Below are 110,514 nucleotides of genomic sequence, written 5' to 3' on the forward strand. Positions count from 1 at the left end.
TTCACTCTTTCGCATTCAATATACTCACGTTTTTATTAAAGCACGTAATGAAAAAAAGGAAAAGACATTTAGTCCTTTCCTCCTGTTTTTTATAGGTCTTTATATATAGGTTCTGCATTTTTTAGTTTTTCAACCTTTTCTTCCGATCCGTCTTTGGCATTGATATACATTCTGAATGTGTCATTTTCAATTGTTCCAAGCATTTCGTAGCATAACACTTCTTGACCTAGTTCATTTGTAATCAAAGCGAGCCTTGTTTCTCTCACTTGTACATTTTTATTTAATTTAGACTTTGCCTCTGCTTCAGTAATTGCAGGCTTAGGTATGGTTCTTTTTCTGTGAGATGTGAGGAAGTCTCTTGCTGAAAAGCCGACAACCTCACCGTCATCCAAGGCCACTTTTATACGAATTGCCTCCGGGTACATCCGGACTTTATTTTCAACAGGAACATATGAAAATACACCGATTTTATCATATTGGGCGCTTTCATCAATTTCCAAATCATCTGTTCCAAATCCGTTTTTCTTCAAAAATGCAAGCGCTCGGTTCGATCCGTCATTTAAACTGATTTTCTGATCTTTCACTTCTCTGTTTTGGATCAAATATACCGGATGCCCGCCCTTCTTCGTAATATCCATATAAATCACTGCTTTATGGTCTGGATCTTTCATGCTGATGCTATATACATCGCGATTTGTTTTTTTTCCGCTCTTTACCACTTTAATTGAATAATTGTCATCTGGGGCAAAGCGCTCAGCAATTTGTTTTGCTTCCTGTTCGGAAATTTGTTTTCCCTTCAGATGGCTGAAGCCTTTCTCTTCTTTTTTCGTGCTGGTGAAACTCGGGCCAAGATCAGTGCCAGTGGAGAATGCACCAACATTTTTTTCGACTGTTTTAAAGCTGTTGATAATCGTATTATCACTTTGTTTTTCGTCAGAAGCCAGGGCCATTTCTACGTCCATCCAACGAAGGTTTTTGCTCATGACAAGGTGCTGAACATGACGCAATTCATTTTGTATATCTTCGGACTGCTGATATAGCTTATTTAGTGATGTATACTCGTTTTTATCAAGCGGCTTTTGGTCCAAATCTCTGACTGACGTTTTATAGCTGAAATCGCCGATCTTTGATAATAGCTCTTCAGTTTTATTAAACGGCATTAATGTAAGCGGCAGCTGACTGACGCTGTTATGAGCTTCTGATGTAATCCTCCACACATCGATCAATGCAGGCGACAGTGATTTTTGGCTGTTCATGGCAAGTGTTGTTCCGATTTTATCATGAAGCTGATCCACCTGATAGGTAAGCTCATGAAACGCCCGCTGATAGTTATTTTCAGCATGAAGAAGAACTGCGTCTTTTTCCTGGTGTTCTTTGTATCCCCAGTAGCCTGTACCGACTATTGCAATACCAAGCACGGCGATTAAAATTCCTCTGATCATTTATCACACCTCTTTTTATGCTTTCTCATATCTGCTACTCACAGAAAATGTGTTTACCGATTCTTTTAATCTGCGGACGCCCCCAAATCCACGGACTTGTAGCCGTATCCGGATTAAAGTAGTAAAGTGCTTCCTCTGATGGGTCCCAGCCATTGATGGCATCCAGCACTGCTTCTCGTGCCGTTTCATTCGGCTGCATGTAAATTTGTCCGTCGGCTACTGCTGTGAAGGCAAGCGGCTCAAAAATAACCCCCGCTACTGAATTTGGAAATAACGGGCTGTTCAAACGGTTTAAAATGACTGCTGCAATAGCAACCTGCCCCTCGTACGGCTCGCCCCGGGCTTCGCCATAAACCGCTTGAGCAAGCAGCCTGATATCGTTGTTGGAAAATCCACCAGGCATGTTCGCTGCTACCGCATCCTGTTTTCTTGCTTTTGCTGGTGTATTGTTTTGCTGTTTATTCGCATTCGCTTTAGGCTGCTGCTGCGTTGTTTTTTCCGCAGGCTGTTTCTGCCGTGCTTCTGCTTGTTGTCTTGCTTTTTGTGTTGCTGCTTTTGATGGTTTCGTCTGATACTTTAGCGGAATTTTTCCGTAATGCGTGAATGTATTCCCTTTATTGAGCTGTTCCATGACATATTCACGATAGTATTTTGATTTACATATTAAGGTTTGCTTTGTTTTAGCTCCTACAAGGCCGTCAACCTCTTTTAACCCGAATTGATCCTGAAAATTTCGAACTGCCCAGTACGTCCCCCATCCATAAACCCCGTCAATTTTTCCGTTATAATATCCGTTGTATTGAAGACGCGCCTGAAGTTCGACCACATCATCCCCTGTTGCCCCTCTTTGAATGACCTGATTCGAAAAGGCAGAGATCGTTTCAGTATTAATAAACGTCGTTATTGTAAAGGAAAAAAGGATGAGACATGCCATAATCGATCCTTTGGACTTCATCTTTTCAAGCCTCCTACTGCAAATTTTTAAGTGTAATCGTATTTTCTGTAACGAGGTTATTTTTATACACTCTTTCCTTGTTATCCCTCAGAACATAAAAACTGCACACAAAAAAGCCGCACGGTTGCTGTGCGGCTTCTATACTTGCATCATATTAACGGAACGAGCTTTTTTCGCTTTACGCAAACCGAACCACCATAAAAATACCATAAATGGAAGCATATAATAAATCCAATTGCTAAGCGCTGTTAGGATAAAATCATATGATCCATGCAAAAGGGATGGGACAACTAAAGAAAGAGTAAGCCACTTTACACGCGCCTTATCAGCGGAAAAACGGGCTTTTCCAAGGTAAAATCCCATTATAACGCCAATCAAGGCATGGCATGAAACAGGCAGCAGCGCCCTGACAAACGCATGCTCCACGCCGTGGCCAATTAAGTAAAGAATATTTTCGAGGGTTGCAAAACCGAGTGATACACTTGTACCGTACACAATCCCGTCATAATGCTCATCAAAGTGGGCGTGCGGGTAAACACTGATCATCAGTATAAACCATTTTAATGATTCTTCCAAAAACCCCGAAGATAAAAAAGAAACGAAAAAACTTCCGCCTCCTACATTCTCTTTTTCAAGTACATACTGGATAAACATTATGGGAAATACAAGAACAACCCCGAGAAAAAACGACCGAAGCACCATATGTACAGGTTCATTATCATACTGATCTTTTAAATAAAAATAACTTAATAACGCGATGCCGGGGGCAATTCCTGCAGAGATGATTGCAAACATCAGGCAACCTCTTTCCTTTATATTCCTACGTCTATCCTACCATGTTGTTTAAAATTTTACATCTGTCTGCACTTAAAAAAACAAAAAGAGCATACGAATGCATCATATGCTCCTTATCTTTAATGGTTTTCTCTTTTGGCGATTTCCGCTGCGATATGCCCCCCGTGAAACCTGCCGTTTTCAATAAATATTTCATTGGCATTATTTCCCGCAGCAATAACCCCGGCAATAAAGACACCTTCAACGTTCGTTTCCATCGTTTCTTCGTTGAAAAATGGACGCCCTGTTTCTTTATCAATTTCAACACCAATTTTTTCAAGAAATTGATGATCGGGATGATAGCCTGTCATGGCAAATACAAAATCATTTTTAATGGTAATGAGTTCTTTCTCTCCTGAGCGAAACACAACTTCATCCTCGGTGATTTTTTCGACACAAGCGCCAAATTCCATACGGATTGTACCGTTTCTGACGAGGGCTTCAAATTCCGGCAGAATCCACGGCTTAATGCTTGGAGAATACTCATTGCCCCTATATAAAACTGTCACACGCGCTCCAGATTTCACGAGTTCAAGGGCGGCGTCCACGCTTGAATTTTTCCCGCCGATGACAACAACATCTTTATCAAAATACGGGTGGCCTTCTTTAAAATAATGAAATACTTTCGGCAAATCCTCACCGGGTATATTCATATAGTTTGGATGATCATAATAGCCTGTGGCGATGATACAATATGGCGTCGTATAGGTCTCTTTTGACGTCTCAATAACGAATGTGTTATTTTGCGTTTTCGTCACTTTATGCACCATTTCAAACGCATTAACACGGATGTTTTTCCGTTTAACGACTTCACGGTAATACGATAAAGCCTGAATTCTGACAGGCTTCCTGTTCTCTGTAATAAATGCCACATCTCCGATTTCGAGCTTTTCACTTGAGCTGAAAAAGGTTTGATGCGTCGGATAATTGTAAATACTGTTAACGACATTGCCTTTTTCGATGACGAGGGCATCAATGCCAATTTGTTTTAGGTGAATGGCAGCAGATAGTCCGCAAGGCCCTCCGCCTATAATAATTGCTTTTTCTTGAATCATTTCCGTCAACTCCTGCGATTGGCATTTCACTTCATATTTTTCTATTTCCGAATAAAAAAATCTCCTATTTTATCATAGGAGATTTTTTATTTTTATGCAAATCATCAACTTATATCCAGCCTCTAAAACGCGAAGCTTCAGCCATTTTGCGAACGCCGACCATATATGCAGCGAGCCTCATGTCAATTCTTCGGTTGTTAGCCATTTCATAAATATTGTTAAATGATTTGACCATCATTTTTTCTAATTTTTCTTCTACCTCTTCTTCACTCCAGTAGAAGCCTTGGTTATTCTGAACCCATTCAAAATAAGAAACTGTTACGCCACCGGCACTTGCCAGCACGTCTGGTACAAGCAGAATGTCCCGGTCTGAAAGAATTTTTGTTCCTTCAAGCGTTGTTGGTCCGTTCGCTGCTTCAACGACAATTTTAGCCCGGATATTATGGGCATTTTCTTCTGTAATTTGATTTTCAATCGCAGCAGGAACGAGAATATCACAATCCAGCTCCAGCAGCTCTTGGTTGGTAATGGTATCGTTGAAAAGCTTTGTTACGGTACCGAAGCTGTCGCGTCGGTCGAGTAAATAATCGATATCAAGGCCTTCCGGATCATAAAGTCCGCCATACGCATCTGAGATGCCGACAACTTTTGCCCCCGCATCATGCATAAATTTTGCCAAATAGCTTCCCGCGTTTCCAAAGCCTTGGACAACGACACGCGCACCTTTAATATCGATGCCTCTCTTCTTAGCCGCTTCTTTAATACAGATGGTAACACCTTTTGCTGTCGCAGATTCTCTCCCGTGAGATCCGCCAAGCACAAGCGGTTTGCCTGTAATAAATCCAGGCGAATTAAATTCATCAATTCTTGAATACTCATCCATCATCCAAGCCATGATTTGTGAGTTTGTAAATACATCCGGTGCCGGCACGTCTTTTGTCGGGCCGACAATTTGGCTGATCGCTCTGACATACCCTCTGCTCAGACGCTCCAGCTCTCTAAACGACATATCCCTTGGATCACAAACAATTCCGCCTTTACCACCGCCATATGGAAGATCAATTATGCCGCATTTTAAACTCATCCAAATTGAAAGCGCCTTCACCTCTTTTTCTGTTACGTTCGGGTGAAAACGTATCCCGCCTTTCGTTGGACCGACAGAGTCATTGTGCTGCGCACGATATCCTGTGAAAATCTTTACTGAACCGTCGTCCATACGAACAGGTATTTTTACCGTTAATAATCTCATCGGCTCTTTTAACAATTCGTATACCTCTTCGGGATATCCCAATTTTTCCAGAGCCTTATGTATTACGGTTTGGGTTGATTTTAATACATCAAGTTTGTCCTCTTCTGTATGACCGGTGTTTCGATCGGCTGCCATTTGAGTTAACCTCCTAGAATCTTCTGTTTCTCACATGCTCCCTTTCAGAGAATAGTATACACCTTCATATGATCTGTGCATAGAATAAACGTTATGTTTTTCCATGTTTTTTAACGAAAAAAAACTGCTGAAATCAGCAGTTTTCCGTTGCATTCTTATGAAAAATGAGTTTGTATCGTCTCTACGGCATTACCGTCCATAATGAGCTTACCATACTCTTGCAGGCGATAAATCGTTAAAGTTGTCGGATTGCCGTATTCAGCCAGAACCGCCACAACCCCTTCAGCCGTATGTGACCCTAGATCTTCAAGGCTTAAAAAGTACTGCCCGTCATAGTGGTAGACAGTTCCCCCTGTGATACCGATTCGCTGTAAGCTTTCTGAAAGCTGAATGATATCTTCAAAGGAATGGAATTGATATATGATGTCCGCGCTTTCATCAAGCTTGACTTGCATTTCGATGTAATCATCATCATACTCATCGTCTTCTGAATCGGCGTCTTGGTTCTTTGTTACAATCACGACCATCCCTTGTGCTTGGAGAGAATACACTTCCACTGCAATCGGTCCATTCGCTTCAAAGCCGAGCTCTGTATTTGCTTCATTCATCATATCTTTAAATAACTGGTGGACTTTAAATGAGTCCTTCCAGAGGTCTTCTTTTGTCAATCCCCGGTCTGTCAAATCATCGAGGGTTAAAAAGATTTTGATCTTATTATAATTCAGACGCTCAAGCCGCATAACGTTCCCTCCTGCCTCTACTTGCACACAAATCATATAACACATTATATGAGATGATGAGTCATAGGTTCTTAATTGTTATCAGTTTACACTGAGTTCACTAGTAAGACAAGCACAATGCAGTTTTTATTGCCATATGGATTTTTGCTTTTTAGAAGTTATTCTGGCCCGCAAAGAGTCACAATGTGTGTTTCAGGCTCAGCACCTAAACGAAGAGGCACTTTTGTCGTGCCGTAGCCGTTGCTGATCAGATATGCCGCGTTTTTAACAATACCTGTTTTCCCCAGTTCATAAGGGCCAAATTTTCCAAACCTGATCTGGCCTCCATGGGTATGTCCGCTGAATATCACATCAATACCGTCATCTTCATTGATTTGTTCATGAATCTCCGGATTATGGCAAACCAGAATATTCAGCTGGTTTTCATCAAGTTCTTTGATGGCTTCCTCATAATGATCCATCTCCATCCTGATATCATCCACCCCCGCAATCGCAATCGTATGTCCATTGTATGAAAACGGGACTGACTCATTTCTCAGAGTGATGACGCCGTGCGCTTTAAATATGGAATACAGCTTATGCTGCCTGACTTCATAATCATTATTCCCCCACACAAACACGATAGGGACCCCGAAATGTACGAGCCTTTTGATGTTTTCCTCGATTCTCGCACTGGGCACCCCGCCCTCAGCTAAATCACCGCCGATTATAACCAAGTGGGGGGCATGGCTTCGCGCTTTTTCTAAAAGGTCTTGATCGATGAGACGTTTGTGAATGTCTGAAATAAAAAAGATTGTCAGAGGCGGCTTGCCCTTCATCTTTGATAAAGGAAACGTATGTGTCTTCAAATGATTGCCTTTTGCTGTTGCATACATTTTTGCCGTCATTGCCGCTGCCGCAACAGTTAGAACACCGGCAATTTTCACTGATAGCTTCATAAAAACTCTCCATTCTTTTTAGAACTTATCAATAAGACGGACAATAAAAAAAAGACGTTTCTATCGTTTGAGAAAACGCCCCATTTTATTTACTTTCAAAATATAGATTAATGTCATATTTGTGCTTCATCATGTGAAAAACAGACTCTCTCGCCTTCCATTTATCAGGCTGCGGCCAGAGATCAGTGCTTTTCTGAATAATTTCACATCTCAGTTTATGGAAATCAGTCTCGGATTTTTCTTCCTTTTTCTTGAAATAATATGAAGTGCAGTAGGCAAAAGCGGTTGCCAGCATCCAAAATAAATAAAAGGTATGGCTAAGTATTTCTTGAAGTATAAGCTGAGGCTCCGGGCTTTTGATCATGATCATAACACATAATAAGCCTAGGCAGATAAGTGAAGCCCATCGCCATCTGCGGCATTGTGCTGCATAATTTTCGAATTTTTGTTTTCGTTTTACCAGCGCTTGGAGCATCTGTTTGGTCGGCGCGTCTGTAAACTGATCCAGCTGATTCCATAAGGATTCCATACGCTTCACACCTTGTCCATTTTCATTGCTACAATATATGAACGTAAAATAAAAATAATACCCTATTCATCCATTAAGGGGATGTCCAAAACTTGTCCGGTGTAAACATCATTTCCATTCAGATGATTATACGCTCGAATTTTTTCTTCTCCTGTCCGGCTTTTATAATACTTCATGGAAATGCGGTATAGCGTTTCTTTCTTTTGGACGGTGTGCTTGACAACGCAATTCGGCACATTTTGAACTGGCTCAGCCGGCTGCTGTTGCTGTTCTTGCTGTTGTACTGTTGATTGGGAAGAGGAAGCAGCCGCGGCGGTTGCTTCCTCCTTATTTGCCGAGTCTTCTTTTTTCGCTACAGCAGTCTGTTTCTTATCAGCAGCTGTTTTTGCCGGCTCTTTTGGCTTGGAATTTTCTGGCTCTTTTTTTGACTCCTTCTGCAGTGCGGTTTCTTTAGTGTCTGCGGTATCGTTTTTATCCTCTGATTTCGGGACAACCTCATATTTGCTTTGGCTGCTGTCAATAAAGACATCTTCATAATCGTCATGATTATCCGGGTGGCTCTTTAGATAAAATAAGGTGACTAAAACGATAACCGGCACAAATACAAATATTACTGCGAGCACTGTGAATAATGGCGTTTTTGTTTTGCCTTGCTTTTTTTTCTGTTCTCTTTGATTTTTTACAGATTGTCTTGTCGGAAGGCTTTCTCCATCATCGACATAATCGTTCGCCAATGCGGCGTTTTGATCTTCATAAAGATTCTGGGCCTTTCTTCTCTCTACTCTCGACATGTTCGTCATGTTTATCCCTCCTCACATGTTCAAAACGAATCTGACAGGCAAACACGGCATCAATGATAAAATGCGCCGTCATCGGAACAAATAAGTTGCCGGTCCATTCATACATCAGACCGAGCAAAAAGCTGATTGCTGTCACCATAATAAATAACAGCCATTTTGACAAATACCGAAAGTGCAGAGCGGCAAATATAAGGCTGGCCGCCCATAAACCGATATGAGTCTGCAGCACTCCTCTGAATAACATTTCTTCCGCGAAAGCAATCAGAAGCGTTAAAAATATAATATGAGGGATTGACCTCTTACTGAATATTTTTTTATTGATTCCGCCGTCATCATATAAATGAGACGGAAACCATTTCATTACTGCCATATCGGCTAAAATAACAATAACAGCTATAGAAACACCATACCAGATGATTCGCATATCGCGAATGTCCCAGAGCTTTAATACGTCCCGTACATCCTCAAAAAAGAACAGTCCTGCTGCAGCAGCGGCAAAGATGATGAGTAGCTGCGTCAAATATAACTGCTTCAGCATATCACGGTCAGACATATGCTGAATATAATCTTTTTGCTGTTTCAGTTCAGCTCACCTACAGTCTGCAAGCTGAATATCCGGTGCAATTCCGAACTCCAGCTGTCTAATGGCGCCATTTTACTCCGTTCCCCTTTTTGTTCATACAAGGATAAATCAAAACCGCAATGTGAACAGCACGGGTGGTTTCCGTCATCAGGCTCGTATGATTCATCAAAGTAGGTTAACAGTGCCTGCCTTAAACAGCCGTCACGCTGAAGCAAAAATGATACACGGTGCATTTTTTCCAGCTTCAGCTCCATGCGATATGAAATTTCTTTCTTCATCAGTTCAACTGATGTTTTTCCCTGCATAAAGAGATGAATCATCATACGGGCCTGTGTCTCTCCGACGCCATACTGAAGTAATACGTCACGCAGCCTTCTCTCATCCCGCTCCTCCGTCTTCTCTAGCACACGGATCACGTCGGCGATTTCTTCAGCTGTGACACTCTCCATCTGGATAATCTGTTCCTGCAATTCAAAATCCCCTGGCGCCCGCAGCAAAATGCTGACACTCGGCTTTCCATCGCGGCCCGCTCTACCGATTTCCTGCATAAAAGCTTCTGCCGTCTGCGGGAGGTGAAAATGAATCACATATCTGATATCGGGTTTATCGACACCCATTCCAAACGCATTCGTACAACATATCACATCAAGCTGGTTATGAATAAACTGCTGCTGAATTAAAATCCTGTCCCCTGACTCCAAACCGCCATGGTAAAAGTCGGCTCTGCTGCTCGTTTTGCTTTTAATTTCACCCGCTAATTCCTCAGCCCATTTCCGTGTCGGACAATAAACAATTCCCGGGCCTTGCAGGTTTTCAACCAGCTGAATGACCCTATCTATTTTTTCGGCAGTGTCCGCCGCATTTTCAACCCTCAGTGCGATGTTTGGGCGGTTGACTGAGTTGAGATGGCGTACAGCATGCTGCAGATCCAGCAGGTTCATGACATCTTGCAGCGTTTCCTTTGTAGCCGTGGCGGTCAATGCCAGAACGGGCGGGTGTCCAAGTTTTTTTCTCAGCTGTCCGAGCTTTGAATAATCAGGCCTGAAGTCGTGTCCCCATTCAGAAATACAATGCGCTTCGTCAATAACAAATAGGCTGATCGGGACGCTTTTCAATTTTTCCAATACATATGGAGACTGTAAAGCTTCAGGAGACAAGTACAAAAATTTATATCGATGAATATGTTCTAAAACAAATTGTCTTTCCTGCCTGTTAAGCATGCTGTTCAAAGCTGCAGCACGCTTTTCCCCCCGGGCTTTGAGCTGCTGCACCTGATCCTCCATTAAAGAAAGCAGTGGAGAAACGATTAATACCATGCCGTCAAGCATATAACCAGGCAGCTGGTAGCAAAGCGATTTCCCTCCCCCAGTCGGGAGCATTGCAATGGTATCCTTCCCGCTGAGTATGCTTTCAATAATGTCCTGCTGCCCTTTTTTAAAGGAAGTAAAACCAAAAAACTGATATAACGTTTGCTGTAATTTAGTCATATTGCTGCACCTGCTTTGTCAATGCCAGTCTGATTTGAAAGTAGCTGAACCGCTGTTCCAGCCCGTCGCGAATTTGTTTGATTTTATTCGTCCGCATCCGTTTGGCAAACTCTGCGATTCGGAGCTGGTCTTCTGCTGATACATAATCATTAATCATAAACGTAGGCTCATGGAGAGAAATCTCGACAATGTGGTCTTCAATCGTCGCTGTTTTCAGCTTTCTGATTTCAGCAATTCGCTGTATCGGAAACCCTTGTTTGACCATCTGCCATGTTTTCCTCGTCGACTCTGTCAGGGCATTATCTAAATGCACATCAGAAAGGAGATCCTTTAACAAAGCATCTTCACACTCCGGAAGAGAATGAATAAAATAATGTACCGAAGCCCAAAACATGATATAGACATACCATTCATCTTCTTTCAGCGTATCAGCAAGCTGCCTGTTCGTATAACCGATCCGATGGTGCGAGGTTAAGGAGTAGACAAAAATTTGCGCTGCTTTGTTTTCAATCTTTTTTAAATGCGCCTCAAGCATGGCAAAAAGGCTTTTTGCCATCTCTATATGATCCGTATGCCGGGACAGGTATTTCTTTACCCAGTGAAGTGTCTTATGATCCTTAGTGACAGGGATATACTGCCTGCTCCCTTGCTGTTTATGGGATAGGACCTGCACAAGCAGCGAAAGCCTTTTCCAAAGCACACCGGCAGCCTGCTGATAATGAGCGCCGTGACAATGAACGGGCCAAGGCCGCTCGCTAAGGGCATGCCTTAAAACTGCTGCGCCGCTGGCTGTCACTTTGTATGTATCAGTTTCAGACATTGGCGAGAGATATGAATGCTTTTCAAGCTTGTCAAGCGACTCAGAAACATCGCTTCTCGAACATTGCGCCGCCATTCCAAAGTATTTTGCAGTCTGAAATAAGCCGGCATCTTGAATGGTTTGTGACGATCTCTTGCCTTTGAATAGGTGAAAAACAGCGCTTCCCGACCGTTCCCCGTTTATTTTGCAAAGGCAATCGAGAACCATAATATCGAAGTAATTTAATGACAACCTATCCACCTACATTCTTCCTGACAAAAATCGTTGATTTGCTCCTTTTATTTTAACAGATTTCAAACAGAAATCGACGTTTAAAGTCATCATTAAGGGGGATGTTATGTAGATAACCCCTTATGTGATAAGCATTCTCAATCATTTTTCTGTTGAAATGTGGCAGCAACATCATTACAATAAGTAAGAGGAATAGGTGTTAAATTGATTAAATATAAAGATTGATCCATTTGTTCCACCAAGAACAATCTGGGAGGTTTTATTCATGGCAAAGTACACAATCGTAGACAAAGATACATGTATTGCATGCGGCGCTTGCGGAGCTGCTGCACCAGACATTTACGATTACGATGATGAAGGCATCGCGTTCGTAACGCTTGATGAAAACAAAGGTGTTGTCGAAGTTCCTGAGGTACTGGAAGAAGATATGATTGACGCATTTGAAGGATGCCCTACTGATTCCATCAAAGTGGCGGATGAGCCATTTGAAGGCGACCCGCTTAAATTTGAATAGAAGTAACTAAAAAAAGCTCCCGAACGGGAGCTTTTTTATTTAATGGATATGTGCACTTCGCTGCTGCTCAATCCATGGCTAAGCTTGATAAAAATTAGTGAGAATACAACCGTAATTACAATACCTTTTATCATGTTAAACGGCAGGATACCTGCGACGACTGCTGTTTTTAGCGCGCTGTCGGATAATGCCGGTGAATGTAAAAACCACGTGTATGCCGGAAGTATCAGAACATAATTTAAAATACTCATTAAAATGGTCATCGCTGCAGTTCCCAAAAGCAGGCTAACAGCCAAGCCCTTTGCTGAGTTGAGTTTTTTAAATAAGAAAGCAGTCGGCAATATAAAGAGTGTTCCTGCAATAAAATTCGCAACTTGCCCTACAGGAACTCCGGCCATGCTTCCCTGAATGATATACTGAAGAACATTTTTTATCGCTTCTACGGCAATACCCGCCAAAGGTCCGTAAATCAGAATGGCAATAATAGCGGGAACGTCGCTAAAATCGATTTTCAAATAATCCGGAAGACCCGGAAACGGGAAATTTAACAGCATCAAAACAAATGCAATGCTGCTCAGCATGCTGACCACAACTAATTTTTTTACTTTCACTTCATTCTCTCCTTTTCGATCACATCTTACTCGAAAACGGAAAGGTTCTTTTCCAGCCAATAAAAAAACCGCTTCATATATAAAAGCGGGGTTTCGAAAATTAGGCTAGGCAAAGAAACGTTTGAAAAATTCAATTTCAAAACGCTTATGAACCTCCATCTTCTCCCATCCAGACTGTACTGTCGGCTCCGGAATCTCACCGAATCCTGCTGTAAGACAGCTCGCGGGCTTAGAGCCATTGGCTCATCACCGCCGGTAGGGAATTTCACCCTGCCCCGAAGATTGATCATATGAAATTTAATTACATTATAAACGATAACTGGTTGGCTGTATAGAGAATTGCTTCAAATTATATATATTACCTGCAAGCTGTCAGATCATTGATTTATTAGGCTTTACTTTTATCCTTTACTGCGTCAATACACGTTGACACTCTTTTGAGAATATGTTAAATTATCAGATATTTAGTTTGTCAATTTAGGAGGAAATCTAACGATGTTTCGAGTATTGGTCTCAGACAAAATGAGCAACGACGGTTTACAGCCACTTATTGAATCAGACTTTATTGAAATCGTTCAAAAAAACGTAGCAGATGCAGAAGATGAATTACATACTTTTGATGCTCTTTTGGTGCGAAGCGCGACAAAAGTAACAGAAGACCTTTTCAACAAAATGACTTCTTTAAAAATTGTCGGAAGGGCCGGTGTCGGTGTCGATAATATCGATATTGATGAGGCTACGAAACACGGGGTAATCGTGATCAATGCTCCGAACGGCAACACCATTTCGACAGCTGAGCATACATTTGCAATGATCTCTTCTTTAATGAGACACATTCCGCAGGCTAATATCTCAGTGAAATCCAGAGAGTGGAACCGCACAGCTTATGTCGGTTCAGAGCTTTATGGAAAAACGCTTGGTATTGTAGGATTAGGCCGAATCGGAAGTGAAATTGCACAGCGTGCGAGAGCGTTCGGTATGACTGTGCACGTTTTTGATCCTTTCTTAACGGAAGAAAGAGCGAAAAAAATCGGCGTAAACAGCCGTACATTTGAAGAAGTGCTTGAAAGTGCGGATATCATTACCGTTCACACGCCTTTAACAAAAGAAACAAAAGGCTTATTGAATAAAGAAACGATTGCAAAAACGAAAAAAGGCGTTCGCTTAATTAACTGTGCGCGAGGCGGAATTATCGATGAGGCAGCACTTCTCGAAGCTTTGGAAAACGGGCATGTTGCGGGAGCAGCGCTTGACGTTTTCGAAGTTGAACCGCCAGTTGACAACAAACTTGTTGATCACCCATTAGTCATTGCCACTCCTCACTTGGGAGCATCAACGAAAGAAGCACAGCTCAATGTCGCCGCCCAAGTGTCAGAAGAAGTTCTGCAGTTCGCAAAAGGCCTGCCTGTCATGTCAGCTATCAACCTGCCTGCCATGACAAAAGATGAATTTGCTAAAATTAAGCCTTACCATCAAATTGCAGGAAAAATTGGCAGCCTTGTATCACAGTGCATGAAAGAACCAGTACAGGATGTTGCCATTCAATATGAAGGCACAATTGCTAAACTTGAAACATCGTTCATTACAAAAGCCCTTCTGTCAGGCTTTTTAAAACCGCGCGTTGACTCTACTGTTAACGAGGTCAATGCCGGGGGTGTCGCAAAAGAACGCGGCATCAGCTTCAGTGAAAAAATTTCCTCTTCTGAATCTGGATACGATAACTGCATCAGCGTAAAAGTGACAGGAGACCGCAGCACCTTTACTGTAACGGCTACGTATATTCCTCATTTCGGAGAACGAATTGTCGAGATCAATGGATTTAATATTGATTTTTATCCGACAGGTCACTTGGTGTATATCCAGCATCAAGATACAACAGGTGTCATCGGCCGAGTAGGACGTATTCTCGGAGATAATGATATTAACATTGCAACCATGCAGGTTGGCCGTAAGGAAAAAGGCGGAGAAGCCATCATGATGCTTTCCTTTGACAGACATCTGGAAGATAAAATTGTGAAAGAACTAACAAATGTCCCTGATATTGTGTCTGTGAAGCTCATTGATCTGCCATAATCAAAAAAACTCAAGCTATATAGCTTGAGTTTTTTTATTGTTCTATCCCCGTGTGTTTTTATGCAAAATATCTAAGACACTCCTTAGCTCAGAAACAGGTATTTGACCTGGTGCGGACGCCTCTTCTCCAGCTCCAAAAGTACAAGCCGATCCAAAAACCTCACCGCTCAGCCTGCTGATGAGCCCTGTTGCAGCCATTGACATTGTAATAATGGGGCGGTCTGCATATTTTGTTTTCATTGTATACGTCGCATCAAGCAGTGTTAGGAGATCTCCAGTATTATTCGGCATGACAGCCATTTTTGGAATATGCGCGCCTAAGTCCTGCATTTTTCGAAGTCTGGAAAGAATCTCATCTTTTACAGGCGTTTTTTCAAAGTCGTGATTTGACATCACCACATAGACGTTGTTTTCTTCCGCCATCGATACTAACGCTTTTACATTTGCATCACCTGAAAATAATTCGATGTCTATCAGATCGATGTCTTTTGTTTGGATTGCCGATTCCAGCAAAGCAAGATAGGAGCTTTCGTCCATCTCCATGCTCCCGCCCTCTTTGTGGGTTCTGAATGTAAATAGAAATAGCTTGTCTTCTAAAGAATTACGAAGCTTAGAAATGAGCTTTGTGACCGCTTCTCTGTCATTCGCTTTTTCAAATACGTCGACTCTCCATTCAACAATGTCCGGATTCAGTAATTTTACTGCCTCTGCTTCATTCAGAATTTGTTTTTCCGTCTTTCCCATCAGCGGAACGATGATTTTCGGCATTCCTTCCCCGATGGAAACTCCTTTAATTGTTAACACGTTCACTCATCTCAAATCCTTTCAATCGTTACCTTGTTTTATTATACACGTACAACTTTTTTTTGAAAATTTCTATTATATGAATAGCAACTAAAAAAGAGCCTCAAAGGGCTCATTTTAGTTTAAGAAAATCGGATTTGGAGCAGCCGGTACCGGAATTGCATCTGATACGTCATATTTGCCAATTTTTTTCGTTCTGGTTTCCGTAAAGGTCACTTCTGTGAAGCCAAACTCTTTTGCGGTTAAAAGTAGTCCCTCAATCATTAAAATACCGGCAATAGAATCATCAACTTCTGAGTCCTTTGAAAAGCGGATATATAAGTGTTTCTGTTTCTTCGTTACAGATTGGACAGCACCCGCTTGAATAAGAGGTGTCGTATCTTCTTGGCTGCTCGATTCCATTTCCTTAATCGCTTCTTTTACTGTATCAAAAGAATTATTTGACGGAACGAGAAAGTCTTGTCCTTGTTTATTTTGGTACAAGTAGTAGGATCGTTTTGACTGTTTGGGAATCGAAATTTCCGTAAAAGTGCCATATGAGCCAATCCGAACCCCAGTCTCATTTTGATCCGATAAAAATTTGACTTTTTCATAAGGACTCCATTTTAAGGATTCTTTAAGCAATTTTTTTAACAGTGTATCATCTTTTACAGAAAATGCCGTAGCTGGCTGATGGACTCGTATACTTAATTCCTTCTGCTTTGGTTTTTCTTTTATTTCTACTTCATCTATGAAGGATGGAATTGTAATGGCATGATCCAAGATATCCAATTCACCACTTACAGTCAGCATGTCCTGGATCGTTTGGTATGCATTTGTTTTTTGAATGCTGACGGGTATGATTGCGGATGTATCGGCATCAGCAACTGCTACAGTGATGTAATTGTCTTGTTCCTTTTCAGGTACAACAAACGATGTATGATCCAGGGATGATGCAGCTTTTGGGCTGTCTTCTGTCTCAGTTTTTGTTACTGCGTTCTCTTGGGACGCTTCTTTTTGTTGAGGCTGTGCCTGATCAAAGAAATGAGGAGAAATAATGAAGGCGATATAAACCGCAATTGCAGCGGCACACGCGGGGCCAATCCACCTGACAGCGGGCTTATTTTTACGCTTTGCCATCGTCAGCCGCTTGTAAATATCCTGAGGCGAACGATGGTCTTTAACTGCCGGAAGTTGACTTAACAACTCCTTTATCTGTTCTTCGTTCCATTCTGACTTCATCATCCATTAGCTCCTCCCTCAAAAGCTCCATATGTTTCCGAAGTACTTTGAGCCCTCTGTGTTGGGTCGTTTTTACTTTGCTTTCCGAGAAGCGCAGAGCCTTGGCTGTTTCCTGTATTGAATATCCCTGAATAAACCGCAAGATAATCACAGCTCTTTGATCGATTGTACATTGATCAAGCGCAGCATAAATTTCCCGGACATTTTCATGTTGAACCGCAAGTTCGTCCGGCAGCAATTGCTGATCCCTGACATCCTGTGTATCCCAGTCAAATGTACCGAGTATACGCTGTCTGATTGTTTGCTGTTTACGGAACCAGTCTATCGCAACATGGCGTGCGATAGACAAAAGCCATGTTTTTTCACTGCTTCTTCCTTCAAACGTATGATAAGAATTTAATACCCGGATATAAACCTCTTGAAGAAGGTCTTCTGTCTGGTTTTTATCCTTTACCATATAAAATAAAAATTGGTACAAATCTTGATGATATGTATCATATAATAATTGAAAGGTTTCTTCCATTTGAAACCCCTCCGTTCACTTTTTTGTCGTATGAATAGCTTGAAAAGTTACATTACAACTATATTACGAGTAACTGGAATTTGGAAGGGAATTTATATTAACATATCCTTAAATTTTATTAATGTTGGCTATTAAAAAAACACCCGCTCAGTCAGCGGGTGTTTCTTATGGAACAAGATCCTTCGGCAAATTCAGACTCGATTTTACCGTTTTGTCGGAATATAAAAAGTAAATGTTGTTCCTTTATCTATTCGGCTGTGCACAGTGATTGATCCGTTGTGGGCTTCCACGATATTTTTAACGATAGCCAGCCCTAACCCGGTTCCTGATCTGCCCCTTGTCCGCGCTTTATCTGCCTTATAAAACCGCTCAAAGATAAATGGCAGATCTTCTTCCGGTATGCCAGACCCGGAGTCTTTGATATCAATTTTCAATCCATCCTTCACAGAATGGACTGAAATGGAGACACTGCCACCGGCTGAAGTATGCCGCAGCGCGTTATCAATCAAATTGGTAAATACCTGCTCCATCTTGTCTTCATCAAACATAAATTCCTCTTCTGTGAGAGAAATGTCATTTTGTAAAGCTATATTTTTTTCTTTCGCAACACCGGAAAACTTCCGAATGATCTTTTCTAAAAACTCATTCACATTGATTTTTTCATAATGTAAGCCTGTATGGCCTGATTCCATTCGGGCTAAATCAAGCAAATCATTAACTAAGCGGCCCATTCGGAGTGATTCATCATAAATGATTTGGGCAATTTCTTTCCGGTCTTCTTCAGAGCTTGCAATGTCATCGACAATTGCTTCACTGTATCCCTGAAGCATGGAGATCGGTGTTCTCAGCTCATGACTGACATTTGCGATAAAGTCCTCCCGCAGCTTATCAAGGCGGCGTTCTTCTGTCATGTCACGCAGTACGGCAACCGCTCCTCTGACGTGCGATTCCGCATAAAGCGGCGACATCAAAAGCACCCATGATCTGCCTTGAAGCGTCATCTCAATCATTTGTTCTTTTTCAGTGCTGACAGCGTTTTGAAACAGCTCTTTTGCTTCGGGCGGAAGGTTGTCGCCTTCTTTAATATTCATGTTCTGTTCATAATACCAAGCCTGAAGAAAACGTTCAGCCGGCGGGTTGGTCACAAGAATCGTACCGTCAATATTAATGGTAATAACCCCGTCAGCCATACTGCTCAAAATGTTAGAAAGCTGCTCTTTTTCTTGATTGAGCGCATTGATATGAAAGTTAAGCTGCCGGCCCATTTGATTAAAAGCGGTCGCCAGTTCACCGATTTCATCCTGAGTTAAAATCGGGATTTTTGTATCGAACTTGCCCTTCGCCAAATCCTGCGCGCCTTCTCTCATTTTGCGGAGAGGGTATGTGACCCTGCTTGATAAAAAGAATGCGAAAAATGTGGTCAGCACAATCGCAATTCCAGCGGCAAGAAAAATATAGCGGGTCGTATGTTTTGTTGTATCTTTAACGGCAAGCAAAGACTGGGATAAAAAGACCATGCCTTTCTTTCCGTCTTTTTCATACGGGACACCTACAATCAGGTGTTCATTATCCGTGTCTGTATCGCTCAGTCCCGTACGTTTGCTTACTTTTTTATGGTCTTTGAGAGCTTTATTTAAGTCTTTGTCATGCTGTATTTGCTCAACCGTAATAGACGACAGGCGATTTTTATCATTCGGGGAATACCAGTGGTTCTTCTCATCCTGAATGATGGCAATGCTTGTTAAGTTATCAGCGAGCTCCCAAGTGATTGACCTTGCCAGTGCCTGGTCCTCGTGATTTTCTAGGATGACAGCAACTTTATTCGCAAGCTGTGTTAAATCATTCTCGGCTTCTTCCACATGGTAGTTTTCAATAAACTCCAGCAAAAGAACCGTTAAAATGAACAATACGATCAAGACGAGTGAAAGGATCGTAAACCACAGCTTACCTACTACGCTTTTCCAAAATTTCATTCAGCGCCGACCTCAAATTTATAACCTACACCCCATACGGTGACAATTTTTTTCGCAGCTTCCGGAGATACCTTGTTCAGCTTCTCTCTCAAGCGTTTGACGTGAGTGTCCACTGTCCGTAAATCACCAAAAAACTCATATTGCCACACTTCTTTCAGAAGCTTTTCCCGATCATACACCTTGTCAGGCGTTTTCGCTAAGAAATATAGAAGCTCATACTCTTTTGGCGTCAGGCTCACTTCTGTTCCATCAGCTGTTACGCGGTGAGCATCATGGTCTATGGACAGATGTGAAAACACGAGCACATTTTTCGTCGGTGTATTGGCATTGAAATAAGAGGTTTGGGATGCTCTTCTCAAAAGGGCCTTTACACGTAGCACGACTTCTCTCGGGCTGAACGGCTTAACAATATAATCATCTGTTCCCGCTTCAAACCCCTGCACCCGGTTTGCTTCTTCTCCTTTTGCGGTCAGCATGATAATGGGTGTCGCTTTTTTTTCGCGAATTTGCCGGCACACTTCAATTCCATCAGTCCCCGGCATCATCAGATCAAGCAAAATTAAGTCATAATTGGCTTCTAGCCCTTTGGCAATGGCTTCATCACCATTTTCAGCTTCATCTATAGCATAATTTTCACGTTCAAGATACATTCTTAAAAGGCGGCGAATTCTGGCTTCGTCATCAACTACTAATATTTTTGTTTCGTTCGTTTGGTCCATGTTTTCCCCCTGCTTTCCTTCTGTTACTTTCATTTTATTAAATCGTGAGAAAGTTTGAGAACTGTGTCGCTTTCAAAGGACTATGCATAAGAATGAAGTCCGGCAAGCACAAGATTTACGAATATTAAATTAAACATAATAATAGCAAAACCGATTACGGCCAGCCATGCTGACTTCTCACCGTGCCAGCCTCTTGACAGTCTTAAATGCAAGTAAGCGGCATAGAACAAAAATGTGATCAGCGCCCATACTTCCTTAGGGTCCCAGCCCCAAAATCTGGTCCACGCCAGCTGAGCCCAAATCATTGCAAAGATCAGCGCGCCGAGTGTAAAGATCGGAAATCCGATTGATACGGCCCTGTACCCAACCTCATCCACCAGATCAAGATTGACGTTTTTCACCAGCGGATGTAATAGAGCGCTGATTCTTTTTCTGATGATCAGACGGAGAGCCCCATACAACACAAGACCTGCTCCAAATGACCAAATGACAGTGTTCACTTTTCTGCCTGAGAAAAGCGCGGGAAGATCAACAAGCGGTTCCATTCTTCCTTCGGTCAAAAGCTCTCCCTGATGTGGACCGACAAGCGCGGGCATTTCGTACACCATCACGCTTTTTTCTTTACTTTTGTCCACCCAGTTAAACTCCGCTTCATAGCCTGCAAGACGAAATGCTGATGTGATTGCAATAAAGGCGACGGTTGTGACCAGGATAAACATAATCGCTTCAAGCCAGAAGGTCTTTTTGCTTGGCTTTGTCTGGTCTACATGCTTCAAAAGAAAGATGACACCAGCGACAAAGCTGATGGCAAGTATAGCTTGCCCAAGCGCGGCCGTTGTTACATGAATATACAGCCAGTTGCTTTGGAGCGAAGGAATTAAAGGCGAGATATCTGTCGGAAACATGCTGGCGTAGGCAATCAGCAATAAAGCAATTGACAGCGTAAACAGGCCTAATGAAGGCAATCTATAGAGAAAATAAAGAATGATAAACGCCAAAACAAGCATCATGCCAAAAGCGGTGGTGAATTCAAACATATTGCTGACCGGCGCATGGCCGCTGGCAGCCCACCTTGTGATGAAATATCCAAGGTGGCAGAAAAAACCGACAATAGAAAGGGTGATTCCAATGGTGGCCCATCTGTTTGGCCTGCCCTTTTTATCTTTATTCCCGCGTATGGCCCCGCCGAAAATCGGGACAGCGATTAAATACACAAGAAAGGCCGCATAAAGAAAATTTCCGCTCAGCTCTGCCATGACATCACTCCCTTTTCGCCTATTTCTGTGTTTTGATTAATTCTTTTTGGTCCGCCGGTTCAGTCAGTCCGGAATCAGCCAATATAAATGCTAAATCCTTCTTCAGGCCAAACCAGTTTTTATTGGTATGCCCCGCTACCATAACTGCGCCGTCCTGTGAGTGCAGCCAAATTCTTCGATGCTGCCAGTACATACCTTGAATGACACCGATCATAAAAATGGCTCCGCCGACAGCAAGCACCCAGAGTGTCAGATCCTTTCTGACTGTAAGTCCAGTAATGTTTTTCGTTTCGACATGGTCAAATTTCAGCTTGTATTTATTATTGCCTGATCCTTCGATGGTTTCTTGGATGGCGACAAAGCTCTTTTCGCCTTTCGGTTTGTCCGGCGTTATGATATTAAAGACAAAAGCCGGATTGTTAGGGATCTTTGTTTTTGTGCTCGGCTCTCCGTCCTGATTAAAATAGAAGTCTGGCAGGTAGCTGGCGATTTCCACCTTGTAACCGTTGCCAAGATCATAGACCGAATCTGGATCCAGAAGGTTGATCTTCAGGCTCCCAAAGGATTTTTTTGTTTTTTTATCAATCAGCTGGAACACCATTTGGTCAAGCTGATTCTCTTTGTAATCCACTTGGTAAACGGAAAAAGAATCAAAACGCAGCGGCTGATTGACACGGATGTCTTCTTCTGTTACTTTTTTCAGCTTCGGCTTCTCGCCATAAACAATTTTTCCTTCTCTCTTGTAGAGTACGGCATCGGTTTGAAAGTTCTTTGCCACTCTACCGTCCCCGACTCTGTCAATGGCATCTGCAAATACCTTTTTTTCCGTTTTGCTGTTATAGGTCTCTACGCTGAATTGATTGTTTTTCAAATAATATTTTCCGTCTGTACCCGGAATTGCTGCAGTTTCGCCTTCTCTGACCCAAAGCGTCTCATCGACGTACATGCCAGGCACAAATCTCAGCATCGCACCAATCAGAAAGATGATCAATCCAATATGGTTGACATACGGGCCCCAGCGGGAAAAGCGTCCTTTTTCAGCAAGAATGCTGCCCTCTTTTTCTCTGATTCTATAATGTTTTTTCTTTAATAGAGCAACTATCTTTTCTTTCGATTCCCCGTTCAGTACAGTAACCGTTTCACTGAACAAGCGCTGCCTTCTTAAAAAAGCCGGGCTCCTTCTGACGCCTTGGTTTTTTAACGCTCTGTACAACGGAATGACCCGATCAAGGCTGCAAATCACGAGTGAAATGCCGATCGAGGCAATGAGCAGCAAATACCACCAAGAACCATATAAATGATGAAACCCGAGCAAATAATAAAGCTGGCCGAACGTGCCGTACTGCTCCTTGTAATAAGTATCAGCCTGTGCGCCCGGAGGCAGATAGGCTTCCTGGGGAAAAATGGTGCCGAACGCTGATGCGGCAAGGGTTATGACGATAAGCCATATTCCCACCTTAACCGAGGAAAAGAAATTCCAAATTTTGTCGATGATCGTTTTGTTATAGGTTTGTGAACGTCTTGCGCTTCCGTCATATCTCATATCAGCGAGCGGAGGTTGAGTTTCCTGAAGAGCTCTTCCGCACGATTCGCATAAAACGGTTCCGACCGGGTTTATATGTCCGCATTCACATTTGACTTGCTTCATCCCGAAGTCTCTCCGGGTTTTATGAGATTCATATAATCGTGTATCATGCTTTCTGTCATAGTGCCGGTCACCACCTTGACAACTTTTCCTTCCGGATTGATCAAAAAGGTTGTCGGAAGCGGAGATACGTCATAGGCATCAAGCACTTGGCGATCTGTATCCAGAACAACCGGGAAATTGACTCCGTAGGATTTCATAAAATTATGTACTGCTATCTTTGACTCCCCAACATTTACAGCGACAATTTCAACACCTTGGCTTTTAAAATGCTTATATTGGTTTGCCATATAAGGAAATTCTTTTTTGCACGGTTCACACCATGTACCCCAGAAATTCAAAAAAACACCTTTCCCTTTTAAGTCACTGAGCTCGATACGTTTCCCATTCGTATCCTCAAGGACAAAATTCGGTGCGTCGGACCCTTCGGATATACTCTCTTTGCCGGCAAATACAGCGTTGTAAATGGTATAGCCGAGTGCGCAGATTAAAACGAGAAGGATGCCGGTCCGAATGAATAAACGCCTTTTTTTCTTCATTGTCCACTGCCCCCTTCCCCCTATTGCAGATCCATTCAATTATATCATTGCACGTTCATTTCACATTTCTTACTTTTTGAAGGTTATGTGAAATTTAGAAAGCGTTTTTACCGTGATCTGCCAGTGCTCTGAGCCTTTTTACTTCGTGAGGCGTAAGCTCTCTGGCATCGCCCGTGTGCAGGCCACGCAGGTTTAAAAACGCGTATTCCTCACGCTTCAGCTTGATTACCTCATGTCCGATCGCTTCAAACATGCGGCGCACCTGTCTGTTGCGTCCCTCATGGATGGTCAGTTGAATAATGCTTGTCTGCTTTTTCTTATCCAAGGACAGCAGCTTCGCTTTAGCAGGCGCTGTTTTGCCTTCTTCCAGCCTAATTCCGCGCTCCAGCTTTCTGAGCAGCTCTTTAGGCGGGATTCCTTTCACCTTCGCCACGTATGTTTTGTCTATTTCATACTTAGGGTGCATCAGCTTATTGGCGAATTCGCCATCATTGGTTAAAAGCAAAAGACCGCTCGTATCATAGTCCAGACGCCCAATCGGATATATGCGCTGCGGAATATTTTTAAAAAAGTCCGTCACCACTTTGCGTCCTTTATCATCTTGCGCTGCGGAAATAACGCCTCTTGGTTTATATAAGAGAAAGTAAACCGGCTCTTCGCGTTCAACCTTTAACCCGTTTACCTCAATCTGATCAGAACCGGTGACCTTAACACCTAGCTCTGTTACTACTTTGCCATTCACCTTTACTTTTCCTTCTTTAATCAGCTCTTCTGCCTTTCTGCGCGACGCAACTCCGGCATGAGCAATCACTTTTTGCAGTCTTTCCATGTCTTTCACCTCAAGTATTATCTTACTTTTTTCAACCTTAACAAACAAGCTTTTTCAAATTCCTATGCCTAATCTAAAAAAAACGCCGTTTTCAGGCGCTCCCAAATAATAACGTAACGATGATGATAGATGCAACTACGCCGATTAAATCTGCAAGAAGTCCCACCTTTAATGCATCACCCATTTTTTTAATGCCGACTGCTCCGAAATACACAGTCAGTACGTAAAGCGTTGTATCTGTAGATCCCTGCATGACGGAAGCCAGCCTGCCGATAAAGGAATCGGGCCCGTATACTGCAATTAAATCGGTCGTCATTCCGAGTGCGGCCGTACCGGAGATCGGGCGGATCAGAGCAAGCGGCACTACTTCAGCAGGGATGCCGATAGCGGAGAAAACCGGTTTTAAAAGATCCATTATAAAATCAAGCGCGCCTGATGATCTGAAAACAGTTATAGCGACAAGCATTCCGACTAAATAAGGGATAATGGAAAAGGCGATTTCTATCCCCTCTTTTCCGCCTTCGACAAACGATTCATATGTCGGAACCTTTTTGATCGTTCCATAAAGAAGAATTCCGGCAATAATGATTGGAATCATGGCTAAAGACAGCCAGTTGATGATTTCCATCCGCTCACCTTCCCTTCTTTTTGCGGCGGTAATAAAAATACCGATCAATGATAATGGCACCGATTCCGGAAATAAGCGTTGCCAAAATGCTTGGCCCGACGATATCTGTCGGCGTTTTGGAGGAATAAGCCATTCGGACAGCGATCACCGTTGTCGGGATGAGTGTGATGCAGGACGTATTAACAGCTAAAAAAGTAATCATCGACCGGCTTGCTTCCGATCGGTTTCCGTTCAGCTTTTTCATTTGTTCCATTGCTTTAATGCCAAGCGGAGTTGCTGCATTTCCGAGGCCGAAGAAATTCGCCATAAGATTAGATAAAATATAGCCCATCGCCGGGTGATCCGGCGGTATATCAGGAAACAGTTTAGATATAAAAGGCCTGCACATCCGGCTGAAAATATCCAAAAGCCCTGACTGCTCGGCGATTTTCATTAAGCCAAGCCAGAAAACAAGCACGCTCATCAATCCAAATGAGATCGTAATCGCTTCTTTCGCACCCTTAAACACGGCTTCATTTACATCTTGCAGAGTTCCGTTGCACATCGCAAAAACGAGTCCGATCACGGTTAAACTGACCCAAATTATATTGACCATTTTGCTCCGCCTGCCGCATTCAGAAAGATTGATTTAAACGTTTCAAAAAATTGTTTCTTCGGTTTTTGATGCCGCTCATTTTCATAATAGATCGGCACTTTTGCGATGGTTGCATCGTTGAACATGATCTCCATGTGCCCTACGATGTCAGGGATTTTCGAGGCATCTTTTTCCCATGCTTTTTTCGGCTTGAGCAGTGTGGTATTAATTTTCACATCTTCTTTTTCCTCTTCGGTCAGCAAATAGGTGATATCACGTTTGATAAAAGCCTTCGATTCATAAAATGTGCCTTTCAGCTTTGGAATATCCCCTTTTTTTGCAATTAAATAGGTTTGATAATGCTCAAACACATAGTTAAACATCTTCATATGGTCATCCCAATCATTAGGGTCATTAATGGTGACGGCTATCAGGTCAATGCCGTCCTTTGAAGCCGTAGAGACCAGTGTCCGTTTTGCAAGTTTTGTATAGCCTGTTTTTCCTCCTGTGCTGTACGGATAAAGCATGGTCAGCAGTTTATTTTTGTTTTTCCATACGCTTTCCATTGTTTCCGCTTTGTATATTTTTGTGCCTGAAATCTTTTGATAGTCTTTCAGCTTCATAGCATATTTTGTTAAAATGGCCATGTCATAGGCTGTTGAATAATGATTTTCATGGTCGTCCAATCCGTGCGGGTTTTGAAAACGGGTGTTTTTCATACCAAGCTGCTCGGCTTTTTGATTCATCATATAAACAAACCCATCGAGGCTCCCACCGACATGCTCAGCAATCGCGACAGCGGCATCGTTTCCTGATCTTAGCATCAGGCCATACACAAGATCTTTTAGCTTCACTTTTTGACCTTCTGTTAAATAAATGGCGGAGCCTTCTGTTCTGACAGCATTTGCCGAAACCGTCACCGTTTGATCCATTTTGCCGGATTCGATGGCGAGGACGGCGGTCATAATTTTTGTGATGCTCGCGATCCGCCTTTTTTGATGCTCATCCTTGGCATATAACACTCTGCCTGACGCACCGTCAATAATGATCGCGCTCTTTGCACTGACATCTATAGCAGCATGTGCTGTATTCACATTTACAGTTGCAATAAGAAAAGAAATCATGATCACGAATACTGCTTTTTTGAAAATGCGCATGTTTGCTCACGTCCTTGTGGTGGTTTGTACAAGTTTATGCGCACGTCCATCAGTTATGAATAACAATTATATTTCTGGAAGCAAACATAAAAAAACTCTCCCTGAAAAAGGGAGAGTAAACGTTATCTGATTGGCGCCATGCTTGATCCGGACGCTTCGTAATGAGCCAGCTCTTCCCTCATTTTCAGAAAGGCAGCGCTCAACGGCAATAATAATTGCTCAAGCGACGCAGGAACAGCATGATAAAACTCAATTGCGCTGACCCCTGTATAAGACGCCCGGCTATTTTCACACCACGTGTCTTTTTTCGGCATAAAGAACTCTTCAATGCATTGGTGATACACATTATAAAGTGTTTTTTCCGCTCTGGCTTCCTGAAAAGGCTCCTGCATCAGGAGACGGCGGCACGCTTCTGCGCCTCCTTCACAAAATACTGCCATTCTTCTCAGAGTGCTCAGCACATCACAGCAGTATCCTTTTTCAATAGGCAATTCAGCCTGTAAGGACTCAAGCGTCGTTTGATTTAGGTAATCGTTCACGGTATTGACAACCATTGATAAGAATTCGCCTGTTTTTTGAGTCTGCGCTCGCACAATCGAATGTCCCATTTCGTTTGGTATCTTCCCCTCATGTCTTTGTCTCTCACATTTTGCTTCTTTCATGATAGCTTCTTCCTTATATCTTATGATGATGAAAAAGCGCGATTCATTAAACTTCTATTTTATATCTTCGAAGGTTTGGTTAAAGTTTTCAAAAAATAAATCTGCTTCTTCTTGAAGAACGTCTTCTTCCGCATTTTCAGGCAGCGGCGGAAGCTCGTCCAGCGTTTTCAGACCGAATTGTTCAAGAAAAGTCGGCGTAGTACCGTATAAAATGGCCCGCCCCGGACCATCGGCACGCCCTACTTCACACAATAGCGCCTTCGCGACAAGACTGTGTAAAATCCGCTCTGATTTTACTCCTCTGATTTCTTCAATTTCTGCTCTCGTAATTGGCTGTTTGTATGAAACAATGGCCAGTACTTCTAAAGATGCTTGAGAAAGGCCCTTTGACGGCACTTCAATCAGTTTTTTCAAGTAAGGCGCAAAGTCTTTTTTGGTAGAGAGCATGTACGTATCTGCATACTCAATAAGTTCAATCCCTCGTGTATCTCCGCGGTATTCGTCCGCCACATCCGCCATGATCGTGTTCAGTTCAGGCTCTTCGATTTCAAGCACTGTTAACAGCTGCTTTTTTGTAAGCCCTTCATCGCCTGCCGCATAAAGAAGGGCTTCCACAATAGCTTTCCAATTCACGATATCAAGCCCCATGAATGGATTCACTCCCCGTAATGTAAATATCTGAAAAATTGTGCTCCTGTTCAATGAGGACCAGCTGATTTTTCATCAGCTCGAGAACAGCTAGAAAGGTCACTACTAAATGTTCTTTTTGCTCATATGGAAACAGATCCATAAAGTTGATTCTCGTTCCTCTAGATTTCAAGCTGTGCACGATTTCGTTCATTCTGGCTTCGATTGGTATGTCCTGTCTTGTAATTGTTGTTTCCATCGGCCTGTTAATTTTTTTGCGTTTCAGCACTTTTTGAAAAGCTCCGATCATATCATAGACCGTGACAGAGAGCTTTTGCTCAGACTGTTTTACTTCTTTTGCATATTCACTCAAATCACTCGGCGGTTTCGTGAACGATTTTTGTCTTTCTTCTTCCCGTTCTTTTAAATCCTTCGCCGCATCTTTATATTTTCGATACTCAATCAGCTTTTCAATCAGTTCCTCCCGCGGATCTTCTTCTTCAAGTAATTCATCTTCAAAAAGCTCCTCCTCTTGCTTCGGGAGCAGCATTCTGCTTTTAATGCTGAGCAGCGTGGCAGCCATAACCAAATACTCGCTGGCAATATCGAGCTCAAGCACACGCATCGTATGTACATATAATAAATATTGTTCAGTGATCTTCGCCACAGGTATATCATATATGTCAATTTCAAGACGATTGATTAAATGAAGCAGCAGGTCCAATGGGCCCTCAAACGTATCAATTTTCACTTGATATTCTTCCATCTTCTCACCATTTTCAAGTATCACTCTCATTGCCGGAAAAACTGGCTACCCTATAGTATAAGCCACCAAAAAGCTCTCGTCCAATACTATTTCATTTCCTGTTTTGAACAAGTTGGTACAGAATATTCAAAACACGAGAGGTGTTTGCTCGGAGCGCAGAAGCGGGAGAAAAAGCCTTAGCTTCTGGTTTTCCTTTCTAAGAAGCAATAGAGGCCGAGCGTTCTTTTTTCCTTTTATCCCTTCTATGGTACACTAAAAGCACATTAAAGGAGGAAACACCTTGTATCCGAAAGCTTATATAGATTATCTCGTTGAGTTTCACGCGACACGGGATTATTTTGAATGCCATGAAATATTAGAAGAATTTTGGAAGGAAGATCCGCCAAAGAAACGAAAACGCTATTGGGTGGGCTTTATTCAGCTTGCAGTTGCTTTATATCATCACAGAAGACAGAATACAGCTGGGGCAAAAAGACTGATGGCGAACAGCATCCGGATTCTTCAAGCAGAACACCGGGCAGTCGAAGACTTAGGGCTCGATCATGGCCGTTTGCTCGAACTTATGCAATCGGTTTACGAACAAATCGAAACGGGCTCTGCCTATAAAAGCATTATGCTGCCAATCAAAGATGAAAAACTGGAGGAAGCATGCAGGATCGAATGCAGGAAAAAAAAGTATACATGGGGGCAGCCCAGTGCACTCAGCAACATATTTCTTATCGACAAACACCGTTTACGGGATCGGACTGACGTCATCCGTGAACGTGAAAAAGAAATAGAACGCAGAAAAAAAAGCAGAGACTGATCACAGCCTCTGCTTAATTATTGTATGAAATGTCTTGATCCTGCTGACCTTGACAACGTTCGAAAAAGCTCTGCGTTAATTCATTTGGAACCAGTACTTGCGTTTTGAATAAATGCTTTAAAGCATCCATCATCTGTTTTCCGATTCCTTGATGGCGATGAGAAGGATTCACACTGATATGCCGGATCTCAACCTCAGAATCCTTTTTTTCGACTCCGATTGCTCCGACGATATCCTCGTCCTCTTTCCAAAGAAAGAGCTGGCGGTCTGTATCCGTTTCGTAGTCCTTAATTGTCTGCTGAAGCTGCTTAAGGTCTTTTTCATTCGGCATAAACGAAAGAAGCCCCATCGCAATCTTTTCAAACGATTTTTTATAACGAATTAACATAAAAACCCCTCTATATCCAAAATGTCCAGTCTGCTATTAACGGATACGAATAGGTGATCCGTTTTCTCACATTATATCATTTTCGCCATATTTTTAAACTGTTTTCAGCAAATTATTCAAATGAGCGGTTTAAATTTGCCATTTCAATGGCAGAAACAGCACAATCTACACCTTTGTTGCCCGCTTTTGTGCCGGCACGCTCGATAGCCTGTTCGATGTTTTCAGTTGTTACAATTCCAAAGATGACAGGTACACCAGTAGTATTTGCTGCTTGCGCGATGCCTTTTGCAGCTTCATTGCAGACATAATCGTAATGTGTCGTCGCGCCTCTGATGACAGTGCCCAATGTGATAATAGCATCATATTTTTTTGTTTCCGCCATTTTTTTCGCAGCAAACGGTATTTCAAATGCGCCTGGAACCCAAGCCACATCAATATCATTTGTGTCTACGCCATGTCTGAGCAGCGCATCTTCTGCTCCGCTCAGCAGCTTGCTCGTAATAAAATCATTAAATCTTCCTACTACAATTCCGATTTTAAGACCTGTACCAACTAAATTTCCTTGTATGATATTCATATGATTCCCATCCTTTTTTGTGATATTTGTGATTAGAAATGAAGTAAATGACCTAGCTTGTTCATTTTGGTTTGCAAGTATTTTTTATTGTGTTCTTTCGCCTCCATTTGAAGCGGCACTCTTTCTGAAATACTGAGTCCGTAGCCTTCAAGGCCTGCGATTTTTCGCGGATTATTCGTCAAAAGCTTCATATTCCGGACACCGAGGTCGCGTAAAATTTGTGCTCCGATGCCATAGTTGCGAAGATCCGGCAAGAATCCAAGCGCCTCATTGGCTTCTACGGTGTCATAACCTTGTTCCTGAAGCTTATAAGCTTTTAATTTATTGATTAAACCGATGCCTCGTCCTTCTTGGCGCAAGTAAAGGAGAACTCCACGGCCTTCTGCGGCAATTTGGTTCAGCGCGGCGTGCAGCTGCGGTCCGCAGTCACAGCGATGAGACCCAAACACGTCACCTGTGAGACATTCTGAATGCACCCGGACCAATACCGGTTCTTCTCCGAACGGCACCTCTCCCATCACAAATGCGACATGCTCTTTTCCATCTACCTCATTTGTGTATCCATAAACCTTAAATGTCCCAAAATCAGTAGGCAGCGTAATGTCAACTTCACGCTCGACAAGTGTTGTCAGATTGTAACGGTATTGAATCAAATCCTTAATGGTGATCATTTTTAATTGATGCTTTTTCGCAATTTCAATGAGCTCAGGCACTCTCGCCATCGTTCCGTCTTCATTCATAATTTCACAAATGACGCCGGCTCCTTGGGATCCGCAGGCTTCAGCAAGATCAACAGCAGCTTCTGTATGGCCCGCTCTTTTCAGGACACCTCCTTTTTTCGCAATCAGCGGAAAAATGTGCCCCGGACGCTGAAAATCAGATGGCACGGATTTGCTGTCCAGTAATGCTTGAACGGTAAAAGATCTTTCTTGAGCGCTGATACCTGTTTTCGTTTCACGATGGTCTATGCTTACGGTAAATGCAGTGTGGTGAGAATCTGTATTATGCTCAACCATAGGGTGAAGATCAAGCCTGTCTGCGATTTCCTCACTGAGCGGCGTGCAGATCAGTCCTCTCCCATGTGTCGCCATAAAGTTAATGACTTCCGGCGTTGCATGCTCGGCAAGAGCCACAAAGTCTCCTTCATTTTCTCTGTCTTCATCATCTACAACGATGATGACTTCGCCTTTTTTTAAAGCGTCCAGTGCTTCTGCTATCGGATGAAACATGCAAATCTTCCTCTCTAAAAGCCGTTTTCGCTTAAGAAGGCTTTTGTTATGGTTTGTTGGGTCTTATTTTCATTGGCTTTATGCAAAAATCGATACATATATTTTCCGATCATATCGCATTCGATATTCACTTTAGAGCCGATCGTTTTTTCGGAAAAAATTGTTTCGCTGATGGTGTGCGGGATTAAAGAAATCGTCACAGTATCATCTGTCAGGCCGAATATGGTTAAGCTCACGCCATCCACAGTAATTGATCCCTTTAAAACCAATGTTTTTGTTAATGACGGGTCCATTTTTAAATCATAGTAAACTGCGTTGCTTTTCTCTTCAATTCGTGTGATTTCCGCAGTTCCGTCGACATGGCCTGAGACGAAATGACCTCCGAAACGGCCGTTTGCCGCCATCGCTCTTTCCAGATTTACTTTGCTTCCTTTTGTTAAATCATTCAGAGACGTAGCTTTGACTGTTTCAGGCATAACATCCACTGTGAATTGATTTTTTGTAAAATCAGTGACAGTTAGACAAATGCCGTTCACTGCAATGCTGTCGCCAAGATGAACATCCTCTAAAATCTTTGAGCATTTAATTGTTAAGGCCATTGAATGCCCTGCTTTTTTCATGGATTCGATTGTGCCTGTTTCTTCGATAATTCCTGTAAACATGGTCACCATCCTATTCCTTTGTCGGTTTTGCCGTCAGTTTGATATCACGGCCGATTTGGGTTATATCAGTGAATTGTAATAAGGGGACATCTTTCATTGATTGAAAACCTTCACCGGAGATTAAGCTGGGAGCATGCGTTCCTCCGATTAGTTTAGGGGCAAAATAGAAGATGATTTCTTGAAAACAGCCTTCTTTGACAAAGCTTCCGTGAACAGCTGAACCGCCTTCCACATACACCGACATGATGCTTTCTTCCGCTAGGATCTTCAAAACATCGGGAATTTGAATGCGCTCGGTTTCAAGTGTAAATATGTTCACTCCGAAAGCTGAAAGCCGTTTTTTCTTTTCCTCGTCTGCGCGTGCCGTCGTAAAAATCCATGTCGGCGCTATTTGATCGCAAATCACTTTAGCGTCCTCAGGAATCGAGAGTACGGTATCAAGTATGACCCGAACCGGCTGTTTTGTTACATTCGGCAGTCTGCAGGTTAAGCTCGGATTGTCGGCTTTCACTGTGCCAACTCCGACTAAAATGCATTGGTGTGTTTTCCTGTATTGCTGAGCATCCTGTCTTGCAGCCTCTGACGTGATCCATTTGCTGTCACCCGTGCTGGTAGCTATCTTGCCGTCAAGGCTGGCAGCCGCTTTTAGCGTGACGTACGGAAGGCCGGTCCTCATAAAGTGCAGAAATTTTTCATTCAGCCTCTCCGCCTGGTCTGCCAGGATGCCTTCCCTTACCTCAATGCCGGCTTCTTTCATCATGCTGATCCCTCTTCCAGCCACAAGCGGATTAGGATCTCTCATCGCCACGAACACTCTTTTGATGCCAGAGTTGATAATCAATTCTGCACATGGCGGTGTTTTTCCGTAATGGCTGCACGGTTCGAGTGTAACGTAAATGTCGGCACCCTCTGCATGTGCTCCAGCCATATGGATGGCATGAACTTCTGCATGAGCTTCACCATATTTTAAATGGGCGCCCATTCCGACAATTTGTCCGTCCTTTACGACAACAGCACCGACGAGCGGATTGGATTCGGTCTGTCCTTCGCCCTGCTTCGCAAGATCTAATGCCAGCTTCATATAATACTCTTCCATTTGGTTCCCTCCCTTCTTTTGTTATTTACCGTCAAAAAAAGCCCCGAATTCATAAAAAATTCGGGGCTTTAGGTATTTTACGCAATAGGAAATAACACTATGCATTTTTGAACCATTTGCATAGCGGTTCATCATCCTTCTCCCATCCAGACTTTCACTGTCGGCTTCAGCTTAAACTGAATCCACCGCGTGCTTATGCACACGGGTCACGGGCTCTAAAGCAAATGTGCTTTACTACCGCCGGTCGGGATTTCCACCCTGCCCCGAAGGATACAATCTTTATTCATTTGTCCTTATTGGCTATTATAGCGATCCTTTTTAAAGTACGCAATGAAATAAACTTACAATTTGAGAAAAACAAAACATCACCCTTCGATCTGAAAGGTGATGTTTTGTTAATCATTCACTTTTGCAACCTTGATTAATCCGTCGATCCGCTTTGATTTGCTGAAGTATGCCTTAATCTTGTCACCTTCTTTTATATCAGATAAATCCTGATTTAATTTTTTTCCGTTGAAGATGATTTTCGTTCCGTTTTCTGCTACTCCATGATACTCTGAGCCGTCAATTTTCGTCACTTTATATTCCTGGATGGTGTATTCCTCTTCTTCCGAGGACAAGGTTTGTCCAATTGCTGTCGGAACATCCTTCAGCTCAACATCATTTATGTACATATAACCGCCTGCAAGTAAAAGCAAAAGCACTAACAGAATGGTAATCTTGGTTTTTATTCTTCCCATTTCTAAACCTCCAGCCAATATGAATCTATTCATTCATATGAGTTATTCCTTTTTTTCATGAATAAAAAACCGTAAATTCTCGTAAATTATTAATATAACGATGCATAACGGGAATATGTTTCACATTTCTGCAAAAATTTCTTTTCTATAGATATACGAATTTATGTTCTGTTTTTAGGGGATGACCGTAAAAAAGATATAAAAAAAGCAGCCCCAATGGGAAACTGCTTGATCCTAATTTGTTTTGCGCATTTCGTTAAACGGGTAGAAAACAAACTTTGACGTACCCGCAATTTGTTTTTTCGTGAAGAGGCCAAGTCCGTTACGGCTGTCCATGGAATTCCGACGATTGTCACCCATCACAAAATACTTGTTATCAGGCACTTTAACCGGGCCGAAATCATCGGTCAAATGGTCAAAACCGTCCTGTTTCGCTCTCTTTTTATTAGCCGCCAAATAAGGTTCGTCCACCTTTTTCCCGTTGATATAGAGCTGGTCATTTTTCATCTCAACCGTATCGCCGGGAAGGCCGATAATACGTTTGACATAGTGAACATCATCTCCGTTTAACACGACGATGTCTCCTCTATCAAACTCGCCGATGTATTTGACTGTCATATTAACAAAGACCCTTTCACGGTTGTGAAGTGTAGGATACATAGAGTCACCATCAACGACATACGGTGCAAAAATAAAGTTGCGGATGAGCAAAGCAAGAACGACAGCAATCACAATTGCTTTTGCCCATTCTAATATTGATTTTTTCTTCGAAACATTTTCTGATTTCAACTGATTTCCTCCAATAAACAACGGTCTTCAATTTATGTTATCACGAATCGAAAAAAAATCCCATTAGGACCATTGAAGTGATTTTACAAACTGTTAATCTTCATCTTCTACCCACATCATGCCTATTTTTTTCTTGTCGATCATAACTAGGCCTGAAAATTCAGAAGAAAGAGAGTTCTCATATGCTAAATCTTTAGGTCGTATATAAGGCATGAGGTTACGAACAGTTTGTTCATTTATCTCCCAGTCCATGATATCCATGGCACTTGACAAAACAATTCACATCAAGAAGGTTACTGGAATGTTTGCGGCAACCTATTTCACAGGTGATAATCGCACCCCGTTTTTTGCTTTCATAATATGTTTAAAATCATTCAAGCTCGAAAACATGGATTAGCCTCCAAAAAATAAATCCAATATATTCCCGGCAGTTGAAGACTCTTTATTATAAAACTCTGAATATCCGCAGTTCTTACAGTAAACCACTAGAAATCGGTTATGCTGCACGTCAAACAGCTTTGATAATCCCGTGCCGGTTGTAGCTATTTCTTTTTGTCCGGCTTCAGTACTGCCGCATTTTATACAGCCTTTGTTGTCCATATCGCGATCTCCTTTTCATTACATCACGTTTGTTTGATTTATTTTACTACAAAATACCAATCCCAATGAACCATACTACTTTAAAGTTTGCTTAATTTTGATCACCCGTTCTTTACATTCTAATTGGGTTCGTTTCTCAGCTTGGTAAATCTTCTGGAGAAACGGAAAAGCTCCATGACCAAAACATTTAAACTCAGCTAAACACCGCCGAAGGCGTAACCCGCAGCAACATCACTCGGATACTGCTCATTAACGTACACACGCCCCAGCCCGATGAGGAATAAAACGATAATAAACAAAAAAACGCAACAGTTTGCAGACGCACCTTATGAGAATGACGAACAAAAAGATAAGCACAAAAACCAAAAATGACAAATGCCGTTAACGTCTGTTCGCTCGGGAATGGATATAATACATGACTTTCCAAAGGAGCGTGAACAGGATGAAGGGAATGAAAGAGCCGTCTGATTCCCTCTTCATAAAGCTCTCCACCAATGACTAGGAAAAATAAGAAAGAGAGTTCGATTTTCCGGTCTTGCCCTTTGAATACTGTCCAAAGAAGAGTTAGAACAATAACGGCTAACAGAACACCTCTCGACGCAAAAGCTTTCTGAATTGCAGCTGGGCCCAGTCTATACCCGATCCAATACGACATGCTCACTCCCGCACAGCTCCCCAATCCGGCCGCTAACATGCTTAGTTTCTTGAAACACGAGAACACCGGCATAGCCCATCAGAAACTCTCTAGATTCTGGTAAAGCTAGAAGCTCTAACATTAAGACAATAAAAAGACGGCATATCCATGCTGTTCAAATAACCCCGTCAAAACTTGCACGTGTTTCTCCTTAAACTTTTTTGTTCTTTTATCATTCCCAATCCACTTTTTGTATAATCAGCACAATTTTATCTTCAGTCGTCCGACAACATTGTCTATGGCGGGATCTTCTCTTCCTATACTCGTCACTCATACATTCTTTTTTGACATAGGAGGAGCAACAGCATGAAATGGGAGGAAATAAAAGATACGCAGGGAGTTTGCCAAAATTTTGGGCAGTTCGTTCTGCCACCGAGTCAGGTGTTTGTTTGCCTACCTCATTCCTTGGCCATTCCCCATTTTTCCCGTTTGAGGTTCGCAATGATAAAGTATTTGACTTAGTTTCGTACATGAAGAGGTAAATTCTTTGCTCACCGAACTAGGATACAGCGCATGACGATTACTGCATTGCATAACCACTGGTTATTTAGTGAGCCGTGTGCAATGTATATGCACTTTGAGTCAGACAGTATGATCCTATTACATTCGCCAGAAAAGCAGCTGCCGCATTCAGAGTAGTTAAAAGAATAGACAGATAGCTAGTCTTCCGGAAGCTTTAAAGGAGGCGCTTTTTTCGAGCATTTTTATAAATCAATGAAAACAGGCATCTCCTAAATATTTTTGCCATTAAGTTTACGCTAATCAACTCTAGCACTAATACATATAAAAAATAGAATGATATGAAAGGAGACTTGATAGTATGATTGATTATCCTATTAATATAAACAACGTTTCCGGGAACAGTGTAATTAACGTAGGCGGCGCTTTTATGATCAGGCCTTTAACTTTGTCCAAATCTGTGTTTGGCTCCGGAGGTTTAAACACAGGAATTGTCTTTGAAAATAACTTTGTAAGCAAGGCTAAAATGATTAATCATCAATTTACTGATCAGAACGTCACCAAAACTTTTTAATGTATTTATTTGGGGATTGAGAAATCTCCTTCCTTAAAAACCCGGTTTACCAACCGCCATCAGCACTCGGCGGTTTTTTATTGAACATTTTTGGCCAATAAAAAAAGCTTCCTCTCTAAGAGGAAGCCTTTTGCCTGCCGATTAGCCTTCTACGCGAACTTCTTTCATGACATCGCCATTAGACATGTTTTTCGCGAATTCTAATCCGCTTGTTACTTTACCGAATACAGTGTGAACACCGTTCAAATGAGGCTGTGGCTCATGAACGATGAAAAATTGGCTGCCGCCAGTGTCTTTTCCGGCATGTGCCATAGAAAGTGCGCCCGCCTCATGTGTATGCGGGTTGCCTTCTGTTTCACATTTGATTGTGTATCCCGGACCGCCAGTACCAGTGGGTAGTGGGTCATTAACCCGCCCCTGATTCACAGGATTATAAGCACCCTCAAGAGCTTTCTCAACAGTAATGTTAAACCTGATTACAATAGATTCCTTGCTGATTACAACCTCATCCACTACTTTAGACAGCATGGTCTTTCTGCGCTCTAGGCTAATGCAGTTTCTATAGGTCTCTACCCAGTTATCTAACTGATGCTTTAACTTTTCAAGGTCAGTGCTTTTAACCTCTGCCTCTTGTATTTCCTTATTAAGCACATCAATCTTACCAAGCAGCTCAATTTTTTTACTTCCATACTCCTCCATCTTTTTAGAAACAAAGTCTAAACTCATTGAGGACTTACCTGACATGACATCATCAAAAAGGCTCTCTACATTAATAAGAGCTTTGCTGACCTCAGCATACTGCCCCTCTAACTCTTTTAGCTGTATCTTTCTTGAGTCAAGCTCCTCAAAGTCAAAGGAGTCTTTTTCTGCATCAAAAGCATCTAAGTTAATTGTGCTGATGGTAGACAATACTTTATCCTCAACTTGCTGATCTATTGTGACTGCTCCAAAAGCTCTCTGATTGTGTCCAGCAGGATTATTCTTAGCATTGTGACAAGTATACCTATAAGTCCTGTACTGATTTACTGTGCCATCCTTTCTCTTATTTTTCTTTACTGAAAAGTCTGCTTTAAGCTTTTTGCCACAATAACCACAAACAGCCATACCTGATAATAACAACTTTGAGGGAGTAGGTACTCTGTTTTTCTGAGCAGTAATGACCTCAGTATTCTTGCTTTTATCTACTGAATCCTCACCTGATTTATTTCTTTTATCCATGATCCCCTGTACTTCTTTAAACTGCTCCTTACTTATAACAACTAGCTCAGGGTTAAAGGGCTGTAATAACCAGTCATCTCTTTTTACTTCTTTTCTAATGCCTCCTCTATTTCCCACCTCTTTAGAAGTGTTATACCTTTTATAACCCATATAAATAGGATTTCTTAACATCCTTGTAATAGTATTGTGCCTCCACTGTTTGCCTCTTTTTGCAACCTTCATTTTATTAAGCTCCTGAGCAATCAATGCGCCACCTAATGACTTTTCAGTTACCATATCAAAGATCATCTTCACAATCTGAGCCTCATCAGGATTAACAACCAATTTCTTTATTGTCTTATCTTTCTTACTGTTTCTTTTCTTCCCAGTGTCCTCAAGCATATAGCCATAGGGAATAGTGCCCCCAAGGTAAGCCCCTTCTTCATTTAACTGTCTCATAGCATCACTTACCCTCATGGAGGTCTTTTTACTTTCACCCTCAGATTGCCAATACCTTATAAAATTCATTAAGGAGTCTGCGTGATCTTGATTCTTGATCTCGCCTTCTTTAACAGTCCACACCTGTACACCTAATTCATATAATGAAGCAACATACAGGCTGTACTCCATTTGTCTGCCTAGTCTGTCAGAGTGGTAGAGTAGCAGTATGTCAAACTCCCCATCTACTGCCCCCTGTTTTATGACTTTCAATGTATTTCTATCCTCTATAGCTGTTTTATATCCTGAGATTTTCTCTGTTAGTTCTTTTGTTATTTCCCAACCATTTTTCTCAGCAAAGGCATGACATTGGGATTTTTGCAAAGGAATATCATCTCCCTCTGCTCCTTGTCTGTCTGTAGATACCCTGTAAGATGCCCAAACTCTTAGTTTAGCTGCCAAAATACTTCCCCCTAAATATATTAGTTATATCTGTAACTTATAGCTGATTATCTAAAGGAAAGTATACTATACACTATACTGTAATTCAACTTTTCAACTATATAATATATTGTAAGACACTTTTGAGACAAAACAAAAAGGAGCATTATACCTCTGCTCCTGTTAAGTGATTTCTTATGATGGTCTTTCTAAGCTGAGAAGAAAAGGACTCTATAGCTGCCTGTGACTGCTTAGCATCTTTAGTAAACTCCAAGACAGTAACCCTGCCATTCTCCTTCTCTAAAGAGGTTAATCTGTGATAATCCCCCACATCCTCATATTTATAGGGTTTGCCTCTGTACAGTATGTCCATAAAAGCTCATCTCCCTGAGATATTCTTAATTCTTAGTTAGAGGAGCATTTATTAACTGTGACAGTAACAAAAAAAAAGAGAGAGCAGTTAAGCCCTCTCCTTAAAGATTATTCAGCATCAAATACTTTTACTTCTTTCATTGTGTCACCATTCTGCATGTTTCTTGCAGTTTCTAAACCTGATGTAACTTTACCAAAAACAGTATGCACACCATTTAGATGAGGTTGTGGCTCATGTACAATAAAGAACTGGCTTGAGCCTGTATCTTTTCCTGCATGTGCCATAGATAGGCTGCCTGCTTCATGAGTGTGAGGGTTTCCTTCTGTCTCACACTTGATTGTTTTTCCACTTCCACCCATACCTGTGCCTGTAGGGTCGCCACCTTGGCTTACAAATCCTGGAATAACTCTGTGGAAAGTAACTCCATCATAAAAACCTGAGTTAGCAAGGTTCTCAAAGTTAGCTACTGTGTTAGGAGCTTCATTAGGGAACAGATCAAACTCAATTTTTTCCCCATTCTCCATTAATATGTATCCTTTTTTAGCCATGATTATCAATCTCCTTTCAGATAAACAAGCCTCATTATAGCACATTTAGCACCATAATAAACATTAACACTCCCAAACAAAATACATGTGTGCCATAAAACCATACTTTGTCAGATACAGTCACAAGCCCAAAGTAATCAGATACCTTCTCCATAACTGATCTATTGCTCAACCTTTCAAGCTCCTGCTGCTGTGCTAGTATCTCCTGATACCTAGTGTCTGTATATACTCCTGAGTTAGTTCTAATCATTACAGCCACTCCCCCATTGCCACTATAATGCCTGAAAGGATAAGGCTGAAAATTATGGTATCCCAATTCTCTCTAATGAATCCAAACATGACAAAACTCCCTTTATTCAAAATGTAATACACTATACTGTAACCATACCCACAAAAAACAACAGAGCAATTCTGCTCCCTTATTACACTATCATATAATACACTATACTGTAAAGTAATTTTCAAAATAAAAAGAGAGCCTTAACAGCTCCCCTACTAGAGGGCTGATACCTCTGCACCCTCATAAATATATGGCATTTCTTTAAAGTCATACTTTTTAAGATCATCAATACTTTTCAATGTGGCAGTTATGCTGTCAACAGCAAACAAACCCAGTTTTAAAGGTTTAGGCACAATTAAAATTATTGGCTTTCCCCAAGCCCAAGCATAACCAATAATCCAACCTAAGGAAACTGATGGCTCATCTGCAAGCAATACTAATCTGTCTACTCTTTGAATGCCATTTCTACAGTATTCCAAGTACTCACTTACCCAGTCATGTTCTTGTACTGTGTTTTTAAAATAAGGAGTCATTTCTTTTCTAAGTGTTATTAATTCTATACTGTGTGGATTTTTCAACAGCATATTTTCAGCTTGCTCAAGCCTTGTCCTTCCTTGGGTAGTATGCATATCTCCTATAATAGCTACTTTACAGTTACTCATATTCAAACCTCCTAACTGCATTTATATAGGACATATATACCCCTCCCATAACTGCCAAAACATGAAACTGTATTACAGTATTTTGAAACTCTTTTGAGACATAAAAAAGCCCTGATTTCTCAGGACTTAATAGTAAGGGATACCCCTTTTACATTTAATTCAATTTTTTCAGAAGTTTGACCATATTCATACACACTTTGCCAATCAGTTACTGAATACTCCCCAGTCAGCAGTGCTCCAGCAAGCTCTTTAGCTATGTGATCTGATACCCCTACTACCTTCTGAGTCTTTACCACTTTTTCCACTTCTTCTATTTTAATAAGTCTAGGCTTCATCAAAATACCTCCCCATAAAACTTGATCTCTTTAGGATTAGAAAAGTCATACTTTGCAACCTCATCAGTGCTGACAAAGTAAGCTTTACAGCTCTCACTGAGCATCAGGTTTACAGGTACTCCCTGCTTTTCTTGCAGTAAGAACACTGGCTTACCTTTTGCATAGCTGTAGCCCATTTCCCATGCTGTGCCTGCATCTGTTTTATCCTCAAAGTAGTCATGTACCACTACTACAATATCTGCCCAGTCAATGTGGTCAACATCATTCTTAAAGACTGCCTGCCTCCACTCAAAAGAACCAAACTCAAGCTCCTCAATCTGATTCCTCATAGGAGAGAATACCTCAGCTACATGAGGGTTAGCTGTCAAAGCTTGCTCAAGCCTTTTAACTTCCTCAATCTGCTCATCTGAGAAGAATGGAGAGGCAAGGTAAACCCTCAGCCCTTTGCTGTTTTTAGTTGTGATCTTTCCTGTGTTACCTTCTACAGCAGGCCTGCTGTCTCTAATGTTTTCCACTGTCACAGTAACTGCCATTAGATCAACTCCCCCAATCCTACAGCACCTGAGGAAATTAATCCTACAGCTAAGTAAATAACCTCATCCCCCAGTCTGTCTACTTCCAAAGAAAGAGCCAAAGTAAGTAAAGGGTTGTCTCTCTTTTTCACTTCATCTGCCTGATCCATTAACTTAGATACATGCTTTTTCAGCAACTCCTGATAAGTCTGTCCTACAGCTACTTTTACAAAAGGTACAGTAACCTGAGAAAGCTCCCCAGTGGCTTTTACAACTGCGATAATGTTATTGAAGCTTGCAGCAACCTCAGTCACTAGCTCCTGCTCAGTAAGATGCGTGTAAGTGTTTGTCATATTAAATGACCTCCTATTTGTTTTATCAGCCTTACACCTCTTAATTAGATGGAGCTTTTAAAGTGTGACACTCAGGAAAATTACATAAAAAAAAGAGAGAGCATTCTTGCTCCCTCACATGTATTACATAGTTAATTCATCTAATAACTTTTTGCCTTGTTGCCAAACCTTTTTATCAATAGAGGTAACTCCTAGCTTATGTCCTCCTCTACTCATTGCTGTGATTTCACCAAACAGCATACCTTTCTGAGCAGAGTAAGAATCAAAGTTACTCCAAGTCAATGATTCTATCTTAGTGTTAAATAGCAGTTTACCAATAAAAATAAGTCTCTTGTTTGAAATTGCCATGATGCCTGTAGTGCCTGCATCTTTCTTAGTGCCTACTATATTAATACCCTGTACATTACCTACAAAAGCGCCTAGAAAAAACTCACCATTTAGCTGCTCATTCGCTAATGCCTTAAAGCATCCTTTTACCATAGAGGTAGTGTTCTTGGGTAGGCTTGCTTTCAGCTCCTCAGCAGTATGATATTTCTGCATAGTCTCTAGTCTAGCCTCTAGCTGTTCCATGTATATTGTAACTTCCTTTACTTTAAAATACTTGCAGTAACAGTATACTGGAATATAGGAAAATGTCAATCTCAGCTAATGAAGGCTAGTTCTTCCTCTGTTACATAAGCTTTACCAAGGGAAGTCTCTACCTCATAGGAAACCCTAGCAGCGCCCACCTGTATGAGGGTTATAGTGCCAACTTTCCCACCAAACTTGTAATCTGTAAGGTATGCCACTGTCTCAACATCAGGAGACTCAAGCTCCTTAGCTGCTCTGATTCTCACCCTGTTACCTACCTCATATATAGGCTCAATAACTTGCTTAGCCTGTTTTACAGTTTCTTCTGCTACATCAAAAATGCTGAGCTGCACCATTAAACCTTTTGCCTCCCTGTCTTGTCTACATTAAATCTAGGACTCATAACCTTGATTAAGTAGCTCTCATAAATCTCCTGATAAATCTTTCTACCCTCATAAAACACAGAGACATACACTGCATCTCTTTCAATGTACTGGCATAGGTCTTTGTTTCCTTTAGGAGTACCAAAATGCTCCATAACCCTTTTGCCTACATTCACAGAAATGCCAATGTACAAAGGCTCTAGGTATTTATTGTAGAAGGTATATACCCCTCCCCTACTTTCAAACCTAGCCCCCTCCTTTATTTCATTAGAGGATAAAACAGTATCAGCTACAGGAATTACTAAAGCCTCCTCAGCAATCAACTCATCTAAAGTAATCAACACTATACCAACTCCTCACCCAATACATTAGACAGGCAGGGCAAAACTGTGACATAAAAAAAAAGGCAGAGCCTCAGCTCTACCATCCTTTTCTGACATATGAAATACTTCCCTGCTGTACACCAAAGCCCATAGCCTCATTAGTATCAGTTACCATCAGATCAATTCTGTTAGACCTAGACATGATAGCTCCCCCTGTGTCCAAAGCTATTCCTTTAAAACTTTGTCCATTTACACTTACAGACAAGATGCTCCCATAGGGAATGACACTAGGGTTAACAGCAAGAATCCTGTACCCCTGATAGTAAATGCTGTCTGTAACATCCTTGCCTGTAGCTGTAACTATCTTGCCATTGTACCTGTGTGACTGTGCCTCACTAGGCTCATGGCTGTAGGCAGTAAACTCAAAGTTTTGAGACTGATTAGATACTGGCTGTGATTCTTTCTTTGGTTCAGCTTTTGTGACCTGCTTAGTCTCCTTCTTGGGAATGTCCTTAACCTCAGTTTTGACAGTCTCTTTAGTGTCTCTGTCTACATAAACTATTCTTTCCTTATACACTACCTTTTCCTTTACCTCAGTCTTTATAATAGGTGTGATACCATGCTCTGTCAGGTATTCTTCCCTTGCTACACTAGGGATAGGAGGGATCTCATTAACCTTGATACACTCCCCCTGATCTGCATTAAAAGGCATCAGCAAAGGTAAAATACTTGCTATAGCTACTAACATAAAACCATCCTTTGTAAAAAGAAAGGAGAGCCACTTTAATGACTCCCCTTCTGTATTTTTTAGTACTCAGCTTTCTTAACTGTAGTCCTAGATAAGCTGTCCAATTGCTTATTAACCTTGTTATTGAGAAAGTCTAAGGTTTCATCCTTCATGAGCATTTGTTTCCTGTGTCTCCTTTTGACTTGAACATCAGAAAGGATAGGAAACTCCTCATTACTTACTTTATCTACATCCTTGTTTTTCAAGTCTGTAATCAAAATGTAATCTGCTAAGAACCTCAGTGCATCAGACTTAGGCATCTTACCTGTTAGAGTGTAATATTCCTCAATCATGTCATTTACTTTCTGATTCCTTTTAGCAACAGAGGGAGCATCCTCTAGCTTTGTGTTAGCTAATTCCTCTGCTCTGTCAGTAAACTGCAACATGTAGGCTGATACTGGGATAGTGAGAGCCATCATGCTACCTCACCTCCCTTATCCATAGCTTTCCACTCATCAAGTACCTTCTGTATCTTGACTTTGAGCAATCCTAAGTTAAACTTAACAGCCTGAGGAGTTACACCCAACATCTTACCTGTCTCAACTAAGTTGTAGCCCTGCCTCCACACAAGGTCTACAGTCATCCTTTGTATCTCAGTAGGTTGCGCTAACTCTAAAGCCTTCTCTGAGTCAATGATGAGGTGAATAATTTCAAGGTCTCCTTGCTCTGCATAAGAGTAGGACAGCTCTCTATTTTTCAATGTTCTTTCAATCTCTGCTAATGTGTAATGATCTTGAGTAGCCCTCTCTAATTTACTGCTCATTAATGACAACCCCCTCAAGAACCTCTTTAACTCTTTCCTCAAGCTCAGCAAGGGTATAAGAGTTATCAATGCACACATCATAAGGACACTGCTGAATAGCTAACTCTGTCTCATGGTAGAAGTCCTCAAGGTTAAAGGTATCTCCCTTAGCCTTTGCCCTAGCTACCCTTACATCAAAAGCAGCAGTAACTTTCACAACTGTAAAGCCTTCTTTCATAGCTCTGATTGCCTCATTAGGCTGCCTTACATCAGTAATGATAATGTTAGACTGAGACCTCACTGCTTTATCAAAAATATTGGAATTAAAAAGAGTGTCAATCCATATGTCAGGATTAAGCACTCTAAATGATTGACCTATCTGCTGTAGATGCTTTCTAGGCTTGCCCTCTTTGTAAGCTTCAGGAAAATACTTTCTGATAACCTTGTGAATACCATCAGCAAAGGCTAGGAAGTAGGTAGCTGCATTGGCTTTAATGTGCTTTTCCATAAGCTCAGCTACTGTATCCTTTCCTGCCCTGATCTCTCCCAAAAGGGCTATTTTAATTGGTTTTTGTATTAGCATACATGCAACCCCTATCTCTGTATTTAGTGGACTTTCTAACCTGTCTCACTTCTTAATTAGAGAAAGGGTTTGCATCTGTGACACAGATCATGTAAGATGGTAACAGTTACAGGATAATGTAACATGGATAAACTGGAATTAACTGAGACATAAATAAACATAATATATGACAGTATAGATACAAAGTGGAGGCATTGGTTGTTATGAAAAAGATGAAGGTTAGCACCATATTAGAGGGTTCACATAGTCTAATGAATGATGTAGTCATAGGTACTGCAAAGATTTTAGAGGATGCTGAGATTGTTCTAAAAATTGATGACTTGCTGAAAGAAAGAGGAATAACTCAGCAAGACCTAGCAATGATGACAGGTATGAGGATTGGTACTGTATCTCAGATTGTTAATGGTAAAGGTATCAGTTTCAATAAGGTGCAGCTACTGGCAATCATGGTAGCCCTACAGGTGACTAATCTTAGTGACTTGATAGAATTTAGATTACCTCAGGATATTAAAGAAAAGTATGAGCAGAACAGTAAGGAATGGGTAGAAACTAGAGAGATGCCTATTGAGTTAAAGGAATTGTACAGAGATAACATGGTTAAGGCTACAGTGAATAAGTTAAAGTAAATTAACTTAACTTCACTTAAATGACTTTGCCTTAAACAAAAGTATTGCAATAAAAAAAGGAGCAGGCATATGACCTGACTCCTTTTTCTTTTACTTTTCTTTACCCTTTATATTCACTACCATGTCACAGATTATCATTGTACACAGGATGACTGTTAAGCATACACACACCATCATTGGACATCCTTTCTAGGTACAAGCTTGATCTCTTGAATTAGGTTGCCCTGCTGATACACCCTAACTACCTTGTACTCCTCATTAATAACAGAGTACACTTTTCTCTCCATGTCATCATAGGTCTCAGACTTCTCAAGCTCTAGGATGATGTCATCATAGGCTGACTCAATCTCCTCAAACTCATGCTCCTGACCTTGAGCCTTAGCCACTGTGTACTGGTCAAACATTGATTCCTCTTGATTGTTTACCTGAGTTTCCTTGTCCATGTCAACTATCCACTGGAAAGGCTCTGTCATGCCATGATGATCTACAGTCAGTAGCTGTGGCTCATCCATGCCCTCTACATTAACCTTTACTAGCAGATCAGCCTCATGTAGGCTGTAGCCATTAATTTTGACTCCCTGCTCTTTTTCAATTCTTTCTATAGTTGAGGCAGCAATCTCATCCAGTTTGCTTACCATTAGCTTAGTGTCAATATCACCTATAAAAGTTACTTTCATCTATCATTACTCCCCTACTGTAATTTTGTATATATCTAAGTCTGAAAACAAACAAGTCTCATCACAGTACAAATAGCCATCATGTGCATAAACTTCCTGACCTGCTACAATGTCCTCAAAACAATCCCTGCACTGCCCAATAACCTCAGGCTCTTTATCATCAGGCTCAGCAAACCTAGCCATAGTGTCTAATCTACTCACCAATGTAGCCCCCTTTTCTTCTTAGCTTTCTTCTTGAAGCCTTTAAAGAAAAGTACTCCTGCTGTAGCTAGAATGGCTAGGAAAAGCACTGTACTAAAGATTCCCCATCCACTGACAGAGTTATTAGCCTGTGTCTGTCCTGATACTACTTTTCCATCCTCAATTACTACAGTCTCATTGTCATCATCCATCATGTCAGCCATAAACATGAAAGGTATCCAGTCCATAGCAGAGCTGCTGGTATGATGATAGTGATTTACAGTGCTTGAAGTATGAGAACTATGTGAGCTGTGGGTAGGAGTGGATGTCTTACTCTCAGCCTTTTTAGTTGTGGACTTTTTAGACTCTGTAGCCTTCTTCTTTGTCTCAGCCTTAGCTTTTGCTTTATCAGCCTTTGACTTACTTAGCTTGATAGACTTGCTAGGCTTAGAGGTCTTACTGCTGCTACTGGATGACTTACTACTGCTCTTACTGCTTGAGCCAAACCATCCTCCTGAGCTTTTGCTTGAGCTACTGCTCTTAAAAGAGCTACTACTTGACTTAGGAGTACTACTAAAAGATGATCTTGATGAGGATATAGGCATTAAATAACCTCCTTCTTATAAAACTGCGCTCTCATAATCAGATCAGAAAAGTCATCAATGCCTAATGAACAAAAGCTTGTATACCTTCTAACCTTTTGATAGTTGTCACCATTTTTATAATAGATGGTTTTACCTTCATTGAGCCTATTGATAGCCTCATGCACACTGATTTTCTTATGTGGGTCAGTTAAAACCTGTCTCCATGTAGCTGTACCCATGCAACCAAAGATTGTTACAATGTTACTGGCATCACTGTTACACCCTTTAGTCTCAGGTTTAACCAGAGTTTTGTACTTACCTCTGTAGTCCTGAGTTTCCTCTACCTTTACCTGAGTACCAATGTATTGAACAAGAGCGCAATCTGTGATCTCATAGACTTCACCTTGCTTACCATCTTTCATGATTTCCCAAAGCTTTAACTCTTTCCCTACTAAATTCATACTAGTTAGCCCCCTTGATTACTACTGCTTTTGTTGGTACAAAGTTTAAAGGTCTATCCTCAGGCTCAGTCATTACATTTATGTAACTGATACCTCTAGCATCACATTCTCCCTTTAAGGAAAGGAAAGCCTGTACTGTCATCTCAACATCTGCCATAGCCTGATGATGGTTCTTATAATCAATGCCATAATGAGCTACAATCTGCTTTAAGCCTGACTTTTTCTCAGGATAGAGTAGCTTGAACATTGACTTAGTACAGATAAAATCATTACTATTACTAAAAGGTAGAAAGCTCAAATCAAAGGATGCAAACTGAGCAATAATAATGTCTTTTCCAATAAAGCTAGTAAGAGCCTGTAGAGCATACTGCTCATCCAGCCCATTAGCTAACTTTTCCTCAGTCAGCCCAGTAAGCTCCTTAATGTAATCAGTAAGCCTCTGACCTTTTCTCAGCTTTACAATTACATTCATTCTTCCAACCTCATTAAAGTGAGCATCTAGCTTAACTGCTCCAATCTCAGTAACTTGCTCAGTCATAGGATTTAAGCCTGTAGTTTCAAAGTCCAAAACTGTGTACACACAATCAGCCTCCATAGCTTTTATTAATTGCTTACACCTCTTAATTAGATGGAGGCATAAAAGTGTGACAGCATAAAAAAAGAGCAGAGAAATTAATCTCTGCCCTCATATAGTCATCCCACAGCAACCCATTTAGTAATCTCAACAGTCTCAGTAACCTGCTCAACCTCAGTGACATCTGTGTCATATTCATATTCATAGTAGGAGAAATAGCTTCCTGATCTTGTGACAGCAAAGGCATAGTGTTTACCTTCATATTTGAAAATAATTTGACAATAAGAATATTTACCTTCATCTGCCCAATCATCTTGCTCAACCTGCTCCACATCTACCCAACTGTCCTCATTGCCTTCCTCTTTGTAAAAACCTGACTCATCATGAATGGATTCTAATTGTTTCTCTGTAAACTTCACAGCAGTACCCCCTAGATTATTTTATTTACACTTCTTAATTAGAAAGACTTTGGTAAGGTGTGACAAAGAGAAAAGAGCAGAGAAGTTAATCTCTGCCCCTTTTGTGGTACTCAAGTAGCTTGTATCCTGTGTTTTGTATCTCAGGAAGGCTGTAAGGTAAGTCATAGCCTGAGCTACCATCAAACTTAGTAAACTCAGTATAGTAGACAGCCTTCTTAGACTCCTCAGGGTATTTTTCTTGTAGCTGTACAAGCTCCTTACTCCACAGATCAAAAGTGTAATCTGCTATGATGTTTTCATTTAACTGATAATACAGGAAGGAGTGGACAAGTAGCTGCCTTCTCCTCCTGCCAATCAGCTCTATAATGGTCTCTCTCAAAATTAGGCTGCCTCCTCAAAAGGTTTTCTGCCGCAGCCTTTTTCTACCCATTCAGCAAAAGGAATGCCTTCTCCCCATCTAACCATTACCTCTGTATCAACTTTCAAAGGTACATCAAGCTTAACTACACCTTTCATGATGTTTTCTATCTCAATGATCTCCTCAGGAGTAACTGTCTCAGGGATAAGAAATAACAGCTCATCATGAATAGTAGCCATCATTCTCCACTCTGCTCCTTTTCTTTCTAAGTGAGCATTGACCTCAATCATTGCCTTTTTAAGCATCAAAGCAGCACTACCTTGGATGATGGCATTTACAGACATCCTAGCTACCCTTTGATAATCTTTGTTGACTTCCCAGTACTGTTTTTTGAGGTTTCTAGGTAGTGGTTCTTGCCATATGTTCCCTGGTTCTCTGCCTAAGATATTTACAACCTTTGCATGTAATGCGTGGTACTGTTTAGCAATGACTGTGTGCCCTATAAACCTTCTCTTTCTGCCTTGCATTGTCTCTACATAACCTGTCTCATCAGCATGTGCTACCTGTTTAGCCATCCATGCAGTCATTTCAGGGTATGTGCTGTAGAAGTCATCCATAAACTTCTGAGCCTCAGGTACACTGATACCCAGTGATTCTGCAAGACTAGGAACTGTGATTCCATACATTACAGCTAAGAGTCCTACCTTCATCATTTTTCTTGGATGCTTAGGCAGGCCTGCTTTCTTATAGGTCTCTCCATCAGCCTCAAGACAAGCCTCATAAGGCAGTTTAAATATCTTGGAAGCTAGGGAAGCATACAGATCAATGTTATTCAAGTATGGATACTGTAACCCTGCATCTCCTGACATGTGTGCTAATGTCCTTGGCTCAATCTGAGAGTAGTCAATACCAAAGATCAGATAACCCTTAGGAGCTACTATCAGCTTTCTAGCCTTTGGAGGCAGGTTTTGTAGGTTAGGGTCTTTACTTGCAAACCTTGATGTAACAGTAGCTGACTGATTAAAGCTTGAATGCAGTTTACCTGTATTCTTATTAACCTTCTCAGGCAGTGGCTCTACATAAGTAGAGAGCAATTTGTTAAGGTCTCTGTATTCTAAAATCAGCTTTAGATCAGGCTCATGCTTAACAAGCTTTTGAAGTGTCTTAGCATCAGCTTTCCTTTTACCTGAGATGTCAGGAAGTTTCAACTCATCATACAGCAGCGCAGATAACTGGGCAGGAGAGTTAAGGTTAATACCCCCAAACCTCTTTATAATTTTCTTCGCAAGATCAAATACCTCAGCCTGTAGCTCTGCTTTGTACATCTCAGCAAAAGAAAAATCAATCTCAAAGCCTGTCTCCTCCATTGCCAATACAGCAGGTGTAAGAGGTTGCTCATAATTAAAGTACACATCATACAGCTTAGGCTGTTTCTCCATCATGCTTAACTGCCACTTGTACAGCTTTAGACATAAATGAGTATCCTTACAAGCATAGTAAGTACACAGCTCCATGTTTTCATTTGAATAGAATGCCTCAGGCTTATTAGAGAACAACTCCCCAAAGCTAAGAGATTTGTCCTCAAAGCCAAAGAATCTGCCATACTTTGTAGCAATAGCTTTGAGACCTTTCTCATCATTCTCATTCAGTACAGAGTGAGCAATCATGGTATCAAAGTAAATGTTATGCCTTATTGTGATGCCATCCTTTAAAAGCATATGGCTATCAAATTTACTGTTATGCAGTACAAGCTTTGTGCCTTTTCTTTCTAGGTGAGGCTTGAGCTTCTTCATAACATAGCCCCTAGTTAGCTGCTCATGATCTGAGGTATGTCCATAAGGGATATAAAAGTTTTCCTCTACATCACCAAACTCAAAAGTAAGGGAAAGCCCTACTGTTCTATCCCACCACTCAACTCCTGTAGTCTCTGTATCTAAGGCAACCTCAGCACCTAAAGCATAAGAATCCTCAAATAACCTGAGTACCCAGTCCATGCCTGCATGAGTATTAACAGTATGATAATTCTCAGGCATATTAGCTAAGTAACCCTTGATAATCTCAGCTTTTCTAGCCTCAGCTAATTGCTTGTATAAATTCAGCGCATGGGCTTTTGAGAACTTTTTGAGACTTTCAACACCCATACCTAACTGACCTGCCTCAATGGCAGTCTTTACATCAAGCAGCCTATCTTTATCCTTAGGAGTAATCTTAGTCTGAAAGATACCCTTCTTGTGCTTACCTGTAGTAGAAGGGTATCCAGTTAGCCAAACTTCTTCCCATGTAGGCTCATAGTTTTTCAGCTCTTTCTTTTTCTGTGCCTCTGACACTCTAGCTAAGGCATCACCTTTAGTGTCTGTTTCAAAAGACACCCCTTTAAAAAATTCCATAGAAAAAACCTCCCCAACTTTTCAACCCTTAGTTAGAGAGGTCTGTTAAAAGTGTGACACTATTCAGCTTTTCTGCTTGGCAATAGCTTCCTTAGCAATACTGTTACTACTATCCATAATGCAATACATATCAGGTAAGAGAAATGGATTCCAAAAGCCCCTAGAGCAATCATTAGCAGGAAAGGCATCAGCAAAAAGTTGACACCTATACCCACTGCTACAAGCAAACCAACCAAAATGATTGCTAGGCAGCCCATAGTTGTAAAGTCTTTCATTACTTAGATGTCCTCTTGTACTTATTGTAGAAGTAGAACACTAGGAAACACTCAGTACCTGATAAGATAGTAGAGATAGTGTTAGTGATAAAGAAAGCACCTGCTGTATGCATTACAAAGAACATGTACACTGCATAAATTTCCATGAATACAATACCTACAAAGATACCACCAAGATACAGCCTGCTAAAGTCATGTACTGATTTTGTTTTGATAATCTTGAAAATCTGAGGTAGGTATCCTACTGCTAAGATAAAGCCCCCAATAAGTTGAAGTAAGTTGAAAAATGCTAATACTGTCATATTATTTAATCCCCATTCCATTTAATTTTTGTTTGACTTCCTGTACTACTTGTTCTGCATCCTCAGGGTTATTGACTACATCAAGCTTGTCCATATCTACAATAAGCACCTGTGATGCCTTGTAGTGATTAAACAGCCAATCATCATAGCCCTCCCAAAGGGTTCTATAGTAATCAATAAGGCTAGTATCCTGTTCAAAATCCCTGCCCCTGAGTCCAATCCTGTACAGGACAGTCTCAAAAGAGGCTTTTAAGTAGACCATTAAATCAGGAGCCTTCTTAGGCAGCTCATCTAGCTCCTCCATCATATTGTTAAGCAGGTTTTCATACACTTGAAACTCAAGGTCTGAGATTCTGCCTAAATCCTTATTGACCTTGGCAAAGTACCAATCCTCATAGATTGATCTGTCTAGTACATTCTTGTTATTGCCTAGAGCTTCCTTGATACTCTTAAACCTTGTATCTAAGAAATGAAGCTGTAACAAGAAGGGATACCTTTTAGCCTGTATCTCCTCATCTGATGCTGTATAAAACAGTGGTAGAATAGGGTTATCATCTACAGACTCATAAAACACCTCACTGTCTAGGGCTTCACCTAGAACCTTGGAAACTGAGCTTTTGCCCAGACCAATCATCCCACCTACTACAATCACTGACATTTCCTCCCTCTCCCCTGCAAGGGTATTACTTACCCTCAGTAAACTGCTTTAGATTGGCTAGTAAGTCCTGATTCTTTTTAAACTCAGCACCTTTAGCCTCTTTAGACTTCTCAGTCTTTTCAATATCCTGCTCAAGCTTGCTAATCTGTGATTTAATGCTAAGCACTTTAGCACTGTCAGCCTTGATCCCTTCTTGTAGGACAGTCTGTGCTTTTTCCACCTCATTGACAGCCTGACTAAATACACCTACAGCTTTTGATACATGTTTTTGAGACTGGGCAATAACTTTACTCATTACTTGTCACCTCCTTCAGTAGAGAGTGAAATTTGGTAACATTCAGGGCAGACTGGCTTATAGATGTTTTCACTGCCTAACTCAATCCTGTTATCAGAGCCTGATGTTTTTACAGTTATAGTAGCCTCCTGCTTTCCACAGTCAGCACACTCAGCAGTAAGTACTTTTACCTCATCTGCAACAGCAATCAGCTTAGCTGTGGTCTCAAAAGGCTGTAACTTGTAATCAGTGTTAAGCCCTGCTACATAGATTGTCTTGCCATCTTCTTCCGCATGAGCAGTGACCATCTCTACTAGGTCATCCTCAAAGAACTGCGCCTCATCAAACAGCAAAACATCTGCCCCCATTATTACAAGAAAGTCCTGCAAGTTTACCTGTGTGTCAGGATTAATCACCAAGGCTTTTACTGCTTCCCCATTATGAGTAACAATCTCATCATCTGAGTACCTGCTGTCTACAGAGGGCTTAATAAAAAGGACTGTCTTGCCTGCCTCAGCTTCCTTCTTACCTGCCTCTACTAGAGCAGTTGACTTACCTGCAAACATGCTACCTGTGAATACTGTTAGTTTTGACATTTAATGTCCTCCTTTGTCTTTTCACCTCTATAATTAGAAGGGCTATCAGGAAGTGTGACAGCACAAAAAAAAAGAGACAGAGCTTTTAGCCCTGCCTTCTTTTGCTTATTCATCTTTAAGAGTAAACTTAATGCCTGCATTCTTTAAGTCTAATATACCTCTCCTTACCCCATGGTTATATGAGGCAGTGTCTAGCATTGGGTTTTTAGGCTCAATTTCTGCATTCCAAGCACTTTCCATAATGTCCTCTACAATCTCCTCAGCAGTTTTCTTAACCTCATAACCAACAGTTAGAGCTAAGACAAAATCTGCATCACTGAGAGTGTTAGCCTCTACTCTGTTCTGCGTAAAACCCATCCCATTAATCTTGTAATCAATGACTGTGGAGATGTCTCTAAACACATTGCTGTATTTATCTCCTAACTCATTTTTAATGGAATCCATTGCCTTTGCTTGCTTTGTTGTTAGCTGTACTTTTTGTGTCATTTATATGACCTCCTGTAATTGTTTTCACTTCTTAATTAGAGGCATACCTGTTAAGTGTGACAGGCAAAAAAAGAGAGGAGCTAATCAATAAGCCCCTCTTGTTTACAATATGCAATTAGTACAGCTACAGCATCAGACTCATCATTGTTCTTAAACTTAACTGTAGTATCACCCATTATGTCTCTAAACTGTTTCAAAACTGAAGTAGCTACCTCATCCTTAGAGGCTTTCCCATTCCCAGTAAGTTGCTTTTTAATGGATGGAGGAGTGATCTCAGAGAAGTCATCATGGTTAGCAATGTGAGTCATAAGCTCAAACACTCCATTAACTTTGTATATCTGCTGTGTAGCTACAATCCTAGCATTAGAGAAACTTCTCTCCTTTACTACTTTGTCAATCTCATATTTTTTGTACAGCTCTCTGATCTCCTTAGCTATGTAATTCAGTCTAAAGCCTGTACTTCTTTTAGCAAACCTCTTAGTACCTATAGAGCCGATCTCTATAAGCTTTAGAGACCTGCCCTTGACCTCTCCTACAGCATAGCCTGTATTAGACAAGGAAAGGTCAAAAGCAATGATTATCATACCTCTGTAGCCTCTAAGAGGTACTTGTAGCCTGAGAAGAAAGATAGTTCCTTATCAGCAGGCTCAATACCATCCTCTACATGCTTAGTGACAGTAGCAAACTTGTCTAGGATTTCCTCTGCCATCTCATCTGTGATATAAAGGTGAAATGTTCTGATGTCTGGCTTTGCCTCAGCACCCTTGCTCCACTGATCTTTAGCTACACCCTCATACATTACAATGTAATCCCTGATACCAAACAGCAGATAATAAGAGATACATTGCTTGATATGGCTGTCAATGACTTCCCTCATCTTGTAGTAGCCTACCTGACCAATACTATTAGACTTAGTTTTAAACTCAAAGCCTACCCTTGTACCATCTTTGTAGACTAGAATGCCATCCATCTTACCATTAAGGATAAAGCTCACACCTTCATGCTCAAGCTCTTTCCACTGTAAGATATTGTCCTCCCATGCAGGTAAGCCCTCCTCAGTCCTCTCAACAGTGAATGAAGGGTTAGGCAGCACCTTCTCCATGTACAGCAGGTCTCTCTGAGTAGCACCATGAATGGCTGTACTATTCCTTGTCCACCTTTGATGGTAAGGGTATCTCTCCTCTTTCTCCTCAACCTTCTTACCTTTTAGATACAGGTCATAGATGGTCTTACTTGCTCCTGATGGATTAAACTTTACTTTGTCCTTAGGATAAGTAGGCTCAGCATCAATCATCTCAATTTCTTTGAGTCTCTGCTGTACTAGCAGCATCTCAATCTCTTTATCTTCCTTTACCCTGTTAAGGCTGTGGAATTGGTTAAAGTCATCCAACAGACTCCTAGCCATTTTCTCCCCTTTTGTAGCAGTATCAATACCCAAGACCTCAGCCCTGAGCTTGTCTGCTCCCTTTCTGTTAATGACAGACATTGTAAACTCCCCCTTATTAGTAGTCATCTCTATAATTAGAAAACTGTTGACAAACTGTGACATATGTGTTATTAACCTGTAGCCATAAAAAAAGAGAGCTATTTTTTAGCTCCCTTGCTTTTGCCCCAAGTGAAGGCAGACAGTATAATGTCCAGCAGGACACCTATCAGCTCAACCCACATCAGACATGCAGCTCCTTTTTAAGCTTCTGCTTGTCCTTCTTCCTGTCATACTTCTTCTTACTGTCTTTCACCTTAGTCACTGGCTTGATCTGCCATACAGCCCTGCTGTTTGCTTTCTGTCCAATATAACTCATGAGATATAATCATCCTTTACAATGCAGTAGTCACTGTGAAACTTCCTGTATACAAAATCCCACCTTTTACCCTCTAAAATGTAATAAACCATCCTCTCAGATACTCCCTTTTCTACAGCAATTTCTGATACTGGCTTTTTAACAAAATGGTAAAGATGGTGGATGTTATAGACATCTCCCTCTGATAAGGTCTTTGCAGTCACTGTGCTGATCTTTGCTGCCTCATCTTCTTCCACATAGTAGACAGCACTCTCATACAGCTCTACTAGGAACTCATGGCACTCAATGACATCCTCAAGCTCTGATAAGCTGTCAACAGTGTACTGCTTATGCTCCATGTCAATAGTGACCCTTTTGCCCTCTGCAATATAGGGCAGTGCTTCAACAAATGTTAATTTCTTTTTCTGTGCTGTCAGCAAGGTGAAAGTATCCTTGACTGCCTCCTCTGTGATAGACACAGTTGCTGAAATGTAGTTATTTACTGTGAGCCACCTTAAAGAATCTCCATCATAGATCATCTTATCTCCTGTGCTGTCCTGACAGAATACTGCCCCCTTAGGTAAAAGCATCCTTTCCATTCTCTCTACAATCTGACTTAGAGTGTATTGTCTCATTTACTCAGCCTCCCTAATACAGAAAAAAGGAGGAGCCTAAGCTCCCCTCAGTTTCTTAGATATTGTCTAAAATGCTCTCCTCAGTATCCTCAATCTTTTCAGATGAAGTGTCAGGCTCTTTTTGTCCTGCTTCTTCCTCATCTAACTGGATGTGAGGTAAGTGAGTTGCTACATCAAAGCCTGCTTCACTCAACAGCTTAGCTAAGAACTTATCATCCTTAGGCTGTAGAATGTCATCAAAGAACTCAGGCTCAACAGTGACACCATTAAACTTGTCAAAATTGACTTTATCCTCAGGCTTCATCTTCAAGATAGGATTTAGACCATAGCTTGTAGATGTGTCAGCACCTGTCCTCTTGAGGTTAAAAGCAATCTCCTCAATGTTCTCTGCATACTCCTCAATTCCTGAGATGAGAGTCTTTGCCTGATTCTTAGAAACATCAATAGCTACTAGCTCACCTGTTTCAATAGAACCAAAGACAAAAGCATACCTTTGTTTCTTGTAGAGACTATTAAACTTCTCTCCACCCTTTGCATGTGCCACAAGCAATGGAGAGCTTTCTGCTACTGGCTGATTATAAATACCAAGGTTATAATCACCTGCTGCATTGTACTCTACATAATCCTTGACACCCAGTACCCTAACTTTATGAGCCTGATTGTCTTTAAGCCTTAGATAGATTTTTTTAGTATCTACCTTCCCCTTATTGGCATTTTCTTTTGCCTGATCTCCTCTAGCTGTAATTACTGACATACCCTTTTCCCCCTGTTAGCCCTATGAGCTATTATATTTTGTGAGTGGGTATCCATAATTAAGCTAGGAAGGTACAGGACTTGAACCTGTAATAAACCTTCCATGATACAAAAAAAAGCTTTAAATCCTGAGAGCTGAGCCATCTCAGGCACTCTAACTTGTTACCTCAGTGCATGACAGCTCTCTACTTGTACAGGCTGTAAGTAAAGCTTTTTGTCTTTTGGCACAGGGCACAGGACTTGAACCTGCTCTCCCAGTTTTGGAGACTGGTGTGCTACCAATTACACTAACCCTATATGGCATCCTAGACAGGACTCGAACCTGTGACCCTCTGCTTAGGAGGCAGATGCTCTATCCACTGAGCTACTAGGATAAAAAATTAATAATTTTCTGTATCAGGTATTCTCTACTATATGTAATACTGTAATACAAAAAATAAAGTAACTAAAAAAGAATTACACAAAAAACTGTAATCCACTATTGCTAATACTTGCCACACTGTGCTAGACTATTCCATGTGAGAACATGTAAAAGTTTATACACTTTTTTCTTAGCTAAGTAATTAAGTAAGTAAGTAGGAGGCTGAGGAGCTTACTGCTCCCCCTCTCTCACTTCTATAATTAGACTGTCACCTTAAAACTGTGACAGACTGATTTCAAAGTTTCTCTCAGATGCAAAAGCTTCAAATCTAGCAAATGCTCTGCTTTTCTTTTTTTCTAGCAGTGGCAGGAGCTACACCTAGAGTATCTGTTAGAGCCTTAGTGATTTTTCTTTTGATGTCTCCTGACTCATGTGATGCTGTTAAGATCACAGAGAAAGTAGTCTCAATGATGGTCTTATCATCCTCTGAGGCATCCTGAGAAAAGTCAGTAATAAGCTCTTTAGCAAGTGAAAATACATCAGGAGTATCATTGCTCTCTACATTCTCTACAGCAGTGTTAAAGACTTCCTCTGTATCTGTAGCGTACTGATGCTCTACAGCAGAAAGGAAAGAATCTGTTCCACTATTTATAGAGGCATCCAGTGACAAAGCTTGTCTGTTAAATTGCTGAGACTTTCTTTGGTTAGCCTTAATGATATTGTCTTGTATTTTCCATTCAACACATCTTTTTAAGTGGGCTGTAAAATAGCTCCCTTTTTCTACATCATAGCTATCAATAGATGAGTAGACAGCAAGGTAAGCCTCTTGTACAAAGTCATCCTCAGGAACATTCAAGCCTCTTGAGTTGTTATAGAATTTGTATGCTAGATGCTCTGCCAAGTCTTTAACTGCTGACATGAGCTTATTAAATACTGCCTCATCTCTTGTAGCTTTGTACTCCATTGCTAATGCGTTAATCTCAGGGTTAGTAAGTTGAGTGTTTTCTAATGATTTCATAAATAATGACCTCTTTCAGTTTTTTGTAGTTACTTGAGAGCAGTTACAGTATTCTGTAATCAAAAAGGGCATAAAAAAATAAACCTCCTAGAAACCCAGTTTCTTAGCAAGACAGTATACTGTAAGCAAAAAGACAATAAGAAACTAGACCTCTGTTAAAAGGAGGCTTTCTGCATAAAAGTAAACTGTATTCTATTTTCATATATTACCCTATCTCATAACTGTGTTAGACATTGACACTATACTGTAATCACCTAAGTACTTAGTTATAATACACTATACTGTAATTGCCTGTCCATACTTAATTTCAGAACAACTGTTCTTTTTTCTGTTTAAAAATGTATAGCAATAGACCTCAGAACCTACAGCCCCAAGGGATATACCAATCTCTCACACTTTTTTAGGTCTTTCAAAATGGTTAAATAGACCTATCAATTAACAAAAAAAGGAGGCTTACAGAAAGGAAGGAGATAACCTCTCTACCTTCTCTGTAGCCTCTTTTAGTCTGTTTGGTGCTATATCATTTACATCTTTCAAACCATAAGGGATGGGCATTAAACTGAGGTCTAACTTGCCCATTAACCTTTTCTCCAAGTCCTTTCTAAACCTGTAGCCTGCATTATCATTATCAGTGGCTATAACAAGCTCCTCTATAGGTGAGTTAAGGAGTAGCTTCTCCTGCTGTTTTGACATACTGGCTGAGCCAAATGCTATGGCAGGTATCCCATGACTCCACAGGTACAATGCATCTGTCTCTGACTCTACAGCAAAGACTCTCTTGAGCTTGAGCTTGAAAATGAAGTGTAATCCAAAGATGTGCTGCTTGATCTTTTGACCATCCTCCAAGTACCAAAACCTTTTATCTCTGATTGACCTAAATTTCAGGTTAATGATCTCTCCATGTTTATCAAACCAACAGAAAACAATAGCCTGCTTATCTCTGTCATAACCTATCTTAAATGCCCTCTGTACCTTCTCTGTAATGCCCCTGTTAGTGAGGTAAGGGTTTCTATACATGAAAGGCTCTAACTCCTCTTTAGAGACAGTCCTGTAAGGTGCATCTATCTCAGGCAGCCATATGTCTAGCTTGAAACTATCCATGTCAGAGTAGATTGTCCTGTACTTCTCAAGCAAGTAATCTCTAGCCTCATCATAAGTGACACCCATAAGGAAAGAGAGCAACTTGATAAAGTTACCCTTTCTCCAATCCTCATCATAAGCACCTGAATCAATCCATGTGCCATCCTCCATATTAACTGCGAAAGAAGGAGTATTTTCTTCCCTGAAAGGAGAGCAGGCCTGTAGCTTGTTACCCCTTACTTTATACTTAGGGAAGGCATCAAGGTAAGGCTCAAGCTCCTCAGCTATATCAACCTCTAACTCCTGCTCATGAATCATTACAGCCATTAAGACTGCACCTCCCCCAAGATGACAACATCATCAAACTTAACCACTGTTACAAGGTTAGGCTCTTGATCTTTTCTGACAGCAAGGAAAGGCACAGCAACCTGTGAGCCATCCTGTACTACTGATGCTAAACTGCTGTCCTCCTTAACCAAAACCCTTCTCCCTACTAAACTGCTATTGTAAACCTGATATGACATGTGTATTCCCCTTCCTAGATTCCTCTTTATCTGTAAGCCAATTTCATGATTGACAGTATACTGTAACTCTGTAGGCATAACTAAATTAGATATAGTCAATGGCTGTAGCCTCCTTGATATACCCATGGTTAAAATCGCAATGTAAAGTTAGCTCTTTGTTGACATGAGGAGTCCTTGCCTTACTCAGCAATATTTTACCTACCCCATCTCTTTGGTCATAGCTGAGGATAGTACAGGCATCTTGAATAACTGCAATAGTCTCTGAGTACTGATGTATCTCAGGAGGCTTAACCATTCTAGCCCCAGTCTCATCATCCTCTTTGTTATCCTTCTCAGCACTTGTAGGAGTCTGATGGATTACTAGACCTGCTACCTGATGTCTGCCAAAGACCTGCCTAAGCTGTCTGCTTGTATTTGACATATTATTTCTATTCCCATCTTTGCCTTTATGGGTCATGAGGTTAAAGCCATCAATGATTACCATGCCAATATCAGGGTTAGCCTGTAGATCAGCCTCAATAACATCAATAGACAGCCCCTCAGGTAGATGCTCCATAGTCTTAATGATGTAAGGAGTCTCATTAGTGTCTTTAAAGTTATCAAGATATGATCTGTAAGCTTGCTCATCATCTAACTCTCCTAGTTTTAAAGCTGCATTGTTAAAGTGCCCAATTAGAGTGTCATTCCTTTGTGACTGCTGTACATTGGACAGCTCAGGAGAGTAATGCAGCACACCAAATTTATTAAGCCAAGCTGTCACCCCAATATGAGAGCCTAGCCATGACTTACCTCTGTTTGTGTATGCCTGTAATAAAATGTAATCTCCTAGTTCAAAGCCTCCACCTAACCACTTAGTCAAGCTGTCATATGGAGTAGGGATAAACTTAAATGATCTGTTTTCCTTATTCTCCTGATAAGTGTTCCATCTTTCATCCCCATTAACAGCATAGTTAACTCCTGAGTAGCTTGTAGCATTAGCCATGCTCTGTATCCTGCTAATCTCATTAGCCATCCAGTTAATGTACTCAACACCCTGTAACTCATCAAACTTCTTACCTGCTTCTTTTTGAAGCAACATGACAGCCTCTCTCTTTGCTGTGCTGTTCTTCAATGCTTTGGCTAAGTATGCAAAGCTGTCAGCAGTCTCAGGCAGGTAGTTAAAGCTCTCAAACTGCCCTACAACTGTCCTATAGTCAGGAGTCTGCCCATGCTCAGCAACATAGCTCTGTACAAACTCATAGACCTCAGGGATATTGTAAAAATCCACCTGCTTGATGTTATATTTATTCATTATGTGAAAGTTGTTTTCTTCTAGTACCTTACTTATTAGCTGATGCTCTATCATGCTCATGATTACTGCCCCCTACTTAAATAAGCTGTCAAGTCTGTTATCTTTGCCTGTGAAACCTAGTTTTACTGTCATCCCTGCAATCCTTGAGGCTATCCTGTCTCCTAAGCACTTAGACAGCTCCTCTAGGCTCACATTGCTTGTAAAGATGGTAGTCAGCCCATTAGTAGACCTATAATCTAAAATCTCATACAGCTCATCCTCATAAGCCTCAGAGATTCTACTGCCCCTAGTTGCAATATCATCCAGTACTACAAGCTCAGTCTTTTTGACTGCATTTTTTAGAGAGTAATATCTTTTACTAGCTTCCTCCTGCATCTCTCTTGTGCCCCTAAACATGGCATTGAAAGAGTTTTGCATTTCAGTTGACTTTACAAAGATTGCAGGGTTAATTTCCATGCCCTGCTGACCTTTCAGATAGCTTCTACACCTCTCAATTAGAAAGTGATTTAAAACTGTGACAGCAGAGGTAGTCTTTCCTGTACCTGTTCCAAAGGGATTGTCATTAGTAGGAATTGAGTACAGCAGCAAGCCTGCATTTTTCTCCTGTACAAAAGTCAGCACATTTCCTGTATACTGTCTGATGATCTTGTATGCCTTAGGGTTGTCCTCCTCAATAGGGAGATTAGACAGCCTAGCCCCCCTATACTTCTTAGGTACACCTGTAGTAGCCCACATGCCCCCTCTGCCACCTTCTACACCATGCATGAAGGTACAAGCAAAGCAAGTATAGTCACAGGTTCTAACCTCTTTATCAAATGAGCAAGTATGTTTTAATCCAGTCATTGTAAATCCCCCTTAAATGTTAAACAGGCTCATAGCTCTGTCTGTATCATCTTGAGCCTTAGCTGTTTCTATTTTTGTGTCTAACTGCTCTGCTTTGTCTGCACCCTGCTTATGGATGCCATAGGCTGTATTTGCTAACCAACTTGTAAGCATTGGAAGTGTAGGCAGTGGGTACTGTTCTGATGCCCACCTTTGCTGATACTGGGTTATAGCAATTCTGATAACAGCCTTTAGGGTTTCCTCATCAAAGTTAGGAAGCAGCTTCTTCTTGATCTGAGCTAACTCAAATCCATAGTTGAATACATAACCTGTACCAAAGGTATCCTTATACAGATCACCCCAGTAGATAGCCACATCTCTACTATTGAATGCTTTCTCTTTTTCTTTCTGCTTAGCAGGCTCTACAGTCTCCCCTACAATATCTGTATTAGTGACTTTGCCCTGATGGATGTAATAAAGGCTTTTCTGTCTCTTACCTCCACCTGTCAGTTCCCTTCTGAGTATGTGCTGACCATCAAAAGTGATCTCTAACATTTCATTGATGTTCTTATTTACAGTGGTAGGACTTTGCCCTGTCAGCTCAGCTAATTTCCTTTGACTAGGGAAGCACTTACCTGAGGCATCCATGTGAGAGACAATAGCCATCAGCAAACTAAATCTGTTAGCACCAAGCTCCTTGATTAACCCTGACTGTATTGCCCCTGCATCAATGCAGACTCTTAAACTTTCCTCTACACCATCTGATACAGTTGAGTACTCTCTTTTAAAGTCCACTGAGAGAATAGGCATTGATTTTTCTGTCATTCTGTTTCCTCCTACTTTGTTTCTGCCTTACACCTCTCTTATTAGATAGGAGTTTTAAACTGTGACACCTTAGACAAAAAAAATAAGAGAGACTTTGACAGCCTCCCTGTGTTTCTGCTATATAAAGATTCTTTGTTACAGTTTCTGATACATAACCTTATTACTTATAAAGAAAGATATATATATATAAGTAGTAATGTTAGGTAACAGTTTCTGTAACACTAAATGAAAGATTGTATCAGTTTCTGATACCTAACATTGTTACAGTTTCTGATACATAAAATGAGCATAAAAAAGAGGAGGAGCAATGAAGCTCCTCTCAGTTTCTTGCCATTATTTAACTGAGACATACTTTGTATTAGCAGTAATATATAGCCCTGATTTAAGCTGATACATCTTACTACCCTTAACAGTTAGCTCTTTTTTGATAGTGAATGCCTCACCTTTTTTAACAATCTTGCCCTTATCATTCCAGTCAGCAGAGTTGTAAGTGTAAAGCTGTGCTGCTTTTACAATGACCATCTTTTTACTGGAATTAGATTCCTTACTTGCTGTAGATGTTTTGGAGCTTGTAGACTTAGAGCCTAACAGCTTTTTAACACCTGCTTTGAAGGCAGTAAACTTAGAAGGGTCAGACACAAAAGGTGCAGGACAGTTTTTACCTGTAATGTCATAGTGCCTGTAAATGTCCTTTTCAGTAAGCTTGTACTGTTTGCACAGCTCAGCTACAACCTTCTCAGCCCTAGCAATTGTTTCAGCATGGATAGTACCATTTTTCTCTACACACATCTCTACACCAATGGTAGTCAAGTTTGCATTACCACCCTTGTAGTAAGATGCTGTAGCTTTAAACTTGGCAATTTTAGAAGGCTTGTCATTAGCATGGTAAGCAACTTCATTCAAAGGAACAATCAGCCTAGCCTCTTTCCTGTCTACAAAGATATGAGCAGAGGCATACCTTTCAGCAGCAATACAAGTGCCATTGAAATAGTTTCTCTCATTCTTAGCTGATGCATTAGGTGTAGCTGTCCAGTGAATAACAATGCCTTTAACCCCCAAAAGCTTCAAATCAGGTCTAGTGTATTCATTTACTTTCACATAATCTTTAATGTAACTAGCCATTTATATCCTCTCCTTTATTGTTTTTGAGACACAAAAAAGACCAAGAGTATTAACTCTCAGCCTTGTCCTTCTCATTCTGTAGCTCTTCCTTTTCAGACACTACTTGAGCAAGCTTGTCTTTAATCTGTGAAGGAATCTTTACTCCCAGCGCTGTAAAATTCTCAATGATTGACAGACCTTCATTACCAATTGCAAGCCAAGTCATCAATGTTCTAAACACTGGCATACCATCATTGACCAAGATGTCTAGCAGCGAAGCAAATACAATAGCAAGCAACATGCCTGCTTTCTTGATAATCCCCATGTGCATAATGGCAGATTTCAGCCTTTTGTTTTTAGCTCCCTTGAGCAACCCAGTTATGACATCCAGCAGCATCATAGCCACTAAGATAAATACTGCATTGTTATAGTGACCTGATACAAACTCAGTTACTGAGCCTACCAGCCCTACAATCCACACAGAAAAGTTAGATAAATAAGACACTTTTGAGACCTCCCTCCCTATCAGCTATCTATGTCTGTAAGTAAAAGACAATAAAAAAGGAGACCACAGACAATGACTGTCTAATAGCCTCCTTACTTCTATGTCCAACTGACATAACTTATTGAAAGTACTACTCAGCTTTTTCTGCTGATTCTTGTCCTTTTTCTTCCTGTAGCTTAGCAATTACAGCCCTTGATACCATCAGATCATGGTTAACCTTCTTTAGCTCATTTTGATACTGCTCAATAATAGTAGTAGTATTGATCTCCATTTCCACATACTTCACCCCTTTTACTTGTTCACTTCTATAATTAGATAAAGGCAAAGAAAAAGAGACAGTCTTATTGACCTGCCTCTAATGCATCTAACCTAGCCTCAAGCTTACTGATCTGCTCCCTTTGCTGTTTGACTAAAGGTATTAATAGAGTCCAAACCCTGTCATACTCAATACCTTCCACCTCTCTATGACCTTGCTCATCAGGTTCACCATACAGGACATACATGCCAAGACCTGCCTCAACCAAGTCCTCTGCAATTAAGCCATAATGCCTCTCCAAGAAAGGAACATCAAGGCTGTCAATGTCTACATTAGGGTCTTTAGCCTTTGCAGTGATATACTCAGCTAATTGCTCAGTGCCCACCTTGTCAAACCATGACTTAGGCTTTAGGTCTAATACCTTCTCTGCAAGCTCAGAAGTGTCAACTTCTTCAATCTCAAGCTTATACTTACTAGCAGATGTAGACCTTCCCAAAGTACCTGAGCTAGTAATATACATGTTAGGAGAGCTTGAGTATGTCCTGTTATAGACATCCATTGACCAAATCCTGCCCCCTGCTGAGTCACCATAGACATAAATACCACTTCCTGCTACAGAGGCATCACTCTTAAAGATAGATGTACCATTAGAAACAAAGTAGGTATTTCCTGTACTTCTCCCATGAAATGAGCCTTGTATCCACACTGCTCCACCTGTAGTGACTGTCATCTGTGGTGTGCTTCCTGTGGCAAACTGTAAATCACCTGAGGTATTATTCATACCATAATCAGCCTCTACAATCTTCCACCCATTACCACTCAGCCATTCAATGCCCTCACCTGAGCCTGGGTCATTAATAGTGATATGGTTAACATTGGATAAATTATGGTTTTTCATATCAAGGTCAGTATTTACAGCTAAAGAGCTATACCCAGTGGATAAGGACTTTGCTTTTACATCTCCCCAAACATCTAAGTCTGACCACACCTCTACTTTGTTGTTAAACACAGTACCAGTAGCAGTACTAACATAGATGTTATCAGCAATTAGCTGTAATTCCCCATCATTTACAATGTGACCTAAGCCTAAGCCCATAGCTTTAGTGCCATCAGTGAAAGCAACACCATCCTGATACACTTTTGCTAAAGATTCAACTTGAGAGAGGTCTACATTGGCTGTGTCAGGGTCAGTAACACCTGCTTTAAACCTGACAAATCTAAACTCTCCTCCATCAAACCTAGCATTATTGACCTTATTATCAATAGTCTGATTAGTCTCAATAACAGCGCCTTTAACAGTTCCACTGAAAGTAGCTGTACTTCCCAATACAGCCCCATCAAAATTGATCTTTTTAGCTGAAAGAGTAATCAGCTCAGGAGATTGGTTAATTGCTGAAATGACACCATTTTTCTCTACCTTAGTAGTGATAGAGTCAGCAGTCTGCTTGATTGAGGTTGCCATTGTGTTAATTGATCTCTGCTCATTGACTAGGATTACAAAGCCTGCATCTGTACAAGAGTAATTGCCATTCTTCTCAGTATCAAAAAGGCTAACCCAGTTAACTGAGTCCTCTGATACCTGTACCTCATGCTTGTATGACCTAAGATCAGACCAATACAAGTAAAGGTGAATGTAATCAACATTGTCATAGACTTGACCTAGATCAATCTGCACCCACTGTGAACCATTTCCTATAGAAGTATAAGGATTATAGGAGCTGTAGTTATCATCTGTCATGACAGTAGGATTAGTCATTGTAGTGGATGCTGTAGGTGTTTTCCCTTTAGCAAGGTTAACCCCTTCCTGCATAACTCTCAGCTCTACAATATGGTTGCCTGCATTGGTAGTGTTACCATTCATAAGAACCCTGACATACCTCATTTTCACAATGTCTGCCCCAGTCCTTCTAGCAATATCCTTGACCTCTGTAGCTTCTACCTTAGACTCTAAAGCCTCAGCAGTAGCAGTGATCTTGGCTGTATTGCTCTTTAACAGCTCTGATAGCTTGTCATAAGAAGAACCTTCTAAAGAAAGTGTAATCTCATCCTCTACCTGCTTAATTCTACTCTCAGCAGATGTAAACCTCTGCACCCTGCCTGTCTCATCTGTCTCATAATCAGTTTTTGAGACTCTTGAGTTTACAGCATTGTCTACCTCTGTCTTAGTGTATGTCTCAGCAATATTAGCCTTGTTTTTAAGCTCCCCACCTACATACTCTAAATCAGCCTTATCAGCAATGGCAGTGTTAAGTGTGTCCACTGTTTCATTGAATTTAGTCAAAGGTGTTTTCTGATCTAACTCATACTCTACAGACTGCTTAAACTCATCCAACTCCTCAAAGGCAGTTACTACCTGAGTGACCTGCTTTTCTTGAGTAGCAATGATAGCAGAGCTATTGACAGGAACAATAAAGCCCTCAGAGGATTCTTTATGAGTGCCATGTCTATCAGAGTTATACAGCCTTACCCAGTTAACTCCATCCTCAGAAACATCTGTGTAATGACCATTGTAAGACCTTTCATCACCAAAGTAATGCCACACTCTGATGTACTCAACATCCTCAACAACACTGCCAAGATCAAGCAGCACATACTGTGAGCCTGTAGCTGTACCTACAAGAACTGTAGAGTCTGCAATCTCATCAGTCAGGTACTCAGGGTTAGTAAGCGCAGCAGAGCCTGTAGGGATGATACCTTTAGCAATATTGACACCTTGCTTAAATACCTGTAGCTCAGCCCATTGGTTAGAACTGTCTACATCTGAGCCATTTATCCAGTCTCTGATATATCTCACTTTTAACCTCTGTGCTTGAGTAGAGAACAAATCATCTTTTGTAGGTAACTGGCTGATGGTATTCTGCATCTGAGGGATCTCCTCAGCCTTATTCCAAATTTCTTCCTTAGCAGAGACTTTGGCTTGTAGCTGTGCGATCCTTGCATTAACAGGAGGCACTACAGCAAGATAATCCCCTAGCTCTACAGCATCATTAAGGGGATTAGTCAGAGACCTGCTCAGCTTTCTGATTCTAGCTGTAAGGTAAAGCTCAGGCTGTACTGTCTTGTCCTGCACAAAGATTGTATCTCCCAGTGCTACCCTCTCATGCTCATAACCTGCGATCCTCTCAAGCAGAGCTACCTCCACCTTATAAGTCAGCTTAGGTCTATCATTTTCCTGCAAGGCTGCTACAGTATTACTGAAAAGCTCCTGAGGAGAAGTGGCATTATCATCCTTGAATACTCCAAAGATATGCTCCCCATTGCTGTACAGCTTTAGGGCTTCCTCAGAGTAAACATAATCACCTGTTATCTTGTAGCCTTTAGGGATAAATTGGGTAACACCCGGCGCATCCTTGAAGGTAAGAGGTGTGCCACTTTCATCAGTTTTACCTACACCTATAAGAGCAGTAACTAAGCTACTCCTGTCCTCAATCCTCTCCACACCTGTAATGTCCTTACCATGCATGAAAGGCTTTCCTGTTTTGTTCCCTAACTGCTCATACACAGAAACTCTCTGAGCAATGATGGTAGTACCTTTAGTGACATATTCAAAATCAAGCTCACCACCATACTGCTTAACAACAGAGACAAGTGCCTCAAGCTTTGTTGGATAGTCCTCTATAGTTACATCCTGTGTGCCAAGATCATCAATAGAGCCTTTCTCCCAAGGCATACCCTCTAAGATATGGTCAAGCACCTTATCAATAGTTACAGATGTGAAGGTAGTAGGTCTGACCACTCCTTTTATTAAATCATCCTGAGCAGATACCTCAGCATAGACCTCTTTATAATAAGTATTTGTATCAGAGGTCTCAGTAGTCTCAATAATCCTGTATAGCCTGTAATCTCCTTCATATTTAGGATACAGAAGGTAGTTACCTGCTACTACAAGGTTAGATTTCTCATGGTTAGCAGGGATTGACAGAGTAAGAGTATCAGTCATCTCATCTAAGTCTCTCTCCTGTAGATCATCATAAAAAGGCAAAGAAAAAGGCATCCTGTTAGACAGGACACCTATTGTCACCTTATCAAAATCAAGCAGATATATATTTTGCATTTCCATTAACATTTTCCCCCTTACAGTGTTCTTTCTGTGTATGTGATTGTTCCATTAATGAATGAATTATAAGGAGTCACTATCAGTCCATTCTCTCCCTTTCTCAGCTTAATAAAGGTGCTAGCAGGGTTAAGGTACTCAAAGAAAGGCTGACCATTTTTTAGTATTGCTCCTGTTTCATTGTCAATCTCTAGTACATCTCCTGCCCTCATAATTAAAGGTACTTGCTCCTCTTTTACCTGAGTATCAAGAGTTTTTACCCTGATGTCCTTACAAGCCATGTAACAAGCAGTGTTAGTGTTATAAGCCATCACACCAATCTGCGCCTGTGCTACAGGTCTTGTGTAAAGCTCTCTACTGTCAGACCACCTGTAGTAGAAAATCCTAGTGTATCCTCCACTCTCATTCTCATTGTAGAGGCTGATGTACCACACATTTTTATTCCTTTTGATTAACCAATAGCCATCAAGGTTGTTATGCTTACTAGGCACAGTCTTACTAAAAATGATGTCAACATTGAGACCATTAATAAGCTTTACCTCTGCTGTAAGTCTCCTTGACTTAGAGGTGTCATCCCTCACTGAGGCTACAAACACTGGATAGCCATTAGAATCATTGAGCATAAACTGATTTCTACCCATTTTGTCAGCTTTGTAGGTCTCAGCAGTAAAGATGCTGTACTTAGAACCTGCTGGCATATAGTATCCATTCTCAAGCTTGTACCACCCATTACCTGTCTTTTGCAGGACATTGTATTTTTCCCCTACTTTTCCTGTTTTCTTGACTTTGTACTTAGTGGATGAGCCTGCCCTCATGCTTACACTTGTCCTAAGCTGTACAGTGCCTATATATCTGTAAGTAGCATCAGTATCAATCCTAAAAGTGTACTGAGTCTCAAAGTTAGTCACTGATTGTGCTAGTGGTTTTACTACAGATGCACCATGCCACCCACTGCCTGTGCCATAATCAAGACCTGCCTGCCTGATTTCAACATTTCCATAAACCTCCATAGAGCCTGTGATTGTTCCATAGTTTTGAGATGCAGGCACTGTCCAACCATTCAGTGACTTGAGGTAGTCCTTTAATGCCCATCCTCCTGCATCTACCTTAGTATCTGCATCAGCATCTACAGCTAGTGGGCTGCCAAGGTCAATAAAGTCCTCTCCTGCAACAATAGAGAAGTCAGTTACATCCTCAGTCATTTCAAATCTCAGCTGAGGGTAAGTATCTGCATTTCCTGTATTAGTTAGCTCCAATACATCCCCACTGTATGAGTCAGGTATCAGGTACTCTCTTTCTAGCCCATAGATATAAGGGTCAGAACAGGTAAAAGTCAGTGTTCCCTCTCCATAAAGAAAAGACTCCTTAATGTCAGAGTCTCCTGTAAACTTAGCCTTGTAATACCTGTTAGGGTTATCCCCTAAGATCAGCTCTTTTTCTTCATCATAGTAGAGCCATGCTGACAGCTCCTCTAATAGACTAGGCAACACATTCTCCTCAGGAGATACAATAACTACATCTATGCTTATCTCCCTGCTGCCTACTGTGTTCCCATAGTCATAAACACCTGCCCTGCCCCCTACAGCCAGTGTGTTCTGACTAACAGGAGGTAAGATACTGTGATTGATATTAATTACCCTGACAAAACTAGGCATAGGCAGCTCATTAAAATAAATTCCTGCAAATTCAGCCATTTAAATTCCCCCTATAAAATAAAAAGCCCAAAGGGTATTAACCCCTCAGGCTTATTGATTAAGTAAAGGAGAGCCTACCTTTAGCTCTCTCCTTTTTGTCTTGCAATCTATTCAGCTCTTGTGCAATCCTCTGAATATCTGCCTCCTCTCTTACAACCAACTGTCCTACATGAATGGAAGTATTAGAGTTACCTTTTGCAGAATCAGGCATAAACTTAGACACTGCTTGAGCAAATGGCTTCATCCTTCTTTGAGAGGACAAAGGCACAATTGCCTCAGCACCTTTCTCACCTGCACCAATGAGAGTAGAGCTGTCCAAGATACCACCTTTTGCGTGCCAACTGACTGACATCTTAGGTAGTTTTGGTAAGTCCTTAACAGACCATCCACCTAGAGAGAAATGAGGAATCTTTATAGCTTTAAAGATGTCTCCAAACCCACTCTTGATTTTTCCTGCTATTGACTTTGCTGTATCCCAAATGCTAGTGATCTTACTTTTCACACTTGAGATAGCTGAGGATACCTTAGATTTCACAGAATTGAAGGCATTCACAAAGAAAGATTTCACTTTCCCAGTTACTGAGGACACCTTAGAAGTAATTCCTTGAATTACATTCTTGATTACTGAGATAACCTTTGTCACCACAGACTTAATAGCATTCCAAGCTGTAGAGAAAGCTGATTTAACTGCTGACATTACAGTTTTGGCAGCTCTAATAAGATTTTTAATGCCATTAATAATGTAATTGAGAATAGGTTTTATTACAGCATTGTAGATAGCATCCCAAGCCACCTTAAATCCTGTCTTAACAGCACTCATAACCCCCTTAACTTTAGCAATCAAAGTGGTAACAATGCTCTTAATCTTTGAGATGACAGGCTTAATGACATTGCTATAGATTGCATTCCACACAGTTTTAACAGCATTAACATAGTTTTTCCATGCAGTGACTATGAAAGTGATTGCTGTCTTAACCCATGACTTAACCTTATTCATTACTGCTTTTACAATCCCTACCAAGGCATTCCACCCAGTAGCAAAGGCATTCCATAAAGGAGCTAGTAATGTAACTAAAATCCCAATGGCAATTAGGAACACAGTCTTTATCACATTCCATGCAGTTTGGATTACTGCTTTGATAGCATTGAATACAGTAGATACTACTGCTGTCAATCCTGACCAAATTGAGGAGAAAAAGGCAGAAAGTCCTGACCATATTGCCATAAATACAGTCTTTATGCCATTCCAGACAGATGTCCAAAAAGCAACTACAGCCTGAATGTAAACCATAAAGGCAGCCACAAAAGCACTTACCAATGATTTTAAAAACTCCCAAAAAGGAGCAAACCATGCTTTGATAGCATTCCACGCAGCTATAGTGTAAGCTGAGATTTCATCCCAGTACTTGTAAATCAATACAGCTACTACTACAATGCCTGTTACAATCAGCATGAATGGGTTAGCCATAAAGATTGCAGACAAAGCTCTAAAGGCTGTGCCTATCAGCTTGAATGCAGATACAAGCTTTGTACCACCTGTAGCCACTAAGCTGAAGCCTTTTGCTAAAGCACCCCAACCTGTAGCCATTGTGCCAATTACAGACAAGATACCTCCAATACCTGCAAGGATAATAGGTAACACTGCTACAAAAGCACCTACTGCTAGGACTACCTTCTGCATATTAGGAGACAGCCCCATAAAGGCATTAGACATGTTTTGGATAGCAGAGACAATAGTAGGCATTACATCAGAAATAGCCCCCCTCAACACATCCCCTACAGGCTTAATGGCAATCTGTATCTGATTCCATGCCCCCTGCATTTCCTGTGCAAAGGTCTTGTTATTCTTAGCTACATCAGCACTTGCACCTTTAACATTGCCCATGTGGTCTACAATGCTACCTGTGGAAGCAATAACATCCTTCTCCATGTCCTCATACTGAGTACCAAACAAGGCTACTCCAATGGCATTTCTGTCTGCCTGATCTTTAACACCTGATAAAGCTTGGACTACTTGAGCATAACCTTTCTTAGCTCCTTCTCCACCTTTAGCAAAGGTCTCAGTCATTTTGTTAGCATCTAACCCTAGTGCTTTAAAAGCCTCTTTAGATGATTCTGAGCCATCTTTAGACCTGATACCAAATTCCTTAACAGCATCTCCCACTTTGTCTAAGTTGAAAGCCCCTGATTTTGCTCCTGAGATAAGAGTGTTAAACATGTCCTCTCCACTGAATCCTAGAGTCTTGAAGTAGACAGAATACTCATTCAGAGTGTCCATGTAATCCCCTGCATAATCCATACCATTCTGATAACCCTTAGCAATCAAGTCCATAGCTTCTGAGCCTGATACACCAAACTGAGTCATTAACTGCCCTGCTACTTTTGAGACATCCCCTACATCAGTTCCCATGACCTTGCCTAACTGCATTGCCTGCTCAGACATAGAGGTCAATTCACCTGTAGATAAGCCTTTCATATTTTGTGAGACAGTTATGATACCATCTGAAACCTCTTCAAAAGAGCCTACTCCTGTGCTTGCTACAGCATCAAGTACCTGCTCATAGTTTGCTAGTTCAGAGCCTGATGCACCTAACTTAGTTTGAAAGTTAGCCATTGCCTGATTGATATTATCTGAGGCTACTAGAGATGCACCACCTACAGCAGCCAACCCTGCTGATAAAGGAGCAATGTTTTCCCCTAACTCATTGAAGCCCTCACCTGCTTCTCTGAGAGTCCTTCCCACATCACCTGCTTTTTGGGAAGCTTTGTCCATAGCAGAGCTAAAGTTCTTGAGCTGCCTCTCTACAGCATCCATGCCACCTAAGGTTATTCTAGCTGTTAACTCTCCAACACTTGCCATCTTTACCACCTACCTTTTTTTGATATAAAAAAGAGAGCCATTGCGTCAGAGGGTTTATTCTCCAAGCAACAGCTCTCAAGATTTCTAGGTATTTAATTGAGACTCATCAAGACCAAACCTACCTAACAGCTTAGTCTTTTCCTCCTCATAGTCTTTCTTAACAGTAACTTTAGGCTTGCTTTCTTCTTCTACATCCTCAAGTGACTTGTAAAGACCTTTCTTGAGCTTCAATGCATCAGTAGACTTCTTCATGTTTCCTGATGACATCATCAAGTTTGCTGTAAACCATGCCTGATTATTTAGCAGCTCATCTAACTGATACTCATGCCAAAGCAGATTACCCTCTACCCTCTCAAGAAACTCAAAGGCATCCATAGAGTAGAGAGTCTGCTGATCTAGTTTAAGTAAGCCATAGCCATACTTATAGATGTTCTCTATAGTCAGATTAGCTAGACTTACTTTGGTAAGTTTTTTTCATTTAAGCTCCCAAATACCTCAGATAGTTTCTCTGAAATAGCAGGCAACTCACTAAGGTCAATCATGTAGCCCACTTCCTCATAGCTTAGATCAGGCTCCTCATGGATAAGACCTGCCCAAATGATTGCAAGAATTACCTCAACATCAGAGGCTTTCTCTTTATCTTTTAAGTCAGCCATCACAATGCCATGCTCTTTCTTTAACCTGATTAGTGCCATTAAAGGAAAAGCAAGTTTCCTCTCTTTATCTAACATTACATCTACTGTTTTAATAGCCATCCTATTTCCCCCTAAAATAAAATAATGAGGAGCAAGGCATCCGCCCTACTCCCCTATATGTCTAACTACATATTCTGTTTTAAAGTGATATTAAGCAGATTGAGTAGATTCTGTAACAGCACCCTTAGTCCTTACTAAAGGTGAAGCACCTTCAATAGACAGAGAGTAAGTTACAGCATCATCTTGAGCAAACTCTAAAGGCAGGTCAACAATGTACCCAGTACCACTGTAAGTTACTCCATCAAGATCATCAGTAGCACCTACCCTGATCTCTGCATCTACTGCTACCCTATCATTGAAGGCATCCTCAATAGCCTCTAAAGCTACATCACCAAGCACTACAAAGCCATCAGCATCAATAGACCATGATTTAATACCAGGCAAGCTGGATGCCCAACCTCCTGCTGTCTTATCTGTAACCTCAATAGTCTCAGCTTCCCTGTTTAGGGTTGCTCCTGTTTGTCCACCTAGAATAAGTGTAGTACCATCAGCTTTCTTGATTTTTAACAGGACATCTACACCTGCCACCTTTTTAGCTACTGTCATTGTTATTTCCCCCTTAAATTTCCCCATTAAAAAAAGCCCTAAGTTTTTAAACTAGGACTCTAAAATCAATGGAATAAAAATATCTATTTTCTTCATCTTTACCTAGAGAGCTAGGCATCATAGACTGCGCCATCACTTGGACAATGTAAGCATCACCAATGGAAACATTAGTAACACCATGCAGTCTCATAAGTGCCTCATTAGCTAACTGCTCAGCTTCACTAGGATGGATGTCTCTTGTTGTAATAGTAAGTACAAAATCTGATAAAACTCCCTTAGGCAGTACACCATCCCCAACCTCTACCATCATTGCTCTGTCAGGAGAAGTGGCAGGGAAAGCTAGAGGGTAAATCTCATCAGAAAACCCCAATAGCTTGAGAAAGTCTACAATATCAGTGATACTCATGAGCTTCCCCCTAACTCAAAGCCTGTCTATATTTTTCCTCAAGGTAGTCCATGTAGCCTGACCTATTCATTGAGAGTGTATTCTCTAAATAGCCCTTACCTACTGGAACTGTACCTCCCCCAAATTTAGACTTGCCTCCCTTTTTCTTTTTGGACTTAGAACCTAACTTGTAAGACTTATCATGAGTCCACTCAGCATAGTTAAAGCCATTATGGACAGCAGAGAACCCTACAGAACCCTCTATATATCCACTTGCTACATGTATCTCATGCTGTGCTGTCTTTTCTAAGAAACCACTGTCATGAGGTGCTGACTTGGAGGCTACCCTTTTAGCATCTAAGATGACATCTAGCATAGCCCCTCTCATAGCCTTTTTAACTCTGCCATTGATAAGCTTTGACTTGTCCACAAAGTCAGCTTTTACAGTAAACTTAGCCATCAGACAGTGACCTTAACAGCAACAGGAGTGCCTGACAGATCATGCTTGTAATCAATAGCTAGGGGCTGTTTCTTGTGGACATTGCCCCAGTCATCTGACCACTCAATTAAATCCTTATAGCTGATCTGTGGTACACCTTCAAAAAGAATATTAGCTCTGTAAACTACCATCTCTCCTGAGGCTACCTGTATGGACTCATTGGTACTGTTATATGTTATTTTGCAAGGAATAGCCTCACCTACACCTGTAGATACAGGTAAACCCCACTTGTCTAAGGCGCTGTCAGCTTTTAGCAACTTAGCCACATGAGGCATGGGTACAAAACCTAGCATAATCAATCCCCCCTATAATAGAGGTACTTGCTGTGCCTATCAGTCCTAGACTCAATGCCCATCCTGTAGGTATCAGTAGAGTAATTCACAGCATAGCTGCCCACTCTCTTTTTCCTGATGCTTGAGATACCATAGTAATTAAGTATCTTAGGAGAGATTGTTCTATCCATGTCTTTAAGCTGTACTTGAATGCCATCAATAGTAATCATCAATGTACCCATCTCAGCTCTCTGCATGGAGTCATCCAGCTTCAATAGCCACAGCACTTGCTCAGCTACATCCTCCACTGGAATAACCCCTCCCTCTTTATAGACATCAGGTAGATACCTAAATAAAGTATGCTGAGCCTGATTAACTGCCTTTTGTTTGACAGCATCATCAGAGGCATCCCATAACTTAGAATGGAGAATATTCTCATCAATAAACTGCCCAACCTCTACCTGTGTCAGCATCAGTATCTACCTCCTTACTCAGCTTTTTTCTTTGCAGGAGCTTTCTTAGCAGGTGCTTTCTTCTCTGCCTTGATAGCCTCTACCTTATAGCCCAAAGTCTCAGCAATGGACTTGCCTAACTTCTCATCCTCAAAGATGCCCTCACCCTTTTTAAACTGGACTCCTTGAAACATCTCACTGTAATTCTCATTAGGTACAATCACTTTTACTGCCATTTAAACTATCTCCTCTCTAGTAATTAGGTATAAAAAAAGAGGACAAGACAGGAAACTCCTGCCCTGCCCTCAATTATTTACTGTACTGATTAAGCAGCAGCCTCAGCAGTAGCCTTCCTCATAGCAACAGCTTTAGGATGGAATACTGCAAGACCTACAAACCACTCAATCCTAGTCTTGATCTGTGGAGACTCACCAAGCTCACCAAGAGACCTAACAGAAAGACCTGATTTAGACTGTAGGCCTGATACAGCTTCACCTGCACCAAACTTAACAGCAAAGATCACATCATCCTCAAGCAATTCTGAATCAAGATCAATGATGTCAACATTTCCATACTGTGTAACTTGTACACCAAAGGAATTTTTAACATAAGTGATCTGACCAGTCCTAGCCTCACCTGTAAGCTTCCTTCTTGTTTTCTTGTTCATGATAAGAGCATCAGCGCCACCATAAACCTCATCAAGAAGAACATCAAGGTCAGCAACTAGATTACCTGAGTTAGCAAATTCCATTCCAGTACCTGCTACCCTTTTCTTTAAACCATTGAATGAGTTAGCATCTACAGCTACATCACCATTGATGAAAGTTTTCTCATACTTATGTGCAATAGACTTAGCTGTAAGTGCTGTCTGAATAGCCATAAGATCATTGATGTTAGAGTGTACTTCCATTTGGAAACTATCAATAACTGCCTCTCCACCAAGGATAGTAAGAAACTCAGTTTCTTTCCTAGTAGTAGGAGCTACAGTGTTATAGTTAGTGTTAACTGCCCTAAACTCTACTCCTGCTAATGATTGCTCAACATTGTAAGAATAACCTGAGCCTTCAATATTCATAAAAGGCAATACTGCCAATAGTTTTGACTCAGTAGCCATAGTCTCAATAACACCTTTTTTAAGGACATCTTGAGTAAGGTCTACAGTCTGTGCTAGTGTTAAACCTGCCATTTTTATTTTCCCCCTTGAATTTTGGCATTAAAAAAGAGAGCCTTTAGCTCCCTGCCATTCTGTTTATTAGTTTTAATTAGTTTCTTGAAAATGCTTGGCTAAAGTAATGAGACATCTTTTGCTGTGGACTCATCTTACTTACAGCTTTAGGGTCAGCTTGAGTAAGCTCTAAAGGCTTCCCAATTTCTACATTTAGCTCCTGCTTAGTAAAGATTCCACTTTCCTCAGCTTTAGTAATCCAAGCTAATTTACTTACTGCATCTCCATCAGGTATCAAACCATGAAACTCCTCAGGAATTGCTTTTACCTTATTCTCAACCAAAGACTCTACAACAGTGGAAAGAGATTTAACTTGAGTTTTAAGGTCATCTACTTTAGCCTCTGATTTCTTTAGCTTAGCTGTTAAGTCAGTTACTTCATTCTCTTTGTCAGTTAGCTGACCTTTAATCTGTACCAACTCATCAGACTCAGCATCCTCATCTTTAGTAGGCTCTTTAGTTTCCTCTGACTCTGTTACTTCTTCCTGCTCTGTTTCTGTCTCAGATTCTTTGTCATCTTTAACCTCAGGCTCTTTTACTTCTTCTACCTCTACCTTAACTGTGACCTCAGGCTCTTTTACTTCCTCTGTCACTTGCTCAGTTTCTGTAGCTTCTGTAGCCTCAGTCTGTACAACTTCATCAGGCATATTGCTCCTCCTCTCTCATCTCAGGCTCTCTACCTGAGTCATATATATGTCTAAGTAATAGGGCATAAATAAAGTAAATCAGGAAAAAACTTGACTTTTTTCTAAAATTATGCCCCTTTTTTCTTCTTCCTCACATATTTCCTACTATCCACATTTCCTATTTGAGCCATTTTCCTTCTGTGCTGTGCTATCTCATCAGCAGGTAACATATCCAGTGATCTAATAGAATGGACACCATGCTCACAGTTTGGATGAAAAATCTCATTAGTAGCTTTAGCCTGCTTGTAAGTGATGTAACCCTTTGTTTTACCTGTCAGAGAAATAACTAAGCCTTCCCAGTTCTTACAGGCATCCTCTGCCCCATGATCTGAGATTACAGCTAAGTCAAAGCCTGTCTCCTCTGACTCATGAGTAACACCTTCTATAAAAGCTTGATTAGTCTTTGTGGTCACTACCATTTTGCTATAGGTAGCTAAATCCCACTTCCTACCTGCCCTGTCTGTGATACCTACAAAGCCATCTTTAACAATGGTCTTACTGAGACCTTGCTTAGAAAGTTGCTTCAATAAATCCTTTTGCATGTCCTTATAATTACCATTATTTAAAGAGTGGTATTGAGCCACTTTTGAGACAGTCTGCCTAATCACTGATTTAATAGCTGATGAGGTATTATTTGTGGCTTGTAATATATCCTTATGAGTGTCAGCTACAATAGCCTCTATTCTTGCCCTCTGCAATTTATTGAAAGATGCTGAGCTTACAGCTTCCTCCCAGTTCTTAGCCTCTTTGACTGACAGCAAGTGGTATGCTTGACCATCTTTAAAGGATTTTTTGATTAGCTTCTCTATCTCTTTGTAGAGAGCCTGATCTAGCTCCTTTAGCCAATAATTTATCTGTCTCATGATCTGAGCTTCCCTTATAACCTTGGGGTCATCAGGATTAAACTGTAATTGTAAGATTAGATAGTCCAACATCTGCTTATATTGCTTTGACAGCATCTTAGCCATCCTCTTTTTACCCCTGTCATACTTTGGAGTAGGCATAAAGCTCATCTATATTCCTCCTATAACAAAAGAAGGAGACAGGATTACTCCTGCTCCTCCCCAGTTTCTTCTTTTTCTTCTGCTGGCTGCTCAGCTTCTTCCTCATCATCCTCAAGATCATTAAAGATGGATGGGGATGCTGTAGCTTCCTTCTCAGCCTGAGCTGACTGCTCCTCCTCAATCCTTGCAATCTCTGCATCTGCTTGCTCCTCAGTGAGACCATCAAGCTTCATGATTGCTGTTTTCTGAGACATTGTGACTGCGCCACCTGTCCTGATGTTAGCTAGGTTAGCCTCTTGTAGCTCATCCTTATCAAGACCATCAGTAAAGGTAAGTTTTGGAGTTGTAATCTCATAATCAGAGATACCTACCACAGACTCTAAGTACTGGGCAATTAAAAAGACTCTTTTGAGACCTTTCTCATAATACTTTCTTTTCCTCTTGATCTTGGCTAACAAAGAATTAAGCCTAAATCTGATAGCAAGACCTGAGCTGCCTGATGTACCTGAGTCACCTTTACCTAAAGCTACAGCAGGAATTTCAGCAGTAATCAAGATCATGTCAATGATTCTGTCAATCTCTGAGTAGGCTTCCTGTAGCTGCCCATTCCAAGTAACATACTGAGGAATAATGTCTTTACTGTTACCATCAATCTCAAATACTTTAGAATTAGCTACATTAAAAATAGGTCTGCCCTGCTCATCCTCAGTTAGTAATCCCATTGGTAACGCTATAGCAGGATCACTGTGCTTGTCTAAAATTGAAGCCACTTGACTAAGCCTATTGTTAAGCTCATCAAACAAAGGCTTTAGCTCTGAAAGGTCATCTAAGCCCTCCCAGTGGTCATCTAAAGAGAAATTAGGTACATGCACTACCAAAGGCACTGGAACCCCTGTAAATACCTCCTGAGGGCTTCCTATAAGGTCTCCAATCTTAAAGTCAATAGGAGTACCATCAGCCTCAGTTACCATCACTGTGAGCTTAAATTGGTTGTAAATGATTTTCCCTGCATAATGACTCTCAATATTAAGAACCCAGTCAGATTCCATGATCTCTTTTGACTCATCATCAACCCTGATAGGAATGGCTACATGGTACGCAGTGATAAGATTTTTATTGTGCTTGGCAACCTCAGGAAAGACATATCCTGCATCAAGAGTCTCAATAATAACCCTTGGATTATCAAACTCAGGAGGATACATGCCACCATACTCCTGACCAAATCTAACCTTAAAGAAGCTGTCTCCCCTGTAGGCATTGGCTAAGGCTGACTCATAGAAAAGGATGTCAAGATCATTAGCGTCTTTAATCCTGTCTAGGGCTACTTGCTCCTTACTGTTATCCTCTTTACCTGCTGATACCTGTACTCCATCTCCAATTAAAAAGTCAGCAGACTTCTTGGCTATAATGCCTGCTAGATTGACTGAAACATACAGCCTCCCATTTCTATTAAAGTTGTGCTTTCTGAAAAGCTCCCCATGTTTCCCCTCAATTAAAAGCTTATTTTCTTTGTACCTGTTAATCCTGTCTTTATGCTCAATAGGAGGGTAAAACTCCCCTTTAGAAAACATCTGATTAAATGTAGACATCAATTATCCTCCTTATTTTTGGTAACAAAAAAAGCCCAAAGGGTTTTAAATCCCCTCAGGCTTGTACCAAAATCCTCTTTTATTTACTCTTGTCATACCTATTGCTGATGCCAAGCTGTCAATGCTGTCATCATGGTCATGGTTAGGGTATTGTAATAGCTGTTCTTGCAGTATCCTCTGATTCTTTTTAATCCTGATGACACCCTGCTCAAACAATGGCTCTAAAGCCTCTATTCTTGACTCCTTCCTAGTAGTAGGGTTAACTGGCACTATCCTAGTAAAGTACAGACCTCTCTGTACTGCCCTAGATTGCATCTGCCTATAGATGTCATACTGTGCCTGAATGGTCTCAACTCCAAATTTCTTAGGCTGATATTTTTCAACCATGTTAAGAGCCACCTCCATTGCTTGAGAAGGTGTACACTTCTTAGCCCAACTCTCTAGGACATAAACTGCTCCTGTCCGTCTATCCCTTGCAATGATATTGATTGCATTGTAGTCAGACCTGCTATTTTTACCCATAGCAATATCCCAAAAGCCTACAATATCTAAATGATGACTAATCCTGCTCCTGCCTTTTACATCCTCTACAAACAGATCAGAGTCCTCAAAGTATAAGAAATAATCCTCTTTGAAAATTACTGACTCATCATCAGAAGGTTTATTCAAGTACTCAGAGGCAAAGGCTCTGCTGCCAATCTCAATCTTTTTCTTAATCAGATCAAAGTAGCTAAACCTGTCAGCCCACAGCACCTCTACTCCCTCATCCATGATCTCCCTGTTTTCAGCATAGAAAGCCTCTGCCTCAGATTCCCTGTAGGGGTTGTCAATATCTCTGAGCATGTTCTCAAGCTTTTCCCAGTAATCTTGATGCACCGGCTCACTGATGATTGCTGAGTACATCTTAGAATCATAGCCACTCCTTCTCATGATGTTAGGCAGCAAGCCTTGACCATGCACAAGAGTACCCATGTAGATAATTGCAGTCTTTTTAGGGTCTCCTAAAGGCACTACAACTGAGTTAAACCAATGGAGGTTTTTATCCCTAAGGTCTTTGGTGTTTGTGTTCTTAGCTGACTCTAAATCATCACAGCAAATAAGGTCAGGTCTTGCATTCTTAAACCTAGAACCCCTGAGCTGTCCACCCATTGAGGATGACTGCACTTTGATCTCAGAGAAGGTTACAAAGCCCTCCTGATTATCCTCAGGGTTAGCTTTTTTGTTAGGTGAAAGATGCTCACCAAAGTCCTCCCTAAGCTTTGCATTGCTCTTGAGGTTAGTGGAAATAAACTCTACAAAGTTTTGAGACATGGAGGCTGTCTCTGAGATGATTACAATATATTTTCTTGTCCTGTAAACCACAGCATGTGTAGGGTACACATTGGACAGGTATGCAGATTTACCACTACCCCTACTAGAACCCCAACAGATATTTTTAATTGGGTTAATGGTAGTCAGCTCATCCAGTTTAGCTGTCAGCTCCCTGTGAAAGTCAGGAGCATCATCTATAGAAACTCCTTTAGGTATCAGGTTAGTCTCATTCTCAGGGTTTTTATCATCTGAAAAGTACTCATATGCAAAAAAGAGACTATCAAAGTAGCCTCTTGTCATCCTGTATACCTTGCTGTAGTATTTGATTTCCTCAAGCATCTCCTCAGCAGAGTCTCTGTCTCCTTCTTGAATATAATTTAAAGCATCAATTCTCATTTCCTCAATTTTACCCTCAAGTCTTGAGGCATACTCAATAACCTCATCTATAGGAGTATCCTTGAGCCATTTGATTAAATCCATTGCTAACATTTTAGCCCTCTCCCCTTTATTCTCACTGTCTCAGATAACCCTATATGGGTTAGCCACTTACTAGCTCATCTGAGGGCTGTTTCATAAAGGTGAGGGCAAGAAAAAAAAGAGACAGCAGTTAGTTAGCTGTCTCCCGCATTTTACCTATTTAGAGTTTTCCCTCCTCAAGTGCCTTAATCTTTCTGTAAAGAGTCGCTTTTGAGACTCCTGTGATCTCCACTATTTGAGGTACTGTATGCTCACCCTTGGAATAGAGGTCTAATGCAAGCTCTACCTTGTGCCTACTTTTTTTAGGTCTGCCCATTCTAGTGCCTTTAGCCTTAGCCACTGCTACACCTTCTCTGATTCTCTGAGTGATCTGCTCTCTCTCCATCTGAGCTAAAGCTCCCATTACAGTAAGAAGAAACTCAGCCATAGGATTTCCATTAGTTGTATCTAACCAAGAATCATTAAGAGACTTGAGGGATGCTCCTTTGTTCTTGATGATCTCCACTATCTCAAGTAAGTCCTTTGTAGACCTGCTGAGTCTGTCAATGGCTACAATTACTACAGTATCTCCCTCCTCAAGCTCCTCTAACATCTTGTTAAGCTCAGGTCTCTCCCTTTTAGCGCCTGACATCCTATCAGCATAGATATGATCTACTCCAAAAGCCTTTAACTGCTCCTCTTGTCTGTCAAATACCTGCTTATCAAGTTTTGTAGATACCCTCATATAACCTACAGTCTTTGTAGACTTCTCCTCAGCAGGCTCAAGAGTAAGAGTGCCTTCATTTAATTGCTTTGCAATATCTTGGAGAGCAAACCTGCCACCCTCAAATTGAGTTAGAAACTTTTCCTCTTGCTTGTCAAAGACTTCCCAGTTCTTTTTACCTTCTGCTGTAGTGCCATTTGCTTTAACTGTGTAACGCTTTTCCATGTTCAGTCATCTCCTGTTTGTTGTCTCTGATTACAGTTTACTATAATTACACTATACTGTAAAGTAGGTTTTGAAACTTTTTTGAGACAGGAAAAAAGGGCGAAAAAAAGGAGGGCTGCTAAGCCCCCTCTGATAGCTGTATATCCTGTTTTAATTGATGCTTTGCCCAGTCAGTGAAGTGATCTAACTTGCTATAAGGTACTGAAAGTGACTCACCTGCTGTAGATGAGGTGCTTGCAAGGTTTAGCCTCCACTCAATAAATTCAGGTCTGAATAGTGGAAAACCATTGATGATCTTTGTTGTCTCAGACTCCTCATGGATTTCATACATCAGCATAAGGTCTCCCTCAAAGTCTCTAATGTACTTGATGAAAGCATTGCCCAACCTTAGACCACCTCTGCTCTCCTTCTCTTTCAGCATTCTTCTAGCCATTGGAGTATTAGAGGTTATGTGGATGTAGTATCTTTTCACATCATCCTCAGCTACAATATCTACACCCATTACAGAATCAATCAGAGGATGAGAAATAATTCTTAAATGCGGCATACTTTCCCTCAAACAAGCCTCAAAGTGCAGCTCTATCACCTTACTCATGTATGTCCTAGTCAGCCTCAGCTTACAAGCCTCTACCATAACTGTAGTTACTTCTACCTCAGGCTTATTAGTAGCAAACCAAGCTAACATTTTATTGATGCCTGAGTTAACATACTGCTTTTGTGTAGGTAGTGTATCTTGAGACTCAAGAAACCAATCAAACAGCTCAATTAAGTCCTGCCCAAAGCTCACCACTTCCTCTACTTCCCTTACTTGAGCTTTCTCAGCAGCAGTAAGTGTAGACTTATCTAACCTTTCAATAGGCTTGTACTCCTCTGTAGCTAACAAACGCTCAATTTCTTTGCTTGTAAGTAATACTGTCATAAACAGGCCTCCTAAAAAGTCAAGGGTTTTGCCCTTGTTACCTCCCTAGTTAGAAAAGTCTGTTAAATCTGTGACAGTACAAAAAAGACAGGACTATGAAAGCCCTGCCTGAGGTTTACCATCCAAAATTATGAGGTAAGTACACTTGTTGCTGTGTTCTGATGATGTCTCTAAGATCAGTCTTAGGCTCATGCAGATCAGTCTCAGTTACCCTGATTAAGAATCTCCACTCATGCTCTTTAGCAGGCTGTGCTGTGTGTAAATCCCACCAATCCCACTTAACAGCAGTACAGCTAGGAATGTCAGTAGCTGTGTACTTGCCCTCAGCAAGACCTTGAGTAACCTGCTGATTAATCATGCTGTACAGTTTAGAGTCAGGAGTGTCAGGCACTTCCAGCTCTACATTGTTCTGATCTAAAAATTGAGTGAGGCAGCCCTGCCCAGTAACAAACAGGTGAAAGATACTAGCATCCATGTCCTCCTGTGCTTGAATGTTAGGAGCTTGCTTCACTGTAGGATTAAGCTCAGCTCCTCTAGGCACTCCATCACTGTGCCAACCTGATAATGCAGGTGAAAAAGTAGGCATTAACATGTGTACTTTTGTGTCTACAATGATGTGCTTTTTACTGAAAGTTAAATCCATTGTTCCAATAGCCTGCCTAGTAAGCTCTCCCCCAAACTTGAGAGCATCCTCTAGTGAGGCATTGTGCAAAGCAGGAGTGTTTTTAATCAGCTCCTGACTGGGCTGCTCAACAGTCTTGCCAAAAGTGATAGGATTTCTGTTAAATGTCATTTTCATAGGTATTCCTCCTAAGTGTCTTTTCATATCCCTAGTTAGACAGGCAGGAGAAAGTGTGACAGCATAAAAAAAAAAGAGCAGAGAAATTAATCTCTGCCCCCATATAGCACTCTTATCTGATCTTCAAGATGCCTAATGTGTCCAAGCATGGCTCTGTACTCCTCAGGAGTCAAGATGACTGCCTCTGCTTCAAACACATAGCTGTCAATAAACTCAGCATACTGCTTAGTTACTTCTATTTTATGCTCCATACCTCTGCCTAACTCTTGCAGTACCTTCTTTTCAAGGAAAGGCTCTCTCTTGGGGTCAAACTCAAGCTCCTCTTTTGGAATATACAATCTAGCACCAAATTTATTTTTACTCAAATCCATACTGTAAGCCATACTATGACCTCCTTCTGTTTTAACCTTTAATTAGAAAGCCCTGCCCAAACTGTGACAGGCAACAAAAAAAGCAGAGCTGTTATAGCCCTGCCTCATGCTATATTCTGATATGTTTTGCCTGTTTTAATATTAGAAATAGTAGCTACAGAGGTGTTAAACAGATCACTCAGCTTTCTACAACTCAAGCCATTAGCTAAAAGCCCCCTGATTTCCCTTACCTCCTTATCAGTAAACCTTTTTCTATAGGTCATTCCTTTGTTAGTAGGGATTTTGCGACTTTTATGGGCTTGTCTGAGGTTATCTGCAAGGGATAGCACCTCCAAGTTAGCTAGGCTGTTATTGTCCTTATCCTCATCTATGTGATTAATTGTCTTGCCAACTGGATTGAGACCTCCTGCTACAGCAATAATATTGTGTACTGTAGTAGTAAAGATCATTCCATCAAGGTAGCCACTCGCAAGCTTATAGCCTGAGTTATTGCACTTTTTAAACTCAGTGCCCTTTCTACTAAAGACTTGCCCAGTCTCTGTGTTTGGAATAAAAACTCCTGCGTCAAGGAATCTCTTAATATGTCTGTAAGTTGATAGCTCCATGTAAAAGCCTCCTAGAGTATTTTTCAACCCTTAGTTAGAGGAGACTTTTGAAACTGTGACAGGCAACAAAAAAAGCAGAGCTGTTATAGCCCTACTTATTCAGCAAGTTTACCTAGTTGTATTGTTGTCATTGATTGATACTTGTGAATGAAGTTAAGGCAGTCACTCATCATGTTATGGTACTGGGTACTGTCTAACTCTTTCAGAGAGTAGTAATAATCTGTGGGGTCAATAGTGGTGAGGCTGTTAAGTATATACTTGGCTACATTTACTGCATCTGTGAGATTGATATCTGATCTAAAGTAGCCCCAATCCTCAAGTAAATACCAAACCTCAGCAGGAGTACCTTTTTCCCAATGTTGTATTTTTTTCACTCTTTCCAACTCCTAAAAGTAGAACACTTGTTCTTGTTTATAGTCTAATAATAGCAGAATACTGGATATATGCAAGGCAATAACTGGGTATGATGTGGCAAAGCTTTTAGATCAGTAGAGTTACTTTAGAGTTGCTGTAGAGTAATGGTTATTGATATGGATGCATTTTCTGTAGAGTTGCTGTAGAGTAACTGGAAATGAACTTCCACCAAAAAGGTATTTTCCATTGTGTAAATGTTAGAGGCACTTGCCCTAGCCCCTCCTACCCCTGTTCCCCCCCTGTAGCCCCCAAAAAGCTTGAGCCATTTTATTTTTATGTAGAGTTTCACAGCAGAGTAACAGAGAGTTAGTGTGTATCAACAGTCTCATAAACACCTGATTCTGAGACAGTTATTTAATCATTGATACATAAGGCTTTAAACAGTCTCATAAGTTAGTCTCAATAAATAAAATAAAAAACAGACAGAGCATCACTGCTCTGCCTTTGCTTAGATGTTTTTCAATTCAGATAGTATATCTGTTAGAGACTTCTCATCAACAGACTGATTAACTTCTTGTACATCTTTAAGTCTGCCTTGATTCTTGAGTACCAATTCAATAGCCTTAATCTTAGTACCTTCTTTAGCTTTAGGGTTATTAATAATCATCCTTAGCTGTGTGTAGGTATCTGCTAGAAAGCTTCTCTGTACTTCCTCAGACTGCCTGATAAGCTCATCATTAAATGCCTGCCCCTTCTTCCATTCATACAGGGTACTAGGATTGACCCCCACCTCTTTAGCAATCATCTCATTGGTAAGCCCATTAACATCCTTGTATACCATTAGGGCTATTGCCTTGTATTGCTCAGGCTTTAATGCCTTCCTTTTATTTTTCACAGTGTATCCACTCCCCTTTTCTTGTACTTTTCTCACCATCATCTCTCACTTGCCTTGCAGCACTTGCCTTATATTTACTGTCATTTAACAGCCATTTAACTTGTCATTTACAGGTCATTTAATCCCTTGATATTACTGCATTTATCAGACATTTAACTGTCTTGTACATCCATTTATTTGCTATCATTTACAGGCATTTAACTGTAAAAATAAAGCTTTGCCACAGTAACAACAAAAATCCAAGATCAAAAATCAGCTTGCTCCTACATTTAACCTCCATTTACCTTCTATAATCAGAGACATGATCTCTAAATATCTTGGATAAAAGGGTAAATAAAAAAGCCTGACAGGTAGCTAAAAGCTATCCATCAGACTCATCAGAAAAGACCCTTTAGAGGTAACAATAGGAGACAACTTAGAGAGAGATTTTGGAGGCTGATAACCCTCTAAAAGGTCATTCCCTCTCTCACTACTATGTCTAACTGTAACAGCCCAAACAAAGTGTCTCCTTACATTTATTCTTATTCTTTATCTTATTCCTTATACTGTTTCTATACTGTTTATAACTGTTATTACTTTTATACTGTTTTAAAAGAAATGTTATATCTGTTATTCCTACTATGTAGTTAGCTGTAACACTCTAAATAAAGTAATTTTACTGTACTAAATATTGTAGCTAGTACTTTAAAAGCTCCAAACCCTTGATATGACTAGCCTCAGCCTGCCTAAAAAATTCAGATACCCCCTCCCCCCAGTCAAAAACTGACCCCCTATAATTAGCTTTGTGTTACAACCACTGATACAAAAAAAGGAGCAAGCATCAGCCTACTCCCTTTAATTAACAGTTATTCTACAGCATTCTCAGCCTTTTTGGGCTTTCTTCCCCTTTTCTTGACAGGTTTAACTGCCTTCTCAGGCTCAACTGCCTCAACTGCATCCTCTACTTTTTCTGCCTTAGGCAGGTCAGTAACAGTAAGATTCTTCTTGGACACAGCATACAGGAAGCCCTGACTTCTGACAAACAGGTACTGACCATTGTCCTCTAGCTGCTCACCTACAATATCCATATCATCATTCTTAAACTGTTTCATACTCAAGGTATCACCTCCTCAATACCTTAGTTAGACCCCTCTTTATAATCTGTGACAACAAAAAAACCTAACTGCGGTCAACAGTTAGGCATATGTAGGTAGGAGCATTACTTTGATTAGACATTATTCAGTTATACTTCATTTTTTATTCTTACTTTTATAAAATGGTGTACTACTTTACTGGTAGATCAAACTACTATTCCCTAAGAGTTTGCAGTTTTGAATATTAATATTCAATTAACTGCCTATATAGGGTTATCATTATTCACTATCAAATATATTTATGATATACAAATATACAGTTTCACTAAGCCTTCCCCTCAGTCACTGCCTGTAAGGTACAATCTACTAAAAGCACCTTACAAGCATTACCCTAGAGGAGGGAGCTTACACAGCCATTTTCAGACTGTGCTTTATCAGGAATGTTTGTAGCTCACTTATCATGGTAGCAAGGTACTCATTGTCAAATTGTAACATCATATCAATGACCTCACTGTACTCCTTTTTAGTGACATGGTTGTGAAACTCAGTAAGCCTGCTCTCAGCCCAATAGATAACTCCTTGAAGCCCTATCTCTGAGGCTGACATCCCCACCAAGTCAAAAAGTAGCTCTGATAGTGTGCTAGGTACATCCTGCACCCAAACTGTATTTTGTTGTCTAATCAAAGTAAATGCCTCCTGTAAATATCTTATTATGCTAAACCTACCAATCTATTTTAATGTTTCCTCTATAGGTAGTCAATACCATAAAAAAAAGAGCTGATTGCTCAGCCCTTAAAAAAGCGCTCCCGCCGACCAAGCAAGAAACGCTGAAACATAGTGAGAAGCAAAGGTATTGACACCTTACTCCCTGCACAAAAGTATACCACACTAGAAATAATAACAAAAGAGCTGATTACTCAGCCCCTCCTGTTTCTTCTTTCTTCCTCAAACTTCTCCACCTGTTCCCACAGCTTAGCACTTCTGTACCTTCTAACCCTGTACTTATCCCAAAGCATCCCACAGCCACCAATAGCCATGATGATGAGTATTATCAGTATTATCACAGTTACCTCTCCTTTTCTCCTCTAGTATAGCAGAAGGAGGGTAACCCTGATTACTCAGCCCTCCATAATACATAATAGCTTTAGGTGTGCCTTAACTTCCTGTTTGAAGTCATCCCACTGCCCTAGCTCCTGTACCTTATCCTCTATGTCTGCTAACCTGTACTGAGCTTGCTTAGCCTTGAAAAACAGCTCAGCATACTCCTTAGCCAATTCCTGCACCTAGCTTGCCTCCTCCACCTTATCTGTAGCTACCTCTATGAGGACATAGCTTGCTCCTGCCTCAATATCAATGTCTTTAATATCTGATGCTTTAGGAATGTGATTCCCTTGCTGCTCCTCTACAGCTAAAAGCTCTCTTAGTGCATCATGAGCCATAGCTACAGCCTCCTGCATTGTCTCACCATAAGTGAAGCAGTTTTCTAAATCAGGAAAGCTAACCATATATAGACCTGTGCCATCAAGTTTTTCTCTGTCAATCTTTGCATAATATTTAAACACTGCCATTTTAAAGTGACCTCCTAGAGTAAGTAATACCCAATCCTGTATTATATGTGTTATTATACAGATTGAGAAAGAGCAGGGAAAGCTCTTAGATGAGCTTAACCCCTGACTGTTTGGATAATTCCCTTAGGAAAGGCTTTGGTATATCTCTACTGGGATGGTTAGGAACAGGAAAGTTTCTGTTCGTCAGTGGGCTATACCATATTACATGTGAAGTTCCATTTTGGCGAATGACTTCACAGCCTTGTTTCCTGAGGGTTTTTGCTACTTCTCTATATCTCACTTCTTCCCTCCTCTCTACTCTTTTAGTATACTACAGTTACAGTATACTGTCAAACACTATCTTGTAATTTTTGATACTTTTTTGATACTTAATATGAAACAATTAGCCTTTGCAAAAATTAGGACTTTTCTGTAAAATATTGTACATACTGACTAAAGGAGGGTTTTTTAATGACTGAGTTAGCCTCAGTGGATGTAGCTAACCTCATCAATGACTGGTATGTTCATATCAGAAAGAGAGAGATTTCTCAGGCTGTAGAGCTTAGAGACAAGATCATTGATGTGCTTGAGGACATGGAGGAGAATCAAGATGTACTTCTTTATTTCAATATCTTAGATTATAGGTTTAAAGTCCTTATGGAGGATTTAGCAGGGAAAGAGCCTACTTTAACTGATGAGGAAAGAATAAAGACAGATGACATGCTGAGGTTTTATTTCTTCCTATTCAAGGGAATGTTTGAAAGCTCAAGGAATAACTACTCTCAAGCACTGTCTCTCTTTAGGATGGCTGAGAAACAGTTAGATAAGGTATATGATGAAATAGAAAAAGCTGAGTTTCATTATAAGCTAGGAAGCCTGTATTACTTCACAAAGACCACCTTATTATCTTATCATCACCTATCACAAGCTAAAGGTATTTATAAAGGGCATGGTGGCTATGAGAAACAGGTTATCAACTGTGACATGCTGTTAGCCTTGAATTATATTGATGATGGCAGATTAGAGACAGCAGAGGACATGCTAAAGGACTGTGTAGAAAAGTTGAAAAAGTCAGGAGATAATCACCTCTTAGCCTTGGCTTACTATGACTTAGGCTTTTTGAAGATACAAGAGGACAAGCACTGTGAGGCTATCCAGTTCTTTGATACAGCATTCAAAACTGACAACCTTAAAGAGAATGCTCCTGTATCTTATCTACAGTGTGTGTATGAATCTGCAAGGTCTAACTACAAAACTGGGGAAACAGCCAAAGCCCTTGAGTGGGTAGATGAGGGCATTAAATTCTCAGAACAAATAGACAATACAAATTTTTCTTTAAAATTCTCTATTCTGCATATGTGCTACAGCTCTCCTCAGGAGTCCATAGAGCAAGTTAAGGCAAACATAGACAAGCTTGAAGCTAGACAGGCATATGTGGACATAGAGGCACTGGCTGTAGATGTAGCTCATGTGTATAGTTCATTAAATAATTATAAAGAATCTTCATATTTCTTGGAAAAGGCAATAAAATCAAGTAAGCTAACAGGTAAGGAGGTCATTTAACATGAAAAAACTTGTTATAGCTGCTATTATCACTTCATCTCTTGGCTTACTTGTGGTAAGTACCTTAAACACCCCTCAGGCTGACAGATTCCAAACTCTACAGCATGACAGTAATGAGGTAACTGTAGCCTCAAGAGGAGCAGGCTCATAAAGAAAAAAAAACAGAGAGGCTTATGCAGTCTCTCTGTACTCATTTGTATTCACTTCTACAAACACCAAACTAGCCCCCTCAGGCGCTTTAATGGCTACACCTTACTTAGTATCAGACACAAGCAAACAGCCTTCTAAAGCCTCCTCAGCACTCTCTAAAGCCCCACTAATGCCCTCCCCTAAAAAAAGAGAAGCTGTTAAGCCCCTCTCTGTATCTCATATTCAAATTGTATGCTTTTAGATAGTTCCAAAGAAGAAAGTAGGCTTGACAGGTTAAGATTAGTAAGGGCAACAGGTTTAGGGTGGGTATTTGACTCTGTACCAGTTCCGTGCGGGCAGCCGCCTTGGCTGACGAAGCCAGGAATCACTCGGTGGAATGTAAGCCCGTCATAAAAGCCTTCGTTCGCAAGCTTTTCAAAGTTTGCAACAGTTCCAGGTGCAGCTTCAGGATAAAGTTCAAATTCAATTTTGTTCCCGTCTTCTAATAAAAAGTAACCTGTTTTCAATTGTATGCCTACTTTCTTTATTTTAATTTTCAAAGGAGATTATGTATGATAGGTTATGGCCTGTCTCTCCTTGTCGCGGCTATTATACCACACCTTTCGGGGGAAAACGAATCTCCCGGCTTTACTAAAAAATAAAAATGAAACCTGAATCTCTTTATCTCCGTCTAACCTAACGGAACTGTATTTTTCATGATTCAGGTCCTCACAAAGCAGCACTATCCAGCTGCTTGTGAAATTGAAGGAGGTCAAACTGCTTTGAAGAAAATTTGGATTGGAATGCTGGCAGCGGCCGTTTTGCTGCTGACGGTTCCGAAGGTCAGTCTCGCGGATGCCGCAGTTGGAGATGTCATTGTAACACTTGGTGCTGATTTGTCAGAATCCGACAAACAAAAAGTGCTTGATGAAATGAATGTCCCTGATAATGCCACAACGGTAACCGTGACCAATAAGGAAGAACATGAATATTTAGGAAAATATATATCGAACGCACAAATCGGATCGAGAGCGATTTCTTCATCCTCAATCACCATTGCCAAAAAAGGCTCCGGATTGAATGTTGAGACCCATAATATCAGCGGCATCACGGATGAAATGTACCTGAATGCACTGATGACAGCCGGTGTTAAAGATGCGAAGGTGTATGTTACAGCACCGTTTGAAGTATCTGGGACTGCGGCTTTAACTGGATTGATTAAGGCGTATGAAGTTTCTTCTGACGAAGCGATCTCGGAGGATGTTAAGCAGGTCGCCAACCAAGAGCTTGTCACGACATCAGAGCTTGGAGACAAAATCGGTAACGAAAATGCGGCAGCCCTGATTGCAAAAATCAAAGAAGAGTTTGCTAAAAACGGGGTGCCTGATAATAAAGCTGACATCGAAAAACAAGTGGATGACGCAGCTTCTGATTTAAACGTCACACTTACTGACAGCCAAAAGAATCAGCTTGTCTCCCTATTCAATAAGATGAAAAACGCTGACATTGACTGGGGACAGGTCAGTGACCAGCTAGATAAAGCGAAAGATAAGATTACGAAATTCATAGAATCAGATGAAGGCAAAAACTTCATCCAGAAAGTCATTGATTTCTTCGTATCTATCTGGAATGCGATTGTATCTATATTCAAATAGGAAAAGCGCCGAAAAATCGGCGCTTTCTTTTATTGCTTTACACCCGTTTTAAATGGCAGATCAAGTTTTACAATATCTTCGTATGTTTCTCGCTTCACGACTAAATGAGCCTCACCGTTTTCGACAAATACAACGGCGGGTCTCGGAATACGGTTATAATTGTTGGCCATGCTGTATCCATAAGCGCCTGTACAAAAAACGGCAAGAAGATCGCCTTCTTTTACTTCCGGCAGGTCAATATCCCAAATCAGCATATCTCCGCTTTCACAGCACTTTCCGGCAATTGATACCGTTTTGTCATGCGCTTCTCCGATCCTGTTGGCTGCCGCAGCTTCATATTTAGCTTGGTAAAGCGCAGGACGAATATTGTCGTTCATGCCTCCGTCTACAGCCACATATTGGCGGACACCCGGCACTTCTTTTTGAGAGCCAACCGTATAAAGAGTTGTGCCTGCGTCTCCCACGAGAGAACGGCCCGGTTCGATCCAAATTTCCGGGATGTCAAAACCGTAACGGGAAGCATTTTCTTTCACAGCTTCGATAATTTTTTCAACGTATTCAGTGGCATGAAGCGGTTCATCATCTTCCGTATAACGAATGCCGAAACCTCCTCCAAGATTCAGCACCTTGGATACAAATGAATATGAATCTCTCCACTCGTCTAGTTTTTTGAAGATTTTTTCCGCCGCTAACACAAAACCGGCCGTATCAAAAATTTGCGAGCCGATATGGCAATGGACACCCAGCAGCTGAATGTGTTCCGATTGTAATACTTGTTCAATGGCCCGTTCAGTTTGTCCGTTATGAAGATCGAAACCAAACTTTGAATCTTCCTGGCCCGTTGTAATGTAATCATGCGTATGCGCTTCTACTCCGGGCGTGATCCGAAGAAGAACATCGATGGAGTGACCCGTTTCTTTACATAGGTCTTCAAGAAGCGCTATTTCATAGAAATTATCCACCACAATGCAGCCGATGCGGTGCTCAAGCGCCATGCGCAGTTCTTCCCTGCTCTTATTGTTCCCATGAAAGTGGATGCGTTCCGCCGGAAAGCCTGCCGCAACAGCCGTATATAGCTCTCCTCCGGATACGACATCTAAAGAAAGTCCCTCTTCCTCAGCGAGCTGAATCATTGCGACTGATGAGAATGCTTTGCTCGCATATGCCACCTGTGCTTTTAGCCCTGCAGAAATAAACGCCTGCTTAAAGCTTTTAGCACGCTCACGTATTAAAGCCACATCATATACGTAAAGAGGTGTACCATATTTCTCCGCTAAATAGAGAGCATCCACACCTCCGATTTCTAAATGACCATGTTGATTTTGTCTGCTTGTGCCGTGTAAGAACAATGTCATTCCCTCTTTCTCCGCTTATGGATGAAAGGACAGTTTTATGGACTGTCCCTTCATAATTAAGACATACATTATCATACTCTTCAGTCAGTTTCAATGCGATTATGAATTGGTAGGCTGCCTTAAGCGATTTTTGGGGTGAACGATACTGGGTCTTACTTTTGCGCCAGGTTTCGCTGTGCGGACAAGAACCTGCCACAGCGCCTTTCCGTTAAAGGGAATCAATGGCCATAAGTACGGTGTCTGAAGGGATTTGATGCTTGCCATGGCAATAATTAGCACTGTAAATCCGATGACGAGCCCTTTTATATGAAATAAGGCAACGAGTATCATGAGGACAAGACGGCTCATTTTGTTTGCCAAGCTTAATTCATAACTAGGCGTCGTAAAGGTTCCAATCGCCGCAAGTGAGACGTACAGAATCACCTCAGGAGAAAAAAGGCCGACTTCAATCGCAATCTGCCCGATCAGAACAGCGGCAATTAAACCCATTGCTGTCGATAAAGCCGTCGGGGTGTGAATGGCAGCCATTCTGAGAAACTCGATTCCTAAGTCAGCTAAAAATATCTGCAGGATGATCGGGATATGCGTATCTTTATTTAAACCAATAAATTTCATGTTGTCCGGGAGCAGATCAGGCTGAAGCACAAAGAGAAACCAGATCGGAAGAAATAAAGTAGAAGCAAGAATACCGAAAAATCTTACCCATCTTAAAAAGGTCCCGACTGAAGGCGCCTGCCTATATTCTTCAGCATGCTGCACATGGTGAAATAAAGTCGTCGGGGTAATGATTACACTCGGCGATGTGTCCACTATAATGATAACATGGCCTTCTAGAACATGATTTGCGGCCACATCCGGTCTTTCTGTATAGCGCACGAGCGGAAAAGGATTATAGCTTTGATTCACAATGAATTCCTCGACAGTTTTGTCTGCCATTGTTAATCCATCGACATCAATGGATGCAATTTCTTTTTCTACGATCTCAACCAGATCCGGATCAGCTATATCTTCTATATAACAAATGCTTAAATCCGTCTTTGACCGCTCACCAACTTTAGTCATCTTGACTCGAAGGCGTTCGTCTCTGATCCGCCTTCTGAGAAGGGCCGTATTGACGACGATATTTTCAACAAATCCGTCTCTGGCTCCCCTGACTACCTTTTCCGTATCAGGTTCTTCCGGGTTTCTGCCCGGATAGCTTCTGACGTCAATTATAAATGCGAAACCTGCACCTTCAACAATGACCGCGACGAGCCCGGACAGCACTTGGTCGGTGGTTTCATCCAAGGTTTTTACTTTTTCGACCTGGGCGTTAAGCAGCCTGTTTTCGACGATGTCGACCAGCTCATCAGGGTCTTCTTTCCGATTGTTAATGGCAACAAGCTCTCTCATTAAATGAATAATATAGGCTGTATCGCACAATCCATTTAGATAGTAAAGCTGGATCTCTTTGTCTAAAATCGTGAGCTTGCGAACACCTACATCATAGCTTGTCCCCATCCCGACACGGTTTTTGAAGTACTCTTCATTTTTAGCTGGATTCCGATAAACCCGAATTTTCTCTTCCTTGTGGTCCGGCATGATACCCGCTCCTTTCTAAAATAAACTCGACCGCTTTCATGGTGATTGGCGACCCTTTTGAGATATCGTCTTTTCTGCCCATTTTGCCGATATCCCCGATACCGACAATAAGCGGGAGATCAAGTTTATCAAGGCAATAGACTGTATCTCCACTCATTCTGTGGTCATCAAATTCTCTTTCCCCGACTTTATCGACGCCGTATTCAGTTATTTCTCCATTGCGGTCAATGCTTACATCGACCCTGGTCCATTCAGCCTGATGTGTTTTTGACGCGACCGCAATCACACCGAGCACTTCAATAGACGGATGGGTTGCGACATAGGTTAGAGCGGCTTCTCCCGGACCCTCTCCTTGAAGGCCTGAGTCGTCAAACATGACAAATACAGGATCATACGGTGCTGAGGCGATCAGCTTGACAAGCTCGGCGCCGCTGCGGGTGGAAGGATTCCCTTTTGATTGTGAAATACACCGACCTCCCACTTTGCTTGCGGCGTATTCAATTGTTTTAGCGGCATAAACATCCCCGTCTGTTACCAGTATGACCTTGCGTTTTGTCGTCATGTCGGCATTATCCTTTCGGTTTGAAAATAACAGCTACGATAAAGGCGAAGAGAATAGCGGCTGAGATACCGGCCGAGGTCAGCTCAAAAATCCCCATGCCGATTCCGATAAATCCGTGTATATGCGCCTGATGCATGGCACCGTGCAGAAGACTGTGACCGAAGCTGACGATCGGAACGGTAGCGCCTCCTCCGGCAAATTCAATAAATTTATCGTAAATGCCGAAACCATCTAATATTGCACCGATTACAACAAATGATGTCATGACATGAGCTGGCGTCAATTTAAAAATATCCAAGAGCAGCTGGCCGACGATACATATGGCCCCGCCGCAGACAAAAGCCAAAAGGTAGTCCATGTTAAGATGCACCTCCTGCACGCTCAAATACAACCCCGTGGGCGATAGTCGGGATGGTTTCTTTTTGCTGGATCATCGTCGGGCTTAATAGCGCCCCGGTCGCCACGACAAATACACGGTTTAATTTTCCTTCTCTCAGCTGCTTAAAAATATGAGAGTAGGTGACAACCGCTGAACAAGCACAGCCGCTCCCCCCGGCAAAGACCTGCTGATCCGGAGTGTAAATCAGAAGCCCGCAATCATCATGCTTTGTGCCGACTGGATATCCATCTTCTTTTAAAATGTCTTTTACGATTGGAGAACCGACGCCTGACAGGTCACCTGTCAGGATTAGATCATAATCATCCGCTGTCCGGTTGAGATCTTTAAAGTGCTGCTTAATCGTATCAGCTGCAGCCGGAGCCATAGCCGATCCCATATCAAAAGGATCTGTAATTCCTAAATCAGAAACCTTTCCGACAGTCGCACTTGTGATTTGGATATCACCCGGTGTCTGACTGATGACAACTGCACCGCTTCCGGTTACAGTGGAGGTAGCAGTGTCCGGTTTTTGCCCTCCGTATTCTGTCGGATAGCGAAACTGTCTTTCCGCAGTTGCATTGTGACTGCTGGTGGCAGCGAGTGCCCTTTTGGCAAACCCGCCATCAACTAAGGCTGATGCGACAGCCACTGTTTCCATTGATGTTGAACAGGCGCCAAACATACAAAGAAATGGGATTTTCAAGTGTCTTGCCACATAGTTAGCCGTCACGTTTTGGTTCAGCAAGTCGCCTGCCAGCAATAGGTCAATATCATCTTTTGTCAGATTGTTTTTTTGAAGCGCAACATTAACAGCGTCTTCCATCAGCTGCCGTTCCGCCATCTCCCAGCTTTTTTGATTACAATGCATTTCGTCATAGGTTTTATCAAATAAAGAGCCGAGCGGTCCGTTTTTTTCCTTTGGTCCTGCTGCCGTTCCCGCTGAGTTGACAAATATGGGATGTTCAAATACCCAGGTTTGCTTTCCTGTTAATTTCATTTTCTTCTCCTCCTATGACATCAGTTTCTCAAAAGCAAACCGAATCATTCCAACGATGTATGCAGCTACAACTCCGAAAACAATAACATTTCCTGCCAGTTTAAACATATTTGTCGCTACTCCAAGCACTAATCCTTCGCTTTTATATTCAAGAGCCGCGCTTGCCATACTGTTGGCAAAACCTGTGACAGGTACGGCTGAACCTGCGCCTGCGAATTGTCCGATTCTGTCATAGATGCCGAACCCTGTAAGCAGGGCAGAAATTAGTATCAGCGTTGCAGCTGTTGGATTCCCCGCAGTTTTTTCATTGAAATCAAAAAAATGGATATAAAAATTTTGCAGACCTTGCCCAATTGCACAAATCAGCCCGCCCACTAAAAAGGCTTTTACACAGTTCCAGACGTAAGGCGGCTTAGGCTGATATGTTTTCACTTTTGATTTGTAATTTTCTTTTATGTTTGTCATCTTGAATGAAACCTCCTTATGAATGGTCAATAAAGTACAGCCAGTGAAATAAAGATCCCGCGATTTTCCCAATCACGATGGCCATTAATAAAATAATGATTTTACTTCTGAGCCCGATTCGTTTTGCCAAAATCGGCAGGACATTTAAAACCTCTGTAAGAGCAGCCGCTAGCATCCCGACGAACAAACCTGCCAGAAGCCCGACCGGCACAGCTATCCATTTTGTTAGATAAAGATGATTCATATGAAGCGTCTCCCATCCCCCGCAAACCGCGCCAAGAATAACAGCCGCTTCATAAGCCTGAACAAATCTCATTGTTTTGGTGAGCTGCATCAGCCGCGGAATGATTCCCATTACGGTTAAAAAAGCAACGAAACCCGCCCCCACCGTTATGCCTCCGCCGAGCCCGACAAAAATAATGAACAATACACTAACGATCATGCAGATCCTTTATGGTTTCTTGATTCTCATGCATGGCCACATATTGATCGAGATCAAGCTGATAGTTAAACATCTCAACCTCCAGCGGGCTGGGCTCTTCATTTAGGCGCTTTTTAAATATGTGGTTAAAAAACACGATCATCCCCAGTCCCAAACCGATGCTGTATGGGATTTGAAGCAAATATGGATAGTCATTCCTCTCTCCGGTTATGATTTCATATAGTGCGATATGAACATCTCTCATGCTTACATCCTCATGAAAGTTCATGATGGCAAGACACGATCCAATAAACAGAAGCAGCCAGACACCGATAAATAGAACCGTTGATAAATTTCGCTTTCGATACTGAATTTCAACAATGGTTTCTGCTCCGCCTACGGTTTGAACATCAAGTGCCGGATCTTGTAAATGAATGGCTCTGAGGACTTGTATGATATCCAGAATTACGATATTTTTATCTTTTTCGCTCACCTGATAAAGCGGCATAGCCGAAAGTTTCTTTTTCAGCTGAAGCTGCCCTTCTATTTGTGCGGCATCTCCAACGGTAATAATATCCCCTGGATGTGCCAGCACCCGGTGGCGAAGCCGGATAAATATTCGTCGTTCCATCATTGATCACCATCTTTCGGTGGTTATATATGTAGTATGTGGTTCGATTTTGTTCTCATTCATCCGCTCGAAAAGACCATAAATTACCACGCTTTTGCACACAAAAAAGCTAGCCTGCACTGCAGACTAGCCATCCGTATGATCCATTTGAACCTTGATCTGTTTTAATATTTTCTTTTCAAGCCTGGAAACCTGAACCTGAGAGATCCCGAGCCGCTCAGCCACCTCGGACTGTGTCTGGTCTTTATAATATCTGAGATAGACGATTAGTTTTTCCCTTTCCTCCAAATCGCTGATCGCTTCTTTCAGCGCAATTTTGTCAAACCATTTTTCTTCTGAGTTGTCAGCGATTTGATCGAGCAGGGTAATCGGATCTCCGTCATTTTCATAGACGGTTTCGTGAATCGAAGATGGAGCCCTTACCGCCTCTTGGGCCAGTACAACATCCTCAGCTTCAATCTCCAAATGGTCAGCGATCTCCTGCACCGTCGGCACTCTGCCCAGTGTTTTCGAAAGCTCATCCTTCGCGCGCCGGATTTTGTTTCCAAGCTCTTTTAATGACCTTGATACTTTTACGGTTCCGTCATCACGGATAAACCGCTGGATTTCTCCGATAATCATCGGCACTGCATACGTTGAAAAACGCACATCATAGGTTAAATCAAATTTGTCAACAGATTTTAACAGCCCGATGCAGCCGATCTGGAAGAGATCATCAGGCTCATATCCTCTGTTTAAAAACCGCTGTACGACAGACCAAACAAGACGCATGTTTTTTTCTATGAGGAGGTCTCTTGCCTGCTGGTCGCCATTTTGGCTTTGTTTGATTAATTCCTTTACTTCATGATCCTTCAGCTGACCGTTTTTGCCGTTTTTCTTAACCTCCACATCCATAACAAATCTCCTTAATTACAAAGCGCTTTGCTTTTTGATAAGTGCTTTGTTAAGCGAATCGTTGTTCCCATTTCAGGCGATGAATCGATACTGACATCATCCATGAAATTTTCCATAATGGTAAAGCCCATTCCAGAGCGCTCAAGCTCAGGCTTAGTCGTAAATAGAGGCTGACGGGCTTCTTCAAGATCTGTAATGCCTAAGCCTTCATCACGAATAGTCATATATACGACATGATCTTCCAGCGTCACTGAAATGTAAACTTTCCCTTCACAGTTCTCTTCATATCCATGGATAATCGCATTCGTGACAGCCTCTGACACGACTGTTTTGATTTCAGTCAGTTCATCCATTGTCGGGTCCAGCTGAGCTATAAATGAAGCAACTGTCACACGGGCGAACGATTCATTCTGACTGAGGGCAGAAAACTCAATGTGCATTTCATTTTTCATGATGCCACCCCCAGTGTCAGGAGCGCCTGCTGTTCAGATTGTTCAAATCGGATAATTTTAAACAGACCCGACATATCAAACAATCGCTTCACCGCAGGAGAGATAGCGCAAACGACCATTTCCCCGCCAATTTGCTTAATTTGCTTGTATCTTCCTAAAATAACGCCAAGCCCCGAGCTGTCCATAAAGGAAAGGTCCTCCAAGTTCAGCACGATATGGCGAATATCATCCTTCTCCAATGATTGAGTCACTTTTTGCTTCAGGGTTTCAGCCGTATGGTGATCGAGTTCGCCTGTTAATCGAATACAAAGCACAGATTCTTTGACATTCATGTCAATTCCAAGGCTCATGCTCATTCCTCCTTGATATGATCGGATAATGAGTGTTTCGATTTCGACGGAATGAATTCCTTCACCGTGACAAAACTAGTGGTCATTCGGCATAATTACTTAAATTTTGTCCAGTCTCCCATCGTCCGCTTCAAGAATGTGATAAACCCGGCTTTCTTCATATCTTCTTTTGCAGCAACAGGACTTTCAGCGAGTACTTCTCCATCCTTTTTCAGAACAAGAGTGCCAAGCTCTTGGCCTTTTTGAATCGGAGCACTAATATTGTCCTTCATCTTGATTTCTTTTTTCACATCGTTCATATCCTCGCCTTTTTTCGTCAATATTGAAATCGGCTCAGATGTAGTGAGTTCGATAAATTTTTGTTTCCCTTTTTTGACCTTTACTTTTGCTACTGTTTCATTTCGTTTATATAAAGGATGCGTTTCATACTGGCTAAAGGCGAAGTCAAGCATTTTTGTCACTTGCGCGTTTCTTTCTTTAGGCGTGCTCGCTCCGAATACAACCGCTATGGCCCGCATGTTTCCTTTTTTAGCCGAAGCAGTCAGACAATATTTCGCTTCGCCTGTATAGCCTGTTTTTACGCCGTCTACACCAGGATAAAATTTGATAAGGCGATTTGTATTCACAAGCCAAAACTTTTTATCTGTATTTTCACGCAGATAATCTTCATACGTGCCGGTAAACTTCGTAATTGATTCGTATTTCAATAACTCCTTAGCCATGATTGCCATATCATAAGCAGAGCTGTAGTGTCCTTCCTCGGTCAGTCCTGTTGGGTTTTTAAAGGATGTATTTTTCAATCCCAGCTCTTTTGCTTTTTTGTTCATTTTCTTCACAAATTCTTCTTCAGAGCCGGAAATAAATTCAGCCATGGCGACGGAAGCGTCATTTCCCGAAGCGATTGCGATGCCTTTCAGCATTTCTTTGACAGTCATTTCTTCGCCGGGCTCAAGGAATATCTGTGAGCCGCCCATTGACGCCGCATGCTCGCTTGTACGGACCTTATCACTCATTTTGATTTTGCCTTTATCTAAAGCTTCCATAATCAAAAGCATCGTCATAATTTTCGTCATGCTTGCAGGCGCCAGTCTCTCATTGCTGTTCTTGTTGTAAAGCACTTTTCCCGTGTCACGTTCTATCAGCACCGCAGACTTCGCTTCATGAGCAAGCTCCGATGTACGTTTTCCGTCTTGTTTTGCAAATGCAGACGGTGCAAATGTAAGCAGCATTATACCAATCAACAAAGTGGATAAAAGACGTTTCATCTCAAAAGCCCTCCATTTCATAATCCTTTTTATTTTTTCCAAGCGGGATGGTTTTATACGCCACTGATGGAAAATGTTTCGAATTTTGGGCATAAAAAAAGACAGCTGTGTGATATCAGACACAGCTGTCTTTTGGTCCTGCATTGATTCATATTTATTCGTACTGAGCGACGATCGCTTTAACAAGCTTCAAGAATCCAGCTTTTACTTTTTCGGTCACTTCCATAACTTCATCGTGACTTAAAGGCTGATCCAGAATTCCGGCTGCCGCGTTAGAGATGCAGGAAATGCCAAGAACCCGCATTCCCGCATGATTCGCCACAATGACTTCCGGAACAGTAGACATGCCGACAGCATCAGAGCCCATCGTTCTTAAGAAACGGACTTCTGCCGGTGTTTCGTAAGAAGGTCCTGTCACAGCAGTGTACACGCCTTTTTGAATTGGGATATTAAGGTCTTTCGCAATCTTTTCAGCCAGGCTGGATAGATCTTTGTCATAGGCTGAAGACATATCTGGAAATCTGGCGCCGAAATCAGCTTCGTTTGGCCCGATTAACGGGTTTGTTCCCATAAAGTTGATATGATCGGTAATAATCATTAAGTCTCCCGCACGGAATTCAGTGTTGACACCGCCTGCGGCATTTGTCACGATCAACGCTTCCACACCGAGCGCTTTCATCACGCGTACAGGGAATGTGACTTTCTCCATTGAATAGCCTTCATAAAAATGAAAGCGGCCCTGCATTGCAATGACGGAAACTCCTTCAAGAGTGCCAAGCACAAGCTGTCCGGCATGCCCTTCAACAGTAGATACCGGGAATTCAGGTATGTCTTCATATTTCAGCTTGACCGGATTTTCGATTTCGTCCGCCAAAATGCCAAGACCTGAGCCTAAAATAAGGCCGATCTTCGGAGATTCCGGCAGGTTTTGTTTAATAAAAGCGGCTGCGCGTTCAATTCTGTCCTTCAAGAAACAGTCCCCCTATTGTAATAAAGATAAAAAGCTTTTCCCGTATTTCGGTTTATTCGTTTGGAAATTATCAGCGATCGTTGCGCCGATATCAGCAAATGTATCAGCAAGCGGCAGCATTTGCGCTTTCTTATGTTTTTTGCTGTAAGCGAGAATCGGCACATACTCGCGTGTATGGTCAGTCCCATGATGAATCGGATCATTGCCGTGGTCGGCTGTAATAATTAACAGATCGTCTTCTCTCATTTTTTCAAACACTTCCGGAAGCCGTGCATCAAATTCTTCAAGCGCGCGTCCGTAGCCTTCAGGGTCACGGCGGTGTCCGAATAACGCGTCAAAATCAACAAGGTTCGCAAAGCTCAGACCCGTAAAGTCTTCTCCCAGCGTATCGATCACCTTGTCCATTCCGTCCATATTAGAAACCGTTCTGCGTGAAGAAGTAATGCCTTCTCCGTCGTAAATATCAGAGATTTTACCGATTGAAATCACATCTAAGCCGCTGTCTTTCAATTCATTCATGACAGTACGGTCAAACGGTTTAAGGGCATAGTCATGGCGGTTTGGCGTCCGTTTGAATTGACCCGGCTCTCCGACGAACGGCCGTGCAATAATGCGGCCAACCATATATTTCGGATCAAGCGTCAGCTCTCTCGCCGTTTCGCAAATGCGATACAGCTCCTCAAGCGGCACAACCTCTTCGTGAGCGGCAATTTGCAGAACAGAGTCAGCAGACGTGTAAACAATTAAAGCCCCTGTCTCCATGTGCTCCTGACCAAGCTCATCCAAAATCGCTGTGCCGGAAGCCGGCTTGTTTCCAATAATTTTGCGGCCAGATCTCTTTTCCAGCTCTTGAAGCAATTCATCAGGAAAGCCTTCCGGGAACACTTTAAATGGTTTATCAATGTATAAACCCATAATCTCCCAATGGCCGGTCATCGTATCTTTGCCGTTTGACGCTTCTTGCATTTTTCCATAGTAGGCAAGCGGATGTTCTGTTTTTTCTACACCTTTGATATCTTCGATAAGACCAAGGCCGAGCTTTGCCATATTCGGCATATGTAATCCGTTCATATGCTCGGCAATATGACCGAGCGTATGAGCGCCTTCGTCATTAAAGTCAGCGGCATCCGGCGCTTCGCCGATTCCGACTGAGTCCATCACAATTAAAAACACACGATTATATTTGTATGCAGGCATCTTGAAAGCCTCCTTTTTTTCTATACGTCTATTGTATCGCTAAGAGGTCTGACAACTCAAGTATAAACCGTTTTCATTCCCGTTGACAATGCATTTGGAAATAATGAGAAACTTCAATATTTTCTGTCGCTCTAAACAAAAAAGCCGCAGCCACCTGCGGCTATGCTCGCGGATGAAACTGCTTGTACACATCCTTCAGCCTTGTTTTCGTCACATGCGTATAAATTTGCGTCGTGGATATATCCGCATGACCGAGCATTTCCTGCACCGCTCTTAAATCTGCCCCGTTCTCAAGCAGATGCGTCGCAAAGGAATGCCTGAGCGTATGCGGAGTCAGCTCTTTCTTAATGCCGGCTTCCAACGCGATTTTTTTCAGGTTCTTCCAAAATCCCTGGCGGCTGATCTGTTTGCCGTGATGATTTAAAAAGAGGGCGTCAGATACATTGTTCTTTAACAGTTTTCCCCTGGCTTTTGTCATATATTCCTCAATGGCGGAAGCGGCGGCTTCACCAATTGGCACAATCCGTTCTTTTCTTCCTTTGCCGAAGCATCGGATAAACCCCATAGATAAATGAACATCTGCCGTTTTCAACTCAATCATTTCACTGACTCGTATGCCTGTCGCATAAAGCAGCTCCAGCATTGCTTTATCCCGATAGCCGAATGGGCTCGTCAGCTTAGGCGTGTCCAATAATCGCTCGACTTCATTGAGTGCAAGCACCTTCGGAAGCGCCCGTTCCGTCTTTTGTGTTTCGATATGAACGGAAGGGTCCTTATCCGTTGCTTTTTCCCTGAGCAGAAATTGATGAAAAGAGCGAATGGATGCCAAATGCCGCGCCGATGTCTTGCCGGATTTCCCCGAGTCCTTCAAATGCTTTAAGTACTGGATAATATGTATGCGGGTAACGTGATTCCAATCCGTAACATGAAGGGTTTCTGTTAAGTAGAGAGAATAGCTTTTCAAGTCACGTTCATAGGATACGATCGTATTTTGAGAGAGCCCTCTCTCTACCATAACGTAGTGGATGAAATCCTTTATTTGATCTTTCACTCTTGATCTACTCCCCGTTTTGGTAAAAAAAGATCAACCGGTCGAACCATCCGCCTTTTTCATCCTGATCCATTTCAACAACTTTTACAGCGGAGCCTTCCGGTTTATCATACCGATGATAGTTTTCATACTCTTGATTCACCCATATCATAGCATAATAGAACAAAGCGGTAAAACCGGTAAACAGGATGAAAACTTTCAATGCATCGACAGCTGTTTTCAGGAATCTTCCCATGTCCTAATCGATCCTTTCCTATGGTTCCAGTTATATAAACCATATGCCAAATCAGAAAGGTTTTATACATAGAAACAGCAAAAAACCCTTTCCCCATGAGAAAAGGTTCGCGCTCGGCACCGACTATTCAGTTTCTTTTCCGTTACAGCGGTGGCAAATGCCGTGAAACGTCAATCTATGATCTTTAATCTTAAATTTCCAATCACGTTCAATGATTTCTTCCACGTCTTCAAGCAAATCTTCTTCAATTTCATCAACGGCTCCGCACTCCATGCACACCAAGTGGTGATGAAAGTGAGCTGCGCCCTCTTTCCGAAGGTCGTAACGGGACACACCGTCTCCAAAGTTAATTTTATCTACGACTTTTAATTCAGTTAATAATTCAAGCGTACGGTATACTGTAGCGAGACCGATCTCAGGAGATTTCTCTTTTACGAGGAGGTATACATCTTCTGCGCTTAAATGGTCTTCTTCGTTTTCAAGCAGCACTCTTACTGTCGCTTCACGCTGTGGCGTAAGTTTATAGCTGGATGAGTGCAGTTGTTTCTTAATTCGATCAATACGGTTTTCCATGTCTTTCCCTCCTACGCCGCATTCCATGACTCATTATAACAAAATACGCGCAGAGTTCCAACTATAATTATTATAAACTGATAAATAAAACGGTTTTCTTTTAATAATGATTTTAAAAAAGTCTAGATGTAAGCTTTTCCATTAAAACAGGAGATAAGTATGCTTCAAAGAGAGATGAGATCAGCGCTAAAAACAGAATGACCAGCAGCACAAAGGCATACCGCCCGAACCATTGAATTGGCGCGTCATGCAGGCTTCGTTTCACGAACAGCTGTCTGATTAACTTTAAAGAAAACGCAATTGCACATGTGCCCATAATGAGATAAGCCGGAATCAGCAGCACATTTTGCGGCAAAACGGAGACAAATGATAGGAAAAACCCGCTTACTCCCATCTGATTGACTAAAAACCCGACAGTAAAGCCGACGACGATCCCTTTCAGAAAGATCATAATGAAAATAATCGGCATCCCAATGACGGAAATTCCCAGTATCCACATCAGGCCTAAATACTTTGCATTATGAAAGATACTTTGCCCAAACATATCAGCTGAACTTGCCTGTTTTCCATCCGAAAGCTGTCCAAAAAATTGACTTAAGTAGTAGTATAAATCTTCTTTCTGGCTGATGGTCATACTGTTGACAATAATCGCGCCAAAGATGACACCCATGAAAAATAGCACTGACACAAATATATAAAGAGAGAGATGATCTTTGACATGCCTGAGAAACATGTCCTTATAAGAGATTTTTCGCATACCGTTTCCTCCCGCCCGCTCTAGTGATTTGATTTAATAGATTGTATGAAAGAAACAGAAAAACATGCCCTTTTTCAAAAAGAAACGATAGAGACGAATGCTAGGCGGCTTTTTGGGGCACAAAAAAATCCTTATCATCAACTGCTGTATGATCATAAGGATTCTTATGCTTCCGTTTATTCAAAATCTCTTTTTTGCTTTTTGTCATTCTTTCATGTGTGCTAAAAGATGGTGTGCTGCCTCTTGATAATAAGACGTCACGTCCGCCGTTTCTCAATCGATGCTCCCGCTTCTTTTTCGCTTGGCTTTTTGCCATGTGATCACTCCCTTTTTTATTTTCATAGTAATGATAACAAAATTGAGCAATGATAAGAAAAAAACAGCACCTGCTATGACAGGTGCTGTTTTTTCTTAAAATATCCATTCTTCTGTAATAAAATAAAAGAAAGACTTCAAAAGGACGGTGTCTTTCCCATGTTCCACACAAGAAATTCTTCTCAAAACGCAGCCGAATTTGTTCTTCTCGACCAACTTGTCGAAGAGGATCATCTGCTTCGAAAAATCGATAAATACATAGACTTCTCTTTTATCATTGAAAAGGTTAAGCCTTACTACAGTGAAAACAAAGGCCGCCCCTCACTTGATCCGCTGATTTTATTCAAAATGATGTTTATCGGATACCTCTATGGTATCCGTTCAGAAAGACAGCTCGAAAAAGAAATTTACTACAATATGGCGTACAGATGGTTTCTCGGATTGAACATAAACGATCCAGTTCCGCACCACTCCACCATCAGCTGGAACAGACGCACACGTTTTAAAGATACAACCATCTTCCAAGATATTTTTGATGAGATCGTTCTTCAGGCCATCAATCATGACATGGTGGGCGGACGTGTCCTATTCACCGATTCCACTCACCTTAAAGCCAATGCCAACAAGCATAAATACACAAGAAAAACGATTGAACAGGATACACAAAACTATATCAAAGATTTAAATGAAGCCATCCAAGAAGATCGAGAGGAACACGGAAAAAAGCCACTAATAGTCAAAGAGGAGGTGAAAGCTGAAAAAGAGATCCGCCACAGTACAACTGATCCCGAAAGTGGATATCTGTATCGCGAAAACAAACCAGAAGGTTTTTTCTATTTAGATCACCGCACAACGGATATGAAATACAACATTATCACCGATGCCCACGTCACACCGGGAAATGTCCATGATTCTGTGCCTTATCTTGACCGATTAGATCACCAAATCGCACGATTTGGTTTTCAAGTAGAAGCTGTCGCCCTTGATTCCGGATATTTAACAGCTTCTATCTGTAAAGGATTATCTGACCGTCATATTTTTGGCGTCATTGCCCACAGACGATATCACCCTACTAGAGGCTTGTTTCCAAAATGGAAATTTCATTACGACATTGAAAAAGACAGGTACATTTGCCCGAACCAGCAAACACTCACATACTCAACAACTGACCGAAAAGGATACAGGTCATATAAATCACATCCTGAAACATGTTCCTCATGCCCTTTTCTTGAAAACTGCACAAAATCAAAAAAACATCAGAAAGTCATCACCCGGCATGTATGGGAAGACCAAAAAGAAAAGATCAGGCAAAATCGCTTGTCTGTTTCAGGAAAAAACCTCTACAAAAAAAGAAAAGAAAAAATAGAGCGAAGCTTTGCAGGATGAGGGGAAAACGGAATGTGAGCGAACAAGTTCTCCTCACAGCCGCATGCCAGAACATGAAGAAGATTGCCACATACCTAGCCAAGCAAAGCTAGGTATGTGGGAGCTCTTTTTCTGTTATTGAAATCAGCTGAATACCTAAAGAAACAGCACACAACAAAAAAGCT

General features: G+C 41.3%; 138 protein-coding genes, 2 tRNA genes, 5 pseudogenes and 2 riboswitches. Of the genes and pseudogenes, 12 read left to right on the forward strand and 133 right to left on the reverse strand.

The genetic code is table 11. From position 1 onward, the window contains the following. Nucleotides 1-89: 89 nt before the first annotated feature. The 12 genes from ypeB to AC0OMU_RS08105 form a co-directional block, all read right to left on the reverse strand. The gene (ypeB, locus tag AC0OMU_RS08050; protein ID WP_474241037.1) at nt 90-1,442 is read right to left on the reverse strand and encodes a germination protein YpeB; all 1,353 of its coding nucleotides are present in this window, start codon (nt 1,440-1,442) and stop codon (nt 90-92) included. 34 nt (nt 1,443-1,476) lie between these two features. Continuing rightward, nucleotides 1,477-2,397, reverse strand: a complete 921-nt coding sequence (gene sleB / locus AC0OMU_RS08055) for a spore cortex-lytic enzyme (protein WP_088272380.1) — start codon at nt 2,395-2,397, stop codon at nt 1,477-1,479. A gap of 138 nt (nt 2,398-2,535) precedes the next feature. Beyond that, nucleotides 2,536-3,192: a glutamic-type intramembrane protease PrsW gene (gene prsW / locus AC0OMU_RS08060; RefSeq protein ID WP_014480144.1), complete on the reverse strand. Its 657-nt coding sequence runs from the start codon at nt 3,190-3,192 to the stop codon at nt 2,536-2,538. 119 nt (nt 3,193-3,311) lie between these two features. Then, nucleotides 3,312-4,286: a YpdA family putative bacillithiol disulfide reductase gene (locus AC0OMU_RS08065; protein ID WP_216998816.1), complete on the reverse strand. Its 975-nt coding sequence runs from the start codon at nt 4,284-4,286 to the stop codon at nt 3,312-3,314. A gap of 109 nt (nt 4,287-4,395) precedes the next feature. Next, nucleotides 4,396-5,670 carry an NAD-specific glutamate dehydrogenase gene (gene gudB / locus AC0OMU_RS08070; RefSeq protein WP_003230536.1) on the reverse strand — a complete coding sequence of 425 codons (1,275 nt, stop codon included), beginning with the start codon at nt 5,668-5,670 and terminating at the stop codon, nt 4,396-4,398. Between the two features lie 155 nt (nt 5,671-5,825). Next, on the reverse strand, nt 5,826-6,410 hold the full coding sequence (locus tag AC0OMU_RS08075) for a genetic competence negative regulator (RefSeq protein ID WP_003230533.1): 585 nt from the start codon (nt 6,408-6,410) through the stop codon (nt 5,826-5,828). 158 nt (nt 6,411-6,568) lie between these two features. Beyond that, on the reverse strand, nt 6,569-7,348 hold the full coding sequence (locus AC0OMU_RS08080; protein ID WP_047182815.1) for a metallophosphoesterase: 780 nt from the start codon (nt 7,346-7,348) through the stop codon (nt 6,569-6,571). Between the two features lie 85 nt (nt 7,349-7,433). Further along, nucleotides 7,434-7,877, reverse strand: a complete 444-nt coding sequence (locus tag AC0OMU_RS08085; protein WP_003230531.1) for a YpbF family protein — start codon at nt 7,875-7,877, stop codon at nt 7,434-7,436. Between the two features lie 62 nt (nt 7,878-7,939). Then, complete coding sequence (locus AC0OMU_RS08090; RefSeq protein ID WP_474241038.1) at nt 7,940-8,677, reverse strand: LysM peptidoglycan-binding domain-containing protein; 738 nt, start codon at nt 8,675-8,677, stop codon at nt 7,940-7,942. Next, on the reverse strand, nt 8,628-9,230 hold the full coding sequence (locus tag AC0OMU_RS08095; protein WP_015483389.1) for a CPBP family intramembrane glutamic endopeptidase: 603 nt from the start codon (nt 9,228-9,230) through the stop codon (nt 8,628-8,630). The genes AC0OMU_RS08090 and AC0OMU_RS08095 overlap by 50 nt, the downstream gene beginning before the upstream one ends. Before the next feature lie 26 nt (nt 9,231-9,256). After that, on the reverse strand, nt 9,257-10,747 hold the full coding sequence (locus AC0OMU_RS08100; RefSeq protein ID WP_309530256.1) for a RecQ family ATP-dependent DNA helicase: 1,491 nt from the start codon (nt 10,745-10,747) through the stop codon (nt 9,257-9,259). After that, a complete protein-coding gene (locus tag AC0OMU_RS08105; protein ID WP_322839710.1) occupies nt 10,740-11,798 on the reverse strand; it encodes a YpbB family protein in 1,059 nt (352 codons plus the stop codon). Before AC0OMU_RS08105 ends, AC0OMU_RS08100 begins: the two co-directional genes overlap by 8 nt. A 265-nt stretch (nt 11,799-12,063) precedes the next feature. On the opposite strand from AC0OMU_RS08105, the gene AC0OMU_RS08110 reads away from it, so the two are divergent. Beyond that, a complete protein-coding gene (locus AC0OMU_RS08110) occupies nt 12,064-12,312 on the forward strand; it encodes a ferredoxin (protein WP_003225461.1) in 249 nt (82 codons plus the stop codon). Between the two features lie 39 nt (nt 12,313-12,351). Here AC0OMU_RS08110 and fmnP read toward each other — a convergent pair. Next, nucleotides 12,352-12,923 (reverse strand): annotated as a pseudogene (gene fmnP / locus AC0OMU_RS08115) (riboflavin transporter FmnP). A 153-nt stretch (nt 12,924-13,076) separates the two neighbouring features. Further along, nucleotides 13,077-13,210: riboswitch (FMN riboswitch) on the reverse strand. Nucleotides 13,211-13,418: 208 nt separating this feature from the next. Here fmnP and serA point away from each other — a divergent pair. Beyond that, nucleotides 13,419-14,996, forward strand: a complete 1,578-nt coding sequence (gene serA / locus AC0OMU_RS08120) for a phosphoglycerate dehydrogenase (protein ID WP_004398713.1) — start codon at nt 13,419-13,421, stop codon at nt 14,994-14,996. 42 nt (nt 14,997-15,038) lie between these two features. Here the strand turns inward: serA and aroD are convergent, their stop codons facing one another. The 15 genes from aroD to scpA all read right to left on the reverse strand — a co-directional run bounded on the left by aroD (nt 15,039) and on the right by scpA (nt 28,919). Beyond that, entirely contained in the window at nt 15,039-15,806 is a 768-nt protein-coding gene (aroD, locus tag AC0OMU_RS08125) for a type I 3-dehydroquinate dehydratase (protein WP_474241039.1), read from the reverse strand. 111 nt (nt 15,807-15,917) lie between these two features. After that, nucleotides 15,918-17,024, reverse strand: coding sequence for an anti-sigma-X factor RsiX (gene rsiX / locus AC0OMU_RS08130; RefSeq protein ID WP_047182821.1), 1,107 nt, complete (start codon nt 17,022-17,024; stop codon nt 15,918-15,920). Beyond that, a complete protein-coding gene (sigX, locus tag AC0OMU_RS08135) occupies nt 16,960-17,544 on the reverse strand; it encodes an RNA polymerase sigma factor SigX (protein WP_003230521.1) in 585 nt (194 codons plus the stop codon). Before sigX ends, rsiX begins: the two co-directional genes overlap by 65 nt. A gap of 203 nt (nt 17,545-17,747) precedes the next feature. After that, entirely contained in the window at nt 17,748-19,517 is a 1,770-nt protein-coding gene (gene resE / locus AC0OMU_RS08140; RefSeq protein ID WP_322839685.1) for a sensor histidine kinase ResE, read from the reverse strand. Continuing rightward, the gene (resD, locus tag AC0OMU_RS08145) at nt 19,514-20,236 is read right to left on the reverse strand and encodes a DNA-binding response regulator ResD (protein ID WP_003246107.1); all 723 of its coding nucleotides are present in this window, start codon (nt 20,234-20,236) and stop codon (nt 19,514-19,516) included. The genes resE and resD overlap by 4 nt, the downstream gene beginning before the upstream one ends. Nucleotides 20,237-20,316: 80 nt before the next feature. Continuing rightward, nucleotides 20,317-21,492, reverse strand: a complete 1,176-nt coding sequence (gene resC, locus AC0OMU_RS08150; protein WP_047182822.1) for a cytochrome c biogenesis protein ResC — start codon at nt 21,490-21,492, stop codon at nt 20,317-20,319. Nucleotides 21,493-21,511: 19 nt separating this feature from the next. Further along, nucleotides 21,512-23,140 (reverse strand): cytochrome c biogenesis protein ResB, encoded by a 1,629-nt coding sequence (resB, locus tag AC0OMU_RS08155; protein WP_014477216.1) that lies wholly within the window; start codon nt 23,138-23,140, stop codon nt 21,512-21,514. Continuing rightward, nucleotides 23,137-23,676 carry a thiol-disulfide oxidoreductase ResA gene (resA, locus tag AC0OMU_RS08160; RefSeq protein WP_003230513.1) on the reverse strand — a complete coding sequence of 180 codons (540 nt, stop codon included), beginning with the start codon at nt 23,674-23,676 and terminating at the stop codon, nt 23,137-23,139. The genes resB and resA overlap by 4 nt, the downstream gene beginning before the upstream one ends. Before the next feature lie 94 nt (nt 23,677-23,770). Further along, complete coding sequence (rluB, locus tag AC0OMU_RS08165) at nt 23,771-24,505, reverse strand: 23S rRNA pseudouridine(2605) synthase RluB (protein ID WP_004398815.1); 735 nt, start codon at nt 24,503-24,505, stop codon at nt 23,771-23,773. 91 nt (nt 24,506-24,596) lie between these two features. Beyond that, on the reverse strand, nt 24,597-25,133 hold the full coding sequence (gene spmB / locus AC0OMU_RS08170; RefSeq protein ID WP_003223896.1) for a spore maturation protein SpmB: 537 nt from the start codon (nt 25,131-25,133) through the stop codon (nt 24,597-24,599). 4 nt (nt 25,134-25,137) lie between these two features. Beyond that, a complete protein-coding gene (gene spmA / locus AC0OMU_RS08175; RefSeq protein WP_004398980.1) occupies nt 25,138-25,728 on the reverse strand; it encodes a spore maturation protein SpmA in 591 nt (196 codons plus the stop codon). After that, nucleotides 25,716-26,864: a D-alanyl-D-alanine carboxypeptidase DacB gene (dacB, locus tag AC0OMU_RS08180; protein WP_014480157.1), complete on the reverse strand. Its 1,149-nt coding sequence runs from the start codon at nt 26,862-26,864 to the stop codon at nt 25,716-25,718. The genes spmA and dacB overlap by 13 nt, the downstream gene beginning before the upstream one ends. Before the next feature lie 122 nt (nt 26,865-26,986). Next, complete coding sequence (locus tag AC0OMU_RS08185; protein WP_014477219.1) at nt 26,987-27,526, reverse strand: YpuI family protein; 540 nt, start codon at nt 27,524-27,526, stop codon at nt 26,987-26,989. Nucleotides 27,527-27,580: 54 nt separating this feature from the next. Beyond that, nucleotides 27,581-28,174, reverse strand: a complete 594-nt coding sequence (scpB, locus tag AC0OMU_RS08190) for an SMC-Scp complex subunit ScpB (protein ID WP_003223904.1) — start codon at nt 28,172-28,174, stop codon at nt 27,581-27,583. After that, nucleotides 28,164-28,919 carry a segregation/condensation protein A gene (gene scpA, locus AC0OMU_RS08195; RefSeq protein WP_003246108.1) on the reverse strand — a complete coding sequence of 252 codons (756 nt, stop codon included), beginning with the start codon at nt 28,917-28,919 and terminating at the stop codon, nt 28,164-28,166. Before scpA ends, scpB begins: the two co-directional genes overlap by 11 nt. 280 nt (nt 28,920-29,199) lie before the next feature. On the opposite strand from scpA, the gene AC0OMU_RS08200 reads away from it, so the two are divergent. Beyond that, on the forward strand, nt 29,200-29,724 hold the full coding sequence (locus AC0OMU_RS08200) for a DUF309 domain-containing protein (RefSeq protein WP_047182824.1): 525 nt from the start codon (nt 29,200-29,202) through the stop codon (nt 29,722-29,724). 13 nt (nt 29,725-29,737) lie between these two features. Here the strand turns inward: AC0OMU_RS08200 and ribT are convergent, their stop codons facing one another. The 7 genes from ribT to sipS form a co-directional block, all read right to left on the reverse strand. Then, nucleotides 29,738-30,112 (reverse strand): GNAT family N-acetyltransferase RibT, encoded by a 375-nt coding sequence (gene ribT / locus AC0OMU_RS08205; protein ID WP_003223910.1) that lies wholly within the window; start codon nt 30,110-30,112, stop codon nt 29,738-29,740. 112 nt (nt 30,113-30,224) lie between these two features. After that, nucleotides 30,225-30,689, reverse strand: a complete 465-nt coding sequence (gene ribH / locus AC0OMU_RS08210; RefSeq protein ID WP_003223915.1) for a 6,7-dimethyl-8-ribityllumazine synthase — start codon at nt 30,687-30,689, stop codon at nt 30,225-30,227. Nucleotides 30,690-30,721: 32 nt separating this feature from the next. Continuing rightward, nucleotides 30,722-31,918, reverse strand: a complete 1,197-nt coding sequence (locus tag AC0OMU_RS08215; RefSeq protein ID WP_047182825.1) for a bifunctional 3,4-dihydroxy-2-butanone-4-phosphate synthase/GTP cyclohydrolase II — start codon at nt 31,916-31,918, stop codon at nt 30,722-30,724. Nucleotides 31,919-31,932: 14 nt separating this feature from the next. Further along, nucleotides 31,933-32,580, reverse strand: coding sequence for a riboflavin synthase subunit alpha (gene ribE / locus AC0OMU_RS08220; RefSeq protein ID WP_015483397.1), 648 nt, complete (start codon nt 32,578-32,580; stop codon nt 31,933-31,935). Between the two features lie 10 nt (nt 32,581-32,590). Next, nucleotides 32,591-33,676, reverse strand: a complete 1,086-nt coding sequence (gene ribD, locus AC0OMU_RS08225) for a bifunctional diaminohydroxyphosphoribosylaminopyrimidine deaminase/5-amino-6-(5-phosphoribosylamino)uracil reductase RibD (RefSeq protein WP_047182826.1) — start codon at nt 33,674-33,676, stop codon at nt 32,591-32,593. Between the two features lie 130 nt (nt 33,677-33,806). Then, a riboswitch (FMN riboswitch) is annotated at nt 33,807-33,951 on the reverse strand. Nucleotides 33,952-34,071: 120 nt separating this feature from the next. Next, nucleotides 34,072-34,416, reverse strand: coding sequence for a hypothetical protein (locus AC0OMU_RS08230; protein ID WP_003230488.1), 345 nt, complete (start codon nt 34,414-34,416; stop codon nt 34,072-34,074). 234 nt (nt 34,417-34,650) lie between these two features. Beyond that, nucleotides 34,651-35,205, reverse strand: coding sequence for a signal peptidase I sipS (gene sipS / locus AC0OMU_RS08235; protein ID WP_003246166.1), 555 nt, complete (start codon nt 35,203-35,205; stop codon nt 34,651-34,653). Nucleotides 35,206-35,416: 211 nt separating this feature from the next. Here sipS and AC0OMU_RS08240 point away from each other — a divergent pair, with 211 nt between their 5' ends. Next, on the forward strand, nt 35,417-35,602 hold the full coding sequence (locus AC0OMU_RS08240) for a hypothetical protein (RefSeq protein WP_080344206.1): 186 nt from the start codon (nt 35,417-35,419) through the stop codon (nt 35,600-35,602). Here the strand turns inward: AC0OMU_RS08240 and AC0OMU_RS08245 are convergent. The 3 genes and pseudogenes from AC0OMU_RS08245 to AC0OMU_RS08255 all read right to left on the reverse strand — a co-directional run bounded on the left by AC0OMU_RS08245 (nt 35,599) and on the right by AC0OMU_RS08255 (nt 36,640). Next, nucleotides 35,599-35,805 carry a zinc ribbon domain-containing protein gene (locus AC0OMU_RS08245; RefSeq protein ID WP_003230483.1) on the reverse strand — a complete coding sequence of 69 codons (207 nt, stop codon included), beginning with the start codon at nt 35,803-35,805 and terminating at the stop codon, nt 35,599-35,601. The two genes, AC0OMU_RS08240 and AC0OMU_RS08245, sit on opposite strands and share 4 nt — an antisense overlap. 193 nt (nt 35,806-35,998) lie before the next feature. Continuing rightward, nucleotides 35,999-36,466, reverse strand: coding sequence for a hypothetical protein (locus AC0OMU_RS08250; RefSeq protein WP_250540411.1), 468 nt, complete (start codon nt 36,464-36,466; stop codon nt 35,999-36,001). Beyond that, nucleotides 36,438-36,640 (reverse strand): annotated as a pseudogene (locus AC0OMU_RS08255) (hypothetical protein). The gene AC0OMU_RS08250 and the pseudogene AC0OMU_RS08255 overlap by 29 nt, the downstream one beginning before the upstream one ends. 372 nt (nt 36,641-37,012) lie before the next feature. Between AC0OMU_RS08255 and AC0OMU_RS08260 the strand changes: the two are divergent. Together AC0OMU_RS08260 and AC0OMU_RS08265 are read left to right on the forward strand one after the other, a co-directional pair. Further along, nucleotides 37,013-37,138: a DUF1259 domain-containing protein gene (locus AC0OMU_RS08260; RefSeq protein ID WP_474241040.1), complete on the forward strand. Its 126-nt coding sequence runs from the start codon at nt 37,013-37,015 to the stop codon at nt 37,136-37,138. A gap of 181 nt (nt 37,139-37,319) precedes the next feature. Further along, the gene (locus AC0OMU_RS08265) at nt 37,320-37,532 is read left to right on the forward strand and encodes a spore germination protein (RefSeq protein ID WP_003230479.1); all 213 of its coding nucleotides are present in this window, start codon (nt 37,320-37,322) and stop codon (nt 37,530-37,532) included. A 141-nt stretch (nt 37,533-37,673) separates the two neighbouring features. Here AC0OMU_RS08265 and AC0OMU_RS08270 read toward each other — a convergent pair whose 3' ends face one another. From AC0OMU_RS08270 to AC0OMU_RS08345, 16 genes and pseudogenes are all read right to left on the reverse strand, one after another. Further along, entirely contained in the window at nt 37,674-38,060 is a 387-nt protein-coding gene (locus tag AC0OMU_RS08270) for a peptidylprolyl isomerase (protein WP_445207803.1), read from the reverse strand. A gap of 393 nt (nt 38,061-38,453) precedes the next feature. Next, nucleotides 38,454-39,629, reverse strand: a pseudogene (locus AC0OMU_RS08275) (recombinase family protein); the annotation flags it as partial. A 145-nt stretch (nt 39,630-39,774) separates the two neighbouring features. Beyond that, complete coding sequence (locus AC0OMU_RS08280; RefSeq protein ID WP_224067154.1) at nt 39,775-39,981, reverse strand: hypothetical protein; 207 nt, start codon at nt 39,979-39,981, stop codon at nt 39,775-39,777. Nucleotides 39,982-40,088: 107 nt separating this feature from the next. After that, on the reverse strand, nt 40,089-40,529 hold the full coding sequence (locus tag AC0OMU_RS08285; protein ID WP_069487289.1) for a peptidylprolyl isomerase: 441 nt from the start codon (nt 40,527-40,529) through the stop codon (nt 40,089-40,091). Nucleotides 40,530-40,563: 34 nt separating this feature from the next. After that, nucleotides 40,564-40,779: a hypothetical protein gene (locus tag AC0OMU_RS08290; RefSeq protein WP_474241041.1), complete on the reverse strand. Its 216-nt coding sequence runs from the start codon at nt 40,777-40,779 to the stop codon at nt 40,564-40,566. Nucleotides 40,780-41,024: 245 nt separating this feature from the next. Continuing rightward, entirely contained in the window at nt 41,025-41,471 is a 447-nt protein-coding gene (locus AC0OMU_RS08295) for a hypothetical protein (protein WP_474241042.1), read from the reverse strand. A 119-nt stretch (nt 41,472-41,590) separates the two neighbouring features. Further along, entirely contained in the window at nt 41,591-41,806 is a 216-nt protein-coding gene (locus AC0OMU_RS08300) for a hypothetical protein (RefSeq protein WP_474241043.1), read from the reverse strand. Further along, nucleotides 41,806-42,339, reverse strand: coding sequence for a nucleoside 2-deoxyribosyltransferase (locus tag AC0OMU_RS08305; RefSeq protein WP_474241044.1), 534 nt, complete (start codon nt 42,337-42,339; stop codon nt 41,806-41,808). The genes AC0OMU_RS08300 and AC0OMU_RS08305 overlap by 1 nt, the downstream gene beginning before the upstream one ends. Next, nucleotides 42,339-42,671, reverse strand: coding sequence for a hypothetical protein (locus tag AC0OMU_RS08310; RefSeq protein ID WP_474241045.1), 333 nt, complete (start codon nt 42,669-42,671; stop codon nt 42,339-42,341). The genes AC0OMU_RS08305 and AC0OMU_RS08310 overlap by 1 nt, the downstream gene beginning before the upstream one ends. A 123-nt stretch (nt 42,672-42,794) precedes the next feature. Then, a complete protein-coding gene (locus tag AC0OMU_RS08315) occupies nt 42,795-43,241 on the reverse strand; it encodes a PH domain-containing protein (RefSeq protein WP_474241046.1) in 447 nt (148 codons plus the stop codon). 71 nt (nt 43,242-43,312) lie between these two features. After that, nucleotides 43,313-43,597, reverse strand: coding sequence for a hypothetical protein (locus tag AC0OMU_RS08320; RefSeq protein ID WP_474241047.1), 285 nt, complete (start codon nt 43,595-43,597; stop codon nt 43,313-43,315). Continuing rightward, nucleotides 43,597-43,968 carry a nucleotide excision repair endonuclease gene (locus AC0OMU_RS08325; protein ID WP_474241048.1) on the reverse strand — a complete coding sequence of 124 codons (372 nt, stop codon included), beginning with the start codon at nt 43,966-43,968 and terminating at the stop codon, nt 43,597-43,599. Before AC0OMU_RS08325 ends, AC0OMU_RS08320 begins: the two co-directional genes overlap by 1 nt. Nucleotides 43,969-44,044: 76 nt before the next feature. Continuing rightward, nucleotides 44,045-44,695, reverse strand: coding sequence for a 3D domain-containing protein (locus AC0OMU_RS08330; protein ID WP_474241050.1), 651 nt, complete (start codon nt 44,693-44,695; stop codon nt 44,045-44,047). A gap of 59 nt (nt 44,696-44,754) precedes the next feature. Further along, on the reverse strand, nt 44,755-45,153 hold the full coding sequence (locus tag AC0OMU_RS08335) for a hypothetical protein (RefSeq protein ID WP_474241051.1): 399 nt from the start codon (nt 45,151-45,153) through the stop codon (nt 44,755-44,757). Continuing rightward, a complete protein-coding gene (locus AC0OMU_RS08340; RefSeq protein ID WP_474241052.1) occupies nt 45,150-45,497 on the reverse strand; it encodes a hypothetical protein in 348 nt (115 codons plus the stop codon). Before AC0OMU_RS08340 ends, AC0OMU_RS08335 begins: the two co-directional genes overlap by 4 nt. Further along, nucleotides 45,487-46,059, reverse strand: coding sequence for a nucleoside/nucleotide kinase family protein (locus tag AC0OMU_RS08345; RefSeq protein ID WP_474241053.1), 573 nt, complete (start codon nt 46,057-46,059; stop codon nt 45,487-45,489). Before AC0OMU_RS08345 ends, AC0OMU_RS08340 begins: the two co-directional genes overlap by 11 nt. Nucleotides 46,060-46,262: 203 nt before the next feature. On the opposite strand from AC0OMU_RS08345, the gene AC0OMU_RS08350 reads away from it, so the two are divergent. After that, on the forward strand, nt 46,263-46,685 hold the full coding sequence (locus AC0OMU_RS08350; RefSeq protein WP_224067173.1) for a helix-turn-helix domain-containing protein: 423 nt from the start codon (nt 46,263-46,265) through the stop codon (nt 46,683-46,685). 173 nt (nt 46,686-46,858) lie between these two features. Here AC0OMU_RS08350 and AC0OMU_RS08355 read toward each other — a convergent pair whose 3' ends face one another. Genes AC0OMU_RS08355 through AC0OMU_RS08365 form a run of 3 tightly spaced genes read right to left on the reverse strand, consistent with a single transcriptional unit; the run spans nt 46,859 to nt 47,790 of the window. Beyond that, nucleotides 46,859-47,362, reverse strand: a complete 504-nt coding sequence (locus tag AC0OMU_RS08355; RefSeq protein WP_224067174.1) for a hypothetical protein — start codon at nt 47,360-47,362, stop codon at nt 46,859-46,861. Nucleotides 47,363-47,368: 6 nt separating this feature from the next. Then, complete coding sequence (locus AC0OMU_RS08360; RefSeq protein WP_474241054.1) at nt 47,369-47,563, reverse strand: hypothetical protein; 195 nt, start codon at nt 47,561-47,563, stop codon at nt 47,369-47,371. Beyond that, a complete protein-coding gene (locus tag AC0OMU_RS08365; protein WP_474241055.1) occupies nt 47,560-47,790 on the reverse strand; it encodes a hypothetical protein in 231 nt (76 codons plus the stop codon). The genes AC0OMU_RS08360 and AC0OMU_RS08365 overlap by 4 nt, the downstream gene beginning before the upstream one ends. A gap of 73 nt (nt 47,791-47,863) precedes the next feature. On the opposite strand from AC0OMU_RS08365, the gene AC0OMU_RS08370 reads away from it, so the two are divergent. Further along, nucleotides 47,864-48,154, forward strand: coding sequence for a hypothetical protein (locus AC0OMU_RS08370; RefSeq protein WP_474241056.1), 291 nt, complete (start codon nt 47,864-47,866; stop codon nt 48,152-48,154). Here AC0OMU_RS08370 and AC0OMU_RS08375 read toward each other — a convergent pair. The 56 genes from AC0OMU_RS08375 to AC0OMU_RS08650 form a co-directional block, all read right to left on the reverse strand. Further along, a complete protein-coding gene (locus tag AC0OMU_RS08375) occupies nt 48,147-48,587 on the reverse strand; it encodes a hypothetical protein (protein WP_474241058.1) in 441 nt (146 codons plus the stop codon). The genes AC0OMU_RS08370 and AC0OMU_RS08375 overlap by 8 nt on opposite strands. Before the next feature lies 1 nt (nt 48,588). Then, on the reverse strand, nt 48,589-49,167 hold the full coding sequence (locus AC0OMU_RS08380; protein ID WP_186826317.1) for a 3'-5' exonuclease: 579 nt from the start codon (nt 49,165-49,167) through the stop codon (nt 48,589-48,591). A 113-nt stretch (nt 49,168-49,280) separates the two neighbouring features. Next, nucleotides 49,281-49,580, reverse strand: a complete 300-nt coding sequence (locus AC0OMU_RS08385; protein WP_474241059.1) for a hypothetical protein — start codon at nt 49,578-49,580, stop codon at nt 49,281-49,283. An 85-nt stretch (nt 49,581-49,665) separates the two neighbouring features. Then, nucleotides 49,666-49,959, reverse strand: coding sequence for a DNA ligase LigA-related protein (locus AC0OMU_RS08390; protein ID WP_146876826.1), 294 nt, complete (start codon nt 49,957-49,959; stop codon nt 49,666-49,668). Between the two features lie 2 nt (nt 49,960-49,961). Next, entirely contained in the window at nt 49,962-52,325 is a 2,364-nt protein-coding gene (locus tag AC0OMU_RS08395; protein ID WP_474241060.1) for a DNA polymerase, read from the reverse strand. 59 nt (nt 52,326-52,384) lie between these two features. After that, nucleotides 52,385-52,600: a hypothetical protein gene (locus AC0OMU_RS08400; RefSeq protein WP_146876828.1), complete on the reverse strand. Its 216-nt coding sequence runs from the start codon at nt 52,598-52,600 to the stop codon at nt 52,385-52,387. Beyond that, nucleotides 52,600-52,923: a PQ-loop domain-containing transporter gene (locus tag AC0OMU_RS08405; protein ID WP_474241061.1), complete on the reverse strand. Its 324-nt coding sequence runs from the start codon at nt 52,921-52,923 to the stop codon at nt 52,600-52,602. Before AC0OMU_RS08405 ends, AC0OMU_RS08400 begins: the two co-directional genes overlap by 1 nt. Further along, nucleotides 52,904-53,560, reverse strand: coding sequence for a deoxynucleoside kinase (locus AC0OMU_RS08410; RefSeq protein WP_474241063.1), 657 nt, complete (start codon nt 53,558-53,560; stop codon nt 52,904-52,906). Before AC0OMU_RS08410 ends, AC0OMU_RS08405 begins: the two co-directional genes overlap by 20 nt. 25 nt (nt 53,561-53,585) lie before the next feature. After that, complete coding sequence (locus AC0OMU_RS08415) at nt 53,586-53,855, reverse strand: hypothetical protein (RefSeq protein ID WP_069487265.1); 270 nt, start codon at nt 53,853-53,855, stop codon at nt 53,586-53,588. Further along, nucleotides 53,855-54,430: a thymidine kinase gene (locus tag AC0OMU_RS08420; protein WP_474241064.1), complete on the reverse strand. Its 576-nt coding sequence runs from the start codon at nt 54,428-54,430 to the stop codon at nt 53,855-53,857. Before AC0OMU_RS08420 ends, AC0OMU_RS08415 begins: the two co-directional genes overlap by 1 nt. 105 nt (nt 54,431-54,535) lie before the next feature. Continuing rightward, nucleotides 54,536-54,916: a hypothetical protein gene (locus tag AC0OMU_RS08425; RefSeq protein WP_474241066.1), complete on the reverse strand. Its 381-nt coding sequence runs from the start codon at nt 54,914-54,916 to the stop codon at nt 54,536-54,538. 80 nt (nt 54,917-54,996) lie between these two features. Beyond that, nucleotides 54,997-55,500, reverse strand: coding sequence for a crossover junction endodeoxyribonuclease RuvC (locus AC0OMU_RS08430; protein ID WP_474241068.1), 504 nt, complete (start codon nt 55,498-55,500; stop codon nt 54,997-54,999). Then, nucleotides 55,497-56,402, reverse strand: a complete 906-nt coding sequence (locus AC0OMU_RS08435; RefSeq protein ID WP_224067194.1) for a hypothetical protein — start codon at nt 56,400-56,402, stop codon at nt 55,497-55,499. The genes AC0OMU_RS08430 and AC0OMU_RS08435 overlap by 4 nt, the downstream gene beginning before the upstream one ends. 181 nt (nt 56,403-56,583) lie before the next feature. Further along, on the reverse strand, nt 56,584-56,718 hold the full coding sequence (locus tag AC0OMU_RS08440; protein WP_474241070.1) for a hypothetical protein: 135 nt from the start codon (nt 56,716-56,718) through the stop codon (nt 56,584-56,586). After that, nucleotides 56,715-57,332 (reverse strand): hypothetical protein, encoded by a 618-nt coding sequence (locus AC0OMU_RS08445; protein ID WP_474241071.1) that lies wholly within the window; start codon nt 57,330-57,332, stop codon nt 56,715-56,717. Before AC0OMU_RS08445 ends, AC0OMU_RS08440 begins: the two co-directional genes overlap by 4 nt. A gap of 55 nt (nt 57,333-57,387) precedes the next feature. Beyond that, entirely contained in the window at nt 57,388-58,086 is a 699-nt protein-coding gene (locus AC0OMU_RS08450; protein ID WP_340034464.1) for a hypothetical protein, read from the reverse strand. 221 nt (nt 58,087-58,307) lie between these two features. Beyond that, nucleotides 58,308-58,382, reverse strand: a tRNA-Trp gene (locus AC0OMU_RS08455). Between the two features lies 1 nt (nt 58,383). After that, nucleotides 58,384-58,459 (reverse strand) — tRNA-Arg (locus AC0OMU_RS08460). Nucleotides 58,460-58,774: 315 nt separating this feature from the next. Further along, a complete protein-coding gene (locus AC0OMU_RS08465; RefSeq protein ID WP_474241072.1) occupies nt 58,775-59,464 on the reverse strand; it encodes a sigma factor in 690 nt (229 codons plus the stop codon). Nucleotides 59,465-59,917: 453 nt separating this feature from the next. Continuing rightward, nucleotides 59,918-60,871, reverse strand: a complete 954-nt coding sequence (locus tag AC0OMU_RS08470; RefSeq protein ID WP_474241073.1) for a toprim domain-containing protein — start codon at nt 60,869-60,871, stop codon at nt 59,918-59,920. Beyond that, on the reverse strand, nt 60,871-61,068 hold the full coding sequence (locus tag AC0OMU_RS08475) for a hypothetical protein (protein WP_268395457.1): 198 nt from the start codon (nt 61,066-61,068) through the stop codon (nt 60,871-60,873). Before AC0OMU_RS08475 ends, AC0OMU_RS08470 begins: the two co-directional genes overlap by 1 nt. An 85-nt stretch (nt 61,069-61,153) precedes the next feature. Beyond that, entirely contained in the window at nt 61,154-62,419 is a 1,266-nt protein-coding gene (locus tag AC0OMU_RS08480) for a DnaB-like helicase C-terminal domain-containing protein (RefSeq protein ID WP_474241074.1), read from the reverse strand. Nucleotides 62,420-62,431: 12 nt separating this feature from the next. Continuing rightward, entirely contained in the window at nt 62,432-63,202 is a 771-nt protein-coding gene (locus tag AC0OMU_RS08485; RefSeq protein WP_474241075.1) for a P-loop NTPase family protein, read from the reverse strand. 12 nt (nt 63,203-63,214) lie between these two features. After that, nucleotides 63,215-64,006: a helix-turn-helix domain-containing protein gene (locus tag AC0OMU_RS08490; RefSeq protein ID WP_224067210.1), complete on the reverse strand. Its 792-nt coding sequence runs from the start codon at nt 64,004-64,006 to the stop codon at nt 63,215-63,217. A gap of 333 nt (nt 64,007-64,339) precedes the next feature. Next, nucleotides 64,340-65,128: an N-acetylmuramoyl-L-alanine amidase gene (locus AC0OMU_RS08495; RefSeq protein ID WP_474241076.1), complete on the reverse strand. Its 789-nt coding sequence runs from the start codon at nt 65,126-65,128 to the stop codon at nt 64,340-64,342. A gap of 49 nt (nt 65,129-65,177) precedes the next feature. Further along, on the reverse strand, nt 65,178-65,612 hold the full coding sequence (locus tag AC0OMU_RS08500; RefSeq protein WP_185183774.1) for a phage holin family protein: 435 nt from the start codon (nt 65,610-65,612) through the stop codon (nt 65,178-65,180). 130 nt (nt 65,613-65,742) lie between these two features. After that, on the reverse strand, nt 65,743-65,889 hold the full coding sequence (locus tag AC0OMU_RS08505; protein ID WP_185183773.1) for a hypothetical protein: 147 nt from the start codon (nt 65,887-65,889) through the stop codon (nt 65,743-65,745). A 64-nt stretch (nt 65,890-65,953) separates the two neighbouring features. After that, the gene (locus AC0OMU_RS08510; protein ID WP_474241077.1) at nt 65,954-69,928 is read right to left on the reverse strand and encodes a phage tail spike protein; all 3,975 of its coding nucleotides are present in this window, start codon (nt 69,926-69,928) and stop codon (nt 65,954-65,956) included. Between the two features lie 14 nt (nt 69,929-69,942). Beyond that, the gene (locus tag AC0OMU_RS08515; protein WP_224067217.1) at nt 69,943-71,616 is read right to left on the reverse strand and encodes a distal tail protein Dit; all 1,674 of its coding nucleotides are present in this window, start codon (nt 71,614-71,616) and stop codon (nt 69,943-69,945) included. Nucleotides 71,617-71,674: 58 nt separating this feature from the next. After that, the gene (locus tag AC0OMU_RS08520) at nt 71,675-74,476 is read right to left on the reverse strand and encodes a phage tail tape measure protein (protein ID WP_474241078.1); all 2,802 of its coding nucleotides are present in this window, start codon (nt 74,474-74,476) and stop codon (nt 71,675-71,677) included. Nucleotides 74,477-74,560: 84 nt separating this feature from the next. Beyond that, a complete protein-coding gene (locus AC0OMU_RS08525; protein ID WP_340034481.1) occupies nt 74,561-74,851 on the reverse strand; it encodes a hypothetical protein in 291 nt (96 codons plus the stop codon). An 80-nt stretch (nt 74,852-74,931) separates the two neighbouring features. After that, nucleotides 74,932-75,231 carry a hypothetical protein gene (locus AC0OMU_RS08530; RefSeq protein ID WP_224067223.1) on the reverse strand — a complete coding sequence of 100 codons (300 nt, stop codon included), beginning with the start codon at nt 75,229-75,231 and terminating at the stop codon, nt 74,932-74,934. Between the two features lie 90 nt (nt 75,232-75,321). Further along, complete coding sequence (locus tag AC0OMU_RS08535) at nt 75,322-75,777, reverse strand: phage major tail protein, TP901-1 family (RefSeq protein WP_146876847.1); 456 nt, start codon at nt 75,775-75,777, stop codon at nt 75,322-75,324. Between the two features lie 46 nt (nt 75,778-75,823). Next, the gene (locus AC0OMU_RS08540) at nt 75,824-76,183 is read right to left on the reverse strand and encodes a minor capsid protein (RefSeq protein WP_146876848.1); all 360 of its coding nucleotides are present in this window, start codon (nt 76,181-76,183) and stop codon (nt 75,824-75,826) included. Between the two features lie 10 nt (nt 76,184-76,193). Then, a complete protein-coding gene (locus AC0OMU_RS08545; RefSeq protein WP_224067227.1) occupies nt 76,194-76,622 on the reverse strand; it encodes a hypothetical protein in 429 nt (142 codons plus the stop codon). Further along, nucleotides 76,622-76,954: a hypothetical protein gene (locus AC0OMU_RS08550; protein WP_250622590.1), complete on the reverse strand. Its 333-nt coding sequence runs from the start codon at nt 76,952-76,954 to the stop codon at nt 76,622-76,624. The genes AC0OMU_RS08545 and AC0OMU_RS08550 overlap by 1 nt, the downstream gene beginning before the upstream one ends. Before the next feature lie 2 nt (nt 76,955-76,956). Then, nucleotides 76,957-77,406, reverse strand: coding sequence for a hypothetical protein (locus AC0OMU_RS08555; protein ID WP_474241079.1), 450 nt, complete (start codon nt 77,404-77,406; stop codon nt 76,957-76,959). Between the two features lie 14 nt (nt 77,407-77,420). Then, nucleotides 77,421-77,621: a hypothetical protein gene (locus tag AC0OMU_RS08560; RefSeq protein ID WP_474241080.1), complete on the reverse strand. Its 201-nt coding sequence runs from the start codon at nt 77,619-77,621 to the stop codon at nt 77,421-77,423. Between the two features lie 89 nt (nt 77,622-77,710). Beyond that, a complete protein-coding gene (locus AC0OMU_RS08565) occupies nt 77,711-78,571 on the reverse strand; it encodes a major capsid protein (RefSeq protein ID WP_474241081.1) in 861 nt (286 codons plus the stop codon). A gap of 76 nt (nt 78,572-78,647) precedes the next feature. Further along, a complete protein-coding gene (locus AC0OMU_RS08570) occupies nt 78,648-79,256 on the reverse strand; it encodes a hypothetical protein (RefSeq protein ID WP_224067234.1) in 609 nt (202 codons plus the stop codon). A gap of 107 nt (nt 79,257-79,363) precedes the next feature. Further along, nucleotides 79,364-80,308: a phage minor capsid protein gene (locus AC0OMU_RS08575; RefSeq protein WP_474241082.1), complete on the reverse strand. Its 945-nt coding sequence runs from the start codon at nt 80,306-80,308 to the stop codon at nt 79,364-79,366. 35 nt (nt 80,309-80,343) lie between these two features. Then, nucleotides 80,344-81,888, reverse strand: coding sequence for a phage portal protein (locus AC0OMU_RS08580; RefSeq protein ID WP_474241083.1), 1,545 nt, complete (start codon nt 81,886-81,888; stop codon nt 80,344-80,346). A gap of 45 nt (nt 81,889-81,933) precedes the next feature. After that, nucleotides 81,934-83,688, reverse strand: coding sequence for a phage terminase large subunit (gene terL, locus AC0OMU_RS08585; protein WP_474241084.1), 1,755 nt, complete (start codon nt 83,686-83,688; stop codon nt 81,934-81,936). A 148-nt stretch (nt 83,689-83,836) separates the two neighbouring features. Beyond that, complete coding sequence (locus AC0OMU_RS08590) at nt 83,837-84,604, reverse strand: recombinase family protein (protein ID WP_474241085.1); 768 nt, start codon at nt 84,602-84,604, stop codon at nt 83,837-83,839. A 118-nt stretch (nt 84,605-84,722) separates the two neighbouring features. Continuing rightward, nucleotides 84,723-85,523 (reverse strand): hypothetical protein, encoded by an 801-nt coding sequence (locus AC0OMU_RS08595; RefSeq protein WP_474241086.1) that lies wholly within the window; start codon nt 85,521-85,523, stop codon nt 84,723-84,725. 115 nt (nt 85,524-85,638) lie between these two features. Beyond that, on the reverse strand, nt 85,639-86,322 hold the full coding sequence (locus AC0OMU_RS08600; RefSeq protein ID WP_474241087.1) for a hypothetical protein: 684 nt from the start codon (nt 86,320-86,322) through the stop codon (nt 85,639-85,641). 86 nt (nt 86,323-86,408) lie between these two features. Then, on the reverse strand, nt 86,409-86,705 hold the full coding sequence (locus tag AC0OMU_RS08605; RefSeq protein ID WP_474241088.1) for a hypothetical protein: 297 nt from the start codon (nt 86,703-86,705) through the stop codon (nt 86,409-86,411). 92 nt (nt 86,706-86,797) lie between these two features. Next, nucleotides 86,798-87,298, reverse strand: a complete 501-nt coding sequence (locus tag AC0OMU_RS08610) for an HNH endonuclease (protein ID WP_474241089.1) — start codon at nt 87,296-87,298, stop codon at nt 86,798-86,800. 95 nt (nt 87,299-87,393) lie between these two features. Continuing rightward, nucleotides 87,394-87,672, reverse strand: a complete 279-nt coding sequence (locus AC0OMU_RS08615; protein ID WP_146876862.1) for a hypothetical protein — start codon at nt 87,670-87,672, stop codon at nt 87,394-87,396. A 488-nt stretch (nt 87,673-88,160) separates the two neighbouring features. After that, nucleotides 88,161-88,547, reverse strand: coding sequence for a phBC6A51 family helix-turn-helix protein (locus AC0OMU_RS08620; RefSeq protein WP_474241090.1), 387 nt, complete (start codon nt 88,545-88,547; stop codon nt 88,161-88,163). Between the two features lie 845 nt (nt 88,548-89,392). After that, nucleotides 89,393-89,638 (reverse strand): hypothetical protein, encoded by a 246-nt coding sequence (locus AC0OMU_RS08625; protein WP_224067376.1) that lies wholly within the window; start codon nt 89,636-89,638, stop codon nt 89,393-89,395. A gap of 387 nt (nt 89,639-90,025) precedes the next feature. Beyond that, nucleotides 90,026-90,304, reverse strand: a complete 279-nt coding sequence (locus tag AC0OMU_RS08630; RefSeq protein ID WP_474241091.1) for a hypothetical protein — start codon at nt 90,302-90,304, stop codon at nt 90,026-90,028. Between the two features lie 233 nt (nt 90,305-90,537). Next, complete coding sequence (locus AC0OMU_RS08635) at nt 90,538-90,684, reverse strand: hypothetical protein (RefSeq protein WP_172861803.1); 147 nt, start codon at nt 90,682-90,684, stop codon at nt 90,538-90,540. A 54-nt stretch (nt 90,685-90,738) separates the two neighbouring features. Next, a complete protein-coding gene (locus AC0OMU_RS08640) occupies nt 90,739-90,903 on the reverse strand; it encodes a hypothetical protein (protein ID WP_224067250.1) in 165 nt (54 codons plus the stop codon). Beyond that, the gene (locus tag AC0OMU_RS08645; protein WP_069487228.1) at nt 90,904-91,188 is read right to left on the reverse strand and encodes a type II toxin-antitoxin system HicB family antitoxin; all 285 of its coding nucleotides are present in this window, start codon (nt 91,186-91,188) and stop codon (nt 90,904-90,906) included. It abuts the gene before it with no gap. A gap of 85 nt (nt 91,189-91,273) precedes the next feature. Continuing rightward, the gene (locus AC0OMU_RS08650) at nt 91,274-91,468 is read right to left on the reverse strand and encodes a type II toxin-antitoxin system HicA family toxin (protein WP_083244529.1); all 195 of its coding nucleotides are present in this window, start codon (nt 91,466-91,468) and stop codon (nt 91,274-91,276) included. A 170-nt stretch (nt 91,469-91,638) separates the two neighbouring features. On the opposite strand from AC0OMU_RS08650, the gene AC0OMU_RS08655 reads away from it, so the two are divergent. After that, nucleotides 91,639-92,730, forward strand: a complete 1,092-nt coding sequence (locus AC0OMU_RS08655; RefSeq protein WP_340034508.1) for a response regulator aspartate phosphatase — start codon at nt 91,639-91,641, stop codon at nt 92,728-92,730. Nucleotide 92,731: 1 nt separating this feature from the next. Then, complete coding sequence (locus AC0OMU_RS08660) at nt 92,732-92,881, forward strand: hypothetical protein (protein WP_474241092.1); 150 nt, start codon at nt 92,732-92,734, stop codon at nt 92,879-92,881. Between the two features lie 316 nt (nt 92,882-93,197). Here the strand turns inward: AC0OMU_RS08660 and AC0OMU_RS08665 are convergent. After that, a pseudogene (locus tag AC0OMU_RS08665) lies at nt 93,198-93,386 on the reverse strand (peptidylprolyl isomerase); the annotation flags it as partial. A gap of 255 nt (nt 93,387-93,641) precedes the next feature. Between AC0OMU_RS08665 and AC0OMU_RS08670 the strand changes: the two are divergent. Further along, a complete protein-coding gene (locus AC0OMU_RS08670; RefSeq protein WP_014480169.1) occupies nt 93,642-94,514 on the forward strand; it encodes a DUF1002 domain-containing protein in 873 nt (290 codons plus the stop codon). A 29-nt stretch (nt 94,515-94,543) separates the two neighbouring features. Here AC0OMU_RS08670 and lysA read toward each other — a convergent pair whose 3' ends face one another. From lysA to AC0OMU_RS08765, 19 genes are all read right to left on the reverse strand, one after another. Next, complete coding sequence (gene lysA / locus AC0OMU_RS08675; protein WP_004398851.1) at nt 94,544-95,863, reverse strand: diaminopimelate decarboxylase; 1,320 nt, start codon at nt 95,861-95,863, stop codon at nt 94,544-94,546. 105 nt (nt 95,864-95,968) lie between these two features. Next, the gene (gene spoVAF / locus AC0OMU_RS08680; protein ID WP_003230471.1) at nt 95,969-97,450 is read right to left on the reverse strand and encodes a spore germination protein SpoVAF; all 1,482 of its coding nucleotides are present in this window, start codon (nt 97,448-97,450) and stop codon (nt 95,969-95,971) included. Then, nucleotides 97,401-98,012 carry a stage V sporulation protein SpoVABEA gene (spoVAEA, locus tag AC0OMU_RS08685; RefSeq protein WP_003230469.1) on the reverse strand — a complete coding sequence of 204 codons (612 nt, stop codon included), beginning with the start codon at nt 98,010-98,012 and terminating at the stop codon, nt 97,401-97,403. Before spoVAEA ends, spoVAF begins: the two co-directional genes overlap by 50 nt. A 7-nt stretch (nt 98,013-98,019) precedes the next feature. Beyond that, nucleotides 98,020-98,370 (reverse strand): stage V sporulation protein AE, encoded by a 351-nt coding sequence (gene spoVAE / locus AC0OMU_RS08690; RefSeq protein ID WP_003230467.1) that lies wholly within the window; start codon nt 98,368-98,370, stop codon nt 98,020-98,022. A gap of 1 nt (nt 98,371) precedes the next feature. Beyond that, complete coding sequence (gene spoVAD / locus AC0OMU_RS08695) at nt 98,372-99,388, reverse strand: stage V sporulation protein AD (protein WP_474241093.1); 1,017 nt, start codon at nt 99,386-99,388, stop codon at nt 98,372-98,374. 12 nt (nt 99,389-99,400) lie between these two features. Continuing rightward, the gene (spoVAC, locus tag AC0OMU_RS08700) at nt 99,401-99,853 is read right to left on the reverse strand and encodes a stage V sporulation protein AC (RefSeq protein WP_003223947.1); all 453 of its coding nucleotides are present in this window, start codon (nt 99,851-99,853) and stop codon (nt 99,401-99,403) included. Between the two features lie 16 nt (nt 99,854-99,869). After that, nucleotides 99,870-100,295, reverse strand: coding sequence for a stage V sporulation protein SpoVAB (spoVAB, locus tag AC0OMU_RS08705; protein WP_003230463.1), 426 nt, complete (start codon nt 100,293-100,295; stop codon nt 99,870-99,872). After that, nucleotides 100,285-100,905, reverse strand: coding sequence for a stage V sporulation protein SpoVAA (gene spoVAA / locus AC0OMU_RS08710; RefSeq protein ID WP_015483402.1), 621 nt, complete (start codon nt 100,903-100,905; stop codon nt 100,285-100,287). The genes spoVAB and spoVAA overlap by 11 nt, the downstream gene beginning before the upstream one ends. A 126-nt stretch (nt 100,906-101,031) precedes the next feature. Next, nucleotides 101,032-101,799, reverse strand: coding sequence for an RNA polymerase sporulation sigma factor SigF (sigF, locus tag AC0OMU_RS08715; protein WP_474241094.1), 768 nt, complete (start codon nt 101,797-101,799; stop codon nt 101,032-101,034). A gap of 11 nt (nt 101,800-101,810) precedes the next feature. After that, on the reverse strand, nt 101,811-102,251 hold the full coding sequence (gene spoIIAB, locus AC0OMU_RS08720) for an anti-sigma F factor (protein ID WP_014477237.1): 441 nt from the start codon (nt 102,249-102,251) through the stop codon (nt 101,811-101,813). Beyond that, nucleotides 102,248-102,601, reverse strand: a complete 354-nt coding sequence (spoIIAA, locus tag AC0OMU_RS08725; protein ID WP_004398633.1) for an anti-sigma F factor antagonist — start codon at nt 102,599-102,601, stop codon at nt 102,248-102,250. The genes spoIIAB and spoIIAA overlap by 4 nt, the downstream gene beginning before the upstream one ends. Before the next feature lie 95 nt (nt 102,602-102,696). Further along, nucleotides 102,697-103,866 carry a D-alanyl-D-alanine carboxypeptidase DacF gene (dacF, locus tag AC0OMU_RS08730; protein WP_031315198.1) on the reverse strand — a complete coding sequence of 390 codons (1,170 nt, stop codon included), beginning with the start codon at nt 103,864-103,866 and terminating at the stop codon, nt 102,697-102,699. A gap of 154 nt (nt 103,867-104,020) precedes the next feature. Further along, a complete protein-coding gene (locus tag AC0OMU_RS08735; RefSeq protein ID WP_003230447.1) occupies nt 104,021-104,836 on the reverse strand; it encodes a purine nucleoside phosphorylase I, inosine and guanosine-specific in 816 nt (271 codons plus the stop codon). A gap of 12 nt (nt 104,837-104,848) precedes the next feature. Next, nucleotides 104,849-106,033 carry a phosphopentomutase gene (deoB, locus tag AC0OMU_RS08740; protein WP_015251776.1) on the reverse strand — a complete coding sequence of 395 codons (1,185 nt, stop codon included), beginning with the start codon at nt 106,031-106,033 and terminating at the stop codon, nt 104,849-104,851. Nucleotides 106,034-106,193: 160 nt separating this feature from the next. Further along, nucleotides 106,194-107,084: a site-specific tyrosine recombinase XerD gene (gene xerD / locus AC0OMU_RS08745; RefSeq protein ID WP_047182833.1), complete on the reverse strand. Its 891-nt coding sequence runs from the start codon at nt 107,082-107,084 to the stop codon at nt 106,194-106,196. Between the two features lie 7 nt (nt 107,085-107,091). After that, nucleotides 107,092-107,319, reverse strand: coding sequence for a YqzK family protein (locus AC0OMU_RS08750; protein ID WP_003230440.1), 228 nt, complete (start codon nt 107,317-107,319; stop codon nt 107,092-107,094). A 123-nt stretch (nt 107,320-107,442) separates the two neighbouring features. Continuing rightward, nucleotides 107,443-107,892, reverse strand: a complete 450-nt coding sequence (gene fur, locus AC0OMU_RS08755; RefSeq protein WP_003223972.1) for a ferric iron uptake transcriptional regulator — start codon at nt 107,890-107,892, stop codon at nt 107,443-107,445. A gap of 112 nt (nt 107,893-108,004) precedes the next feature. After that, entirely contained in the window at nt 108,005-108,649 is a 645-nt protein-coding gene (gene spoIIM, locus AC0OMU_RS08760) for a stage II sporulation protein M (protein WP_004398593.1), read from the reverse strand. A 100-nt stretch (nt 108,650-108,749) separates the two neighbouring features. Further along, nucleotides 108,750-108,965 carry a hypothetical protein gene (locus tag AC0OMU_RS08765; protein ID WP_015384016.1) on the reverse strand — a complete coding sequence of 72 codons (216 nt, stop codon included), beginning with the start codon at nt 108,963-108,965 and terminating at the stop codon, nt 108,750-108,752. A 158-nt stretch (nt 108,966-109,123) separates the two neighbouring features. Between AC0OMU_RS08765 and AC0OMU_RS08770 the strand changes: the two are divergent. Then, nucleotides 109,124-110,442: pseudogene (locus tag AC0OMU_RS08770) on the forward strand (IS1182 family transposase). Nucleotides 110,443-110,514: the final 72 nt, after the last annotated feature.

Source organism: Bacillus sp. FAU18 (assembly GCF_056033885.1).

What these genes read in the sequence shown, in the direction of transcription:
- AC0OMU_RS08395 (WP_474241060.1), bottom strand. Translation starts at nt 52,325, where the DNA reads ATGGAATTTTTTAAAGGGGTGTCTTTTGAAACAGACACTAAAGGTGAT.
- spmB (WP_003223896.1), bottom strand. Translation starts at nt 25,133, where the DNA reads ATGGAAATCATCAACTGGCTGTCTTTAGCCATGATTCCAATCATTATT.
- AC0OMU_RS08545 (WP_224067227.1), bottom strand. Translation starts at nt 76,622, where the DNA reads ATGGCTAAGTTTACTGTAAAAGCTGACTTTGTGGACAAGTCAAAGCTT.
- AC0OMU_RS08270 (WP_445207803.1), bottom strand. Translation starts at nt 38,060, where the DNA reads ATGCTGTCTAAAGTAGTGGATGAGGTTGTAATCAGCAAGGAATCTATT.
- dacB (WP_014480157.1), bottom strand. Translation starts at nt 26,864, where the DNA reads ATGCGCATTTTCAAAAAAGCAGTATTCGTGATCATGATTTCTTTTCTT.
- AC0OMU_RS08290 (WP_474241041.1), bottom strand. Translation starts at nt 40,779, where the DNA reads ATGATTAGAACTAACTCAGGAGTATATACAGACACTAGGTATCAGGAG.
- AC0OMU_RS08415 (WP_069487265.1), bottom strand. Translation starts at nt 53,855, where the DNA reads ATGAGTAAAGTTATTGCCCAGTCTCAAAAACATGTATCAAAAGCTGTA.
- AC0OMU_RS08080 (WP_047182815.1), bottom strand. Translation starts at nt 7,348, where the DNA reads ATGAAGCTATCAGTGAAAATTGCCGGTGTTCTAACTGTTGCGGCAGCG.
- AC0OMU_RS08485 (WP_474241075.1), bottom strand. Translation starts at nt 63,202, where the DNA reads ATGACTGGATTAAAACATACTTGCTCATTTGATAAAGAGGTTAGAACC.
- resC (WP_047182822.1), bottom strand. Translation starts at nt 21,492, where the DNA reads ATGGCAGAGCTGAGCGGAAATTTTCTTTATGCGGCCTTTCTTGTGTAT.
- AC0OMU_RS08515 (WP_224067217.1), bottom strand. Translation starts at nt 71,616, where the DNA reads ATGGCTGAATTTGCAGGAATTTATTTTAATGAGCTGCCTATGCCTAGT.
- AC0OMU_RS08535 (WP_146876847.1), bottom strand. Translation starts at nt 75,777, where the DNA reads ATGACAGTAGCTAAAAAGGTGGCAGGTGTAGATGTCCTGTTAAAAATC.
- spoVAC (WP_003223947.1), bottom strand. Translation starts at nt 99,853, where the DNA reads ATGACAAACATAAAAGAAAATTACAAATCAAAAGTGAAAACATATCAG.
- AC0OMU_RS08530 (WP_224067223.1), bottom strand. Translation starts at nt 75,231, where the DNA reads ATGGCTATTAAAACAGTAGATGTAATGTTAGATAAAGAGAGGAAACTT.
- AC0OMU_RS08420 (WP_474241064.1), bottom strand. Translation starts at nt 54,430, where the DNA reads ATGTCAAAACTAACAGTATTCACAGGTAGCATGTTTGCAGGTAAGTCA.
- AC0OMU_RS08580 (WP_474241083.1), bottom strand. Translation starts at nt 81,888, where the DNA reads ATGTCTACATTTAATCAGATGTTTTCTAAAGGGGAGTTTTACCCTCCT.
- gudB (WP_003230536.1), bottom strand. Translation starts at nt 5,670, where the DNA reads ATGGCAGCCGATCGAAACACCGGTCATACAGAAGAGGACAAACTTGAT.
- AC0OMU_RS08090 (WP_474241038.1), bottom strand. Translation starts at nt 8,677, where the DNA reads ATGACGAACATGTCGAGAGTAGAGAGAAGAAAGGCCCAGAATCTTTAT.
- AC0OMU_RS08450 (WP_340034464.1), bottom strand. Translation starts at nt 58,086, where the DNA reads ATGTCAGTAATTACAGCTAGAGGAGATCAGGCAAAAGAAAATGCCAAT.
- AC0OMU_RS08330 (WP_474241050.1), bottom strand. Translation starts at nt 44,695, where the DNA reads ATGTTAGTAGCTATAGCAAGTATTTTACCTTTGCTGATGCCTTTTAAT.
- sigF (WP_474241094.1), bottom strand. Translation starts at nt 101,799, where the DNA reads ATGGATGTGGAGGTTAAGAAAAACGGCAAAAACGGTCAGCTGAAGGAT.
- AC0OMU_RS08075 (WP_003230533.1), bottom strand. Translation starts at nt 6,410, where the DNA reads ATGCGGCTTGAGCGTCTGAATTATAATAAGATCAAAATCTTTTTAACC.
- AC0OMU_RS08400 (WP_146876828.1), bottom strand. Translation starts at nt 52,600, where the DNA reads ATGAAAGACTTTACAACTATGGGCTGCCTAGCAATCATTTTGGTTGGT.
- AC0OMU_RS08465 (WP_474241072.1), bottom strand. Translation starts at nt 59,464, where the DNA reads ATGAAATCATTAGAAAACACTCAACTTACTAACCCTGAGATTAACGCA.
- AC0OMU_RS08660 (WP_474241092.1), top strand. Translation starts at nt 92,732, where the DNA reads ATGAAAAAACTTGTTATAGCTGCTATTATCACTTCATCTCTTGGCTTA.
- spmA (WP_004398980.1), bottom strand. Translation starts at nt 25,728, where the DNA reads ATGGTCAATATAATTTGGGTCAGTTTAACCGTGATCGGACTCGTTTTT.
- AC0OMU_RS08260 (WP_474241040.1), top strand. Translation starts at nt 37,013, where the DNA reads ATGACGATTACTGCATTGCATAACCACTGGTTATTTAGTGAGCCGTGT.
- AC0OMU_RS08185 (WP_014477219.1), bottom strand. Translation starts at nt 27,526, where the DNA reads ATGAAAGAAGCAAAATGTGAGAGACAAAGACATGAGGGGAAGATACCA.
- scpA (WP_003246108.1), bottom strand. Translation starts at nt 28,919, where the DNA reads ATGGAAGAATATCAAGTGAAAATTGATACGTTTGAGGGCCCATTGGAC.
- AC0OMU_RS08440 (WP_474241070.1), bottom strand. Translation starts at nt 56,718, where the DNA reads ATGAGTTATATTGGACAGAAAGCAAACAGCAGGGCTGTATGGCAGATC.
- AC0OMU_RS08655 (WP_340034508.1), top strand. Translation starts at nt 91,639, where the DNA reads ATGACTGAGTTAGCCTCAGTGGATGTAGCTAACCTCATCAATGACTGG.
- prsW (WP_014480144.1), bottom strand. Translation starts at nt 3,192, where the DNA reads ATGTTTGCAATCATCTCTGCAGGAATTGCCCCCGGCATCGCGTTATTA.
- fur (WP_003223972.1), bottom strand. Translation starts at nt 107,892, where the DNA reads ATGGAAAACCGTATTGATCGAATTAAGAAACAACTGCACTCATCCAGC.
- ribD (WP_047182826.1), bottom strand. Translation starts at nt 33,676, where the DNA reads ATGGAAGAGTATTATATGAAGCTGGCATTAGATCTTGCGAAGCAGGGC.
- AC0OMU_RS08340 (WP_474241052.1), bottom strand. Translation starts at nt 45,497, where the DNA reads ATGAGCAGTAAATTAGAGAGGGCTACTCAAGATCATTACACATTAGCA.
- AC0OMU_RS08470 (WP_474241073.1), bottom strand. Translation starts at nt 60,871, where the DNA reads ATGGCTGTAATGATTCATGAGCAGGAGTTAGAGGTTGATATAGCTGAG.
- AC0OMU_RS08435 (WP_224067194.1), bottom strand. Translation starts at nt 56,402, where the DNA reads ATGTCTGTCATTAACAGAAAGGGAGCAGACAAGCTCAGGGCTGAGGTC.
- spoVAA (WP_015483402.1), bottom strand. Translation starts at nt 100,905, where the DNA reads ATGGAACGACGAATATTTATCCGGCTTCGCCACCGGGTGCTGGCACAT.
- spoVAEA (WP_003230469.1), bottom strand. Translation starts at nt 98,012, where the DNA reads ATGACGACAAAACGCAAGGTCATACTGGTAACAGACGGGGATGTTTAT.
- AC0OMU_RS08555 (WP_474241079.1), bottom strand. Translation starts at nt 77,406, where the DNA reads ATGCTGACACAGGTAGAGGTTGGGCAGTTTATTGATGAGAATATTCTC.
- resD (WP_003246107.1), bottom strand. Translation starts at nt 20,236, where the DNA reads ATGGACCAAACGAACGAAACAAAAATATTAGTAGTTGATGACGAAGCC.
- AC0OMU_RS08490 (WP_224067210.1), bottom strand. Translation starts at nt 64,006, where the DNA reads ATGACAGAAAAATCAATGCCTATTCTCTCAGTGGACTTTAAAAGAGAG.
- AC0OMU_RS08095 (WP_015483389.1), bottom strand. Translation starts at nt 9,230, where the DNA reads ATGTCTGACCGTGATATGCTGAAGCAGTTATATTTGACGCAGCTACTC.
- AC0OMU_RS08215 (WP_047182825.1), bottom strand. Translation starts at nt 31,918, where the DNA reads ATGTTTCATCCGATAGCAGAAGCACTGGACGCTTTAAAAAAAGGCGAA.
- AC0OMU_RS08100 (WP_309530256.1), bottom strand. Translation starts at nt 10,747, where the DNA reads ATGACTAAATTACAGCAAACGTTATATCAGTTTTTTGGTTTTACTTCC.
- serA (WP_004398713.1), top strand. Translation starts at nt 13,419, where the DNA reads ATGTTTCGAGTATTGGTCTCAGACAAAATGAGCAACGACGGTTTACAG.
- AC0OMU_RS08645 (WP_069487228.1), bottom strand. Translation starts at nt 91,188, where the DNA reads ATGGCAGTGTTTAAATATTATGCAAAGATTGACAGAGAAAAACTTGAT.
- AC0OMU_RS08570 (WP_224067234.1), bottom strand. Translation starts at nt 79,256, where the DNA reads ATGCCTGATGAAGTTGTACAGACTGAGGCTACAGAAGCTACAGAAACT.
- AC0OMU_RS08475 (WP_268395457.1), bottom strand. Translation starts at nt 61,068, where the DNA reads ATGTCATATCAGGTTTACAATAGCAGTTTAGTAGGGAGAAGGGTTTTG.
- AC0OMU_RS08590 (WP_474241085.1), bottom strand. Translation starts at nt 84,604, where the DNA reads ATGGAAAAGCGTTACACAGTTAAAGCAAATGGCACTACAGCAGAAGGT.
- ribE (WP_015483397.1), bottom strand. Translation starts at nt 32,580, where the DNA reads ATGTTTACAGGAATTATCGAAGAAACAGGCACAATCGAATCCATGAAA.
- ribH (WP_003223915.1), bottom strand. Translation starts at nt 30,689, where the DNA reads ATGAATATCATACAAGGAAATTTAGTTGGTACAGGTCTTAAAATCGGA.
- AC0OMU_RS08595 (WP_474241086.1), bottom strand. Translation starts at nt 85,523, where the DNA reads ATGACAGTATTACTTACAAGCAAAGAAATTGAGCGTTTGTTAGCTACA.
- ypeB (WP_474241037.1), bottom strand. Translation starts at nt 1,442, where the DNA reads ATGATCAGAGGAATTTTAATCGCCGTGCTTGGTATTGCAATAGTCGGT.
- terL (WP_474241084.1), bottom strand. Translation starts at nt 83,688, where the DNA reads ATGTTAGCAATGGATTTAATCAAATGGCTCAAGGATACTCCTATAGAT.
- spoVAD (WP_474241093.1), bottom strand. Translation starts at nt 99,388, where the DNA reads ATGAAATTAACAGGAAAGCAAACCTGGGTATTTGAACATCCCATATTT.
- AC0OMU_RS08610 (WP_474241089.1), bottom strand. Translation starts at nt 87,298, where the DNA reads ATGGAGCTATCAACTTACAGACATATTAAGAGATTCCTTGACGCAGGA.
- AC0OMU_RS08365 (WP_474241055.1), bottom strand. Translation starts at nt 47,790, where the DNA reads ATGGACTGGATACCTTTCATGTTTATGGCTGACATGATGGATGATGAC.
- AC0OMU_RS08510 (WP_474241077.1), bottom strand. Translation starts at nt 69,928, where the DNA reads ATGGAAATGCAAAATATATATCTGCTTGATTTTGATAAGGTGACAATA.
- AC0OMU_RS08525 (WP_340034481.1), bottom strand. Translation starts at nt 74,851, where the DNA reads ATGGATGCCTTTGAGTTTCTTGAGAGGGTAGAGGGTAATCTGCTTTGG.
- AC0OMU_RS08345 (WP_474241053.1), bottom strand. Translation starts at nt 46,059, where the DNA reads ATGCTAATACAAAAACCAATTAAAATAGCCCTTTTGGGAGAGATCAGG.
- AC0OMU_RS08425 (WP_474241066.1), bottom strand. Translation starts at nt 54,916, where the DNA reads ATGACACAAAAAGTACAGCTAACAACAAAGCAAGCAAAGGCAATGGAT.
- AC0OMU_RS08550 (WP_250622590.1), bottom strand. Translation starts at nt 76,954, where the DNA reads ATGCTAGGTTTTGTACCCATGCCTCATGTGGCTAAGTTGCTAAAAGCT.
- AC0OMU_RS08350 (WP_224067173.1), top strand. Translation starts at nt 46,263, where the DNA reads ATGAAAAAGATGAAGGTTAGCACCATATTAGAGGGTTCACATAGTCTA.
- AC0OMU_RS08310 (WP_474241045.1), bottom strand. Translation starts at nt 42,671, where the DNA reads ATGACAAACACTTACACGCATCTTACTGAGCAGGAGCTAGTGACTGAG.
- AC0OMU_RS08575 (WP_474241082.1), bottom strand. Translation starts at nt 80,308, where the DNA reads ATGAGCTTTATGCCTACTCCAAAGTATGACAGGGGTAAAAAGAGGATG.
- AC0OMU_RS08230 (WP_003230488.1), bottom strand. Translation starts at nt 34,416, where the DNA reads ATGGGAAGAATAAAAACCAAGATTACCATTCTGTTAGTGCTTTTGCTT.
- AC0OMU_RS08565 (WP_474241081.1), bottom strand. Translation starts at nt 78,571, where the DNA reads ATGGCAGGTTTAACACTAGCACAGACTGTAGACCTTACTCAAGATGTC.
- AC0OMU_RS08600 (WP_474241087.1), bottom strand. Translation starts at nt 86,322, where the DNA reads ATGAAAATGACATTTAACAGAAATCCTATCACTTTTGGCAAGACTGTT.
- AC0OMU_RS08445 (WP_474241071.1), bottom strand. Translation starts at nt 57,332, where the DNA reads ATGAGACAATACACTCTAAGTCAGATTGTAGAGAGAATGGAAAGGATG.
- resA (WP_003230513.1), bottom strand. Translation starts at nt 23,676, where the DNA reads ATGAAGAAAAAAAGGCGTTTATTCATTCGGACCGGCATCCTTCTCGTT.
- AC0OMU_RS08240 (WP_080344206.1), top strand. Translation starts at nt 35,417, where the DNA reads ATGAGGTTACGAACAGTTTGTTCATTTATCTCCCAGTCCATGATATCC.
- ribT (WP_003223910.1), bottom strand. Translation starts at nt 30,112, where the DNA reads ATGTTAATTCGTTATAAAAAATCGTTTGAAAAGATTGCGATGGGGCTT.
- AC0OMU_RS08375 (WP_474241058.1), bottom strand. Translation starts at nt 48,587, where the DNA reads ATGAATTTAGTAGGGAAAGAGTTAAAGCTTTGGGAAATCATGAAAGAT.
- AC0OMU_RS08245 (WP_003230483.1), bottom strand. Translation starts at nt 35,805, where the DNA reads ATGGACAACAAAGGCTGTATAAAATGCGGCAGTACTGAAGCCGGACAA.
- spoIIAA (WP_004398633.1), bottom strand. Translation starts at nt 102,601, where the DNA reads ATGAGCCTTGGAATTGACATGAATGTCAAAGAATCTGTGCTTTGTATT.
- rluB (WP_004398815.1), bottom strand. Translation starts at nt 24,505, where the DNA reads ATGGAAAGACTGCAAAAAGTGATTGCTCATGCCGGAGTTGCGTCGCGC.
- AC0OMU_RS08410 (WP_474241063.1), bottom strand. Translation starts at nt 53,560, where the DNA reads ATGTCAGTGATTGTAGTAGGTGGGATGATTGGTCTGGGCAAAAGCTCA.
- rsiX (WP_047182821.1), bottom strand. Translation starts at nt 17,024, where the DNA reads ATGATGAAGTCAGAATGGAACGAAGAACAGATAAAGGAGTTGTTAAGT.
- AC0OMU_RS08495 (WP_474241076.1), bottom strand. Translation starts at nt 65,128, where the DNA reads ATGGCTAGTTACATTAAAGATTATGTGAAAGTAAATGAATACACTAGA.
- spoVAE (WP_003230467.1), bottom strand. Translation starts at nt 98,370, where the DNA reads ATGGACTACCTTTTGGCTTTTGTCTGCGGCGGGGCCATATGTATCGTC.
- sigX (WP_003230521.1), bottom strand. Translation starts at nt 17,544, where the DNA reads ATGGAAGAAACCTTTCAATTATTATATGATACATATCATCAAGATTTG.
- scpB (WP_003223904.1), bottom strand. Translation starts at nt 28,174, where the DNA reads ATGGGGCTTGATATCGTGAATTGGAAAGCTATTGTGGAAGCCCTTCTT.
- spoIIM (WP_004398593.1), bottom strand. Translation starts at nt 108,649, where the DNA reads ATGCGAAAAATCTCTTATAAGGACATGTTTCTCAGGCATGTCAAAGAT.
- AC0OMU_RS08315 (WP_474241046.1), bottom strand. Translation starts at nt 43,241, where the DNA reads ATGGAACAGCTAGAGGCTAGACTAGAGACTATGCAGAAATATCATACT.
- spoVAB (WP_003230463.1), bottom strand. Translation starts at nt 100,295, where the DNA reads ATGATCGTTAGTGTATTGTTCATTATTTTTGTCGGGCTCGGCGGAGGC.
- AC0OMU_RS08625 (WP_224067376.1), bottom strand. Translation starts at nt 89,638, where the DNA reads ATGAAACAGTTTAAGAATGATGATATGGATATTGTAGGTGAGCAGCTA.
- AC0OMU_RS08405 (WP_474241061.1), bottom strand. Translation starts at nt 52,923, where the DNA reads ATGGAATGGGGATTAAATAATATGACAGTATTAGCATTTTTCAACTTA.
- AC0OMU_RS08560 (WP_474241080.1), bottom strand. Translation starts at nt 77,621, where the DNA reads ATGGCAGTAAAAGTGATTGTACCTAATGAGAATTACAGTGAGATGTTT.
- dacF (WP_031315198.1), bottom strand. Translation starts at nt 103,866, where the DNA reads ATGAAACGTCTTTTATCCACTTTGTTGATTGGTATAATGCTGCTTACA.
- AC0OMU_RS08280 (WP_224067154.1), bottom strand. Translation starts at nt 39,981, where the DNA reads ATGGACATACTGTACAGAGGCAAACCCTATAAATATGAGGATGTGGGG.
- AC0OMU_RS08765 (WP_015384016.1), bottom strand. Translation starts at nt 108,965, where the DNA reads ATGGCAAAAAGCCAAGCGAAAAAGAAGCGGGAGCATCGATTGAGAAAC.
- deoB (WP_015251776.1), bottom strand. Translation starts at nt 106,033, where the DNA reads ATGCCTGCATACAAATATAATCGTGTGTTTTTAATTGTGATGGACTCA.
- AC0OMU_RS08305 (WP_474241044.1), bottom strand. Translation starts at nt 42,339, where the DNA reads ATGGCAGTTACTGTGACAGTGGAAAACATTAGAGACAGCAGGCCTGCT.
- AC0OMU_RS08430 (WP_474241068.1), bottom strand. Translation starts at nt 55,500, where the DNA reads ATGATAATCATTGCTTTTGACCTTTCCTTGTCTAATACAGGCTATGCT.
- AC0OMU_RS08605 (WP_474241088.1), bottom strand. Translation starts at nt 86,705, where the DNA reads ATGGCTTACAGTATGGATTTGAGTAAAAATAAATTTGGTGCTAGATTG.
- AC0OMU_RS08085 (WP_003230531.1), bottom strand. Translation starts at nt 7,877, where the DNA reads ATGGAATCCTTATGGAATCAGCTGGATCAGTTTACAGACGCGCCGACC.
- AC0OMU_RS08320 (WP_474241047.1), bottom strand. Translation starts at nt 43,597, where the DNA reads ATGGTGCAGCTCAGCATTTTTGATGTAGCAGAAGAAACTGTAAAACAG.
- AC0OMU_RS08265 (WP_003230479.1), top strand. Translation starts at nt 37,320, where the DNA reads ATGATTGATTATCCTATTAATATAAACAACGTTTCCGGGAACAGTGTA.
- spoIIAB (WP_014477237.1), bottom strand. Translation starts at nt 102,251, where the DNA reads ATGAAAAATGAAATGCACATTGAGTTTTCTGCCCTCAGTCAGAATGAA.
- AC0OMU_RS08335 (WP_474241051.1), bottom strand. Translation starts at nt 45,153, where the DNA reads ATGATGGCTCTCACTATCCCAGTATCAGCCTACATGTTGCAGTTTACT.
- AC0OMU_RS08110 (WP_003225461.1), top strand. Translation starts at nt 12,064, where the DNA reads ATGGCAAAGTACACAATCGTAGACAAAGATACATGTATTGCATGCGGC.
- resB (WP_014477216.1), bottom strand. Translation starts at nt 23,140, where the DNA reads ATGAAGCAAGTCAAATGTGAATGCGGACATATAAACCCGGTCGGAACC.
- spoVAF (WP_003230471.1), bottom strand. Translation starts at nt 97,450, where the DNA reads ATGCCGGACCACAAGGAAGAGAAAATTCGGGTTTATCGGAATCCAGCT.
- AC0OMU_RS08750 (WP_003230440.1), bottom strand. Translation starts at nt 107,319, where the DNA reads ATGGGAAGATTCCTGAAAACAGCTGTCGATGCATTGAAAGTTTTCATC.
- resE (WP_322839685.1), bottom strand. Translation starts at nt 19,517, where the DNA reads ATGAAATTTTGGAAAAGCGTAGTAGGTAAGCTGTGGTTTACGATCCTT.
- AC0OMU_RS08065 (WP_216998816.1), bottom strand. Translation starts at nt 4,286, where the DNA reads ATGATTCAAGAAAAAGCAATTATTATAGGCGGAGGGCCTTGCGGACTA.
- AC0OMU_RS08355 (WP_224067174.1), bottom strand. Translation starts at nt 47,362, where the DNA reads ATGAAAGTAACTTTTATAGGTGATATTGACACTAAGCTAATGGTAAGC.
- AC0OMU_RS08520 (WP_474241078.1), bottom strand. Translation starts at nt 74,476, where the DNA reads ATGGCAAGTGTTGGAGAGTTAACAGCTAGAATAACCTTAGGTGGCATG.
- AC0OMU_RS08540 (WP_146876848.1), bottom strand. Translation starts at nt 76,183, where the DNA reads ATGAGTATCACTGATATTGTAGACTTTCTCAAGCTATTGGGGTTTTCT.
- AC0OMU_RS08300 (WP_474241043.1), bottom strand. Translation starts at nt 41,806, where the DNA reads ATGAAGCCTAGACTTATTAAAATAGAAGAAGTGGAAAAAGTGGTAAAG.
- AC0OMU_RS08480 (WP_474241074.1), bottom strand. Translation starts at nt 62,419, where the DNA reads ATGAGCATGATAGAGCATCAGCTAATAAGTAAGGTACTAGAAGAAAAC.
- AC0OMU_RS08285 (WP_069487289.1), bottom strand. Translation starts at nt 40,529, where the DNA reads ATGGCTAAAAAAGGATACATATTAATGGAGAATGGGGAAAAAATTGAG.
- AC0OMU_RS08295 (WP_474241042.1), bottom strand. Translation starts at nt 41,471, where the DNA reads ATGAGTAACTGTAAAGTAGCTATTATAGGAGATATGCATACTACCCAA.
- sleB (WP_088272380.1), bottom strand. Translation starts at nt 2,397, where the DNA reads ATGAAGTCCAAAGGATCGATTATGGCATGTCTCATCCTTTTTTCCTTT.